The organism is Paenibacillus sp. 2KB_20, from assembly GCF_052115765.1.
Lineage (GTDB): Bacteria > Bacillota > Bacilli > Paenibacillales > Paenibacillaceae > Paenibacillus_AQ.
In genome coordinates this window covers 461,373-555,878 of record NZ_JBFRHH010000004.1, presented here as the reverse complement: position 1 = coordinate 555,878, position 94,506 = coordinate 461,373, and the positions used below count along the sequence as shown (strand labels likewise).

At 48.2% G+C, this 94,506-nt stretch carries 85 protein-coding genes and 1 pseudogene; 48 read left to right on the top strand and 38 right to left on the bottom strand.

From position 1 onward, the window contains the following. From AB4124_RS14695 to AB4124_RS14675, 5 genes are all read left to right on the top strand, one after another. On the top strand, positions 1-421 hold a 421-nt coding region (locus AB4124_RS14695; protein WP_441973297.1), incomplete at its 5' end, for a hypothetical protein. 19 nt (positions 422-440) lie between these two features. Beyond that, positions 441-1,217, top strand: a complete 777-nt coding sequence (locus tag AB4124_RS14690) for a class B sortase (RefSeq protein WP_430108686.1) — start codon at positions 441-443, stop codon at positions 1,215-1,217. A 413-nt stretch (positions 1,218-1,630) separates the two neighbouring features. Further along, positions 1,631-2,833, top strand: coding sequence for a pectin acetylesterase-family hydrolase (locus AB4124_RS14685; RefSeq protein WP_441973296.1), 1,203 nt, complete (start codon positions 1,631-1,633; stop codon positions 2,831-2,833). 402 nt (positions 2,834-3,235) lie between these two features. Continuing rightward, positions 3,236-4,189 carry an alpha/beta hydrolase gene (locus AB4124_RS14680; protein ID WP_430108692.1) on the top strand — a complete coding sequence of 318 codons (954 nt, stop codon included), beginning with the start codon at positions 3,236-3,238 and terminating at the stop codon, positions 4,187-4,189. A gap of 705 nt (positions 4,190-4,894) precedes the next feature. Next, positions 4,895-6,142, top strand: a complete 1,248-nt coding sequence (locus AB4124_RS14675; protein WP_441973295.1) for an RICIN domain-containing protein — start codon at positions 4,895-4,897, stop codon at positions 6,140-6,142. 319 nt (positions 6,143-6,461) lie between these two features. On the opposite strand, the gene AB4124_RS14670 is transcribed toward AB4124_RS14675, so the two are convergent. Then, positions 6,462-7,625 carry an alpha-hydroxy-acid oxidizing protein gene (locus AB4124_RS14670; protein WP_430108698.1) on the bottom strand — a complete coding sequence of 388 codons (1,164 nt, stop codon included), beginning with the start codon at positions 7,623-7,625 and terminating at the stop codon, positions 6,462-6,464. Between the two features lie 633 nt (positions 7,626-8,258). Here AB4124_RS14670 and AB4124_RS14665 point away from each other — a divergent pair. Continuing rightward, the gene (locus AB4124_RS14665) at positions 8,259-9,635 is read left to right on the top strand and encodes an FAD-dependent oxidoreductase (protein ID WP_441973294.1); all 1,377 of its coding nucleotides are present in this window, start codon (positions 8,259-8,261) and stop codon (positions 9,633-9,635) included. Positions 9,636-10,049: 414 nt separating this feature from the next. Continuing rightward, entirely contained in the window at positions 10,050-10,457 is a 408-nt protein-coding gene (locus tag AB4124_RS14660) for a GLUG motif-containing protein (RefSeq protein ID WP_430108703.1), read from the top strand. 298 nt (positions 10,458-10,755) lie between these two features. On the opposite strand, the gene AB4124_RS14655 is transcribed toward AB4124_RS14660, so the two are convergent. Next, a complete protein-coding gene (locus tag AB4124_RS14655; protein ID WP_441973293.1) occupies positions 10,756-11,460 on the bottom strand; it encodes a DUF421 domain-containing protein in 705 nt (234 codons plus the stop codon). Between the two features lie 451 nt (positions 11,461-11,911). Here AB4124_RS14655 and AB4124_RS14650 point away from each other — a divergent pair, with 451 nt between their 5' ends. Genes AB4124_RS14650 through AB4124_RS14640 form a run of 3 tightly spaced genes read left to right on the top strand, consistent with a single transcriptional unit; the run spans position 11,912 to position 13,319 of the window. Then, the gene (locus AB4124_RS14650) at positions 11,912-12,418 is read left to right on the top strand and encodes a MerR family transcriptional regulator (RefSeq protein WP_339269032.1); all 507 of its coding nucleotides are present in this window, start codon (positions 11,912-11,914) and stop codon (positions 12,416-12,418) included. After that, positions 12,415-12,864, top strand: coding sequence for an SRPBCC family protein (locus AB4124_RS14645; protein ID WP_441973292.1), 450 nt, complete (start codon positions 12,415-12,417; stop codon positions 12,862-12,864). Before AB4124_RS14650 ends, AB4124_RS14645 begins: the two co-directional genes overlap by 4 nt. Beyond that, entirely contained in the window at positions 12,861-13,319 is a 459-nt protein-coding gene (locus tag AB4124_RS14640) for an SRPBCC family protein (RefSeq protein ID WP_076323647.1), read from the top strand. Before AB4124_RS14645 ends, AB4124_RS14640 begins: the two co-directional genes overlap by 4 nt. Before the next feature lie 48 nt (positions 13,320-13,367). On the opposite strand, the gene nspC is transcribed toward AB4124_RS14640, so the two are convergent. After that, entirely contained in the window at positions 13,368-14,495 is a 1,128-nt protein-coding gene (gene nspC, locus AB4124_RS14635; RefSeq protein WP_441973291.1) for a carboxynorspermidine decarboxylase, read from the bottom strand. A 1-nt stretch (position 14,496) separates the two neighbouring features. After that, a complete protein-coding gene (locus AB4124_RS14630) occupies positions 14,497-15,735 on the bottom strand; it encodes a saccharopine dehydrogenase family protein (protein ID WP_430108714.1) in 1,239 nt (412 codons plus the stop codon). 694 nt (positions 15,736-16,429) lie between these two features. On the opposite strand from AB4124_RS14630, the gene AB4124_RS14625 reads away from it, so the two are divergent. Then, on the top strand, positions 16,430-16,684 hold the full coding sequence (locus AB4124_RS14625) for an AMP-binding enzyme (protein WP_430108716.1): 255 nt from the start codon (positions 16,430-16,432) through the stop codon (positions 16,682-16,684). Positions 16,685-16,914: 230 nt separating this feature from the next. Here the strand turns inward: AB4124_RS14625 and AB4124_RS14620 are convergent, their stop codons facing one another. Beyond that, the gene (locus AB4124_RS14620) at positions 16,915-17,385 is read right to left on the bottom strand and encodes a MarR family winged helix-turn-helix transcriptional regulator (protein WP_430128280.1); all 471 of its coding nucleotides are present in this window, start codon (positions 17,383-17,385) and stop codon (positions 16,915-16,917) included. A 317-nt stretch (positions 17,386-17,702) separates the two neighbouring features. Between AB4124_RS14620 and AB4124_RS14615 the strand changes: the two genes are divergently transcribed. Further along, positions 17,703-18,623, top strand: coding sequence for an alpha/beta hydrolase family protein (locus tag AB4124_RS14615; RefSeq protein ID WP_441973290.1), 921 nt, complete (start codon positions 17,703-17,705; stop codon positions 18,621-18,623). A 641-nt stretch (positions 18,624-19,264) separates the two neighbouring features. Here AB4124_RS14615 and AB4124_RS14610 read toward each other — a convergent pair. Continuing rightward, positions 19,265-19,786 carry a cupin domain-containing protein gene (locus tag AB4124_RS14610; protein ID WP_441973289.1) on the bottom strand — a complete coding sequence of 174 codons (522 nt, stop codon included), beginning with the start codon at positions 19,784-19,786 and terminating at the stop codon, positions 19,265-19,267. Positions 19,787-20,096: 310 nt separating this feature from the next. On the opposite strand from AB4124_RS14610, the gene AB4124_RS14605 reads away from it, so the two are divergent. Further along, positions 20,097-20,630, top strand: a complete 534-nt coding sequence (locus AB4124_RS14605) for a hypothetical protein (RefSeq protein ID WP_441973288.1) — start codon at positions 20,097-20,099, stop codon at positions 20,628-20,630. Positions 20,631-20,808: 178 nt separating this feature from the next. Here the strand turns inward: AB4124_RS14605 and AB4124_RS14600 are convergent, their stop codons facing one another. Then, the gene (locus AB4124_RS14600; RefSeq protein ID WP_441973287.1) at positions 20,809-21,084 is read right to left on the bottom strand and encodes a helix-turn-helix domain-containing protein; all 276 of its coding nucleotides are present in this window, start codon (positions 21,082-21,084) and stop codon (positions 20,809-20,811) included. Here AB4124_RS14600 and AB4124_RS14595 point away from each other — a divergent pair. Then, complete coding sequence (locus tag AB4124_RS14595) at positions 21,029-21,571, top strand: GDSL-type esterase/lipase family protein (RefSeq protein ID WP_441973286.1); 543 nt, start codon at positions 21,029-21,031, stop codon at positions 21,569-21,571. The two genes, AB4124_RS14600 and AB4124_RS14595, sit on opposite strands and share 56 nt — an antisense overlap. A gap of 5 nt (positions 21,572-21,576) precedes the next feature. Here the strand turns inward: AB4124_RS14595 and AB4124_RS14590 are convergent, their stop codons facing one another. Continuing rightward, positions 21,577-21,930: a DoxX family protein gene (locus tag AB4124_RS14590; protein WP_076323659.1), complete on the bottom strand. Its 354-nt coding sequence runs from the start codon at positions 21,928-21,930 to the stop codon at positions 21,577-21,579. A 145-nt stretch (positions 21,931-22,075) separates the two neighbouring features. Here AB4124_RS14590 and AB4124_RS14585 point away from each other — a divergent pair, with 145 nt between their 5' ends. The 7 genes from AB4124_RS14585 to AB4124_RS14555 all read left to right on the top strand — a co-directional run bounded on the left by AB4124_RS14585 (position 22,076) and on the right by AB4124_RS14555 (position 27,669). Continuing rightward, the gene (locus AB4124_RS14585; RefSeq protein WP_076323660.1) at positions 22,076-22,438 is read left to right on the top strand and encodes a winged helix-turn-helix transcriptional regulator; all 363 of its coding nucleotides are present in this window, start codon (positions 22,076-22,078) and stop codon (positions 22,436-22,438) included. Positions 22,439-22,980: 542 nt separating this feature from the next. Further along, on the top strand, positions 22,981-23,559 hold the full coding sequence (locus tag AB4124_RS14580) for a TMEM175 family protein (RefSeq protein ID WP_430108743.1): 579 nt from the start codon (positions 22,981-22,983) through the stop codon (positions 23,557-23,559). Positions 23,560-23,587: 28 nt separating this feature from the next. Further along, positions 23,588-23,929: a helix-turn-helix domain-containing protein gene (locus AB4124_RS14575; protein WP_430184532.1), complete on the top strand. Its 342-nt coding sequence runs from the start codon at positions 23,588-23,590 to the stop codon at positions 23,927-23,929. Between the two features lie 291 nt (positions 23,930-24,220). Continuing rightward, on the top strand, positions 24,221-25,324 hold the full coding sequence (locus tag AB4124_RS14570) for a glycosyl hydrolase (protein WP_441973285.1): 1,104 nt from the start codon (positions 24,221-24,223) through the stop codon (positions 25,322-25,324). After that, positions 25,314-26,189 carry a GGDEF domain-containing protein gene (locus tag AB4124_RS14565; protein ID WP_441973284.1) on the top strand — a complete coding sequence of 292 codons (876 nt, stop codon included), beginning with the start codon at positions 25,314-25,316 and terminating at the stop codon, positions 26,187-26,189. Before AB4124_RS14570 ends, AB4124_RS14565 begins: the two co-directional genes overlap by 11 nt. 42 nt (positions 26,190-26,231) lie before the next feature. Beyond that, complete coding sequence (locus AB4124_RS14560; protein ID WP_179090659.1) at positions 26,232-26,375, top strand: hypothetical protein; 144 nt, start codon at positions 26,232-26,234, stop codon at positions 26,373-26,375. Then, positions 26,368-27,669, top strand: coding sequence for a glycosyltransferase family 2 protein (locus AB4124_RS14555; RefSeq protein ID WP_441973283.1), 1,302 nt, complete (start codon positions 26,368-26,370; stop codon positions 27,667-27,669). Before AB4124_RS14560 ends, AB4124_RS14555 begins: the two co-directional genes overlap by 8 nt. Positions 27,670-27,755: 86 nt before the next feature. Here AB4124_RS14555 and AB4124_RS14550 read toward each other — a convergent pair whose 3' ends face one another. After that, positions 27,756-28,757 (bottom strand): phosphotransferase, encoded by a 1,002-nt coding sequence (locus AB4124_RS14550; protein WP_441973282.1) that lies wholly within the window; start codon positions 28,755-28,757, stop codon positions 27,756-27,758. Positions 28,758-28,956: 199 nt separating this feature from the next. Between AB4124_RS14550 and AB4124_RS14545 the strand changes: the two genes are divergently transcribed. The 3 genes and pseudogenes from AB4124_RS14545 to AB4124_RS14535 all read left to right on the top strand — a co-directional run bounded on the left by AB4124_RS14545 (position 28,957) and on the right by AB4124_RS14535 (position 32,899). Next, entirely contained in the window at positions 28,957-29,733 is a 777-nt protein-coding gene (locus AB4124_RS14545) for an AAC(3) family N-acetyltransferase (RefSeq protein ID WP_430108757.1), read from the top strand. A gap of 396 nt (positions 29,734-30,129) precedes the next feature. Further along, positions 30,130-31,878, top strand: a complete 1,749-nt coding sequence (locus AB4124_RS14540; protein WP_441973281.1) for a S8 family serine peptidase — start codon at positions 30,130-30,132, stop codon at positions 31,876-31,878. A gap of 421 nt (positions 31,879-32,299) precedes the next feature. Next, positions 32,300-32,899: pseudogene (locus AB4124_RS14535) on the top strand (uracil-DNA glycosylase). A 42-nt stretch (positions 32,900-32,941) separates the two neighbouring features. Here AB4124_RS14535 and AB4124_RS14530 read toward each other — a convergent pair. The 8 genes from AB4124_RS14530 to AB4124_RS14495 all read right to left on the bottom strand — a co-directional run bounded on the left by AB4124_RS14530 (position 32,942) and on the right by AB4124_RS14495 (position 40,284). After that, positions 32,942-33,877 carry a nucleoside hydrolase gene (locus AB4124_RS14530; protein WP_441973310.1) on the bottom strand — a complete coding sequence of 312 codons (936 nt, stop codon included), beginning with the start codon at positions 33,875-33,877 and terminating at the stop codon, positions 32,942-32,944. Positions 33,878-33,904: 27 nt separating this feature from the next. Continuing rightward, positions 33,905-34,858 (bottom strand): nucleoside hydrolase, encoded by a 954-nt coding sequence (locus AB4124_RS14525; RefSeq protein WP_441973280.1) that lies wholly within the window; start codon positions 34,856-34,858, stop codon positions 33,905-33,907. 23 nt (positions 34,859-34,881) lie between these two features. Continuing rightward, complete coding sequence (locus tag AB4124_RS14520; protein ID WP_441973279.1) at positions 34,882-35,688, bottom strand: energy-coupling factor ABC transporter ATP-binding protein; 807 nt, start codon at positions 35,686-35,688, stop codon at positions 34,882-34,884. After that, positions 35,685-36,545, bottom strand: coding sequence for an energy-coupling factor ABC transporter ATP-binding protein (locus tag AB4124_RS14515; RefSeq protein WP_441973278.1), 861 nt, complete (start codon positions 36,543-36,545; stop codon positions 35,685-35,687). Before AB4124_RS14515 ends, AB4124_RS14520 begins: the two co-directional genes overlap by 4 nt. Next, positions 36,542-37,291 carry an energy-coupling factor transporter transmembrane component T gene (locus tag AB4124_RS14510; RefSeq protein WP_076323673.1) on the bottom strand — a complete coding sequence of 250 codons (750 nt, stop codon included), beginning with the start codon at positions 37,289-37,291 and terminating at the stop codon, positions 36,542-36,544. The genes AB4124_RS14515 and AB4124_RS14510 overlap by 4 nt, the downstream gene beginning before the upstream one ends. A gap of 44 nt (positions 37,292-37,335) precedes the next feature. Continuing rightward, positions 37,336-37,935, bottom strand: a complete 600-nt coding sequence (locus tag AB4124_RS14505) for an ECF transporter S component (protein ID WP_015738050.1) — start codon at positions 37,933-37,935, stop codon at positions 37,336-37,338. A gap of 51 nt (positions 37,936-37,986) precedes the next feature. Beyond that, positions 37,987-38,697 (bottom strand): purine-nucleoside phosphorylase, encoded by a 711-nt coding sequence (gene deoD / locus AB4124_RS14500; RefSeq protein WP_441973277.1) that lies wholly within the window; start codon positions 38,695-38,697, stop codon positions 37,987-37,989. Between the two features lie 135 nt (positions 38,698-38,832). Further along, a complete protein-coding gene (locus tag AB4124_RS14495) occupies positions 38,833-40,284 on the bottom strand; it encodes a helix-turn-helix domain-containing protein (RefSeq protein WP_441973276.1) in 1,452 nt (483 codons plus the stop codon). 393 nt (positions 40,285-40,677) lie between these two features. Between AB4124_RS14495 and AB4124_RS14490 the strand changes: the two genes are divergently transcribed. Beyond that, entirely contained in the window at positions 40,678-41,193 is a 516-nt protein-coding gene (locus AB4124_RS14490; RefSeq protein ID WP_441973275.1) for a hypothetical protein, read from the top strand. A gap of 199 nt (positions 41,194-41,392) precedes the next feature. Here AB4124_RS14490 and AB4124_RS14485 read toward each other — a convergent pair whose 3' ends face one another. Beyond that, a complete protein-coding gene (locus AB4124_RS14485) occupies positions 41,393-44,026 on the bottom strand; it encodes a family 16 glycosylhydrolase (RefSeq protein ID WP_441973274.1) in 2,634 nt (877 codons plus the stop codon). Positions 44,027-44,259: 233 nt separating this feature from the next. Further along, positions 44,260-45,333 (bottom strand): hypothetical protein, encoded by a 1,074-nt coding sequence (locus tag AB4124_RS14480; protein ID WP_441973273.1) that lies wholly within the window; start codon positions 45,331-45,333, stop codon positions 44,260-44,262. Between the two features lie 327 nt (positions 45,334-45,660). On the opposite strand from AB4124_RS14480, the gene AB4124_RS14475 reads away from it, so the two are divergent. From AB4124_RS14475 to AB4124_RS14445, 7 genes are all read left to right on the top strand, one after another. Next, positions 45,661-47,562 (top strand): sensor histidine kinase, encoded by a 1,902-nt coding sequence (locus AB4124_RS14475; protein WP_441973272.1) that lies wholly within the window; start codon positions 45,661-45,663, stop codon positions 47,560-47,562. Then, positions 47,559-49,109: a response regulator gene (locus AB4124_RS14470; RefSeq protein ID WP_441973271.1), complete on the top strand. Its 1,551-nt coding sequence runs from the start codon at positions 47,559-47,561 to the stop codon at positions 49,107-49,109. The genes AB4124_RS14475 and AB4124_RS14470 overlap by 4 nt, the downstream gene beginning before the upstream one ends. 250 nt (positions 49,110-49,359) lie before the next feature. Beyond that, positions 49,360-50,289, top strand: a complete 930-nt coding sequence (locus AB4124_RS14465) for an ABC transporter permease (RefSeq protein ID WP_098749518.1) — start codon at positions 49,360-49,362, stop codon at positions 50,287-50,289. A 21-nt stretch (positions 50,290-50,310) separates the two neighbouring features. After that, entirely contained in the window at positions 50,311-51,258 is a 948-nt protein-coding gene (locus tag AB4124_RS14460; protein WP_076323682.1) for a carbohydrate ABC transporter permease, read from the top strand. A 128-nt stretch (positions 51,259-51,386) separates the two neighbouring features. Further along, a complete protein-coding gene (locus AB4124_RS14455) occupies positions 51,387-52,907 on the top strand; it encodes an ABC transporter substrate-binding protein (RefSeq protein WP_339268983.1) in 1,521 nt (506 codons plus the stop codon). Between the two features lie 93 nt (positions 52,908-53,000). After that, entirely contained in the window at positions 53,001-55,781 is a 2,781-nt protein-coding gene (locus tag AB4124_RS14450) for an endo-beta-N-acetylglucosaminidase (protein ID WP_441973270.1), read from the top strand. A 366-nt stretch (positions 55,782-56,147) separates the two neighbouring features. Next, complete coding sequence (locus AB4124_RS14445; RefSeq protein WP_441973309.1) at positions 56,148-59,258, top strand: ATP-binding protein; 3,111 nt, start codon at positions 56,148-56,150, stop codon at positions 59,256-59,258. Positions 59,259-59,489: 231 nt separating this feature from the next. Here AB4124_RS14445 and AB4124_RS14440 read toward each other — a convergent pair whose 3' ends face one another. The 5 genes from AB4124_RS14440 to AB4124_RS14420 all read right to left on the bottom strand — a co-directional run bounded on the left by AB4124_RS14440 (position 59,490) and on the right by AB4124_RS14420 (position 63,916). Continuing rightward, positions 59,490-60,281: an alpha/beta hydrolase gene (locus AB4124_RS14440; protein ID WP_430108789.1), complete on the bottom strand. Its 792-nt coding sequence runs from the start codon at positions 60,279-60,281 to the stop codon at positions 59,490-59,492. A 158-nt stretch (positions 60,282-60,439) separates the two neighbouring features. After that, positions 60,440-60,985 carry a hypothetical protein gene (locus AB4124_RS14435; protein WP_430108791.1) on the bottom strand — a complete coding sequence of 182 codons (546 nt, stop codon included), beginning with the start codon at positions 60,983-60,985 and terminating at the stop codon, positions 60,440-60,442. Between the two features lie 51 nt (positions 60,986-61,036). Continuing rightward, positions 61,037-61,642: a response regulator transcription factor gene (locus AB4124_RS14430; protein WP_430108793.1), complete on the bottom strand. Its 606-nt coding sequence runs from the start codon at positions 61,640-61,642 to the stop codon at positions 61,037-61,039. Then, a complete protein-coding gene (locus AB4124_RS14425; RefSeq protein ID WP_441973269.1) occupies positions 61,639-62,760 on the bottom strand; it encodes a sensor histidine kinase in 1,122 nt (373 codons plus the stop codon). Before AB4124_RS14425 ends, AB4124_RS14430 begins: the two co-directional genes overlap by 4 nt. Positions 62,761-62,779: 19 nt before the next feature. After that, positions 62,780-63,916, bottom strand: a complete 1,137-nt coding sequence (locus AB4124_RS14420) for a DUF418 domain-containing protein (RefSeq protein ID WP_441973268.1) — start codon at positions 63,914-63,916, stop codon at positions 62,780-62,782. 245 nt (positions 63,917-64,161) lie between these two features. On the opposite strand from AB4124_RS14420, the gene AB4124_RS14415 reads away from it, so the two are divergent. The 3 genes from AB4124_RS14415 (at position 64,162) to AB4124_RS14405 (ending at position 66,374) form a co-directional block, all read left to right on the top strand. Beyond that, complete coding sequence (locus AB4124_RS14415; RefSeq protein ID WP_441973267.1) at positions 64,162-64,899, top strand: hypothetical protein; 738 nt, start codon at positions 64,162-64,164, stop codon at positions 64,897-64,899. A 105-nt stretch (positions 64,900-65,004) separates the two neighbouring features. Further along, positions 65,005-65,163: a hypothetical protein gene (locus tag AB4124_RS14410; RefSeq protein ID WP_430184485.1), complete on the top strand. Its 159-nt coding sequence runs from the start codon at positions 65,005-65,007 to the stop codon at positions 65,161-65,163. A 131-nt stretch (positions 65,164-65,294) separates the two neighbouring features. Then, positions 65,295-66,374 (top strand): ankyrin repeat domain-containing protein, encoded by a 1,080-nt coding sequence (locus AB4124_RS14405; protein ID WP_441973266.1) that lies wholly within the window; start codon positions 65,295-65,297, stop codon positions 66,372-66,374. An 8-nt stretch (positions 66,375-66,382) separates the two neighbouring features. On the opposite strand, the gene AB4124_RS14400 is transcribed toward AB4124_RS14405, so the two are convergent. The 4 genes from AB4124_RS14400 to AB4124_RS14385 form a co-directional block, all read right to left on the bottom strand. Beyond that, positions 66,383-66,766, bottom strand: coding sequence for a hypothetical protein (locus AB4124_RS14400; RefSeq protein WP_256720636.1), 384 nt, complete (start codon positions 66,764-66,766; stop codon positions 66,383-66,385). 152 nt (positions 66,767-66,918) lie between these two features. Next, positions 66,919-68,364, bottom strand: a complete 1,446-nt coding sequence (locus tag AB4124_RS14395; RefSeq protein WP_441973265.1) for a DEAD/DEAH box helicase — start codon at positions 68,362-68,364, stop codon at positions 66,919-66,921. Between the two features lie 272 nt (positions 68,365-68,636). Continuing rightward, complete coding sequence (locus AB4124_RS14390; RefSeq protein WP_339293575.1) at positions 68,637-69,071, bottom strand: VOC family protein; 435 nt, start codon at positions 69,069-69,071, stop codon at positions 68,637-68,639. 134 nt (positions 69,072-69,205) lie between these two features. Then, positions 69,206-69,586: a HEPN domain-containing protein gene (locus AB4124_RS14385; RefSeq protein WP_441973264.1), complete on the bottom strand. Its 381-nt coding sequence runs from the start codon at positions 69,584-69,586 to the stop codon at positions 69,206-69,208. Between the two features lie 141 nt (positions 69,587-69,727). Here AB4124_RS14385 and AB4124_RS14380 point away from each other — a divergent pair, with 141 nt between their 5' ends. Further along, entirely contained in the window at positions 69,728-70,081 is a 354-nt protein-coding gene (locus AB4124_RS14380) for a helix-turn-helix domain-containing protein (RefSeq protein ID WP_441973263.1), read from the top strand. A gap of 203 nt (positions 70,082-70,284) precedes the next feature. After that, on the top strand, positions 70,285-71,157 hold the full coding sequence (locus tag AB4124_RS14375) for an SMI1/KNR4 family protein (protein ID WP_441973262.1): 873 nt from the start codon (positions 70,285-70,287) through the stop codon (positions 71,155-71,157). Positions 71,158-71,268: 111 nt separating this feature from the next. Here the strand turns inward: AB4124_RS14375 and AB4124_RS14370 are convergent, their stop codons facing one another. Further along, positions 71,269-71,622 carry a helix-turn-helix domain-containing protein gene (locus AB4124_RS14370; protein WP_339268935.1) on the bottom strand — a complete coding sequence of 118 codons (354 nt, stop codon included), beginning with the start codon at positions 71,620-71,622 and terminating at the stop codon, positions 71,269-71,271. Between the two features lie 389 nt (positions 71,623-72,011). On the opposite strand from AB4124_RS14370, the gene AB4124_RS14365 reads away from it, so the two are divergent. Continuing rightward, positions 72,012-72,752 (top strand): Bax inhibitor-1/YccA family protein, encoded by a 741-nt coding sequence (locus AB4124_RS14365; protein WP_076323696.1) that lies wholly within the window; start codon positions 72,012-72,014, stop codon positions 72,750-72,752. A 286-nt stretch (positions 72,753-73,038) separates the two neighbouring features. Next, entirely contained in the window at positions 73,039-74,517 is a 1,479-nt protein-coding gene (locus AB4124_RS14360) for a protein adenylyltransferase SelO (RefSeq protein WP_441973261.1), read from the top strand. Positions 74,518-74,673: 156 nt separating this feature from the next. Here the strand turns inward: AB4124_RS14360 and AB4124_RS14355 are convergent, their stop codons facing one another. Beyond that, on the bottom strand, positions 74,674-77,805 hold the full coding sequence (locus AB4124_RS14355) for an ATP-binding protein (RefSeq protein WP_441973260.1): 3,132 nt from the start codon (positions 77,803-77,805) through the stop codon (positions 74,674-74,676). Positions 77,806-78,051: 246 nt separating this feature from the next. Between AB4124_RS14355 and AB4124_RS14350 the strand changes: the two genes are divergently transcribed. Next, positions 78,052-79,041 carry a phosphotransferase family protein gene (locus AB4124_RS14350; RefSeq protein WP_441973259.1) on the top strand — a complete coding sequence of 330 codons (990 nt, stop codon included), beginning with the start codon at positions 78,052-78,054 and terminating at the stop codon, positions 79,039-79,041. Between the two features lie 127 nt (positions 79,042-79,168). Here the strand turns inward: AB4124_RS14350 and AB4124_RS14345 are convergent, their stop codons facing one another. Further along, positions 79,169-79,411: a hypothetical protein gene (locus AB4124_RS14345; RefSeq protein ID WP_441973258.1), complete on the bottom strand. Its 243-nt coding sequence runs from the start codon at positions 79,409-79,411 to the stop codon at positions 79,169-79,171. Between the two features lie 235 nt (positions 79,412-79,646). After that, positions 79,647-80,636: a DMT family transporter gene (locus AB4124_RS14340; protein WP_441973257.1), complete on the bottom strand. Its 990-nt coding sequence runs from the start codon at positions 80,634-80,636 to the stop codon at positions 79,647-79,649. 153 nt (positions 80,637-80,789) lie between these two features. On the opposite strand from AB4124_RS14340, the gene AB4124_RS14335 reads away from it, so the two are divergent. Both AB4124_RS14335 and AB4124_RS14330 read left to right on the top strand, forming a co-directional pair. Next, positions 80,790-81,653: a LysR family transcriptional regulator gene (locus AB4124_RS14335; RefSeq protein WP_441973256.1), complete on the top strand. Its 864-nt coding sequence runs from the start codon at positions 80,790-80,792 to the stop codon at positions 81,651-81,653. Positions 81,654-81,893: 240 nt separating this feature from the next. Continuing rightward, positions 81,894-83,099 carry a VanZ family protein gene (locus AB4124_RS14330; protein WP_339268918.1) on the top strand — a complete coding sequence of 402 codons (1,206 nt, stop codon included), beginning with the start codon at positions 81,894-81,896 and terminating at the stop codon, positions 83,097-83,099. A 137-nt stretch (positions 83,100-83,236) separates the two neighbouring features. On the opposite strand, the gene AB4124_RS14325 is transcribed toward AB4124_RS14330, so the two are convergent. The 4 genes from AB4124_RS14325 to AB4124_RS14310 form a co-directional block, all read right to left on the bottom strand. Then, complete coding sequence (locus AB4124_RS14325; RefSeq protein ID WP_430108820.1) at positions 83,237-84,400, bottom strand: glycoside hydrolase family 18 protein; 1,164 nt, start codon at positions 84,398-84,400, stop codon at positions 83,237-83,239. 6 nt (positions 84,401-84,406) lie between these two features. Continuing rightward, positions 84,407-85,498 carry an acyltransferase gene (locus AB4124_RS14320; RefSeq protein WP_441973255.1) on the bottom strand — a complete coding sequence of 364 codons (1,092 nt, stop codon included), beginning with the start codon at positions 85,496-85,498 and terminating at the stop codon, positions 84,407-84,409. Positions 85,499-85,528: 30 nt separating this feature from the next. Continuing rightward, positions 85,529-86,881: a glycosyltransferase family 2 protein gene (locus AB4124_RS14315; protein WP_441973254.1), complete on the bottom strand. Its 1,353-nt coding sequence runs from the start codon at positions 86,879-86,881 to the stop codon at positions 85,529-85,531. A gap of 413 nt (positions 86,882-87,294) precedes the next feature. Beyond that, positions 87,295-88,209: a phosphatidate cytidylyltransferase gene (locus tag AB4124_RS14310; RefSeq protein WP_076323704.1), complete on the bottom strand. Its 915-nt coding sequence runs from the start codon at positions 88,207-88,209 to the stop codon at positions 87,295-87,297. 106 nt (positions 88,210-88,315) lie between these two features. Here AB4124_RS14310 and AB4124_RS14305 point away from each other — a divergent pair, with 106 nt between their 5' ends. The 6 genes from AB4124_RS14305 to AB4124_RS14280 all read left to right on the top strand — a co-directional run bounded on the left by AB4124_RS14305 (position 88,316) and on the right by AB4124_RS14280 (position 92,680). Then, a complete protein-coding gene (locus AB4124_RS14305) occupies positions 88,316-88,852 on the top strand; it encodes a hypothetical protein (RefSeq protein WP_339268913.1) in 537 nt (178 codons plus the stop codon). A 334-nt stretch (positions 88,853-89,186) separates the two neighbouring features. Next, complete coding sequence (locus AB4124_RS14300; protein ID WP_441973253.1) at positions 89,187-89,936, top strand: class I SAM-dependent methyltransferase; 750 nt, start codon at positions 89,187-89,189, stop codon at positions 89,934-89,936. A gap of 80 nt (positions 89,937-90,016) precedes the next feature. Beyond that, complete coding sequence (locus AB4124_RS14295; RefSeq protein WP_441973252.1) at positions 90,017-90,964, top strand: helix-turn-helix transcriptional regulator; 948 nt, start codon at positions 90,017-90,019, stop codon at positions 90,962-90,964. A 63-nt stretch (positions 90,965-91,027) separates the two neighbouring features. Next, positions 91,028-91,570, top strand: a complete 543-nt coding sequence (locus tag AB4124_RS14290) for a DinB family protein (RefSeq protein WP_441973251.1) — start codon at positions 91,028-91,030, stop codon at positions 91,568-91,570. Then, positions 91,570-92,076, top strand: a complete 507-nt coding sequence (locus AB4124_RS14285) for an EVE domain-containing protein (protein WP_076324065.1) — start codon at positions 91,570-91,572, stop codon at positions 92,074-92,076. Before AB4124_RS14290 ends, AB4124_RS14285 begins: the two co-directional genes overlap by 1 nt. Before the next feature lie 103 nt (positions 92,077-92,179). Then, a complete protein-coding gene (locus AB4124_RS14280; RefSeq protein ID WP_441973250.1) occupies positions 92,180-92,680 on the top strand; it encodes a cupin domain-containing protein in 501 nt (166 codons plus the stop codon). A 111-nt stretch (positions 92,681-92,791) separates the two neighbouring features. Here the strand turns inward: AB4124_RS14280 and AB4124_RS14275 are convergent, their stop codons facing one another. Both AB4124_RS14275 and AB4124_RS14270 read right to left on the bottom strand, forming a co-directional pair. After that, positions 92,792-93,601, bottom strand: a complete 810-nt coding sequence (locus AB4124_RS14275) for an ABC transporter permease subunit (protein WP_379413128.1) — start codon at positions 93,599-93,601, stop codon at positions 92,792-92,794. Next, complete coding sequence (locus tag AB4124_RS14270) at positions 93,598-94,485, bottom strand: ABC transporter ATP-binding protein (RefSeq protein ID WP_441973249.1); 888 nt, start codon at positions 94,483-94,485, stop codon at positions 93,598-93,600. Before AB4124_RS14270 ends, AB4124_RS14275 begins: the two co-directional genes overlap by 4 nt. Positions 94,486-94,506: the final 21 nt, after the last annotated feature.

The window sequence follows — 94,506 nt, the reverse complement described above, 5'->3', positions numbered from 1 at the left end:
CGACAACGGTAACGATGGAACCGACAACGGTAACGATGGAACCGACAACGGTAACGATGGAACCGACAACGGTAACGATGGAACCGACAACGGTAACGATGGAACCGACAACGGTAACGATGGAACCGACAACGGTAACAGCGGAACCGACAACGGTAACAATGGAATCGACAACGGTAACGATGGAACCGACAACGGTAACAACGGAACCGACAACGGTAACAACGGAACCGACAAAGGTAACAGCGGAACCGACAACGGTAACAACGGAACCGGCAACGTTGGCAACGAGCTGGACGATACTCCGAAAACCGGAGACAACAGCGTATCGCCAATCTTCTATCTGGCTTTGGCGCTGATGTCCTTGATGACGATCGGGTTCTGTCTACTCGGTAACAAGAAGAAAAAGTACATCCAGTGACCGGAAAGGCGGTAAGAAAATGAGCAAAACTAAAAAATTTCTTATCGCCGTTTCCTTCCTTGTGTTGGTATTTTCTCTCGTCAGTTTTGCGAGAACTCTCTTGCAGAATTATGCTGAGAAGCAGAAAATCGAAGAGCTGACAAAAGCTTGGGAGGAAGGGTCGGACAAAGGCGGAGGGGATGCATTCCCCTCCCTTTTGTTTAATAAGGCGAATGAGCCGGTCATGCTTACCGAATTTCGAGAGCTTTACGAGAGGAACTCGGACATCGTCGGCTGGCTGAAGATTGACGGCACCCGAATTGAGTACCCGGTCATGCAGAATCCACAGGATGCGGAGTACTATCTCAATCATGATTTCGATAAAAAGGAAAACAAAGGCGGCCTCCCCTTTTTGGATGCGCATAGCCGGACCAACGGTTCGGACATTTTGCTGATTCATGGACATCACATGAAAAGCGGCTGGATGTTTAAGGATTTAATGAAATACAAGAACGAAAGCTTTTATAAAGAGCATGCTTCGTTCCAGTTCAGCACGCTTTACGAAAAGGAAGAATATGAGATTGTTGCCGTTATTCTGTCACAAGTTTATCGCAAATCGGACGATGTTTTTAAATACTACCAGATTGAGAATGTAAGTGCACCCGCCGAGTTCGATTCGTATGTTCAGAACATCAAAAAACTCGCTCTTTATGACACGGGCGTAACAGCCCGATATGGCGACAAGCTTATTGTACTGTCTACGTGCGAGTACTCGACCGAAAACGGCCGGTTAGCGGTGGTCGCCCGAAAGCGTTAATGACGATGTTGAAATACGGAGTCAAGCTGTTTTATATCGTGTTCTCCCTTGGAGGACGCGATTTTTTTAGGTTTCTTTTGATCCAAGTTTAGGGGGTACCCGTTTAGGAGCCCTTATTTTTCGATGGATCCGTTAAGCTGAAACGTACCATAAGTGACGGCGGAAAATTGGGGTGTTGTTGAAGTTTGAGATTGTTGGCGAGTGTATGAGATAGAGGACATCTAAGTTATAATTCGCCACACTTTGACCCCTGGTTTCGAGCACTAATTCAACATAATCTATTTTTAGATCAGTAGCATAAACAGCGCTCTAAATTTTATCGTGCTTAAATTCACACTGGACGTTAAAATCAGCATGAACACGAAGATTGAAAAACTTGTGGACTACTTTATGGTTGAAAGGACGGTCTTTGAGTGGCAAAAAAGAAAACAGTGGAAAGAATCAACAAGATTCTCCTGACTGCGATCGGTGCAATTGCACTTATTTTGGGTGTTTTGGCGGGTTATGTTTATTTCTTCATGCTTGAAAAGCCTGCTGAACCGGATAAATGGGCTGCTGCGGAGCGCTATGTCTGGAATAAAATCAAGTTTGACCAGGATGCACAAGTAATTTCTGCCGACGGTTCGGAATACTATTTACTTGCCAATAAGGGAGCAGCTACTGAAGATAAATTGATCATTTATTTTTCTGGGGGCGGTGTGGCCTGGGATGCGGTGACTGCCGCGCAGCCGATCAGTCTGAGTAATGTAATGAAGAACGGTGAGATCAAATATTACTTTCCGAACATTCCATTCTTTAAAGTAAGTACGCTTGGCGGCCTGTTGAAAAATAATAACCCTGACAATCCGTTCAAGGATTGGAATATTGTATATATCCCTTATTCTACTGGTGATCTGCATATCGGGAATGCATCCAAGGAATATACGGACGCCAAAGGCAAGCCGTTTACAATGCGTTACAACGGTCAAGCCAATACGCGCGCAGCATTGGCATGGATTGCAAACCATTTCGCTGCGCCGGAAAAGATCCTCATCGCGGGAGAAAGCGCCGGAGGATTCGGAGCTGCGTTCTGGGCGCCTGAGATTGCGAAACGCTACCCGGATGCCCGCATTTATCAATATTCGGACGGCTCCTACTTAAATGTCGACCGCTGGCCGGATATTATCGATAACGAATGGAAGGCCAACTTTGCAGCAACCTTTGGTTATGAAGTCCACGGAGATTTGATTTCGTCCGTATTCGCGTCGAACCGCAAGCTGCTCCCGGACAATGCGGTTCTTTTGCAGTCCAATACGCTTTATGACGAGCTGCTGTTCGACTTTGAAAAGGATCTGAATGGTGACGTTTCGGACGATGGCGAATATGTGCATCGCTGGTCGGCCCGTATGCTGCAATCTGCCGGAGAGCTAACTGAAGTATTGCCAGGCTACTATTATTACATCACGGATTACGGTCTTAACGAGAAGACGGGCAGGACACCACATACACTCTCCCCATTAAATCATTTTTACACAGCCGAACAGGACGGAGTAAAGCTGATGAAGTGGCTGGACGATGCCGTGAATAAGGATGAATATTACTCCGTGGGTCGGCATTTTGTAGAGAAAGAGGGCTGACACTGTCGGTTATAAGGTCTAGGGGGTCCACTCCTTCTTATTTTTCGCTTCCCGTTAAGCTGAACCGTATCACAAGTAGGTGAGATGCAAAGGGGCGTTTACCGATATTATCCAGAAAATACGAATCGTTCGTCCTAAGCTGTCTGAGGAAAGCAGAACTGTCCTTTTAGGCTCTCGGCGACCCTAAGGGAATCGTTGCCGCCAAAGCTAACCTGTTGTATGAAGTGCCGTCTATCTGAAGAGCATATACCTAAGCCATAATATTGATCCTAACGAGTACATTGGGACGGATCATTGGCTGCTTCCAGTGACGGGAACGTTCATGATTAAACGAATACTCGGTTATCCGTTCCGCACAATTTAATTTCCTGCAATTAATAATGATAGAGGAGAATGATAAACATGACCAAAAAAATTATTCTTGAGCCTGCCGCACAACAATTCGTTGAGGCTACTGCGAATCCACCCTACTTATTCCATCTTGGACCTGAGAAGGGAAGAGTTACGGTAGACGAAGTTCAATCGGGAGATGTCAAGAAACAGGATGTAGATATTGAGGATCTCAGCATCCCAGGCGGACCAAGCGGTCAAGTGTCCATTCGGATCCTACGTCCGAAGAACACGGCCGGACAATTGCTTAAAACTGTTTTGTACATTCATGGCGCAGGATGGGTGTTCGGCAATGCCCATACCCACGACCGGCTGATTCGAGAGCTGGCGGTCAGAAGCGGATCCGCCATCGTATTTCCTAATTACAGCTTGTCTCCCGAAGTCAAATATCCGACAGCCCTTGAAGAGATCTATGCTACACTGCAATGGATCGCTTCCTCCGGCAAAGCTCATGGCCTGAATTCAGATCATATCTCCATCGGGGGCGACAGCGTCGGCGGCAATATGACAGCGGCCATTACGTTGATAGCTAAGGAAAGAAAAGGCCCCGAGATCAAACGACAACTGCTGTTCTATCCGGTTACGGATGCCGGAATGGATACGGACTCGTACCATGAATTCGCCGAAGGGTACTTCCTGCGCCGTGATGGGATGGCTTGGTTCTGGGAACAGTATACCAACAAACCGGAAGAGTTGAATGAAATCTATACCTCTCCTCTGAGAGCCTCCATCGACCAGCTTCGTGATCTCCCTCCGGCTCTCATCATCACGGCTGAAGCCGACGTTCTTCGAGATGAGGGCGAAGCCTACGGGAATAAGCTTCGAGAGGCTGGCGTGGACGTCACGACGGTGCGTTATCAAGGAATCATTCATGATTTCGTTATGCTGAATGATTTGGCAGATACGTTAGCCGCCCGCGGTGCGATTGCATTAGCCGGCGCTTGGCTAAAAGGCGGATTTCAATAATAGGTAAGTGGGTGCTGATAAACGGCCTCCGATGTGACAGAGGCGTTTCATTTGCCCGAAGTCAAAGCGTATGTGATATAAAGTAATTTATTGCCTCTGAGACGTTAAGGTTTTTTTGTTCTTTTTGATCAGAGAAGTGATCACGTCTTCGTTAATAGTGATTTGAACTGCTTTTACGATACAAACAAGGCGTTTGCCGTTACGAGGTCAGGTGTCCCTACATAGAAATAAGCTAGAGTATTCCAGTGGGTAAACGGGTCGGAAAGTGATAATACTCTATGTATAATACTGAAACTTGGGGGAATTTTAAATAATAGGGATGTTTAATGAAAAATTGATTTTTCCTGCAAAAATGGCTTTCCCTCAGGTGAACTATAACGACCTTGTGGGACAGCCATTTTGTATAGCGGCTGTTAATCGATTATCGGAGCCAGCGTTCAGGGTCGTTTGGACCCTCTCATTATGACGGATCGTTATTCATTCGTTTCGCGGCTCCTCGTGCCCTTTCGACAATCGGAAGTGTAAAACAGTCCGTAAAAATTGTTTAAAACAGGAATTAATAACTATTTTTAGGATGTACTAGTTTATGATAAACTATTATTGTAAGCGCTTTATTATTATCTTCCGAAGGAGGCGAATCTGAAAACAATTGGCGTGCAATCGGGTAAATCGTCTGAAATCCAAATTACTGAGGAGGGATTTATAATGATGCGATTGTTCAAAAGCAAACAGACGTATTTCATTCTTCTGATCGCGGCGCTCGTGGCGGCATTGTTCCCCGCTCCCAACGCTAACGCGGCTTATTCGCTCGTATGGAGCGACGAATTCGACAGGCCTGCGATCAACGCCAACAATTGGACATTCGAAATCGGCACCGGCAGCGGAGGATGGGGCAACAACGAACTGCAATATTATACGAGCCGTTCGGATAACGCCCGGATCGAAAACGGCAATCTTGTGATCGAGGCGAAACGGGAATCCTACGGGGGGATGAATTATACTTCGGCCCGCTTGAAAACCCAAGGAAAAAAGAGCTTCAAATACGGAAGAATCGAAGCGAAAATCAAGCTGCCGAAGGGACAGGGGATCTGGCCGGCGTTCTGGATGCTCGGCGCGGACATCGGAACAGTAGGCTGGCCCAGAAGCGGCGAGATCGACATTATGGAGCACGTCAATAACGAGAACAACACGTACGGGTATATCCATTGGGATGCCAACGGTCACGCCTCGTATGGCGGACCCAGTCATTCGTTCGACGTGACCCAATACCACGTCTATTCCATCGAATGGACGCCAAGCGCGATCAAATGGTTCGTCGACGGCGTCCAGTTCTGGGAAGCCAATATCGAGAACAATATCAATTCGACGGAAGAGTTCCACAAGGAGCATTTTTTGCTGCTCAACATGGCGGTGGGCGGCAATTGGCCAGGCTCTCCGAACGCCTCGACCCCGTTCCCGGCCAAAATGTACATCGATTACGTTAGGGTTTACCAAGATGTCGCGAATCCGCCTGGAGACATCGTATCCGGCGGCACTTACAAATTGATCAATCTGAACAGCGGCAAAGCCTTGGACGTCTCGGGCTCTGGAACGGCGCCCGGCACGAACGTGCAAATCTGGACCGACAACGGCACCGACGCGCAAAAATGGACAATCTACCGCAATGCGAACGGCACTTACAAATTGATTAACATGAATAGCGCCATCGCGCTAGACGTGGCGGGATCGGGCACGGCCAACGGGACGAACGTACAGGTATGGACCGACTTGGGCAATGCCGCGCAGACATGGAATATCACCCGGAACGCGGACGGCACTTACAAGCTTATCAACCCGAACAGCGGCAAAGTGCTGGACGTCGCCTCTTCGGGCACGGCCAACGGGACAAACGTGCAAATCTGGATGGACAACGGCACCGGCGCCCAGAAGTGGAACCTGATCCGATTACAATAAGCAGCTTTTAAGATCCGATGATGACCGCCGTTCTTCCGATGCTTAACGTTACCCATCTGTCCACGTAACTTTGCAGTTCTTCAGACCACACCCCCGTCGTCGGCGCGGTAACAGGACATGAAAGTCCTGCTGTGTCATGATCCTCATTCGTGCATTCCTCCTTAAAATGAAAAGGGCCCCTCAAAAAGGAGCCAAGGTACTGGATCACGATTATTTTTGCCTGCAATGAACAGTAAACAGAATTGGACGAATATTACGACCATAGCTTCCCAGAAAAAATTAAAGATTCATACAAGCCCCCCATCCCCGCTGGCATTGGTCATTTCACTTTCATGATAAGGGATTGGTCCACCTCTTGAATGGAGCCTCGTCCAGATATAGCTAGTTGCAGTTCGGTTTCGGCAACAAGGTGTTTAATCACCTCTTCTACCCCGGTTTCTCCTGCAACAGCCAAGGCGTAAGCATACGGGCGACCGAGTAGGACGGCAGTAGCGCCAAGAGCGATGGCCTTTATGACATCCGCTCCTCTACGAATACCGCTATCCATGATGATTGGGATTTTCCCCTGTATCGATTCACTAATGGAAGGCAAGACGTCCAAAGTAGCTACGGCTCCGTCAAGCTGCCTACCTCCATGGTTCGAAACAATGATACCGTCAACGCCATGTTCCAAAGCCAAAATGGCATCGTCCGGGTGTGTAATTCCTTTAATAAGTAGGGGCAACCGGGTATGTTCACGAATAAAGTCAAGTTCCTTCCAAGTAAAACAGGTATTGTTCCCTTCATCTAAGGCTTTCAAGGCCGCTGCTTTGACGTTTTTATCAGGTGCTTCCCTGAGCTTTGAACAAAAGATTGGATCAGAGAAATAATTACCCATCCCGTGTCCTGTAAGGAACGGTAGGTATGCGTTACGTAAGTCAGTCTCGCGCCAGCCAAGGAGTGTCGAATCCACTGTGACAACGATGGCCTTGAATCCGGAATCCTCCGCACGTTTTAGGAAACTCTTTGTAAGTTCGTGATCTTTAGGGGGATAAAGTTGGAACCATCTAACACCATCTCCCACCTCTTTTGCCAGTTGTTCCATAGATACACTGGAAACGTTGCTGAGTATATAAGGTACTCCACATTTCGCCGCGGCTTTAGCGGGGGCAAGCTCACCATCGGGATGGAGAATTGTATTGACTCCGATCGGTGCTAGTAGGAAAGGAACGGGGAATTGGGTTCCAAAAATCGATACCGAGAGGTCACGTTTTGTAATGTCACAACACACCCGTGGTCTTATTCGATATTTCTGAAAAGCATCTACATTGCCACGATGTGTATCGCCTGCCCCTGCTGCGCCATAAACGTAGCCAAATGGCGCGGCAGCGAGAATTTCCTTTGCCCGGGTTTCCCATTCGTCGAACGATACTGGCAATAGCTTTGCGGCCTCATCACCGCATTGATAAAAGTCCATTTGTATTGTTTCGCTATCCATAGCCATCCGAATATCCCCCTCAATTTTTTTGGGGACATTTCCCCTACACTAAGTTTGATTATAGGAACGTCTCCAAAATCTCCTTGACTGAATGCCCAGCCATTTTGAAAAAGGGTCAACCCTTTCAGCCTAAATAAGAATGCTCACCGCAGTTCTAGCTTGGACAAATGGTTGGAAAATTAGTCACTAATAAATCGATTCAGATATCAATACCACAACCTCATTACGGCTCCTCGCGGATCGGAGATGCCGCAACCTCCTGCCTTCATGGCGGAGCAAGCCAAAAGATGCACGCTGCGTGGTCATTCAACCCACTCATCTCGACCCGAGGACGCTGAACCTTCCTCCTGACGATCCCCGTACGCCACGGATATGGCGTTTCCGAGTCGAGGATTTGAAGCGCATCCTCGATCAGCGATGGCAAGACCATCATTACAAGCCTACATAAAATTTTAGGGCTTTGAAGCAGGTGTCGTTTACGATGCGACGGCTGCTTCAGGTATGGATGCTTACAATGCGGGGAAACTAAACTTTGGTCTTGTAGCAAGTGCTTCATGGTCTGCACAAGAAGCTGTGAGTGCCATGAAATCATATATTTTGGCTCCTCAGTCTCGAAATTAAACGTAGGGGGAATTTTAGATGACAACATTTGATGCCATCATTATTGGATTTGGAAAAGGTGGAAAAACACTAGCTGTGGAGCTCGCTAACCACAATTGGAGGGTGGCGGTTATCGAGCGATCCCATAAGATGTATGGAGGAACTTGTATCAATATCGCTTGCATACCAACGAAATTCTTAGCTCACCAAGCAAAACAAGAACAAGTTAAAGAGGTTCAAGATCCGAAGGTGCAGCTCGCTCATTATGATCAAGCCATTCAGCAAAAGGATGAACTCACTGCCTTCCTGCGTCAGAAGAACTATAACAATCTAGCTCAGCATGAAAATATTCAAGTATTTGATGGAAAAGCATCGTTTGTGTCCGACCATGAAGTGCAGGTCACTTCAAATAAAGTGATAACGATTTTATCTGCACCTCGAATCTTTATTAATACAGGTGCCGAGACGGTCATCCCTAATATTGCGGGAATTCGGGAGAGTCAGCATGTTTACACGAGCACATCCCTCTTAAATCTGAGAAAGCTGCCGAAGAAGCTGGCGATTATCGGTGGCGGCTATATAGGTTTAGAATTTGCCTCCATCTATCGTCAATTTGGCTCGGAAGTAACCGTTTTAGAAGGAGGACCAAAGTTCATTGCGCGTGAAGATCGAGATGTTGCGGATGCTGTTTATGATGTCCTTTCTAAGAAGGGTATTGATATTAAACTGAATGCTAAAGTCATTGGACTCAAAGATACGCAAGAGGGAACGGTTCTATCCTATGAGGTAGCGGGCAATGCTGAAGAACTGCATGCGAATGCTATTTTACTGGCAACGGGTAGAAAACCAAATGTAGATGGACTTAATCTGGAAGCAGCAGGTGTCAAGCTAGATGAACGTGGTGCTATCCAAGTTAATGCGCATCTAAGAACATCCGTCCCCCATATCTGGGCATTAGGCGATGTAAAGGGTGGGCTACAGTTTACTTATATATCGCTCGATGATTATCGAATCGTGAAAGACGATCTCTTTGGGAATGGTACCCGTCATACCGCAGATCGAATCAATGTTCCTTACAGCATGTTCATTGATCCTCCGCTGTCCCGCGTCGGCCTCAGTGAGGAAGAAGCACGTCAGATAGGGTACAGCATTAAGGTGGCAAAGCTTTCTGCAGCCGCGATACCTCGTGCGCGTTTAATCCAGGAAACAGACGGATTCATGAAGGCGATTGTAGATGCCGATACGAATAAGATTCTTGGAGCAACCTTGTTCTGTGCGGAATCTAGCGAGGTCATCAATATGGTGAGCATGGCGATTCAGATGGAACAACCGTTTACCTTCCTAAGGGATCATATCTTTACGCACCCAACCATGGGTGAAGCTTTGAATGATTTGTTTTCTTCAGTCAAAGCGTAATTTTCCCTTAGGCGTGAAGCTTCTGTTATAACTTAAACTGCCGGCAACTTTAAGACTCTCGGTTGGGATTTTTGATTCGATCTGGATCTGGAATGAAGATGCCAAGCGTCCATTACTGCAAAGTAATTTGGAGGAAATTAACGAAGATCATATTCCAAAGCCGAAGCTTGAGCAAAACGAAGATGGGTACTACATCATTCGTTCGATTAGCGAATTAAAGACGATTTCAGAGTTTCCAAATGAAAATTATATACTAGAGAATGATCTTGATTTTGAAGGAAAGCTGTTTGAACCCCTATTTAAGGGGACGCCTTTCCTTGGCATTTTTGCGGAAATCATAAATCTTTAGACCATTTTAAATCAGAAAATGGCGGCTTATTTCATCTCAATGGCGGAACGATTAAAAACATAGCTATGGTCGATGCAAGCGTCACTGGCGGAAGTAATATCGGTATACTCGTTAATACGAACAACGGAACGGTAGAGAATAGTTATGTAACGGGCACAATCGAAGGCTCCAGCACAGTGGGCGGTCTAGCGGGCTATTCCAATGGCATCGTGAGAAACAGCTATTCTACGGCAGATGTAACGGCCCAGCTGAACCAAGCTGGAGGTCTAATTGGAATTACAAACTCAGGCAGCTTAACCGAAAACGTGTATGCATCCGGAGCCGTCCAGGGGCTTAGAAGCAACGGTTGGGTTGGGACTTATATTTGGAGATGGGACAATATGGCGAAACGACCTGTTTTACAATCCGTATCAGAAGGCAACGAAGAAGAGCCAGTTAGATATGGAGAGAGTCAACCTAGGCATGGATTCTGAAGTCACACTTCAGATCACTTTTTCGGCCTTTGTAGGAACGGGAGAGTGATGGATCGCAAACCAGATGCCGCACCCTCCTACCTTCATGGGCAAGCCAATGAGACTGCTAGAGCGGCAAGACAATTATTATGCCGGCAAAGGTATTTATATAGGCGGGATTGAGCTTTGTTTAATTTAATGAGCAAAGAATGCTGGCAATCCTATGCCGCGGCAGCTCCTTTTGCATTTTTGGCCGATAGACCTGTTAAGCTGAGCCGTAACATAAGTAGGGTGACTAGGGATTTATAGATTTTTATCATTAGTCTATCGGTTTTTGGATGTTATCTTGATAGTAATCAAAAAATAGTTTGTTCTGCGTACCCTTTACTGCATAAAAAACATCCGAGACAGCCTTATTTCTCTTTTTTAGTTCGCTCTCCAGCCATTGGGAAGTCAACCCATTTTCCGTGAGATTGTCTTCGATTATTTTCCCGTCTATAATCAGTTCAACCGGAAACGAATTGACGGCAGCCGGATGCAGTTTTAAATCTTTTCGGGTAACCCATTCGTACTCGCTTTTCTTCTTGATGGTGAGTTTCCCGTGATCCTCCATGATGGCGTATTCGACTTCCTCGATATTAAAAATATTTTTCTCCCGCAAGGATTGATTTAAGGAATCCAACGTGTATCGAATCTTCCTCATGTTATTCTCAAGAATTTTTCCATTCTCAATAATCACGGTGGGAGTACCGGAAATCAACCTGCTCAGTGCTCTGTTTTTTAAAGCAAGTACAGACATAAGGTAGGCAATGCCGAAGAAAACCAATAAGGAAACAATCAGGGCCCAGTGAGAGATATTTTTGTTAAATGCCAGATTTGCGGTAATGCCTCCCAGCGTAATGCCGCTAACAAAATCGTGAAAGGTCATGTTGGAAATCGTTTGTTTCCCGAGTATCCTCGATATGATTAGAAGGAGAAGGAAAGCCGAAGCAGTTCGTATGATAATCTCCATGTATTCCTGCAATTTCTTTTGCACCTCCTTTTATATATTGGATTTCCGCTTTAGTGGTCCTTATCATTATTGACAGATTGCGGGCAAACCATAACCACGGGTCATTTTTAGCTATGCTATGCGTGTTGATGCCTCTCTAAATGACCGATAAGTCGGAAGTTTGATAACCAGGCTTTATATAAGGTGAACAAATGATATCGGCAGAAGGAGGCAGCAGTGAAAGGTGCTTTCGATTCGGAAGCATACGCTAGCTTCTCCCGCATCCTTTCACTCGCTTTCCTTTAAAAACACCGACGGATTAGGCTGCTAATTACTTCGGTCCTTCTGTGCGGGTTATACATGCTTGATTACAGCCTCTGGATCGTACGAAGCAGCGTCACGATTTCGCTTGCACCTTACGTAACGTAATGTTTTACAATAGAGCTACCGGTACATAGCTAGCGCCAAAGAGTGGAGATGGTTCATGAAGAGACATTGGAAGGTCGGTGATCTTGCCAAGCTGACGGGGCTTACCGTACGAACCTTGCGGTTTTATGATCAAATCGGGTTGTTCTCTCCGTCAGGACAAACGGAATCCGGCCACAGGCTTTACAATGAATTGGACTTGTCACGATTACACCAGATATTATCGCTTAAGGAGCTGGGGTTATCTCTCGTGGAGATTAAGTCGGCCTTAACTGGCGGACAGATCAGTCCGCTTGAGATCGTGGGCCTGCAGATAAATCAAATCCAAGAACAGATCAAGCAGCAACAGAAACTATTGGAGCAGCTCAGACATGTATCCAAGCTTATGCAGGGCAAATCTGAATTAACGGTTGAAGATTTCACGAGCCTTCTGCAAGCGATGAAGAACGGATTTGAGAAACCGGTCATTGAGCGGCAAACCAGTTGGGGGCGACATTTGGACCTTTTGGGAGACTTTCTTGCCGAGGAGAGCGGAAATCCGGAACATAAGGAGGAAAATCAATGAACGAACGATTCGTCAAGCATGGAACCTTTGTCGTGGAGCGGACTTATGCCGCTTCGCCGGAGAGGGTTTATCACGCATGGGCTGATCCGATTGCCAAAGCCAAGTGGTTTTCGAAGCCAGACATCTTTGATTTCCAGGTTGGAGGGCGCGAGTACAGCAGCGGCGGGCCGCCCGAAGGGCCGATCTTTACCTTCGACGCCAGCTACCAGGAGCTTGTTCCAGAGCAGCGCATTGTCTATACGTACACACTGGATTCGGGCGGCGTACGCTTCTCCGTGTCGATCACAACGGTCGAGCTTATCAAGGTGGAGGGCGGTACGAATTTGATTTTCACAGAGCAAGGTGCATTCTTTGACGGACATGATACCCCAGAAATACGAGAACACGGTACAAACATCATGTTGGACACACTGGGCAAGGTAGTAGAAGGGGAGGTAGGAACATGACTATAGGTGAGAATGAACTTATTGCTTCGCGCGAGTACGATGTCCCGCGGGAACTTGTATTTCAGGCATGGACGACCCCTGGTTTATTGGCAAAGTGGTGGGGACCGCAAGGCTTCACGAATACGTTTCACGAATGCGATATGAGGCCGGGAGGTACGTGGAAGTTCACCATGCACGGACCGGATGGCGTGGATTATCCTAACCATAACGTCTTTGTTGAGATTGTGCCGACGGAGCGGGTCGTGATTGATCATCTAAACGTTCATGAATTTCGGGTAACGGCTACCTTCGAGGGCTTCGATGGCCGGACCAGGGTCACCTTCCGTCAACTTTTCAAGAAAAAAGAGGAGTTTGAACAAGCTAAGCCCATCTGTATAGAAGCTAATGAACAGCAGCTTGACCGACTTGGCAAGGTGCTGGCGGAATTGGCCGATAGCCCTGTTAAACTGAACTAGACCAAAAAGCCTTAACCCTTATTGCAGGGCTAAGGCTTTGGTTATTCATTACGCAAGTCTCATCTTAAAATCCTGATAGCCGAACTCGCGTACGACGCGGCAGTTGCCGTCTTTCTCCTGCACGGCGATGGCCGGCAGCGGCATGCCGTTGAAGGTGTTGGTTTTGACCATGGAGTAGATCGCCATATCTTCAAACACTAATCTGTCACCGTTCTTAAGGGGCTGATCGAAGGAATAGTCTCCGATGACATCACCCGTCAGGCAGGTCGGACCACCAAGCCGATAGGTGTATGGTTTCTCCCCGGCTTCGCCCGAATCGACGAGTGGCGGACGATAAGGCATTTCCAGAACATCGGGCATATGGCAAGTAGCGGACGTGTCCACGATCGCGATTTCTATGCCGTTTCGATGGATATCCAGCACGGAGGTGACCATATAGCCCGCATTGAGTGCGATGGCTTCTCCGGGTTCGAGGTAGACTTCTAAACCGTATTTCTCCTGCATCCTCTTAATGCAAGCTTCGAGTCTCGGGATATCATAGTCGTCTCTCGTGATATGGTGACCGCCACCGAAATTGATCCATTCCATCTGCGGCAGCCATTGCCCGAACTTGTCTTCGACCGCATTCAGCGTGGTCTCCAAATCATCCGAGTTCTGTTGGCACAGGGTATGGAAGTGTAGTCCTGAAACGCCTTCGAGCAGTTCCGGCCGGAAATCCTCTCGTTTCACGCCAAATCTGGACCCCGGCGAACAGGGGTCATAGATTTCATGTCCCTCTTGCGTCGAGCATTCCGGATTGACGCGAAGGCCTACTTTTCTACCCGCAGCAAGAGCTTTTGTTTTATACTTTTCCAACTGGGAGAAGGAATTAAAGACAATATGGTCGCAAATGGAAATAATTTCGTCGATTTCATCTTCACGATAGGCAGGCGCAAAGACGTGATTTTCTTTACCCATTTCCTCGTGACCCAGCCGCGCTTCGAATAAACCGCTCGCAGTCGTGCCGCTTAAGTATTGTCCGATGAGGGGATACATGGCGGTCATGGAAAAAGCTTTTTGCGCCAGCACAATCTTGGCTCCCGTACGCTGCATAACTCCGTTCAAAATGTTCAGGTTTTTTTCGATGAGTGCTTCATCGACTACGAAACAGGGTGTCGGTAATTCCTCGAACCGCATATTAGCGAACAAGCTCCGGCTGTTTCGCTTCCTCAGGCAATGCGTCAACAAGCACCGGGTTGAAGTCTTCTACCCATGGAAGTCCCCATTTGTTCAGCTCTTCCATGAATGGATCCGGATCGAACTCTTCGATATTGAATACGCCCGGTTTATTCCATTTGCCCGTCATGACCATCGCCGCGCCGATCATGGCAGGCACGCCAGTTGTATAGGAGATGGCTTGGGAGCCCACTTCTTTGTAGCACTCTTGATGGTCGCAAACATTGTAGACATAGTACGTCTTGTCTTGGCCGTCTTTTTTTCCTTTAAAGATACAGCCGATGTTCGTCTTGCCCACTGTCCGAGGCCCCAGGGAAGCCGGGTCCGGGAGTACGGCCTTCAGGAATTGAAGTGGAATGATTTGTTGTCCTTCGTATTCGATCGGTTCGATGGAAGTCATTCCTACGTTCTCAAGCGCCTTTAAGTGCATGAGATAGCTTTGACCGAAAGTCATGAAGAAACGGATGCGTTTCAGTCCAGGCATGTTTTGCGCAAGGGATTCAAGCTCTTCATGGTAGAGCAGATACATATCCTTTTGGCCGACTTCAGCGAAGTTATATTCACGCTTAATTTCCATCGGCTTCGTTTCGATCCATTTCCCGTTTTCCCAGTAGCGTCCGTTAGCGGACACTTCACGGATGTTGATTTCAGGGTTGAAGTTCGTAGCGAAAGGATAGCCGTGATCCCCGCCGTTGCAATCCAGAATGTCGATATATTCGATTTCGTCAAAATAGTGTTTCAGCGCATAAGCGGAGAATACGCCGGTTACGCCTGGATCGAATCCGCTGCCCAAAAGAGCTGTGATTCCTGCTTTTTCAAAGCGTTCACGGTAATCCCATTGCCATTTGTATTCGAATTTCGCCGTATCTTCCGGCTCATAGTTTGCCGTATCCATATAGTGCGTTTTGGTGGCCAGGCAAGCATCCATGATCGTCAAATCTTGGTAAGGCAGAGCCAGGTTCATGACGATATCCGGTTTGACTTCGTTAATCAGAGCGATCAGCTCATCTACGTTGTTTGCATCGACCTGTGCGGTCGTAATTTTGGTTTTGCCACCCTCCAATTTTGCTTTCAGCTCATCGCATTTGGATTTCGTACGGCTGGCGATACAGATTTCTTCGAAAACCTCGCTGTTTTGAACGCATTTATGAATGGCTACAGATGCTACGCCGCCGGCGCCAATGATTAGTGCTTTTCCCATTCTTCGATCTCCTATCTCAAATGAATTTTTTTAATGTAAAACGGCAACAAAAAAAGCAAGCGAAACACGCACCATGCGCATCACACTTGCTTTGATATAGTCAAATAATAAGATAGTCCCAATAAGCATGACCTGACAAACCTCTTGCGTTGCTCGTCAGTCAGCCAGAAAACTCAACGTTTTATGGAAAGGCGCTTAATATTCGAATATATCATGTTAGGATCAGAGTCTATATAGCAAATAATTACTTTTACCACTCTTATTGACCGTTTCACAAGTTGTGTGCATATGCACTGGTTGTAAAGTAACCAACTTATAAAATTTGAGCTTTTAACTCAATCAATAAGGCAACGAAAGTTGCCAATCGGCATTTGACCCGGCTGTCCGTATGGCCTTAACTTCTTAAATGGAAGTGGTCAAAGATTATCTGCTTGGAAAGATCCTAAATAAATATTGAATATTCGCTTTCCAAAAATCACGCTATTTCATAATATCAGGATAAGGATTATTGAACAAGGAAAATTTTAAAACAAACGCATTTTTTGCGGCGTTGAAAACAAAATGAGGCATCGATTCAAGGCATTCAACACGAATAGAGCCTGCCGGACGTGCTGTATTTTATTGGGAAAATGAATGCCCAATCATTCATAATAAGTGGTATTCTCTTATTAATCCAAGTTTTAATACCTGAATAATGATGGTTAATGATTCGGCGGTGATCGGCCTCTCACTTCCTTGCGAAGGTGAGAGGCTCGTCGCTTGCGTGATTCTGCGGGACGGCGGTAGCTTGGACCTGGCACAGCTGCAGGCGTTTTGCGAACCGAGTCTCGCAAGATACAAATGGCCAACTCAACTGTTCATCCTAGATTCGTTGCCTCGAACGGTCGTGGATAAGGTGGACAAAAAGGAGCTACGCAAGCAATTATCCAATCTGATTCCGAAGAGCTAAGCTAAAGGAATAGTTTAATTAAACGTGACTAAAAGATAGGGCCATCCCGCCAAGGATGGCCTTAAAACATGTACATTTAATATAAATAAAATGAACAAATAAGTAAAAAAGTAACTGTCGATAAGGGCGAAATATATGGATAAAAAATGAAAAGAACCCTCCGAATCTGGAGAGTTCTTTTCATGGAGTACCGGTCCACTTTCTCTTCATGAATAACATCAAAAACGCAGTCATGTCGGCGGGGCTTCACAAGACGCTGAAGACCCTGTTTTCGTCCTTTCCGCCAGCTTAGTAATCGACTCAATGTCTTGATCCGTTAATTGATCAAGGAAATGTTTGCGTATTGCCTTGGAGACTATGGGACGGGCATCATCCAATGCCGATTTTCCAGCGGAAGTGATGACGACTTGAACACCGCGATCAGTGTCTAATGGTTTCCTCATCACAAGTCTGCGTTTTTCCATCCGCGTCAGATGATGTGATAATCGACTCTTATCCCAGTCCATCGAGTCGGCCAATTCCTGTTGGCGAAGGCTGCCGTTCCCCAAAAGGTCTAACCGATCCAATACCCCATAATCACCCTCTGATAGTCCTGTGTGCTCCGACATCTCTTTTATTACGCGACCGAAGATGCTCTGAAAGGAGCCTTTCCACATATGCCATATTCGCATTTCCTCTTTGTTTAGTTCGTTCTTATCCATAGGAACATAATAACATGGTTGACGCATCAACCACAATGTGTTATCGTTGATTCAGGTTGATATATCAACCTGAGAATATATTGCAAAGACCGCACATCGAATTAAAAAGGGAGAGTGTTACTATGCGGGCCGCCCGTGCGCCCGTGCGCCTCGAAGCGAACAGTCCGATGTGCAAGTTCTCGAAAGAGGACAGCCCGCTCCCCTGGTGATTTATCTCGAACGTGTTATCGAAGAGTACCCGTATTTCAGGAACCTGCTTGACCGCTTCCTCCCAGAAACGGTTGGGCTCATCTTTTTCCAAGAAAGGAACATTTATTATGAAAATCTACGTTAGTGCGCCTACTCCAGTTATCTCGGTGAAGCCGGTAGTGCTACCAGCCCCGGGCCGTGGTGAGGATCTGCAAGTACGAGTGTCTGCGCCCACGATTGGGAGTGAATTGCCTATTATTGTTTTCTCGCACGGCTATGGCTGGTCGTTGGACGGCTACGGCCCGTTGGCCGACTTCTGGGCTGCTCACGGCTTCGTCGTCATTCAACCCACCCATCTCGACTCGAGGACACTGAACCTTCCTCCTGATGATCCCCGTACACCACGGATCTGGCGTTTCCGAGTTGAGGACATGAAGCGCATCCTCGACCAGCTTGATCTTATTGAGGCTTCCGTTTCCGGCCTCAGCGGGCGCCTCGACCGAAGCCGCATCGCCGCAGCTGGACACTCCTGGGGCGGTCAGACGGTAAGCATGCTGCTAGGGGCACGAGTCCTCGATGCGCAAGGCAGACCGGGAGAGGACATGTCCGACTCGCGGATTAAGGCGGGCGTGTTGCTGGCCACGACTGGCCGGGGCGGAGCTGACTTGTCTCCGTTCGCAGCCGAGCACTTCCCCTTCATGAACCCGAGCTTCGCGGACATGAGCACGCCGACCCTCGTGGTAGCGGGGGACCATGACCGGTCTCAACTGTCCACTCGGGGGCCGGACTGGTTCACGGACCCGTACTTCCTGAGCTCGGGCAGCAAGAGCCTGCTCACTCTCTTCGGGGCAGAGCACTCGCTCGGCGGGATTCCCGGTTACAGCGTCGCGGAGACGACGGACGAGAGCCCCGAACGAGTCGCCCTCATTCAGCAGCTCACGTTGGCCTACCTTCGAAATGTGCTCGACCTCGACGATTCCAGCTGGCCGGCAGCTCGTGCGGCTCTGGAAAATAGCGCCATCCCGCTGGGTCGTATTGAGTCCAAGTAAAGGCCTGACGGGCGGTGTCGACCCGGCAACCACGACAGTGCATACTCGAGGCGGCAACACGTAATGCTCGTTGATGTAGGGGGAATGTCGGATACTTTGCGATAGATCGGGCTCTTGCTGCTGAAATCCATTAGAGCGATGGGGGTAGTAAATGGGCTGAAGCCAACGCATTAAGTTAAACTGCAAGCGAATTTAACATGTTGGCATAAGGAAGCCGTTACCAGATAGGTTAGCTCAATATTTCAATGAAAATAACGAAGGAGCTGCCGTGGCAGCTCCTCTCGCAATTTTAGCCGTGCCGTTAAGATGAACCGTACCACAAGTAGCGGCAGGTTTTTTCAGAAGATCCCTCAGCAGGCTTGAAAAGACGTTTTGTTGGGCATGGGGTGGGGACTAAATTCGCTGGTATATCTAATTGCTGGGCTCGTTGTATTTCATCGCTGCGAAAAAACTGCCATGAAGAAAGGTCTTCTAGGACAATACTAACACTCTCGTATAATTGTCAGACAATCGTACAAATAGCGATGATGATCTATATAAATAGTTGATGTAGGATTAAATATTGTAGGACGGATTCTATATATTCATGCGAAACTAAATAGCCAGTCGCCGATAGAATATCACCGACTGGCTATTTAAAACTAAACTGGAATCACTTCATAGGCTAACTTCATGATGACATCTTTATGCTGTGGGTATTTAGCAAAGAGCTCGTCCTGTGTAAATAACTCAAAGTCCCGAAACTCAAAACCAGGTGAAACCATGCACCCTACTAATGAGAAGGTATCTTGATCCTTAACAGATGAACCAAAGATACAATTTTTTGGGACTAACACTTGCGGGACTTCTCCTTTATCCAAGTTTATTCCTAATTTAAACTCCTTATATTCTCCATTCTCATCAATAACATGTACTGTTAATGGACCTCCAGCGTGATAATACCATAGTTCATCGGATTTCAAACGATGGAAATGGGAGAGGTCATTTGAGCCTAATAAAAAGTAGATGCTTGTATAAAGCAGTCTTGTTCCCTCAAAGGAAGCGGACAATTTTTGATCTGAAGTTTTTTCCTCAGATTCAAACGTTCTTTTGTAATATCCGCCCTCTGGATGGGGTTCAAGCCCAAGCTTGGATATATAATACTCTGCATCATGTTTACTCATACATGTATACCTCCGGTTATGTGTGTACTATGCTGCAATGAAATTACTAAGCAGTAACCAGCCATGAAGTTGTACCGTAAGTGATGGTTAACTCCTTTATCATTGATTTTAAGCATAATCTCATTATTACTTATGATTCATCAATATTTCAATTAATAAAAGCAACCCATCCTTGGGTGAGAATGAAGGCGACACGGGGAAAAAGGCGTTGGCGCAGCGAGGAGGGCTTATGTGCATGCTGCATTCGCACAAGCAGGCAGTCCGCCCCTAGCGTACAATGAACCATAACCAGTGAGCGAGGTGAACTTCCATGGAACAATCCAAAGAGGTGCTCGCACGGGTCAAGCGGCTGCAGGGTCAGCCGGTATGTATCACCCTGCACAGCGGAAAGACCTACGTTGGCTACATTACCGACGCCAACAGCAGTGGCTTGACGCTGGCCAGCACCGGAGCTCAGCCGCGGAAGCAAGGCTCCCGGCCTAAGCAGCGCAGAGCGGGCTCCCATGCTTCGGGCAGCCGTTCCGGGAGCCGGCGAAGCGGCGCGCGCAAGCCTTCCGTCCGTTCCCGCTCCCGCAAGCCCGACGTCCAGGTATCGGCCTTTCTGCCGATGATAGGCTCGCTGTTCGGGGGATTAGGCGGCATCGGCGGGCTTGGCGGCGCTGCTGCGGGATCGCTCGGCGGTGCGTTGGGCGGCGGCATACGCCTGTTCGGCATGATTCAAAGATTTGTCCCGGTCGTGAGGATGGGATACGGCATGATCAAGTCCATACGCCCGTTTCTCGGCGCCGTTCAAGGCTTGATGAAGCCACCCGGAGCTGCTGCGGCAGAAGGCGAATCACCGTAACCGAAGTAGAAAGGAACAGCCCTTTTGGAAGGCCCAAGGGGGCTATTCGTGATCGGCGGCGAGCTGCTCTTAACGCCCTTATTTTTCAGCCGATCCTTTCCTTATCCAGCCGCTGAGCACGCCTCATTATTTCTTGCTCCACATCGTTACATTAAGGTGAAAGAAGGCCCCAACCAGTTTAGGTTGGGGTCTTCTTAATCTTATTATTATACGAGGTATTAGCGCTAACCTGCTCACGATATTTTGTCGGGGTCATACCAGTTGCCCGCTTGAACATACTGCAAAATTGTGCATCGTTGACAAACCCAGAGTCTAGGGCAATTTCAGAGATCAGTGCTTTCCGATTTTTTAGAAGACATGTTTTTGCATATTCTATTCTATTGATCGGCTCGTCACTGATGGAATTTTTTTCGATTAACGAGCTGCAGCAAACGCTGGAACACCGATACTGCATATATAATCGCGGCATTGCCGGCTACGTGACGGCGGAATTGATAGCGTCGCTGGAGACATGCATTTTCGAACTGGAGCCTTCTCAAATTTTTATCAACATCGGTACCAACGATATCAGCGCGCCTGATTATATATTGGAAAACTTACTGGCAAACTATGACGAAATTTTGACTCGAATTGCCGAAAGGCTACCGGATTGCAAGGTGTACGTCATGGCGTATTATCCCGTAAATGCCAAGGCTGAATTTCCTTTCGTGCCCAGAGCTTCGATGGATGAGGTGTTCCAGAATCGGACGAATGAGGCCATCCGGAAAGCCAACCAAGCGGTTGAGCAGCTTGCGGTGAAGCACGGATATACATTTATTGACGTAAATGAAGGACTGACGGATAGCGAGGGTAACTTAAAAAAGGAATACGCCATCGACGGGATCCATATGTTTGCTAACGGATATGCCGTCATTTTAAACAACCTGCTGAAATACCTTTAAACCGCTTAAAAACGACTGATCGCAACAAATACAGTTAACGCGAAGAAGACAATGTTCACGCCGATTTCTCTATATTCTTTACGTGAAACATGGTATAGGGCGCCGAAAAGAACGACTGCGGCAAGTCCGGTTGCAGCAATTGGCGTCAATACAGGTGCAATATTCAACGCTTGGGGCAGAATGATTCCAAGTGCCCCGAACAATTCTGCTAGCCCGATAAAGACGACGAACTCTTTTGAAACGTCTTTTACCCAAACCCAAGACTCTTTGGCTTTTTCATACTGAAATGCCTTCAACCACCCTGAGTAGACAAAACCTAGTGCTGCAAGCCCTTGAATGATCCATATTGCGATATTCATGAATGGTGCCAACCTCCTGACTACTTTATCAACATCCTCTAAAGGTATAATAGACATTGGTATTCGATTTAAGGAAGTAGGCACTTTATCTAAACATAGTAAACAAAAAGTTACCTAACCAGGCAAAGGGAAATGGGGAAGTTCAATGAAAGAGTATTGTAAATTTGAATCAGCCTTGGATATCTTAGTGGGAAAATGGAAATCAGTCATTCTGCTTCAGCTTATTTCGAACGGCACAATGAGATTCAGCGAGCTTCAAAAAGCAATACCAGATATAAACAAAAAGATGCTTACTCAACAATTAAGAGAACTTGAGTATAACGATATCGTTCATCGTGAGGTTTATAACCAAATCCCTCCGAAAGTAGAATACTCGATTTCGGATTACGGCAAAGGTTTAAGTACGGTGTTACAGGCATTGAATGATTGGGGTGCGGCCCATATTGAGCACATGAATGCGCTATACGGAGTAGATCGTTCAGGGAATGAATCTGGGACCTTATCATAAGTGACGGCGAAAAATAATGTTGTGGAAAGTTGGAGAGTGTTGCAGAGGGATGTGGAGCCGTTCAAGGTCATTTCCAAAATTCAGGTGAAAAGTAGGTAGACTCTGGACAAACGATCTCTATAATGAAAATAAGAGACGTACATTGAGATGTCCGAGCATCTTTCCAAGATGAACGTAGATGATGGAATTATTGAAGCTATGGAGGAAGCAGGGAATAAGCCTTAGTAAGTAACAATTCAGGGAGGCCAACCTGTGGGGAGAAATTTGGCAAATTTGAATATCAAGTCGAAAAACTTCGAAAGCCGGAACAAGCCGTAGATAAGCTGTCGGAACTCATAAGCATGTCTTTATGGAGTGATTCGGAGTGGATCCCACACGAGGATGATCTCAGAAATCGATTTGAGAAATTTGAATTTCATTTTGAAATCACAAGAACTGTATAGGTATGGCTCCCCGCTTTAGATGGAAATTATAAAGAGTGGTAGCGAACCAGGAATGGCAGAGGACGCCTGGGATAATATGAAGCGAGGGGAAAAGGTGCTTTGAAAGCGAATCGGATGGAAGCATTCAGCGATGGCGTGTTGGCCATTATTATTACGATCATGGTGCTGGAATTCAAAGTGCCGGAAGGCCATGACTGGCATGCGCTAGTTGAACTTGGACCAAAAATTATTAGTTATATTTTCAGTTTCGTATATGTCGGTATCTACTGGAACAATCATCATCATCTGCTGCATATGGTTCGAACGATGAATGGACGGTTGATGTGGCTCAACTTGCTGCTCTTATTCTGGCTATCCCTTGTGCCGTTCACGACAGCTTGGATGGGGGAAAGCTATTTTGCACCCACTCCAACGGCGCTGTACGGGATTATTTTATTGCTAGCGGCGTTCTCGTACTGGCTGCTTCAGCGCATGATTATGAACCAGCATTCCGGCGATTCCTCATTCATCGGAGCGATAGGAAAAGATTGGAAGGGAAAACTATCTCCTTTACTCTACTTGACTGCGGCCTTGACCGCTTATGTGAGTGTTTGGATATCCGGCTTCTTTTTCGTACTTGTTGCCGTAATTTGGTTCATGCCGGATAAGCGAATCGAGCACGCCTTGAGAAGCCACTAACAACTATGGTTTGCTTAGGGTGATCGTTGTGAGTGATTTGATGAAGATGGTAGGGGAAGGCATTCGGCACTTCCGAAAACTACGTGGATTAAGCCAGGAGGAACTTGCAAGTAAGGCTGAGGTGCACGAAACGTATATTGGTAAGCTGGAGCGTTCCGAAAAAGTATGTTCCGTTGTGGTATTGGATAAAATTACGAATGCGCTCAACCTTTCGATGGTGGAGTTTTTTAATTATATCCAGCCTGTGAGCGGAGAGGCCAGCGAGTCTACACTCGCAGAAATTGTGAACAGGCTCCGAAGCAGAAGTGAAAATGAGCAGAAGAGGATACTGAAAGTCATTGACGCTATGTTGGACGATCCGTTGAGTTGAGCAGGAGAATCACTAGACAGCCGAAATTTGGATTACGGCTTGAGAGACGAGCTTTTGTTATTAAACAAACTCAGCATTAAATTGAAAATAAACGGTTATGAGTGAGGAAGGAGCTGCCGCGGCATGCTCCTTTCTTTTTTTTCAATCCAGTCGTTTCGCTTAACAAATTCCTAACCTGTACAGTTTTTGTACAGAATGGAATGATACAATTCGCGAGGGGGTGAGAACCCTCGGGTGCAGATGCCTTTTGGTATAAGGGTGTTACTCCTGGGTGAACGGAGGTTGGGCGGCTTGGAATGGCGAAGCGGACGTAAAGTCTTGTGGATAGGCCTCAGTATATTGTTAAGCGCAGCTTTGGGGATCGGGGGATGTTTGATCCAAGCTAAGGGGGATATTTCAACAAAACGTTTTATTACGATGAATATGACCAACCCGAATGGCACACTGGCTACCTATTTGCAGGAAGCCCCGTCAATCCATCCTGAATTGGCAGCAGGACGAGAGGCACTCTCCGAGTCCCTCGGCTTTTGGATGCAGGCGGCGCTGGAAAGTCGTGACCTTGTCGCATTTGAGAAGAGTTATGACCTATTAACCCGTTATTTTATAGCGGATGGCCATTATATTGTGTGGAAACTAAATCCCGAGGGAGGGGCGGACGTTAGCACGAACGCGCTTGGCGACGATTTGCGGATTATCGGGGCTCTGCTCGAGGGTGCCCGGATATGGAAGGGCCACTCCGAATGGAAGACGACGGCCAGGGATCTCGCGGAAACCTTGTTAAGCCGGTCACAGAAAAACGGGTATCTGGTGGATTTCTTCGATTTCTCCAGTCAGGAATTGCCTGACACGCTAAGTCTTGCCTATGTGGATCTCCCGGCATTAAAAGGACTCCTGCAAGAAGGACTACTGGATATGGAAACATACAATCGATATTATGCCCTTCTGCAGGAAATGCCGGATGACGGCGTGTTCTACCCCAAGTCCTTCAATGTGGTGACCGGGGAATATACATATGATGCAAATGCGAATTTAATTGATCAGCTGTTAGTCGCTTTGCATGCCGGGGAAACGGAAAGGGGCCAAGAGCCGCTGCTTACATTCCTGAAGCAAGAGTTTAAGCGGACGGGGAAAGTAGCCGGACAGTATCGACGCGCTGATCGAACGGCTGTGGTGAATTACGAGTCTTCTTCGGTGTATGGGCTTGCAATTATGTATGCTATTCAAAGGGATGACAGGCCACCTGCAGCAAAGCTGTACAAACGCATGCAGACTCTCAAGGGAAAAGATGCTCGTTATCCCGGAGGATATGTATTCGGAAAAAATACGCATATTTTTGATAACTTGCTTCCTTTATTAGGGGAATATGCTTTTGATCGAGGTGGACATGGAAAATAAAAGATTGATCCAGCGCATGGTCTGGGGGTACGTACTGCTGATCGGTATAGCGGTCCTGCAGGAGTTGTTGGTCTATATTAATGTTTTTAGAGACACATCATTTACGCTGCTTGAACTGGGACTCAGCATCGGATGCCTTGCGGCTCTGCTGCTCGGTTTCTTGGTCCCCCCCGGGGTCTCGGTTGTTTGTATTTTTGTTTATATCGTTGCTTATTTTGTATGGCTTACGACGTATGCCGAGGTCGATGTGCTGTCCATCTCCTGGCTCTGGCTGCTGCCAGCCAATGTGGCCGTGGCCACATTTATCAAAGCCGGGCTGATTCGCAACAAGCGGCTGATGGAGCGGCTTGAGGAGCTACAGCGAAAGAATCCGGAAGTGGATTTGGCTACCTCGCTAGGCAATAAAGAAGCCTTTAAGGAAACGCTGGTCAAGCAGTCGAATCTGGCCAATCGTTATGCGGATGCGTATACCTTTTGCCTGGCCATGTTTAAAATTGAATTTCTGCCGATGGTGCGGGAATCCCTTGGTTCCCAAGGCTATGCTCGGCTGCTCGCTTCCTTATCGGAAGGGATACGGAATCATATTCGGTACGAGGATTACAAGTTCGGCCTTGACGAGGGGCGTTTTATCTTGCTGCTCCCCATGACGAACCAGGAGTATTTAAAGGCATTGACGGACCGGATCAAGCACGCGCTGATGGACATGCCGTTTCAGGACCGGAAAGGCGGGGAGCTGAAGCTGGTGATCCGTGCAGGAGCGTTGGTGTTTGCTAAGGAGCAGTTCAGTAAATATGAAGATGCGGATGCGGTCATTGCCGCGCTCGAACGCAATACGGAGACCGATTTGATCGGAGAATATATATAAACCATTGCCAATTTATTTAGTTAGCGGCAGAAGGAGGAAGAGATGTCTTATACGGAATGGTTTGTCCCGCTATGCAAAATCGTCAGCCTGATGTTTACCCTTGCGGCGCTGGGTCTGTTCATTGCAACGATGGCCCTTCGAGTTCGTGTACAGCGAAAATACGACCGGAGGAAGATCCGTGGCTGACTTATTATTAATATTTTGTATTATTAGCATTTGGGCTGCCGTGTTCGAGTCGATCCTGATTATGGGGGGAGCGGTTCGTTTTATTTTCAGGCAGAGCCGCAGGGAATGGAACATTCCCGATGTGGATGAGATGGAGCTTTTCCCAAAGGTAACCGTCATGGTGCCGGCGCACAATGAAGAATTGGTTATCGCGGCAACGGCGGAAAATATTTTACGGCTGAATTACCCGAAGGATATGGTGCAGCTCATTGTCATTGCGGATAACTGCAGTGATGATACGGCCGGAAAATTGAAGGCTTTGAAGAGCGAGGAAGCGTATCGCGACCGGGATTTTATGATTTTTGAACGTACAGGAACGGGTGGCAAATCGGGTGCGCTTAATGATGCGCTGGAGTATGCCAAGAACGAGTGGATTTGTATTTTTGATGCGGATGCGGCACCGGAGCGGAACTCATTGTACTTTTTGATTGAAAAAGCGATGGAAGACCCTGAAACCTATGGAGCGGTATTTGGACGGAACAAGGCCAGAAACCGCGGGCAGAATTTCCTCTCCAAATGCATTAATCTCGAACTGGTCACCGCGCAGCGAATCTATCATACCGGATTGTGGGAGCTGTTCAAGCTGGGGACGATTCCAGGGACGAATTTTATTGTAAAAACGGATCTGATGCGCGAGATCGGCGGCTGGGATACGGAGGCCATTACAGAGGATACGGCCATCTCGTTCGAGATTATGACCAGGGGGCAACTGATCGCCCTGGCTCCCCAGGCGGAAGCTTATCAGCAGGAACCGGAGCAGCTCAGCGTGTACTTGAAGCAGCGGGAACGATGGGCCAAAGGGAATTTTTCTGTGGTGATTGAGAACATCCATCATTTGTTCAATCGGTCAAGCTGGCGGATTAAGCTGCAAGTGCTGTACTACGCGGCGAGTTATTTCTGGTTTCTGCTTTCCATTATCGTGTCGGATATCATCATCGTTGTCAACTTGGCCTACTGGGTGATTGCCCTGTTCAATCCGGATGTGGTGTCACCGTTCCAGTTTGCCGATGATGTATACGTCTATCTGATGGTTGCCTGGGGATTGATGTATTACCTATTTGTGCTGCAGATCAATCTGGCGCTGGCAACCGATGTCGGACAGAGCACGATCCAAAACTTTATTCTGTCCTGCCTATCGTATTTCACGTATGCCCAGCTGTTTCTGCTGATTTCCCTGCGCGCGCTCTATTCTTTCGTCGTAGACAAAATGACGGGGCGAAAAGCCAAGTGGTACAAAACGCAGCGATTTGGATAAGAGAATTATTCGAGTGGGGTAGAGCATCGACGAAGGTACCGTGGGATCGAGTCAGTGCTATTGGACGTCCTAATCCTCACTTCCCTTTATTGATTTGTCCAGTCAGCTAATAAATCCATTGCTTTCAATCGGAGAAGCCATGTTTGTTCCATAATGTCTAACATTTTACGGCTTCTCGGGCGATTAGGGAATCGAGTGGCGTGCCAAGCTTCCTGAGGCAATCCATATAAGGAAGAAATCAATTTGCGCTCGATCCTGTCTAAAGGATAGATTTCTTCATACCCTTTTAACAACGATAGATTGAAATCTGGATTATATTGAGTCGTATTCATAAGGGACTTTGCTACATCAACATAGAGGGAGCCAACCTTCATGTGGTCCCAATCGATGATGAAAAGCTGGCCCTCATCAGAAATAATGACATTAGGCGAAGTAATATCGTTGTGTATCAACGCGGTACGGGCCCGTTCCTTCTCCAAGAGGTCTACAATCTCCGGACTCCTTAAGTCGGTCCAGGCCCGCTCCGAAAGTCGGTTACAGGATTTTCCGTATTGTTTGTACCATTTGCGGTTCGGTTCATTCGTTTGTATTGCTTTTGCCATTCGCCTGCGAAAGAGGCGGTCTTGGCTTTGCCATAGTTGGATTTGTTTAAAAGTGAAAGGCCCTTTAGCGTGAGGGAAATGACTGGATATTTGATGCAGGGTGGCAAGGGCCCGGCCAAGTTCTTCAAAATCTTCTTGTTTTTCTAATTTCCTTCCTTTTATCCATGGGGACATATAAAAGGGCCTTCCTTGGTTTAAAGTCCATAACGTTCCGGAATTGCTCGTTAGCCATTTAGGCATATAGCTAAAGCCGCTATTTATCAAGAGTTGCATATAGTCTGCAGTTGTTTTTATTTGCTGAATTGTATTCGAGCGGAGGAGCAAACTTCGAAAAAAAGGCTTTAGAGCATAGGTTCCACTTTCCGTTTGTACCTGGATGACAGCGTTTTTTCGGTAAAGGGACCCAATCGAGTCTGAACTCAACGAGATCAGGCCAAAGCGGCGGGTAATTTTGCGGATTTGGGTTTTAGTATAGGAATTTACCATGGGCAACCTCGATTCATTCAAGATGGGAGAAAGAAGAATATCGAGAGTAGATCTATTCGCTAGGTTATTCATTGAGGGGGAAGTGTGTATGGTCTAACGCCATGAAGGCAATTAAAAACTTGCCGATACAGACAGCGCGGTGAACCTTACCATAAGTAAAGCAAGTTTTGATATAATGGGCCGGAGGAGGGGAAGGAACATGCACACGATGGAAAGCTTAATGAAGCAATTAGAGCAGCTGGGTATTGACAGCAAAGGGACGTTGTTGGTCCATTCTTCGATGAAGAGTATGGGACCGGTCGAGGGTGGTGCGGACACAGTTCTGGATGCGTTGACAGCCTATATGAAAGATGGGCTGCTGGTGTTACCCACTCATACGTGGTCTTACATCAATGCAGATAATCCGAAATTTTACGTAGATCAGTCATCTTCCTGTGTCGGGATATTGCCTGAACTTTTTCGCAAACGGCCTGGTGTGGTGCGTTCGCTGCACCCTACTCATTCGGTGGCGGCATTAGGCCAGGATTCTATAGCGTTTACAAATGACGATCATCGTTTCGATACGCCATGCGCTAGAGGTTCTGCCTGGGGGAAGCTGCTCGACCGAAGGGCGACCATCTTGTTAGTTGGGGTCGATTTAAAGCGCAACACCTTTATTCATGGAGTCGAAGAGTGGGTGGACATACCGGGCAGGTTAACGGATGACCACGAGATGCTGTACACGGTGTTACCGGACGGAACAGAAATTCCTGTACCTTCCCGCAGACATTGCGGGTTGTCGTGGTCAGAGCATTTTTGGAAAGTCGATGAGGTGCTTGAAGGCCAAGGTGCCATGCATAAAGGGCGACTTGGCGATGCCGTTGTAAGGGTCTGTGATGCCGCTAAGGTGGCGAACATCATAACTGAAATGCTTAAGGACAATTCGGATTTGTTCTCGGATAATCTTCCCTTGTATCATTCAGTCAACCACGATTGATCGAAAAGACCGCAGGGATTGGGTGAGAATGGGTAAAGTGTAGGGTATAAGCATTTCATACATAAGTGCAAAAGGCGAAATGGGCTGGTAACTGCTAGCTCCTTTCGCTTTTTTTTCGCTGATAGGCCCGTCCTCCTGACTCCATACATCACACAGGCAAGTTGTAGACCAACGATCAACGACACGCAGTTAGGTCAAGGCATTACGGGCAAGATGAAATGGGGATTTTCTTAAATATTTGCCAAAAAAAGATGTAAAAGTATTAATTGGTAAAAAAAGGGTGATTTATTCAGCGCCCTCCCCATATTTATGATGTTAAGAAGGGGGGATCAAGGAAAACGAGGAAATCAAGAAACCAGACGACTGGCTCATATTTGTTCCTTGGAGGGGATTTTAATGATGAGGAAGTATGCAATTTCGATTTTAGTCGCCATTTTTTTAGTGGCAGGCCTCTTTACAGGGGTATCGTTTGGAAGCTCCGCTCAGGGTCACTCGACGGATTATATTGAAGGTCAACTCGTCGTGTCGATTGCGGAACCGCCCGATGTAAATTCGATTCAAAGCGCAGATCATACATTGATGAAATCGGGTTCCCTTACGAAGAGCGGTTTTACTATTGCCGATTCACTGTTCGGACAGGATATGGGCACCTTCTCGGTGCAGCAGCTAGATACCGATGTCAGGGCTGCGGCGATAGAACAAATGGGATTGGTATATTTGGTCGAGTACTCTGTAAATGACTACAAGTCCATCGATTCCGCCAAAGAAGCATTGCAGACAACGTTGGATGACCTCGGTCTCGAAGTTCGGTATATCTCTGAAAATCGCAAAGTGTACGCGCTTGAAACCGCAGCTCTGGAAGAAGTTTCAGTTCAAGCGATTCACAACAATCAGCGTTGGCATTATGACATGATTAGGGTTCAGCAAGCCTGGGGGATTACGACCGGATCTAGCTCAGTTCGAATTGGCGTGCTTGACACGGGAATTGACAGCAACCATGCGAGCTTGAGTAATCTGGTGAACACCAGCCTGGGTCGGAGCTTTGTAGGCAGTACCACAATCGATCGTCATGGGCACGGCACGCATGTTGCGGGAACGATCGCCAGCTATGGATCGGTGTCAGGCGTCATGCAGAACGCGACTTTGGTTCCGGTTAAAGTGCTTAGCGACAGCGGCTCAGGTTCGATGTATGGCATTCAACAAGGTATTCTTCACGCCGCGAATATTAGAGCTGATGTCATCAACATGTCGCTGGGCGGCGGCGGCTATGATCGCGGGATGGATGAGGCGATCCAAACAGCGGTTGGCCTTGGCACAATCGTAGTGGCAGCTACCGGTAATGATGGACTTCCAAGCATCTCTTATCCGGCAGCTTACAGCGGCTCAATTGCGGTGGGCTCCGTTACATCAAGCAGAACGCGTTCGAGCTTCTCGAATTATGGAACGGGTCTTGATGTGATGGCTCCGGGATCGAACATATACAGCACATATCCAAACGGTCAATATACAACCATGTCCGGCACCTCGATGGCAACCCCTCATGTGGCAGGCGTACTAGGATTAATGAGATCGGTCAATCCGAGTCTTACTCCTGCTGCGGCCAGAGATATTCTCAGGAATACGGCGCAGCCTGCCGGAAGCACGAATCAGTATGGGTATGGCATTGTTGATGCCCACGCTGCTGTGCTAGCGGCAGGTGGTGGTGGCGGTGGTAGCGATACGCAAGCCCCGAGCGCACCTAGCAATGTAACGACCACAGGTAAAACTGGCACAAGCGTATCGCTTAGCTGGGGTGCTTCTACTGACAATGTAGGCGTAACAGCTTATGAAGTATACCAAGGAAGCTCGTTAGCGGTCACCGTCACGAATACTTCGGCAACGATCACCGGCTTGACACCCAATACAACCTATACGTTCACAGTTAAAGCGACAGACGCCGCAGGTAATCGGTCTGCAGCAAGCAATGCTGTAACGGTAACTACGGATTCCGATTCGTCACAGCCGTCGGCTTGGGCCCCGGGTGTATCATATAAGATCGGGGACGAAGTGACTTACGGCGGGGCAGCATATCAGTGCCTTCAAGCACATACCTCGATGGTGGGCTGGGAGCCAACGAACGTACCGGCATTATGGTTGAAGAAATAATATAGTTTAATATCGATCCGAGTAAATGTTCAGAAGCGCCTTCGCAGATCGGTCTGCAAGGCGCTTTTATTTATTCGGTGGAGATGTAGTTATATTTGAATTCGATTAATGGGAAGATTGATGTTAAGAATAAACCAGCCATCCTGCAACGCTGCATTCATTTTCTCAACCAACTTTTTGGAGAGATATAACGTCCCATTCTGAAATTCTTCCCCACTATAGAAACTGATAAAAGCACTGATGATTGCCCGTACCGGGGGATGGGGGCACCATTACTGGACCATCCTTCGGTGAAAGGAATAATGAGATGGATGGTAGTCTTAAAAAACAATACGGCTTTGACGTATCATACGCGACGGCAAGTTTTTACTTGGGGTGGGCATAATGGAACCATTGCATGCGACAGAAAGGAAGGAATGGTATGTCTACGGAAACGAATCATCCCTGCGTCATCTTGCCAGAAGAGCGAGCGCCCGAAGATATGCAGCATTGTGAACGCTGCGAATTGTGCAAACAGCGGAATCGTGTCATCTGGGGGGAAGGTAATCCGCAAGGCTCGCTGATGATGATCCTGGATAATCCGGGAGCCCGGGAGGACAGGGAAGGAAACGAGTTCCTGTGCGGGACCAGGGAAACCCTCCAACTCGGCATGAGGGAAGCGGGCATCGATATCCACTCAGTTTACGTCACCTATTTGCTGAAGCGACGGCCAATCCGCGCTTACGATAAGCCTGCAACCCGAGCGGCATGTCTTCCGCATTTGCAGGCGCAGCTCCTTCAGAAGCAGCCGCTCGTACTATTTGGCTTTGGCAATGTCGTAGTCGAAGGATTATTCCCCTAGAAGGAGAAAGCCACCGTCAAGGAGCTGCGGGGGAGTTGGCATGAATTCCAGGGCACACCGATGGGCTTTACCTATCATCCACTGGCGGTAAGAAGAAGGCCCAATTTGCTAAGGTTCTTTATCGAGGATTTGAAGGGTTTGAGGGCGAAGTGGGAGGAAAGAGCAGCGAGGGGAACATAAAGAGGAGCGAACGCACCCGCCGTTCACTCCTAATGCCGCAGCTTATCTCATCAAGGTCTCCATAAAGTGTTCCTGAAACCGCTTGGCGTCGACGCCGATGCAGACGTTAACGTTCGGCTGGTCGGTACAACGCGGACGCAGATCGGCAATGGTTCTGCCATAGGAGTGGATGCCTTCCAGATCCACCTGGAGCACCATCGGCTGAACCTCGACCAGGCTCGGGTCGATCGCGACGGCTACTGCAAGCGGATCATGCAGGGCGCAGCCTGTCCGGTCGCCATAGGCTTCCCGGTAGCCTCCGATATAGTAGGTAGTTACATCGGCCAAGAAGCTGGTTAGATCCGAATCCAGGTCTCTCCAGCGCTGAATATCCTTTAGACTGAGCTCGGTCTGCATAGTCACATCCAGTCCGACCAGCGTAATCGGAGCTCCGGATTGGAAGACGAGTTGGGCCGCTTCCGGATCGGAGCATACATTCGCTTCCGCATGCATTCGGCGGTTGCCCGACACGCCCACGGCTCCGCCCATCACGATAATCTGACGGACCAGTGACGATATCTCCGGCGCCTGCAGAATGGCCGCAGCCAGATTGGTCAACGGGCCGACGCAGATCAGTGTTACCTGCTTCGGATATCGCCGGATCTGATCCACCATAAAGGCAGCGGCCGACGTTGAGACCGGCTTAGCTGCCGGATCGGGGAATGCCAAGTTGCCGAGTCCATTCTCGCCATGAAACTGGACGGGATACGACTTCATCGAGGGATGGAACAAGGGGGCGGCTTCCCCCATGGCGACAGGAATCCCGGTTGCACCAAGCCGTTCCAATACATGGAGCGTATTTCGTGTCGCATCCTCCACCGGTACGTTTCCGAAACAGGTCGTTATCCCTAGAATATCAAGAGCCGAGGATCGGACAGCGTAGGCAATCGCCAAAGCGTCGTCAACGCCCGTATCCACATCCAATACGATTCGATGCATCAATCATGTTCCTCCTTTCTCTGACGGTTATGACAGCACCGTTCGGATATAATGCTGCAAGAATGCCTCTTCACGGACCTGTATGCAGACAGAGGCATTGGTCCGTGACTGTGGACGTCTGAAGTCGACCAGCGTTGCGCCGGAAGATATTTGTCCTTTTGTCTCAATATATACGTAATAATCCTCCGTCTCCACAAGGGAAGCATCCTCAACGAAAGCCAGTGCCAGCGGATCATGCATCAGCCGGTATCTGCCCTCGTTCAAACGGTCGCTTGCCTCAAAGCTGAAGGTGAATATATGCTGCATGAAAGCTTTTAACTCTGCCTGTTCATCCGTGAAGCCGCTCATAAGCTGTTGATAATGAGCCTCGCCGAACTTGGCCTTTCCGGTCACGTCCAGGCCCACCATCGTAATCGGAATCCCGGACTCGAACACCCGGTGCGCCGCTTCGGGATCGCCGTGAATGTTGGCTTCAGATACAGGCGTTATATTGCCCGGCACCTTGATGGCGCCTCCCATCAGCACCAGCTTGGCTTTCTGCGCGATCGACGGGTCCTTGGCGAGTGCCACCGCCAAATTGGTCAGCCTGCCGGTGAAGACCAGCGTAATGTCATGCGCCTGTTCCCGCACCTTCCGCACGATGAAATCGGATGCCCTCTCGTTCACCGGCGATTGCCGCGCTTCCGGCAGTTCATATCCGGCCAGGCCGTTTGCTCCATGAATGGCGGTTACGTTCTCCCGGCGAGGGCGAAACAAAGGGGCATCCGCTCCCATGGCAACGGGAATTTCGTACCGGGGCTGCGCCAATTCCAGCACCTGGAGCGTATTCTTCGTCGCCTGCTTTACGTCCACATTGCCGAATACCGTTGTAATGCCTTCTATATGCAGCTTATTGGACTTTACGGCAAAGATGAGCGCCAGGGCATCATCCACGCCGGTATCCACATCCAAGAGGATGTGTTTAACCTGCTCCTGCTCCATATCGTTGTCACCCCCTTATTCCCTCATTTATGCTTGGCAAGCTCGTCCGTAAGCTCCGGTATCGCCAGAATGTTATGGCCGATATCCAGGGAGTGGCTGAGCCTGCTGATATGCGGCTGCTTCAGCATCGCCTGCTCCAGCACATCCAGATTCCAGAAGATGGCCCGCTTGTCGTCATCCGCAATAACCCGACGGTTCGCCATGACGATGACCCGCTGGAAGTTGTTCACGACAAACTCCATATCATGCGTGATGGTGATGATGGTTTTTCCTTCCTGGTTTAAAGCCTCGATCAGATGGGCGAGCCGGGCCATGGCTGGAAGATCCTGACCTGCCGTCGGCTCATCCAGGATGATGACGCTGGAATCCATCGCAATGACGGAAGCAATCGTTACGAATTTACGCATGGAATAGGGTAAATTGTACGGATTGTCCTTAAGAAACGGAACGACGCCTGCCAGCTCCGCCGCTTTCATGACGTTAGCCTTGACCTGTTCCTCCGGAAGGCCCAGCTTGCGGGGGCCGAATTCAATCTCGCTGTACACATCGTTATGAAAGATCTGGTCATCCGGGTTTTGGAACACGTAGCCGACCTTCCGCGATATTTGCGCGGTGGTATAATCCTGCGTATTCCAGCCGTCGATGACGACATCCCCCTCGGAAGGCTTGAGCAGCCCGTTCATCATCTTGACGGTGGTCGTTTTACCTGCCCCGTTCTGGCCGACAATAGCAACGGATTCCCCCTTTTGAAAGGACATGTTGACGCCGTCCACCGCTTTGTAGCCGTTCGGATAGGCATAGGAAACATTCGTCAAAGTCAGAAAGCTCATGCGTTAACCCCCTTCTTCATCCATGTCTGCACGGCCTCGAGGGCTTCTTTTTCCGTTAAGGGGATGCTACCGAGTTCCATCCCCCGTTTGCGCATGTCCAGGCCGAACAGCGAATATTGGGGGAGCGCGGCTCCGAATGCCAGGGCACGCTCATCGGTAAGAATCTCCTGCGAGCTGCCTTGCATAGCTACTTCACCCTCGCTCAGCAGGATGACATCGTCGGCATATTCAGCAATCAGCTCAATTTTATGTTCGACGAGTATGATGGTTTTCCCCTTTTTCTTCATCAGCTCGATAATCTTGAACACTTCTTCCGTTCCCTTCGGATCAAGCTGCGAGGTCGGCTCGTCAATGACCAGCACATCCGGCTCCATGACGATGATGGAGGCGAGCGCAACCCGCTGCTTCTGGCCGCCGGAGAGCTCGAACGGGTTTTTGTCCCGCAAATAATCGATCTCCAGCATGTTGATGACCTGACCCACCTTCTCCCGGATAAGTGCGGGCTCCATGCCCAGATTTTCAAGGCCAAATGCAATCTCTTCAAACACGTTATCCTTCACGCCGCTGATCTGTGTAAAAGGATTCTGGAACACATAGCCGATTTTTTGGGAGAGCTCGCCCATTTCCCATTCGCGGATATCCTTGCCTTCAATCAGCACCTCGCCGCGCAGATCTCCCTTATAAAAGTGGGGGATAAACCCGCGAATGACGTTGCACAGGGTCGTTTTTCCGCCTCCGTTGGCCCCAATCAACGCATACAGCTTGCCTCTTTCGATCGTCACATTCACGTTCTTTAGTGCATCGGACTCGCTGATCGGATATTGGTAGGATAGATTCTTGATCGTAATGATACTCATAGCGCAACTCTCCAGACGATTAAGATAGCAAGCAGTACGACCAGCAGAATTCGAACCAGCCGGTCATGCTTTGTTTTCTCCAGTTTGTAGATGCTGCTTTTTTTGACATTGGCCGAGAAGGCTCTCGACTCCAGCGTCAGTACCCGTTCTTCCGTGCTAGCCACGGATCCGAGAATGAGCGGACTTAGGGTCGGCAGGAAGGCCTTCATGCGGACAAGCAGCTTGCCTTCGGTTTCAACGCCTCGTGTTTTTTGGGCATCCATGATGACGTGAGTCAGTTTTTTCATCTCCGGAATGAGCTGCAAGGTGGACAAGATGACATAGGTTACTTTGGACGGCAGGCCGATCTGTTCCAGGGAATGGACCAAATCCTTGACCTTGGTGATGCGGAAGAACAGAATGAAGGCTGATGCCACCGCCACGATTTTGGATGTTAGGAACAGGGCGAACTCAAGTCCTTCCCGCTTGATGGAGAAGATGCTCCAGCTCCACAGAATATCGTTGCCGGGATAGAAGAAGCTCTGCAGGATAAAGATGAACACAACAATCATCAGCAGAGCCTTGATCGCCAGATTGGAGAACTCCTTAAAGCTGCCGGCGAAGTAGGCCAGCACCATGCAAATCGGTAGAACGGCGTAGCTGAACCCGTAGCCGGGCACGATAAATGCGGCCAAACATAAAGCGATGGTAATCATAAACTTGGTTGTTGGATAGAGACGGCTCAACAAGGACCGTTCGTTATTCACAAGAACCCCTCCTTTATGAAAGCGTATCCATTGTGGACTACACGTCATTTCTTTTTGATAAAAGCTGCACCGTAATTGAGCTTGGACAAGTATCTTGGGGACATCTTCATCACGATGACAAAGGCAATGACGTTGCTGATGATTTTGTCGACGCTTTCCACCAGGATTTTGGTTGAGAATACCGCTGTCCAGATCTGCTGACCGGAGGCCAGGAATGTAGCAACCACGGCATCCGAAGAGTTGCCGGTCGCTCCGCCAAACATCAACACCTGGATCGGAGAGGCCACGATAAGAACGGTCAGTACGACAGCGAATGAAGACAAGATCACTTTCCACAGCTTCGTATACATGCCTCTCATGGAGAGCAGGCCGACCACCAGACCGACGGCCATTTGTACAGGCGTAAATGCGAACGAGACCGGGTTCGTTATGCCGACAACAAGATTGGTGCTGGCCCCCGTAATCATACCGACCCAAGGACCGGCGATCATGGCCGTCAGAATCGTCCCGATGGTGTTCAGGTAAATCGGCAGCTTGAGCAGCAGTATGATTTGTGCACCGACAAAGTTGATTGCGATCCCGATCGGGATCAACAAAATGGCCAACAACGAAAAATCATATTTAAATCCGCGTTTGATTCCCATTGATTTTTCCCCCTAGAGCATAGTTTGTAATACAAGCAATCCTACGGAAGACTATTCGTCTGCTAAGATGGTATGGAGCGCGACCTCGACCATGTCGTGGAAGGACTGCTCGCTGTCTTGATGAGACGAGCGTTCATTGGTCAGCAGATGACTACCTACCGTCAATATGGACAGGGCCCTGACGCCGTATTTAGCAGCCAGCGTGTATAGAGCAGCACTCTCCATCTCGACCGCGAGCACACCGAAGTCCATGAATTTATGAAGACGGTCCAAAGTTTCCCTATAAAATTCATCGGAATTATAAATATTGCCGACAAAGACATTTACCTGTTTCTCCTGAGTCAGTTGATGGGCTTTGCTTAACATGCCGTAATCGGCGGTTGGCGCGTAATTGCAGCCATGAAATATTTTTTCCATCAGATTGCTGTCCGAGGATACGGCTTGGGCCAGTACGATGTCGCGGACCTGAAGCTCTTTTTGCATGGCGCCGCAAGTACCGATGCGGATCAGCTTTTTGACTCCGTAATCCTGAATCAGCTCCGTCGCATATATGCTCATGGTCGGGTTGCCCATTCCCGTACCTTGGACAGAAACGGGAACTCCTTTATAAAGGCCGGTGTACCCGTACATGCCTCTCACTTCGTTGTAACAATATACCTCCTCCAAAAAGTGCTCTGCCACAAACTTTGCCCGTAGCGGATCGCCGGGCAGCAGCACGCGTTCTGCGATATCTCCCTGTTGTGCTCCCAAATGTATGCTCATCTTGCTCCTCCTGCTTACTGGCCTCCCTCTTAAGAAAGCGCTTTATTCTTGATCTGTCTTCATCATAGTCAGAATCGAAGGGATAACCAAGACCAGAATATTACGGAGCTTAACGGAAAAATGCAACCATGAGTCTCATGGTTGCATTAATTCCTTGCGGATATTTTCTAAATCCCGTTTGGTCGGTATCGTTGAAATAATGACCACGGGCACCGTATGCAGCTCGACGGGAAACGTGCTGATCACGAAATCGATGCCGTGCTTCTGAATCATTTCATCGGTAAGCCCCTCCATAATGGAGGTGTTGATGATCAGCTCGTCACCGATTTCATTCTTGATGAGCTTGGCGACGTAATGGCGGATGGAGAATTCCTCGCCAATCAGCAAGAAAGCCTTTTTGCTGTTATAGCGCAGGCTGGAGCTGATCAACAGCGTCAGCTTCGTCAGATGGTAGTCGTTATACTGAATACCCGGGTAGCGCTGGCTCCATTCCTGCATGCAGCTCTTAACGATCTGGTACATGGGGCGGCAATCCCTTTGGACATATTCCGTCAGGCCGCTTGCCGAGATGGCGATCAGATCGGGAAGCGCATTTTCCAGCCGGAGCTTCTCAAAGAAATCTCCGATTTCCCAGATAAACCGGTCGTTCATATCAATGGCAGGGAACGCGGCAAGCGCCAGCATGAGAAAATGATTGATAACTTGATATTTTTCCTCCCCGATTTGCACGAGATTCGCTTTTTCCCTCGAAATCATCGCGCTGACTTTCGCTTCATCATAATAATTGTATTGGCCCAAGCTGAACATGGCCTGCAGAAACCGGATTTCGTCCAGCGGTAAGTGAATGGCGTACCGCTGCTCCAGCGCTCTGGCCAATGCGGCAACAGAGGAGTGAAGCATACGGTTCTCCCAGTCATATGGCCCGCTCCGAACATCCGCATATTTGCCCTGCAGCACTCGGGTAATCATGATCGCCGCCAGAAACGACAAGCTCCGCTTGGCGTTGAGGAAATACACGATGTCATTCTCCGACTCGATCGCCGTAATGTATTCATGGATCTGGGCTTGGTCTATGTCGGCAAATGGCCAGCCTGAGAATTCATAGGCATCGTAAAACGATTTCCAGTAGAAATAACGAATACTGATTTCACTGCCTTTGACCTCTGGCATGGAATACGCAATGCGCAAATGGTATCGCTTCAATTCATGGTTGTTCAGCCGGATGATCAGCTTTTTCAGCGAGGAAGAGCTCATATACAACTTGTCGGCCAGCTCATCCAGCGAGTAGCGCCCTCCCTCGGCAAAAAGCACATCGAGCAGCTGGTAGAAGGTTCTCTGCCTGTACATGGAAGAGATGACCTCGCCAATCGCGACATTTCGTTTATCGTAATGGAGAATGACACCCTTCCCCCGCGAGATTTCAAAATGAATCGAAGGAGGAAGCTCCTGCTTGGCTTCATCGATAATTTTACGGATCGTTTTGTCCGATACGCCAAGCTGCTCTTCAATCTCGGCAAGGGTGAACCAGCGATATTCGGAATCGAGCAGGGTCAACAGCTTGTGTGTCAGTATGAATTCCTTTTCCATGCGTCTGTTCTCTCCCTTGCTGAACGAGTCGGTTAGATGTCAATCCTCTCACCCGTTGATATACCTAAGTATGGGACGTAATGTACGTATTTATAAACAGCCGCGTCAAACGTTCAGAAGGCTTCCCGTTTTACGCGGCATATAGTCCATGTGCTTTTTCTATTTTGAGGATAGCTATGACTCTCAGGACAAGTATCTTATAAGTAATCGTAATGGGATTTGGGGTTATAATCAATCGGTATATCGGAAATTGAACGGCATGATGGTGTAAAGCGCTTGATGACCGAATGATTAGTCAGGCAAAAATATTCACAAAATGTTCACTTATGAAGAAGATCCTAAATCGCTAAAATAACACGGTGAACCATTTATATGAAGGGGTGATGATAGGGAATGGCAAACCAGAAATACGTAGAGACAAGACTGCCTAGAAACGGAAAAGAGGGTATATTATTTTTATTGATCATATCGATTATTTCAGTAAACACGATCGCGCCGATTATTATGGGATTGGAACGCGGCTTTAGTAAAGAAGTTTACATGGATGGTCTAAAAGTGATTCCTATTATGTGGGTCATCGTCGTGTTATGCGTAAAGCTAATTGCAGGCCCGATCGTTGGTAAGGTGATGCTAAAATTTGTGGGACAGACCGATGGATTTAATGCAAGAGTACTATTAAATATCGTACTAAATGTAACGATATTATCTCTATTGCTCTCAATTATTGGCCCTATGGTTGGTACGAAACACATAAGTCTGGATCCGTTTAAAAATTTCCTCCATACCTGGCCTCGAAACTTTGGTGTAGCGTTCTGGATTGAAATGTTGGTCGCACAGCCTATAGCAAGATACGCCATGAAAATCTTACATTCAAGACAGGCGAGTAAAGCAGCGAGTGTTCAGTCGTAATATTGAAGCGACATGCAAAAAATATTAAGACCATTGATTCAGCTAAAGGAGAATCAACGATAGCTGATCCACTGAAGCAAGGCCGTCGATGATGTCGACGGCCTTCTGTTTGCCCTGATTTATTTCACATTGCACTCTTGCAACCCGGAGCAGGCATCGGTATTTCAACCACTTACATGATCGTCCGGGCTTACCCGGTTTACTCCGGTGTTCCTTGCGTGACCCCATGAACATACGTCTTCCAAGGGGTGTCCAGTGCTCCTTGCCCCGGGTTATAGGTAAAGAAGTACTCGACGGTATCCCCATGCTTCAGGTTGTTGACAGGGTAGGTATAGTTACCGTTCCCCGTTGGAGCCATGGCTACGTTTAACTGCCCGCCATTATTGATCTTATAATGTAAATCGGCAAAGGTTGCGCCATTGACATAGAACAGCAAGTCATCGCCGATCTTCTTCAGGCCCTTCACCTCATCGCCGATGACGATCACGGTGGATGATGCCGGTACAACGGTGATCGTGGCGTTGGCTGCTTTATTGCCGTCAGCGGTCTTCGCCGTGACGGTTGTTGTACCCTGAGCGAGTCCGGTCACGAGACCGTTCGGACTCACGGAAGCGACGCTGGAACCGGAAACGGACCAGGTGACCTGCTTATTCGTTGCATTGGACGGTGCCACGCTGGCATTTAATTGAACACGCTGCCCGACTTCGACCTGTGTCGTGGTCGGACTCACTGTTACGCCGGTAACCGGCACGTTTCCTGGATTCTGGCCGCCGCCTTCCCCTTCTTTATACACACGCACATAGTCTACCTGCATCGTTGCAGGGATATCGGACGGATCCGGGGTCCGGCCGCCATCAAAGGTCCCGCCGATCGCTAGATTCATAATGAGGTAGAACGGCTGATCGAAAGGCGCATTTGGATTGTTCGGCGCCGCTGCGGAATACCATTGATCCCGGGTCACTTTAAAGAAGAACTTGCCATCCACATACCATTTAATGTTGTCCTCTTCCCAGACTACGGAATAAACATGATAGTCATTGGCAAAGGTTTGCCCTTCAGGGAAGTGATATTCACCGGAAAGATACCGGTTCGTCGGCCATTGTCCCCCAAAGTGTACGGCGCCGCTCGTCGAGCCTGGCAAGCGTCCTTTTGCTTCCATCACGTCGATTTCACCGGATGATGCCCATGTTCCATACACATTATCCTGGGGAAGCATCCAGAGCGCAGGCCAGATGCCGTTGCCTGTAGGCAGCTTTGCTCGGAAGTCCACTCGGCCGTACTTGAGGGAAAAATGATCTTTGGTGTTAATCTTGCCGGAGGAGTATTGTGCATACCGACTTGGATCCTGCGGGAAGGATTTTGGCTCGTTCAAAGCCTTGATATTAAGTTTTCCGTCCTGTACAAAAACATTTTGTGCACGATCGGTATAATGCTGCAGCTCCGAATTGCCCCAACCCCATGTATTGGGATCGTCATTGAGATAATAACCTGTTTCATAATTCCATTTGCTCTGATCGAGCGCGGTTCCATTAAATTCATCTTGCCAGATGAGATTCATACCCTCGATGGCTGGGTCGTTTGGCGTTCCGATCGGAATATCCTCCTGATCGGTTACATCCGGCCGGGGAGCATCTGGGTTGCCAATCAGGGTATAGTTGACGAAATTGCTGCCCACACTTCCACCTGCCTGTCCATTTAGTGGATAGCCGATACGGATCTGCATATCCACCTGGATCGGCTGGAACCACAGGCCATAGATATGGTCCGCCCAATATCCCCACTGGTTGGCAGCGGACATGTTATTGTAGCCATTAGCGGAGTAAACGAATCCGCTCTGACTTGAGTTATCCAGATCCACCCATTGCCCGTTGATGTTAATCTGGTATACGAAATTGCCAAGCTCCGTGCCGATTGGCGCACCCCCATCAATCTTAGGCAACGGGATGCCGATAGCGCCGCTCGCATCGGCTGTAAAGGTCGTTCCTTCATAAGGCGTAAGGACATAAGAGTTTCTTACGGGCTCATTAAAGGAGATGGTATAGACGATGTTAGCCGAAGAGGTCTTTGATTCTAATTTGACGTTAATCGATTCCGTTACATTAAACCAGTAGCCGCCTCCTCCGTCAGTGAATTGGCCAAAATTTTGATCATAGATCCAGCCGCTGGCTGCATTGTTGTCGATATCGATCCACTGGCTGCTGTTTACAGGCTTCACATACACTTTCAAATCATCTGCTACGGCCGCATAGGTTATGGCCGGATCATTGTTGAAAATAGGATAGGTAAAGCCGGCACCGCCCGTAAACCCTGCTGTAATTTGCGGTCCTTGGGTCGGGGTCATCGCGGTGATGGTTGTTTTGTTGATGTTTTGAAAGACTAGTGAATATTCAAGCTTGACCTCATTGGCTTTGGAGTACAGCTGAATTTCGGTTGTTGTGGAGAGCGTGAACCAATAGCCGGTAAAGCCGCCGTCGTTCCAGTGCCCCCAGTTCTGGTTATAGACAAAGCTGCCGACACTGTCGATATCGACCCAGCTGCCATTTACTTTCACCTTTACTCCCAGGTCCTGGGCAACATCATTCCAGGTGGCAGAGCCTCCGTTGAATATCGGCATGACAAAACCGTAGCTTGCCTGGCCAACCCCTGATTTGGTGATGACAGGCCCGTCTGCAGCTGAAAAGTAAGACATCGAGGTTATGGTGGTTCCAGCAGTCTCAGCAGCCTGAACCTTCGAAGTCGGCAATAGGCCGATGCTAGCCAGCATCACGACCGCCAAGAATAAGCTCAATACCCTTTGCCTATACCGCTTTTCCGAAGTTTGTGATCGCTTCATAAATACCCTCCCTTAAGATAAATGAATTCCCCAGCATATGCGAATAAAGGAAAACGCTTACAATGGAGACATCTTAATTCTATCGAATTTCATATTCAGAAGGATAGGTACCATTTTTTTGGTTGGGCCCCATTATTTCGGGTTTATATGAATGAGCGCAACGGTCATCAAGATCCAGTTGGGATGAAGACGGCGCATTATGGCCATTCCTTGCGGGATGGCCATACATTGGCTTACAGGTAAATCCTTCGGGCTTCCTCATTGAAGAATTCGATCACGTTCGGATACTTGGTTATATCGATCTGGTTCTGCCTCATCATCTTCTGAATAAAGATGGCATCAGTAAAAATGTAATTGATGATCGCTTCGCACCATACCGGAGTGCCTTTAAAGTAATCGACCAGATCATCAATTTCATCAAACTTAAAATAAAGGATATAACAAACGTAATTCTGGAGCAGCATACGGAAACAATGCTGTCTATAGGGGTTCAGACGATTGTCCGAGAGAAAGTCTTTCATAATACCGAATAACGTTGTTTTATTCTCGGCGTTCATATGAATCAAATCATCAACGTTATTGATCAGCTGTAATAGTACGTCTAAACCCTCTTCGGAAGGCATGATTAGCTTGGGTGATTTACCCTCGATGGACCTTAACAGCTCCAGCGTGAGATCCTTGCAGGCATGAATTTCATGAGGAACGATGAACAGTTGGTCTCTATGCTTGTCGAGATTCTCGCTATAGTAATCGTGATATACAGTAAAATAATGCTCCATAAGGATATTGGTTTTCGTATGAATCAAATCTTGCCCGTTGAATGAAAAGGCGTAGAGCGTCTCCTCATTAACCGGGTGAGCATACAGGTAGAAAAAGAAAAAGAAGTCCCTTAATTGCTGCCTCTGCTCCTCGTTCAACCCGGAGGCATCCGTCAACTGAGCCAACTGAAAAAAGCAGTAGTTCTTCATAAAATCATTCATGGCAAGGAATGGATTGGTCCTTACGATGGATGTCGTCTTGTTGATCGTAAATAACAGGTAAAAGAGCACGAGTTCGTCATAGACGTCCAGATGGTTAAAAAATGCCGAGAGCACAGGTTTCCAGTCCGGGCTCACAACATAATGGGGATCTCGGGGCTGTAATTCGTACGCCCACTCAACAAAGGCCTCATCTTTACGTTCGACAAAGAACAATTCAGCGCCATCTTCCTCAAGAAGTCCATATTCAAAGCCGTCCAATGGAACGGACGGCAATCCTCTATTGAATTTTAGATTCAGATATTCATGATAAAGTAATTGAAGTTTCATCCCTCATATCCTCGGTTTCATTTATAATTTAGGTCCATATACATATTCAACATATAGAAGGGCATTCCTCTGCTCGTCGATATCATAAATGCAGTGTGCTGACTTGTCCCATTCCGTTCCGTTCCATTCCAAATCGTAGTTTAGTATTTCCGTTTATGCGTTCGGTCAGGACGAACGGATGTCGTTTCTCATTTCCTGCACCGTCCGTCATGCCGCGCTAGGAAAACGATGATGCACCGTCCGGTTGCATGAACGGAGTTCAGGATTGGAGGGCTTCGGAAAGGGCGCGATGTATTTCTTTGAGCTTCATAACGATGCAAATTTCAATTGCCGGGTTTACGGAAAGGGTGTACACTGGGTGCCGAAGTGACCATTATAGAACAGGGTGTGTTTCATATTTTCAAACTGCGCCAATTCTATTTAAATCATCTAAAGCGAAAAATGTTCAACAAAATCGTTGTGCTGTATTCAACCGTCATGATCGTGCTGTTCGCGATTGCGGCAACTCTGGTTTATCAATACCAGACGCAGCGTATACTCCGTGAACAGACCGATGCGAATCTCAAATCCGCGCATGTTCTGAATATTTATTTGAGTCGGCAGTATGAGGGGATACAGAATATATTTCAGCAGATATACGGAGATGCCACGCTGAGCGATGAGCTGATCTATTTTTTGAACCATGAATATGAGAGTTACCTGAAATACCGGCTGGATTTGTACACAAGGACAGGGGAGCAGCGTTTAAGGTCTTTCAATACCTTGCTGAAAAATTATCTGGAGCAGGAGTCAAGCGCCAGAAGTGTGTCAATCTACAGCTATCCGAACAATTTTTATATGCATATCAGCCGGACCAACCAGCAGTTGAACAATGAAGCGGGTTCCAAGAACAAGTGGGAGACCTGGTTCGCCCGCCGGGAGCAGCACAGCTGGGATACCATGCCTCAAAACGAGTCCTCGGGTTCGTCCGGAGGTTCCAGTCCAAGATCGTATTCCTATTCGAGAGAGCTGAAGGATCCGTGGACGCTGAATCGGGTGGGGATGATGAATGTGGAGTTCGACGCTCGGCAAATTTCATCCTGGCTGGAGAGCCGTGCTTCAGTAAAAGGCCGAATTCTAGTATTGAACGCACAGGGAACCGTGATTTACGATTCGGAGGATGAGTACTACGGCCAAACCTATCCCTACCACCTGGAGCAGGAAAAAGCCGGGGACTGGGTGGAGCTGGATGAACCCTCCAAAGTAAACATATTAAATGTCGGCAATGCGGGCCTGTCGGTGGTGGGAATTGTGTCGCAATCCCTGATCGAAGAAAGCACAGAGAGTTTAAGAACCGGACTGATCCTGGTCACCTTTGTGTTTATGGCGGCTAGTTTCGCGATTACGTTTACGATCGTTCGCAAGTTCTCCAAAAAAGTGCAACGGATTATCCGCTCGATGAACCGGATCGGCGAAGGGGATCTGTCGACGCGCATTCAGATGTCCGGCGAAGACGAGCTTCAGCAGATTTCCCGCCGGTTTAATGACATGGGCGACCGTTTGGAGCAATATATCGATAAAATGTATACCTCGGAAATCAAGCAAAAAAACGCGGAGCTGGTTGCCCTGCAATCCCAGATTAACCCCCATTTTCTATATAATACGCTCGAATCGATACGCATGAAGGCGTATTTCGTGGGGGCGAAGGAAGTGGGTCAAATGATATACAGCTTGTCGGTCATGTTCAAGAACATGGTGAAAAAAAGCACGGTGGTTACCGTTGAAGAGGAAATCGACATGTGTTCCGTTTATCTCGACTTGTTCCGCATTCGCTATGACGGACGGCTGGAGACGGAAATCGAGGTGGATTCGGAAATCCAAAATGTCAGCATTATCAAGCTACTGGTCCAGCCGATCGTGGAGAACTATATCGTTCACGGATTTCGTCCGCTGGAAGACAACAATAAAATTTCAGTCCGAGCTCATGGGGCAGGGGACCGGGTCGTGATCATCGTATCGGACAATGGAACGGGCATACCGGAGGAAAAGCTGACCCAAATCCGCGGCACGCTGGATAAGGTCCTCCAGCCTCCCGACAAAGGTTACCGTTCGATCGGGCTGATGAACGTGCATGAACGAATCGTGCTGAATTACGGAAATGATTACGGAGTGACCATAAACAGCACGGAAGGACAGGGAACCGAGGTCCGGATGGAAATACCGATGCTTCGCAAGGGGGAGACGACATGAGGAAGGTATTTTTTGTTGATGACGAGCCTTTGATTGCTCAGGGCTTGGCCACCATTGTGGATTGGCAGAATTACGACCTGCACGTAACAGGTTCGGCCAACGATGGGTTACAAGCGCTTGAGCGGTTGAGGGACGAGCCGGTGGATTTGCTGATCACGGATATTATGATGCCAAGAATGAACGGGCTCGAGCTTATCAAGAAGGTTAAAGAAATGCATCCCCGCACCAAATTTATTGTGCTGAGCGGGTACGAAGAATTTGAATATGTGAAGGTGGGGATCACGCTCGGCATTCAGAATTACATTTTGAAGCCGATCAACATCGAGGAGCTGGAAGCCACCATTAAGCATATCCGCGGCGATTGGGAGCGCGAGGAGTTGAAACGGTTTCGCTCCGAGGAGGATTGGAAGATCCTTCGAAGCAATATTTTGCAGCGATGGGTCAACGGCGAAATTAAAAGCTCGGAATTAAAACAAAGAGCCGAACTTCTCGGCATTCCGCTGAATTATGTGTCTTACCAGGTTTATGTTTTGCGGCTCATATCCGACGAACGCCCGGTATCCCAGCTTTATCGCTTAACCAGCCTAGCCGATGAATATTGCCGGGCTTTTTCGGAAGAGCTTGGGGGAGATCATGAGGTAATTTGCTTTCCCGATGCAGATGACGACATCGTCATGATGTCGGTCGCGATGAATGAACGGAGAGATGCAGCACGGGAGGGCATGAGAAATGCCATGGCTAAGCTGCGAGAGCTGACTGGCTTGCGCATGTGGTGCTCCGAAGGGAATGCGGGACTCAATGATTTCAAAGATATTCAGGAGAGCTACAGGAAAGCGAAGGGCCATTTCAACGCCTGCCTGATTGCCGGAGATGACATGACCCTTTACAGTCCGCCTGCGGAACCGGAGACCGTTCAGGCTTCTTCGCCGTCCGCTCGTCCCGACACGTTCGCAAAGCTGCTGATCGAAGGAGACGTTCCCTCCTTGCAGGCTTATATCGAGTCCGTTCTCGGCGATGGCAGTGGGGAGCAGACGGTACCCCGGGGAACCTGCTTGAATGCGGCAGTCCAACTGATGATCGCGGCGAAGGATATGGAGAAAAACCCCGATTACAGCGAGATATTTACCCCAATGCACCGGATTAATACGCTCCAGGGTCTCCGAAATCATGTATGGTGTATCGTCGAGCGCAGTCTAGCGCGCCTGCAAGAAGCGGATCAGGGCTATAGCCTGCATGTCTCGTTTCTTGTGGAACAGGTGCAGCATCATTATCCGGAAGAGCTTTCTCTGAAGACGCTCAGTCAGCGGCTGCAGATGCATCCGAATTATTTGGGGCAGCTTTTTCAACAGGAGGTCGGCGCAAGCTTCTCGGATTATTTGAATCAGTACCGCATCGAGAAAGCAACGCAGCTCCTCTTACATACGGATCAGAAGACGGCGGATATTGCGTTCAGCGTAGGTTATACGGACAGCTCGTACTTTTACAGGCAGTTCAAAAAATATACGGGCGTATCTCCAACCGAAATGAGGTCCATGTATCGGATCTAAATGAACAGTAAACCATTAGCGACAGGCTCAGGGTGGATAACCTTTTGGCCTGTTCTTTGCTGTTTTTGGGGGATTCTTTAATTTATCCATCCCGTTCTAGTATTTTTCAACTTGAGCACGATAGCGCTTACTTGGCACAATGATAGTAGTTAAAGGGCGAGTGATAGAATAGCCGCATCGACAAAGATCATGGGGGATCTTCTACAACAGTCGCATCACTTGTATTTAACAGGGAAGAGGAGGAGTGCTCATGTCGGGGTTCATCAAAAAGGTAATACGCAACCGGTTTATGCTGCTGATGATACTGCCCGGAACCATCTGGTTTCTTATCTTTGCTTACTTGCCTATGTTCGGCACCGTTCTCGCTTTTAAGGACTTCCGTATAAGTCCGGACGGCTTTTTCGCCAGCGTGTTCAACAGCGAATGGGTAGGGTTCAAAAACTTCGAGTATCTGTTTACAACCAATGATGCCTATATCATTACGAGAAATACAATCCTATACAACCTGGCTTTTATCATCCTGGGTCTGGTCTTTGCAGTGGGCTTTGCGATCATGCTAAGCGAGCTTGTCAACAAGCGGACGGCCAAGGTATATCAGACCGGCATGTTTTTGCCGCATTTTTTGTCGTGGGTTATTATCAGTTATTTTGCGTTCACCTTCCTGAGTGTGGACAAAGGGACGCTGAATCAAATCATTACCTATTTCGGAGGAGATCCGATCAGTTGGTATTCAGAAGCGAAGTATTGGCCCTTCATTCTCGTTTTTGTCGGCATCTGGAAAGGCGTGGGCTACAACAGCGTGATTTACCTGGCCGCTATTACAGGGATCGACAAGTCTTATTATGAAGCGGCTGTCATCGACGGAGCCACCAAGTGGAAGCAGGTGCGATACATAACGATTCCGCTGTTGAAACCGCTGATGATCATACTGACCATATTGGCAATCGGGGGCATCTTCCGTTCCGATTTCGGATTGTTCTATCAGCTTCCGAAGGATTCGGGCGCCTTGTATCCGGTCACGAATGTTATCGATACCTTCGTTTACCGTGGACTCATCAATATGGGAGATATCGGAATGAGTACGGCGGCGGGCTTGTACCAATCACTTGTAGGATTGATTCTGATTCTGGTCGCTAACTATATCGTCCGTAAAATTGAAAAAGATCATGCGATCTTCTAATCCGAGGGAGGTGTACCTATAATGCCGCAGCTATCCACGCAAACCGCGAATCCGCCGGCAAAGCGTTCAAAGAAGAGAGACTACAACGCCATCTCCCCATTGTGGAATACGATTTTCAATATCGTGATCGGCATTTTCTCGTTCTCCTGTATCTTTCCGTTTCTATTTGTTATTATTATTTCCTTGACGGATGAACAGACGCTGGTCTTGGAAGGTTTTAGGCTGCTGCCGAGTCAGTTCAGTACGGCAGCGTATGAATATATTTTCGAAACGGGAGGCGAATTGCTATCCTCATTCAGCTTAACGCTCCTGGTCACGGTACTGGGGACGCTGGTGAGTCTGGCTTTGGTTACGACTTATGCCTATGCATTGTCCCGTCGAAACTTTGAATTTAGAGGCTTTTTCAGCTTCCTTGCATTCTTTACCATGCTGTTCTCAGGTGGTATGGTACCTGGTTATATCGTGATGACCCAGTTTCTGCATCTGCAAAACACAATCTGGGCGTTGATATTTCCTTTATCCTTGAGTGCGTTCTCCATCATTGTCATGAGGACCTTTTTCCAAACGACGATTCCGGATGAAATTATTGAGTCCGCCAAAATCGATGGCGCCGGCGAATTTCTGACCTTTATCCGAATCGTGATGCCGGTCTCGCTGCCGGGGATTGCCACAATTGGTTTGTTCAGCTCTTTAGGGTACTGGAACGACTGGTTTAACGCCTTGCTGTATTATAACAATCCGCAGGCAACGCCTCCGCTGCAGTTCATGCTCATGAAGATCGAGAAGAACATGGACTTTCTGACGCAGAATGCGCAAAATATCGGTTCATTCGATGCAGCAGCTGGCCTGCCGACAGAGACGGTGAGGATGGCGATGGTCGTATTGGCGACACTGCCGATTGTTATGGCGTATCCGTTCTTCCAACGATATTTTGTCCAGGGCCTGACCGTAGGCTCGGTTAAAGGATAATTTCAAGCATAATTTCATAAGGTTGTACCCGCATCGCACACTGCCGGAGAAATCCGGCTTTGATGTCTCATGTGTGTAAGCGGTGTCAATATAGCGTTAACCATTAAGTGATACAGGGGGAAAAACACATGTTTAAGAAAAAGGTTTCTATACTGTCCCTTGCTCTTGTGCTTCTGCTGACGGTCGTATTGTCGGCTTGTGGCAGCAAGGAAGGCACTAAGTCGAGCGAACCCTCGAAGGAAGGGGCAGCCGTTCAAAGCGACGGTACAGTCGATGTATCCAAGCTGGATCCGGTCAAACTGAAAATGTACATGATCGGGCCGAACCAGAAGGATCTTCCCGTGGTTCAAGAGGAGATCAATAAATATCTGACGGAAAAAATCAATGCAACGATCGAGATCAGTATGATCGACTGGGGCGATTACAGCCAGCGGATGCAGGTTATTACAAGCTCCGGTGAGAATTACGACATCGCCTTCACTAGCTCATGGGCGTTCGATTATCTCCCAAATGCAGCAAAGGGCGCGTTTAAGCCGTTGAATGACCTGCTTGATCAATATGGAAAAGGCATTAAGGAAACGCTGGATCCTCGTTTCTTGGAAGGTACGAAGGTCAACGGCGTGAACTATGGCATCCCGGCCAACAAGGAATTGGCACAACAGTTTGTATGGCGCTTCAATAAGAAGTATCTGGATAAGTACAACCTGGACATTTCCAATGTAACGACGCTTGAGGATCTCGAGCCGCTTCTGAAAACGATTAAAGAGAGCGAGCCTGCAGATATTACACCGCTTGCTGTACCGAAAGGCTTTAAGCCGTACTTGCCGGTTGATTTCCCGCTTGGTGATGAAATTCCGATCGGTATGTACCTTGACACCAAAGACTTTAAATTTGTGAACCTGTTGGATTCACCTGAACTGAAATCGGCTCTGACCACGATGCGCAAATACTATAAAGCGGGTTATGTGCGCGAGGATGTAGCGACACTGGATGGCATTGATAACATCAAAACCGGCAAATGGCTCGTGGACCGCGAGATTACCCAGCCATACGCAGAGCTCGGCTGGTCCAGAAACGCGAAATATGACATTGTGACGAGACCGATGCATGATCCTGTCATTTACACCAGCTCCGCAGCAGGCTCAATGATGGCGATTTCTTCTTACTCCAAAAATCCGGAGCGGGCGATGATGTTCTTGAACCTGCTTAACACAGATGTGAAACTCCGGAATATGATTCAATACGGTTTGGAAGGAACGCACTACAAGAAGCTTGAAGAGCCGTACATCGAGGATATGCCTGCTATGCAAGAGAGCTATGCTATGCCTGGATTTGCGCTCGGCAATATGTTCCTGACGTACCTTCATGAAGGCGAGCCTAAGGACAAGTGGGAAGCATTCGAGAAATTTAACAGCTCCGCTGTAGTAGCTCCTACGTTTGGCTTTAACTTTGATACGGCTCCGGTAAAAACGGAAGTTGCGGCTATCACGAACGTAGCGAAGGAATTTATTCCTGCACTGTATACCGGCTCCATCGATCCTGAAGAATACTTGCCAAAAGCAAAACAAAAGTTCCAGGATGCTGGAATTGACAAAGTTATCGCTGAGGCTCAAAAGCAGTTTGATGAGTGGAAAGCTCAAAACAAGTAATCCATAAAAAGTGTATGAGGGTAGAAACGGCTGATCTTCACGGCCGTTTCTCTCTGTCATATCTAGAAATCATAAACATAGGAGGTTGTTCCATTGAAACGAATCAAACCGGATTATTTAACGAAAGCCCAGTGGAAACGCAGAATGACGGTATGGATGAGCACGGCAGTGCTGGCCGCGTCCCTGACGGGTTTTGCTGGAGAAGTCGAAGCAGCACAGCCTCACTCGTCATACTGGTATCCGAACACGCTGCTGGAATGGTCGCCGTCTAAGGATAAGGATGCGCTTTTTAACCGGGGAACGGTGAAGCTGGAAGATCAGCGTATCCAGGGCAATAAGGTAAACCGCAATGCCAAGGAGGAAGTGAAGGTTTTATCGATTGCTTCCATGTATCCAAGCACAAGCGGAGCTCCTTCCCAAGGCTCGGAGAAGTTCCATACCTATACGTTCAGTAACTGGCAGTATATCGACAAGCTGGTGATGTGGGGCGGCTCGGCAGGCGAAGGATTGATCGTTCCCCCAAGCGCCGATGTGATCGATGCGGCTCACAAGAATGGCGTACCTGTTTTTGGAACCGTTTTCTTACCGCAAACCGAGCATGGAGGCAAGATCCAATGGCTGCATGATCTGTTAAAGCAGCGGGAGGACGGATCCTTCCCCGTGGCAGACAAACTGATTGAGGTTGCAACGTATTACGGATTTGACGGCTGGTTTATCAATCAGGAAACTCAGGGAGGAACGCCAGAGGATGCCGCCAAGATGGCTGAATTTTTAACGTATCTTCAGCAGAAAAAAGCGCCGGGCATGGAAGTGATCTGGTACGATTCCATGATCAAGGAGGGACCGGTGAAGTGGCAGGGGGCCTTGACGGATAAGAACGAGATGTTCTTCCAGGCGGGAAATCAGCCGGTTTCCGACAATATGTTTATCGATTTCCGCTGGCAGTACAAGGATGAGAAGAACGGCAAATACGATTACATCACGCCGTTCTTAAATTCCCCGGCTAAAGCGGCGGAGCTTGGTCGCAGCCCGTATGATCTATATGCTGGCATCGATGTGGAGGCGAACGGCTACGAGGGCAAATTCAATTGGCCGGTTGTGTTCCCGGAGGGCAAGAAAGCTACAACCTCCCTTGGCATTTACCGTCCGGATTGGGCGTTTAACAGCTCCGAAACCCATGAGGAGTATATGAAAAAGGAGCAGGTTTTCTGGGTGGGACCTGGAATGAATCCGGCCCATACCTCGCAGCCTGAAGGGACCGATCCGCTTGGCTGGAGAGGGATTGCGAATGATGTGGTTGCCCAGACCGTGCTCACTGACTCCGAATTTGTCACCCATTTCAATACCGGCAACGGCCATATGTTTGCAGTGGACGGCAAAGTGATGCGGAGCAGCGACTGGAGTAACCGGAGCCTGCAGGATATTTTGCCGACCTGGCGCTGGATCACGGAGCTAAGCGGCAAGGGTGAAGCCCTCAAGCCTGGATTTGATTTTAGCAAATCCTACTACGGAGGCAGCTCGCTTCAGGTGGCGGGTGACGTAAGCAAAGGCTCATCTACTCATATCAAGCTGTATAAGGCGAATATCCCGGTTGAAGCGACGACGGAAGTATCGCTCGTCTATGCGGACAATGCGAAGGACGCCAAGGTAAAGATCGGTTTGGCATTCTCCGATGCGCCGGATAAGTATGAATTTTTCGAGCCTGGCAAGTGGACCGCCACGGGCGCGGATCAGGATTGGAAGCAGGGAAGCGTCAAGCTGAACAAGTATAAAGACCGCACGATCGTGGGAATCTCGCTTCAATTCGAATCTGCCGCGGACATAGCGGATTATCGGGCCAATATCGGCAAACTGGCCGTTACGCAGGTGAATGATAAGGCGAAGAAACCGCACCAGGTGACCGATCTTCAGGTGATCGAGAACGACTTCCGGGACGGAATATATGGGGATGCGCGGTTGTCTTGGAAGGCACCGAAACAGGCTGAGGACGTGATGTACTACCAGGTGTACCGGGTTCATCCGGACGGCAAGTACGAGTTGATGGGCATGACGGGGAATACCGTGTATTACGTGCCGGAAATGAAGCGGCTGCTGAAAGAGCAGGCAACCAAGATGGTCGTGATTCCGGTGAACCGTCATTATGAACAAGGAAAAGCATCGTCGATAAGCTTTGACTGGCCGGAATATCCGAAGCCGGTTGCAGCCTTCAAAGCGGATAAAACGCTGATCGCACCAGGAGAAACGGTGCAATTCACGGATATTTCCTCGGAAGTAACGGAGTCCTGGAGCTGGAGCTTCCCAGGTGGACAGCCAGCGTCCAGCACGGAGCAGAATCCTAAAGTGACATATCCGGAGGAAGGAACGTACGAAGTGACGCTAACTGCTAAAAATAGCGTTGGCGAGGACTTGGTTCGGAAGAAGCTCATCACGGTTACACGGGAAGCGGAGAATGGCGTTGGCAACCTTGCCCTTGGCAAGAAAACGTCAGCATCCAGCTTCGTGAATGAGAAGGAAGCACCTCAATTTGCGGTGGACGGTAATACGGCTACCAAATGGTGTGCTGTCGGAGACGGGCCTCACTCGATGACGGTGGACTTGGGAGCCGAGCATAAGATCAGCGAATTTGTGATCAAGCATGCGGAAGCCGGAGGCGAGCCGGCCGCGTTCAATACGCGGGCATTCTCCATTCAGGTAAGCTCGGACGGCAAGGAATGGAAGGATGCGGTATCGGTCAAAGACAATACGAAAGCGGTCAGCCGCCATGCCATCGAACTTACCTCCGCACAGTACGTGCGTCTTCAAGTAGAGAAGGCAACACAAGGCGGGGATACGGCAGCGCGGATTTATGATTTTGAGGTACTGGGCTTGAAATAATTCGGATTACGAGAAAGAGCGACTCCCTTGAGTGGGGGAACGCTCTTTTTTGGTTGCCATATCGTCGGACCCATCATAGAATCGCGGTCAAGGCCCGAGCCCAGCATGTATAGTTTTTGTATAGATAGGGCTGCTAATCTGATGTAGGACACTATTTGGATGTTGCGCAATTGACGCATGCCGAGGTAAGAGCACGGATTGCAAGGCTACTGAAATTGACCATCCTGGTCGATATATAATGAAGCAACTCAAACAACCATTGATGACATGAAGGTCGTCAATGGTTGTTCTTTCATGGAGCAGTGCCTACATTAGAATGGATTAGGAGTGGAATACTTCTTGGCAAACGACTCACCAAAGTACCAAATGACAAAGAGTCATATTATCTTGTTAATAGGGATATTGTTAGTCATTCTATCGAGCCTGCGCATGTTGTGGATGGAATTGTTGCCTCATCAAGAGCAGGTGTCCATTACGAATGGGCAATTGGATTTGCGTGATTGGAATGCTGAAAATGGCGGCATTCTCTTGCTTGATGGGCAGTGGGAGTTTTATCCCTCGCACTGGTTGCTGGATGATAGCGGGCAGGATGTATCAGGGGAGCTGGAGCCCAGACTGATTTCGGTTCCGGGAGGATGGAATGAGGCTCTGCATGGTGAAGAGTCAACTTCCTATGGATTTGGGACCTATCGACTGCGAATTCTTGTAAATCCGGAGAACGACATGAATTATAGCATTCGTGTATCCAACGTGCGTACTTCATCCGAAGTATACGTAAATGGCCGGTTGCTTGCCAAATCCGGTCGGGTAGCGGAAACGAAGGATGAATATACGGCGAAGAACCTGCCTTATTCTGCAAGCTTTACGGCAGACGACAACGGCGTCATCGAAATGGTGATTCAGGCGGCAAATTATGTGGATAGTCGGAGCGGCGGCATTGCCAGGTCCATTAAATTCGGTTCGGAAGCAGCCATTGGGAAAGAAATGAAACTCTCCGTTTCCATGCAGACGCTGGGAGCTATCCTATTTTTGATGCATTCGGTTTATGCGCTTATTTTATTTTTACTGGGAAATAGGGAAAAGAGGCTGCTTTATTTTTCTTTGCTGACCTTGTGCGTAACCCTTTCGAGTGTATTGAGTACGGATGAGAAGTTGTTCCATCAATTATTCTACATCGGCAGCGATTGGGATTTTCGGCTGTCCAATGCGGCGTTCATGATTGGATGCTATGCGTTGCTGGAATGTACCACTCATCGCGAACTCCCTTATTGGAGCAGGGTTTATCCTGTTTATAATGTTATGATTATTGGGACTGCCGGCTTGACCTTGTTCTTGGCTCCGCCTCAGGTGATCATGCTCTTCCAAGTATATTTTCTATTGGGCTTTACCACAGCAATCATCACGATCATTGCCATCGTAAAAAAGGTAATCAAGGGTATCAAAGACCATCTGTTACTGCTTTTTTCCATGCTTGCGCTGGTCCATCATTTCCTTTGGGCGCTAATCTTGCGGGAAAGCGCTTTGAGCGTTGCCCATTATCCGTTTGATCTGATTTTTTCGATGGGATGCTTGGCCGCCGTATGGTTTAAGGGGTATTTCAACATGCATGCCAACACCAAGGAGATTGCCGCAACCTTGCAAAGAGTGAATGACCATAAAGATCAATTTTTGGCGAATACGTCCCATGAATTTAAAAATCCGCTTCATAGCATCCTTAACATGTCACAGTCCGTTTTGAACAGGGAAGGACATTTGTTACAGGATCGAAGTGTCAAGGAGCTCGAAACGGTACTATCCGTAGGACGTCGGCTAACACTCATATTAAATGATTTGATTGATGTGATGAGTCTGCGGGAAGGCAACCCACGTTTACAGAAAAAAGTCATATCGATTCAGCCGATCATAACGGGAGTCATTGATATGCTGCAATTTAATGCAGAGGTGAAGTCTGTCAACATTGTAAATCAGATTCCTGAGGATTTTCCTCCCGTCATAGCGGATGAGAACCGGGTGATTCAAATCGTTTTCAATTTGCTTCATAATGCCGTGAAGTATACGAATGAAGGGGGCATTTCGATTCAGGCTTTGGCAGAGGACGGAAGAGCGTATGTTGTTATTGCTGATACCGGGATCGGCATGGATGAGGACATGCTGAAACGCTTATTCCTTCCGTACGAGCAAGCCAGCGCGAGTGAGACCATGATTGAAGGCGGCTTTGGGTTAGGCTTAAGTATAAGCAAGCAGCTCATTGAACTTCATCAAGGTACGTTAGAGGTGTCCTCTGTTTTAGGAGAAGGCTCGAAATTTACATTTTCGTTAAAGCTAGCGGGTTTGAATGCAGAGGAGGAAGAAGATGTTGCCGACTCATTCAAATCCATAACATTACAGGCAGTGTCGACTCAGGAAACAGCCTCAATTGTTCTGGAAAAAGAGGACATTCCGTCAGCGGAAAAACAAACAACCTTTATTGCAATGAATCGTGATCGTCCGCTCTTATTAATTGTGGATGATGATCCTGTTAATCTGCAAGTGCTCGAAGCCATACTCCCGCCTGACGATTATGATGTAACGATGGCAACGAGCGGTAAGGAAGCATTGGCTATGCTGGACACGAAGGAATGGGATCTGGTCATTACCGATATTATGATGCCGCAGATATCGGGATATGAGCTGACACGAAGAATTCGAGAGCGGTATACACTTACCGAGCTCCCAGTGCTGCTCCTTACCGCAAGAAGCCAGCCGAAGGATATCCAAAGCGGTTTTGTCGCAGGAGCAAACGATTATGTGACAAAGCCGGTGGAAGCATTAGAAATCAGATCGCGGATTGAAGCGCTAACGACGATTAAACAAACGGTACGAGAACAATTGCGATTGGAGGCGGCATGGCTGCAAGCGCAAATCCAACCTCATTTCTTATTCAATGCATTAAGCGCCGTAACCGCTCTAAGTGACATTAATTTGGACAAGATGCGTCATTTGCTTGATGAGTTCAGCAATTTTTTGAGGTATAAATTTAGATTCCAAGATACGGATGGACTTGTTTCGATCAAAGAGGAGTTAAGTCTAGTGCGCTCATATCTATACATCGAAAAGGTCCGGTTTGATGAGCGGCTACAGGTGGTTTGGGAGGTTGATGACTGCGAAGAGTTAAAAATCCCTTTCCTCTCGATTCAGCCTTTGGTTGAAAATGCGATAAGACATGGCATTATGAAGCGGACTCGCGGAGGGGAAATACATATTCGAATTTCTGTCCATGACACGCTTACAGAGATAACGGTTCAAGACAATGGGATCGGAATGGACGAAGTTCAATTGCAACGGATATTGGAAAGGAAAGCAGATCATAGCTCAGGAGGAGTCGGCTTGATCAATACGCATCAGCGATTAAAGCGGCACTTCGGCACAGGACTTCATATCAAAAGCACGTTGGGCAAAGGGACTAAGGTAACTTTTTACGTGCGCAGCGTAACGTAGAAAGTGTTATTTTATCGATACGAAAAAAGCCGAAGCAATGAAGCATTGGAGCTGCGGCTTTTTTTCTTACCGGGGTTTGTGCGCCGATGTACGGTGTCATTACTACGACGGAAATGAATGTTATAGAGAATCTAGGAAAAAGTGCGGTATATGTGGAATAGGTATCAGAATTATTAATGAGTCTAAATATTTGGCGGTGAGATGAATGGATAGATTGAAGAACAGCGGATTTTATAAGAAACCGGTCACACGTTTATCTGGAAAAGCGGTCACAACGGTACTATAAGTGTGATCGATGGCGAATACGATATAACCGTGGCTGGCAAGATGTTCAGCCTGCGACGTATGCAAAATTCTGCCGACCCCCATGCCGTGTGACAGCAGTACCACTGGATACGGATTAATCGCCGGATGTAAATCGGTATGGATAGATGAATTGGCCCGGCTGTATTTCCAGTAGTCGAGGGCGGGAGCGGGAAGGCCCAGATATCCGGAATAAGCTTGCATATAGGTATGGAACAGCCCTCTATCTTTAGGGAACACCGTATTCTTCTCTCCGCTTTGACCAGACGCCGCGGCAGGGTGCCATACCTGAACGATAAGTTCCCGTTTGTCGCCCTTCTGCTCGGTAAACGTTTCTTCCCGGTCGGTATCGATAAAATGGAACGTTTCCGTTCCCACACTGAATTCGCCTGAAGGCTTCGGTAAATGAAAAACCGGCAGCAATACCGATAAGGCAACCGATCCACCCAGCAAAACAATAGATAGGGCTAATATCATGAAACGCAGCGGTTTCGTGATCTTACTGCGCCTGAATAAGAGGAGGGCGACAAGCAATGCGGCGACGATATAGACTGGGATCATCTGCCACCTATAGCCTTCAAACAGCAGTTGAGCGGCCAACAGTGAACCGCAAGCGATGCCGGCTATAGTCCCTATCTTCCGGTTGATTGTGTTACGGAACAGTGAGACCATCAGCACCAAAACGCAAGATGTGACCAACAACATTTCCAATACTCGCATACGTTCTCTCCCTTGTTGCTCCATTTTCTTTTATCGTAACGGATCAAGGTTAAAACGAACGGCCAGATCTGTTTAAAAATGGTTTAAATATGGGGTACGTGAACTAAAAATAACCTTTGCTGACATAGAAGTTAGCAAAGGTTATTTTTATGCTTTCATTATTTTTCAAAAAGCTCTTCGGCTTCAAGCAGAAGCAGTAGCTCCGCAATCGCAGGGGCTAGCTTATCGTTATCATTCATCACCGCGGTGAAAAGAGGGATCGCCTCCCTTAACAGCGCATAACTGAAGTAATAATAGCTGATAAAGGCCTCCGACTCATAGCCAGGCGGCGTCTCCTCCTCCCATCGCGATTCATCTTCTTCCTCGTTCTTCGGCCATAAGTACTTTTCATCCAGCAGTTTGTCCATCGTCTCCAGCGTATGCTGCGAATCCATATACTCCACGGTTATGGCAGAGGCTATGGCCATGTACAGCTCAACTTCCTCCGAGGTGACCTGCTCTGGTGTCCGCTTGGCAAGCTCGCGCAGGAGTATAAGCAGGGCCCACGGCGTTGTCTGCCACAGGGTCCCTTGATGCTCGATCAGGTTGGCCAATTCCTCATACTGCCCGGTTTCCATGAGCCGCGGAATGTCCGTTCCTCTTCCATAGGCGGTCGTCAACCGCTGCCATGGAATGATGGTTGTCGTTTGAGCCAAAGCGTTCATTTCGATCTCCTCCTTCAAGTCATAAACAAGGTGAGCTATGTCCGAGGATGTTTACAGCCATCCTTTATCCTGGGCGATTGCCACGGCTTGCTGCCGGGATTCGGCCGCAAGCTTCTGTATGGCTGAGGAGAGGTAGTTGCGAACAGTTCCTCTCGTCAGGAACAGGGCTTTGCTGATCTCGCCGGTGGTCATGCCTTCCTTGGTTAAGCGAAGCATTTCGATTTCCCGTTCGCTGAGCGGGTTCTCTTCCTTCATGAAGAGTGCGGCCGCCAGATCGGTGCTCACGACCCGCTCGCCCTTCATGACCCGCCGGATGGCTGCGATCAAGAAATCGATCGGCTCGTCCTTTAACAGATAGCCCTCCACCTGCGCATCCATCGCTTTTTGCAAATAACCCGGGCGCGCGAAGGTCGTCACGATCATGATTTTGCAGGGCAGACCTGCTTGACGTATGGACTCGGCCAATTCCAGGCCGCTGATATGAGGCATCTCGATATCGAGCAGGCACACGTCCGGCTGATGCTGCTGGATCGCGTCCCAGGCTTGCTGCCCGTCAGGCACCTCAGCCACGACCTCGATGTCATCTTCGAAATTAAGCAGTGAGGCGAATGCGCCGCGAAGCATTTTTTGATCTTCCGCAATGACGATTCGAATCATGAAGCATCCTCCTTTTCATGCCGGCGAAGCGGGAGGTCCAAGGATACCCTGGTGCCTCCCTCAGGCGACGGGGCGATGGTGAAAGAGCCGCCCAGCGTCTTCATCCGCTCCATGATCGACGGGATGCCGTTTCCGTCGCTGTTCCCCGCCAGCCCCACGCCATCATCCGCGATAAGGATTCCGAAGGCATGGTCCTTCGTTTCCAGCATAATCGTGCACCGCTTGGCGCGGCTATGCTTGATAATGTTGGTCATGGCTTCCCGGACGCAGAGCGCAAGCATCGTTTCCTCTACGCTGGATAACAGCGGAAGCTTCTCCGGATTCTCGATGCTCAGCGATATTCCCGCCGTATGGAGCAGCTTGGCTGCATGCTCCAGCTCGGTCGACAGAGAGATGAACTTCATATCGGATACCAGCTCTCTTACTTGCTTCAGGGCGGTTCGGCTGGTATCCAGAATCTCGCTTAGCTCTCGCTTGGCTTGGGCAGAATCCTTATCCACCCATTTCGTCGCCAGCTCGCTCTTCATTTTGATCATCATGAGGGTCTGTCCCAAGGTATCGTGGAGATCCCTAGCGATTCGCTGTCGCTCCTCCTGCTGGATATACTTTGCGATCTGCTCGTTGGCTTCATCCAGCTCCCCCTGCAGGCTTTTCGCTTTCTCCTTAATGTAGATGACGATCGGATATACCGACTGAATGATCATGACCGGAAGGTAAATGGCATTGGACGTTTCGAGCAGCGGTTCCTTTCGGAAAACGAACACGAGCAGGAATGATAGGGCAATGGCGGCACAGCCGATGGCGATATGCACCTTGGACTTGGACCGACCCAGCAAGTCGGCAAAAATGACCCCGAACAGCATGGTGCTCGGCCCCGTATACACCCCGAGTACGCCTACCGCGAACAGGCCCGTCAGAACGGCAGCCAATAGCCAGCCGCCCCGGCGCCATAGCGCGACATAGAACGAAACAAGGAACAGCAGGAGCAGCAAAAGACTGCCCCACAGTCCCAGCGCCGTATCCGAACGAAACACCCGGTAGCATAAGAATACGGTCAGTACGATATCGATGAGCAAATAACTTTTGATCTGATCCCTCGGGTACAACTTATAGAACATATCAAGCCCCCAACTTTGGCTATCTTGATTCGAAGAAACCTACCGCCTGTTTGCGGATGGTCTCCATGGGTCCCAGCTTGAAGCCGCGGAGCCATAGGGACGACATGCCCAGCAGAAATGCGGAGATTACCAGCCAGATGGCGATAATGGCCGCTGAATTCAGCTTGCCGGCAAGCCCCAATCCCCAGCCGTAAAAAACAGCGGATGCGAGGATGTTCTGGAGCACATAGCAGCTTAGCGACATTTTTCCGACGTTCTCCAGACGGCGCCATAGCCATTCCCATTTCGTATATTGTATCATTCTCGCCATGATTGCTATATACCCCATGGACATCAGCGGGGCGAATAAATAGCGCACCGGTAGATCGAAAGCGCCGCCGGGGATAAAAATGAGCAAGTTGAGCGGCACACCGACAAATATCCCAAGCTTGAATAGCGTACTCCGCAGCTTTTTGCCGTTCTCATCCGGGGAGAATACCCCTGCCCGCATGAAGCGAACCCCCAGCAGGAACAGAAACACATTGGTCGGAATCACGAGGATGGCCTCCATTCGCAGCGGAAGGAAGTTTGCCAGCCGATATTGAACTTGCTCCACCCAAGTGCCTTCTTGATAAAGAGCAACGACATCATGAAAACTGCCCAGCGATACGCTTGCGCCGCTCGCCAGCATCAGTCCCGCGAGGGCCAGAATCGTAATAGCGAAGACGCTGCCGATTACGTTCATCGTACGGGCGATGAGCCGATCACCGCCCTTTACGATGAAAGCTGCAATGATTGCGGTAACTCCATAGCTCATTAAGATGTCATACTCCATGACCAATATAAAATGCAGCAGGCCTTCAAGGATTAAAAACAGAACGGCCCATAAATATACGCCAGGCCACGGCTTTCCCTTGCGCTTAGCCTGCCGATACTTCATTTCTAGGCCGACGCCAAACATGATTGTCAGCAGTCCTAGCAGCTTCCCGTTCACCAGGAATAAGACGATCATGCGAAGTAAGTCATTCGCTCCCCACCAACCGGAATGATCAAATGTTGTAATGTAGTTGAGGTCCCCCGCATGTGCGAAGATCCAAATATTCGTCCCAAGCGTTCCCAGAATCGCAAAGCCCCGCAAAATGTCCAGCAGGCGGATTCTGTCTTTTCGTTGTTCCATCTCCGATTCCCTCTCTCCTTGTTGATTCTCTCGTGTTTTTATTGTAGATGCGATCCGTTTGATGCAACATTCACACCTGTAAAGAGATCCGTATGACACGTGTCATAACATTTGGAAGAAGGGTATTGGGCAAGCGACGATGGGGCTATCGTCACCACTTGAAAATTGTGGAATAATGGTTAAGAGTATTGCCAATTGAGGTTCGTAGACGGAAGTGAATCTACTCAAAAATAGGAGGAGTGATCATGTACATCGTATCTGAGCCCAAGCTTTTATCGGATGGCCAAGATCAGGAGCTTGCCAGGCAGGAGGCCGCTGTTTATCCACCGGGCTACCTGCGGTTTTTACAGCGATTCGGCGAAGGGACTTACCGAGGGTGGATGAATGTCCAGTTACCGGATACGGAGGTACTTCAGCCTTTTGCCGAGTACGGGTTATGGGAGCACGATGAAGACAGCCCGATTACCGAGCAGCAGATTGCAGAGTGTATCGCAATAGGCACGACGGTGGACGGTGATTTTTTGGCCGTGCATCCCCAGGCGGGCGATCTGCTGTGGTTGCCCCGGCATGAGGAGCGTATAAAGGCGATTTCGCTGCAGGCACGGGAGCAGGACGATGAAGGCCTGTACGCGGAAGTGCTGGACGAAATATATCGTCAGGTGTATGGGAGTAGCCAAGAGGAAGCCGTTTATTATGAACCGTGGACGGGTACGCGGAGTCATATCTTCGTACGCTTGCCTCCGGTGCAGGATGGGCTGTCATTGCCTGAGCTGGCGGGAATGTGTCAAGCGGCCTTTCCTTCCGATTTGTCTATTGAAACGCCCTATGTTTGCCTTTTGTTCTACCGGGAACTGGGCGGATATGTACGATTCAATTATGCTTATCAGCAAGAGGTAGCCATCTTCTATGAACAGAATGCAGGGCAGGCGTTTGCCGTTATGGAGGCATGGCTCTTGTCGAAAGGGTGCGAAAGGATTTCATAACACATAGATTATTATCGGTACTCATCAAGAGGGAAACTGCATTCTAGTACAAGATAAATTTAAGCAGGGCTATGTTTTATAAGATCTTCTAGAGGGGGACGTGGGATGAAGCTAGCTTTTACGCTGGATACACACGGAACGTGCGTAGGCCAATTGAGGGACGAGCTGCTGCCGTTAGAGGAAATAGCTGCCGCCTGGAAGTTTCCATTCGATATCTTTGTACTCAGGGAATCTCCCCCGACGCTGTCCGCCGCCGAGACATAGGCGATGAAATCATCGGTTCGACGGAGCCGCTCAAAGTCGTGCCGCAGGCGATGGATCACATCGAATTCATTCCAATTATTGAATTAAGGAAGGAACATACGTACACAGGAATTTCGCAGGGAGGAAAATAGATGATCGTTCTGAAAGATATCGGTAAATTCGAAGAGCTGCCGGAAATAGCCATGCACATCTACAAAGGAAACATTCCGGCTTTGCAGGAAGCAATCGCCGCTGGTTGGAATATAGAGGAAGGCATCGTACTGAGCAGATATACGACGTTAAGTCCGCTTGATCTGGCGCTGATATCTCAGCGAATGGATGTTGTGGAGCTGCTGGTCGAGCAGGGCGTTAACCTGAATGTCCATCATAATCCAGCTTTTTTAAAGGCAGTTCGCTATGGTAAGGAAGATATCGTTCGGTATATCGCTGCCCAAGGCGCCGAGCTGGATAAACTCAATCAAATCGGGTCAGGTGCATATGCACAGGCCTATTACGGCAACAAAAAAAACATCCCGCTCATTCATGAGCTGGGGTTGGATATCAAGCTGCATGGCAGCGCTGTACTGCGCCAAGCCGTGTCGGACCATGACTATAAGACCCTCGATTATCTACTCGATCATGGGGCGGACATCAATTATAATCAGCCCGATATGGTCTATCCTTATCGAGCGACCCCGCTAACCGTCGCCGCGCGGATGGGGAATCAAGGCATGGTCAAATATTTGATTGAGCGAGACGCGGACGTGACGATAGCGGAAAAGGATGGTGAACGACCATATACGATTGCTGTGAGCAATAAGGATACCGCCCTGGCGGACTACTTAAAATCGCTGGAGCCAGCTGAGTTTCATAGTTTAGAGAACAAGAAGTATGCGCTGAAAAAATATAAATTGACCGATGAACTCGTCAGCTTTCTGACAGGAGACCAGCTGCGGCTTAAGCTGTCGCAGAATGAATATGAAATCCGGTATATCGATTTCTTCACCCTGACCGATACGATCGAGATGAAAGTCGGTCGGCAAAAGCTGCTGCGTCTGTCAGCCAATATCGATAATTACTCCGATCTGCTGCTTTTGTGGAATCCGAAGAAAAAAGGCCAGATCGGTTGCTACGATGTGGAGCATCAGACGTACGCCGATTTATGCAGCTTTACCGAGTTCTTCGCGCAGCCTGAAATGTACCTCATCCGTTTTCTTGAGGGAGAGTTGTAATCTCAATCTCAAGGAACATAAGCACCTACAACCTCAAATTTTAACTCGTTGTCTATCGTCATATGCTTTACTTCGATGATGTTGCCTTTTTGAAAGGCAGGTATATTCACGATCGGGATGACGGTTCTTACTACCGTATGAATGGTCTCGCCATTCGGTTTCGTGACGCTTAGATCCAGCAACACTTCTGGTTGATTATCGACCTGCACATTCGTTTGCTGGATCGAGTTGATCTTCGCTTGAGCGGACATACCACCTGTGAGAATCGCCTTGCGCTGCGTGTTTCGTTTGTTGCGTGCTCGCAGTTGCTTTACTAGGATTACGATAATGAATGATGTCGTGAATAGTGTTAAGGTAATGGACAGTACCAAAATGACAGTAATAACGGGCAATAGCCTACACCTTGCTTTCAAACCTCAATCGTGGAAAGTTTGATTTCTTCACAAGTTATTAACAATCAAAATAAATGATTACACGAGTCCAATACAGAAGGGTGACCTCAGCACATTGCTAAGATCACCCTTGTTATGTCAAATTCAACTTTTTATTTATTCCCTTTGCGCACCTTTAGCAGTTTGCCTTTGACCGTCGTGTTTTGCATCATTTCAAGCACAAGCGGTCCTTTGCCGTTCAGAATCTCAACATCGGTCACAAAATCGAGGATCGTAATAATCCCAATATCGTCTGCAGTTACCCCGTCAAGCTTAGCAATCGTCCCAACAAAGTCTACGGCTCTTAGCTTTTTCTTCTTGCCGCCATTGAAGTTAAGCTTCATAATTTGCTTGTTTAATTGCTCGCGCTTATCTTTTTTCGGTTCAGGCTTAAACTTTAGTTTCTGTTCAAAATCTTCCCTATGGCGATCCACTTCCTGTTCGGAGGGAGCTTTTATTTTCGGAATCGCGAATCCAATATACGCTTCAATGTCGGCTAATCTCCTGTCGTCCCTCGGTGTGACGAAGGTAATCGCTTTTCCCGTCTTGCCTGCGCGTCCTGTACGCCCCGTACGGTGAACATAACTTTCCTTCTCAAGCGGGATATCGTAATTAATAACATGGGTGATATTCGTGATATCGATACCTCTGGCTGCTACATCCGTCGCTATCAAGTAACGGAATTGTCCTCTTCTGAATGCATTCATGACCTCGAAACGCTCTTCCTGTTCCATTCCACCGTGAATACGATCACATGGATAACCGAGTTCAGCCAATGATCTGAATAGTTTATCTACATGCTCCTGCGTACGGCAGAACACTATACAGCTGTCCGGACTCTCAACAATGAGCAGATCTTGAAGAAGGGCGAACTTGTTCGTCTCCATCACCTGAATGAGCGCGTGTTCTATCGTGGCAGTTGTTATACCACTGGCTTGAATCTCAATGTGGGCAGGCTGGTTCATATATTTGTGGGCCAAATTGGCCACATCCTCAGGAAACGTAGCAGAGAATAACATGGTGACCCTGTCACGAGGCAGCTTTTGAATAATCGACTGAACCTGCTCAATAAAGCCCATATTCAGCATCTCATCTGCTTCGTCGATGACGAGATAGGCAATCCGCTCCAGCGAGAGCGATCCGCGTTCAATATGGTCCAGCACACGTCCCGGCGTACCCACAACCATGTGCGTTCTTTGCTTTAACTCGGCTTTTTGGATATGGAAAGGATGTTTCCCAAAAAGAGGTGTTGCTTTGATCCGCTTAAAACGCCCAATATTCGTGATATCTTCGTTGACCTGTAACGCCAGTTCGCGGGTTGGCGTCAGGATTAATGCCTGCGGCTTATTCTCATTCCAGTCCACGAGCTCGCAGAGCGGAATTCCATAGGCAGCTGTTTTGCCGCTGCCGGTTTGCGATTTAACAACAAGATCCTTCTTCTTAAGCACAACAGGAATGACTTTTGTCTGAACCTCTGTTGGTGTCTCATAGCCCAAACTATGGAGCGCTCTCACAATCTCTTCACTTAAAGGATAATCTGTAAAATGCTTCTCACTCATCTTTAACCTCTTCTACGTTATATTCGAATATCTATATATACAGACTTCCACCGTACATCTATCATATACTCATCCATTATAATCTGAATCCAATGATATGGATCGGTACATTCATGAACGAAAAAGCCCTTAGATAACTATAACCGTAAATCGGTTGATGAATACACAACGTATAAAAGATTCGGTCTTCATATGGGGTGATCGCTTAACCACTTCCGCCAATCCTGCCAAGTCTGCACATGTACCGTTTTATCGATTACTATGTTTTTGGGTCACCCCCGGCTTCTTGAATTCACTATCTCTAAATAATGAGCATTGTACATAATTCCCAGCACGTTGCCGAATGGATCCGTGACGGATGCCGTGATGAATCCTTCTCCCCGGTGTACGAGAGGTTCGTACTCTACAGCACCCATGGATTTTAATTGGCTGAGGGTGGCTTCTATATCATCGACATGCCAGTACATGATCGCTCCGCCGGGGCCGGACGTTGGTTGCGCCGGGGCAAAACGGCGATCGATGAGACCCAACTCGTGCTGGTAGTCTCCAATCCGAAATTCAGCATAGGCCAGTTGACCATCGGGCCCCGAACGTTCGAAATAAGGTGTTATACCCAGCAGATCCGAATACCAAGCCTTTGCCGCGTCCATATCATCCGCCCAGTAACTGATGGTCGCAAATCCTCGCAATGTTGGGTGTGTGCTCATCATTTATTTTCCTCCTATAACCCGTTATGGTTGGTTTTATAGCTATTATGAGCTGCGATGACTGACGGCATTATGTCAGTGTTTTGGTTTTTTCTGGGCAGAAGGATTATTCGGGATGCAGATAAGGAACCGTATCACATTCTCCTACATAATTCCCTTAAAACCTCTTCTGTTCTTTTTATCAGCCGATCCATATCTTCTTCCTTCACGACCTCTAAACTCTCTTGGTCCTCATAAATTATAAAATTTAACTTGCCAACAAACACCACGATTTCAAGCCCGGGGTTATAGTCCGTATGTAATAGTTGCAAGAGATCAACCAGTGTCAGCTCTGAGCTGGGTAGTGTTTTGTTCTCATAAATAAATAGAGCTCGGATCATGGCCATGAGAGCAGAATGACAAAGGATGAGGGACGTCATGAACCGATTGTGATTTCTCATGATATGAGCTAATTTCATATGATATTTAGCAAGTTGACAATAATCTTTTATTATATGATGCAAACTATTCTCCATAACGGCCGCCTCCTAACGGAAAAAGGGGAGTGTTGTATACATTTTAATACTTATGAATATTAATTTAAACAATAATATTTATTGTTTGGTGTTTGCCTCGATGAAACTTGTCTACACTTTTGACATGAAGAGGTGAATGCCGTGATAGATAAGGAAATATTAAAGCTTGTAGGAACCCGGATACGTGCTCTACGCAAGGAGAAGGGCTTGTCGCAAGAAGCACTTGGTGAGAAGGGTGGATTTCATTTTTCATATATAGGACAGATTGAACGTGGTGAAAAGAATGTATCGTTATTAAATTTGTATAAGATTGCTGGGGCTCTTGATGTCAGTTTGATTCAGCTATTTGCATATGTGGATGAAGAGTTCTTGGTTACCTCTACGGAGAGAGATATTCAAGATATTGTTGGATTACTTCATGAAGCCAATGATGAGAAGCTGCGTTTGGCTAAAAATGTGCTGAGGGAAATTTTAAGAGGTAACGCATCTACATAGATTATTTGTCGACTCCATGCTGGCGGTTAATGTGGGCTGAACTATTATAATGCGTACTCTTCCCGTAACACTGCCTTTGAACAAATTCGTAAACATCATTAAGTTTATCTGTATTGCAAGTGCTCCAGTCTTCCATGCTGGAGAGGGCCATGCTGGAATGGTATAATTTCAGAAAAGATGATTAGAGTGGGAGGCATGAAGCGATGAGTGAGGAGCTTTTGGAGCAGCTGGAAGAGTGGCACGAAGAGGATGAGTTCGAAGAAATCGTAGATGCGATTATGGAGATCCCTGAGGATGAGCGGGATTATGAGCTGATCAGCCATTTGGGCAGAGCGTTGAATAATCTTGAACGTTATGAAGAGGCGGTTGAGCAATTCCTATCCATTCAAGAAGAGGGTAAGGATGATCCTTTGTGGCATTACCGCATAGGGCTCGCTTATTATTACTTGGATCGGTATGAAGATGCCCGGAAAGCATTTGAAGTGGCCGATCATCTGGATCCCGGCGATGAGGATACGTTAGAGTTTCTGGAGTGGATTCGGAACAAGACCGCTCCGAAACCTGTTAAGGAATCCACTGCGGTGTCTTATACGGACCCTGATGTGCTGAATTTCTGGGATGATAGTGCCCTTGAGGCAGACCAATACGTTTCGGCTCCGCCTACGGATGAATTGATTGAATCCGTGGAGGAAGCGCTGGTCTTCAAGCTTCCCGCATCTTATATTAAAGCAATGAAATTACATAATGGCGGGATTCCCCGGAACCGAAAGTTCCCTATCGGGGATGGAGCGCAGGATTATATTGAAATCAAAGGTGTTTTGGGCATTGGACGAGAGAAGAAAAAATCATTGTGCGGAAGCTTGGGCAGCCGTTTTATGATCGAGAATGGCGGATACCCTGAGATTGGCGTGGTCATTTGCGATTGTCCTTCCCAGTCCGAGGTCGTAATGCTGGATTACCGTTTATCCGGTAATGACGGGGAGCCCGAGGTTATCCATGTGGACAAGGCCAATGATTACAAAATAACCCGACTTGCTTCGAACTTTGAGGCTTTCATTGGCGGCTTGGAAAAATAACATAAGCAAGAGTTATCAATATTTCGCAGTTCTAAAAGATTCGTAAAACGAATGAAGCATCTCCTGAGTGGGAGATGCTTTTTCTTTGTATATGTAAAGATGGGGGTTATATTAGTTCTCTCGATGATCCATAGTATCCACGATGTCTTTAAGTACACGAAAGAGCAGCTTACTTTCAGCTAATGTACGAGAATAAAGAAGCGAGCTGATGGATTCTAGGACCTCTGCCTTCTCACTTGCGGTATCCAGACTCTCTGTCTCGTGGAACTGGAACATAGCTGCTGACGATACTCCCAGTCCCTCGATGATCTTTTCCAGTGTTTCAATGGATATATTTCGTTCCCCGCGTTCTACCGTTCCTATGTAAGAGGCGTTAATCCCAGCCTTCTCTGCCAGTTCCTCCTGTGTCATTCCCTGTTTTTTTCTAAGCTGCTTGATTCGTTCACCTATCATTTTCAGGAGCATCTTTAACCACCTCTATTCCAGATTAAAGAAGTAGTATGGGAACAAACAGAATATAATATTCGATATTTAATTGTAAATAGTGCTTATATACACTAAAATGAAGTTATACATCCAAGTGTCTCCAACTTTAACTTTAGCTAAAGGATAAGGTGCACAAAGAATGCAATATCTGAATGTTTTATTAGAATCTTTGGATGATGAGAATCAGGCATACTTCTACGGGGAGCGCTTAGTAATCGATTATATGGATATTATCGGCTTCATCAATAGAGCTTCCCATTGAATTAGTCCCATTTCCAATTCATCCGTGATGCAATATTTTTTTCATCCTAAAATATTCCAACCTGTGCTAAAATGGATACAAAAAAGAAAGTTAGGGAGGCATTTAATTGATAGGGCGCAGTGGGAATCCGACACTAAACGAAGAAACATTTGAGAGAAGTGGGTATTATAACGGCCAGGAAACGATGACGATTGGCGGAACGGTGAACAAATCGTTCATGCTGCTCGCGCTGCTGATCGGGGCGGCGGTCATTTCATGGGTTATGTATTTTAATGGGTATGATGTATTCCCGTTCATGATCGGGGGAGCCATAGGCGGCTTTGTCCTCGCGTTGATCATCAGCTTTGTGCCGAAGGCAGCACCTTACTTGGCACCGATCTATGCGATTGTGGAAGGATTCTTCCTCGGAGCATTATCCGCTCATTATGAATATCTGTACTACGGAATCACATTGCAAGCGGCTTTACTGACGATGTGCATATTCCTGGGCATGCTGCTCGCTTATAAAACAGGTCTGATCCGGGCAACTGCAGGCTTCAAAAAGGGGATTATTGCAGCAACGATCGGCATTGCGCTTGTATACCTGTTTAGTATGGTTCTGGGCCTGTTCGGTGTGGCGGTGCCTTACCTGCATGACAGCACTCCGATCGGCATCGGGATTTCGGTTGTGATCATCATCATCGCAGCATTGAATTTCATACTCGATTTCAACTTTATCGAAGAGGGAGCACAGCAAGGTGCGCCCAAATATATGGAATGGTACGGCTCTTTCGGTTTGTTGGTTACGCTCGTATGGTTGTATATCGAAATTATCCGGTTGCTGGCGAAGCTGGCGAACCGGGATTAATATCTGGATTGGTATGGTCAACATCGCTGTCGAGGCATTCTCGACAGCGATTTTTTTAAGATATCAGAAGTTTAAACTTCGGAGGAGCTGCTGCCTGATATCGCAAGAAAAACTACCGCTAAACGCGGTCTTTGAGTACGTCGATAGACGTTTTTCTTATGGTATGGAGTGTAGCTTTGAACCAGCAGAATAATAAATTTCCTTCAGTAAACCCTACAAAGAGCGACTTGTGTTTAAATAATAAGTAGATACTGTCATCATCATACTGCTTGAAGAAGGAGATCCCATGACCAATAAGAAAGCCATGATTGATATAGGTTGGAATTTTGATAACAGTTATGCCGAACTGCCGGAGTCCTTTTTTACCAAACAAGATCCCACCCCTGTACGCTCACCAGAGCTGGTAATCCTCAATGAGCCGTTGGCGGCATCTTTGGGTTTAAATGCCAAGGCCCTGCAAAGCGCAGAGGGCGTGGCGATGCTCGCCGGCAACGAGATACCTGAGGGGGCATCACCACTCGCACAGGCTTATGCCGGGCACCAATTCGGGTATTTTACGATGCTGGGCGACGGCCGTGCGATCCTGTTGGGTGAACAAATCACGCCGCAGGGTAAGCGTATGGATATTCAGCTCAAGGGCTCGGGCCGGACGCCGTACTCCCGTGGAGGAGATGGTCGGGCGGCTCTGGGTCCGATGCTGCGCGAATATATCATCAGCGAGGCCATGCATGCGCTGGGGATTCCGACCACCCGCAGCCTGGCGGTGGTATCCACCGGCCAGCCTGTCACTCGTGAGAGAGAGCTGCCGGGTGCGATTCTGACCCGCGTGGCCTCAAGTCATGTGAGAGTGGGGACGTTTCAATATGTAAGGGGAGCGGGCACAACCGAGGATTTGCGGATTCTGGCGGATTACACTCTGCAGCGGCATTACCCGGAGGCTGACTTTAGTGACGGCGCCAACCGTTATCTGGTCTTGCTTCAGGAGGTCATCAAGCGTCAGGCCGCTCTAATCGCCAAGTGGCAGCTCGTTGGTTTTATCCATGGTGTGATGAACACCGATAATATGACCCTCAGCGGCGAAACGATTGATTATGGCCCTTGTGCCTTCATGGATACCTTTGACCCGAATACGGTATTCAGCTCTATCGATTCTCAAGGCCGCTATGCTTATGGCAACCAGCCGTATATTGCGGCTTGGAATCTCGCAAGATTGGCCGAATCCCTGCTACCTCTGCTGCATGAAGAAGAGGAGCAGGCCGTCAAGCTGGCCGAGGGTGCGATCGGAACCTTTACCGATCTATATCACGAGCAGTGGCTTGCAGGCATGAGAGCCAAGCTGGGAATCTTCCATGAAGAGGAGGATGACGAATCCCTGATCGAAGATCTCCTTAAGATGATGAAAGATCATCAGGCGGACTATACCAATACCTTCCGTGCGTTAACGTTTGACAAGCTGGAGGATACACCTCTAAACGGCACGCCGGAATTGGCTTCCTGGTATGAGCGCTGGCAGGCGAGACTTGACAGCCAGCAGGAATCGAAGGAACAATCCCATCACTTAATGCGCAGCAGCAATCCGGCGGTCATTCCACGGAACCATCGGGTGGAGGAAGCGCTGGAAGCAGCGGAGCAGGAAGGGGACTACAGTGTGATGGAGCAGCTGCTCCAAGCGCTGTCCGATCCATATGCGCATTCCCCGGAACAGACGGAATATGCAATCGTGCCTGAGCTGTCCCGTCCATACCGAACCTTTTGCGGGACGTAAGGATGAAGGAGTGCTCTAATAGGAAAAAAGATAGGGCGATATAAGCGTAAGTTTTCTGAACTCCAAGGATCTCAAAAAGCCAAGCAAGATTGACTTTGCTTGGCCTTTTTATATATGGGGGGAGTAGCTGTCTGCCTAATCTTTCGAAGCAGGATCTCAACTGGAACGGCCGTGATCCGGAACGATAAACGAGACTGTTGTTCCAGTATTGGATGTACTGTTGATGGACAAGCCCCTCCCGTACAATTGGGTCAGACGCCGATTCGTGTTGGATACTCCGATGCCGCTCCGACCCTGTAATGCCGGGCTCATCAGTTTCATGACCTGTTCAGGCTCCATACCCTTGCCGTTGTCCTGTACCTCTATGAGTGTCCCGCCTTCTTGGCGTGCAATCCGAATACGGACAGTCCCGCTCTTGTTCCGGCTAAGGATGCCATGTTTGACGGCATTCTCAACCAAAGGTTGAATGGAGAGCGGAGGGAGCAGCAGTTGAATATCCGGCTCCACTTCCCATAGAACGGACAATCTGTCCGGAAACCGCTCTTGTTCGATATATAGATAGGCTTTCGCAAGTTCCAGCTCATGGGATAATTCAACAAGCTCTCCCGTATTAAGGAAGTCAAAACTAATGCGTAAAAAGGCAGCAAACGCATCTCCGAGCCGCTGCATCTTCTCCGTATCAATCTCACTCAGCGCCATAATCGAACTGAGTGTGTTGAACAGAAAATGGGGATGGATCTGTGCTTGCAAGTAAGCGGCTTCCATCCGAAGACGCTCATGGATGGATTGCTTCAGCGTGGTTAAAGCCCGGATTCGATATTTCAGCTCGAGTGCATCGACGGGTTTGGTCACATAATCATTCGCTCCGGAGGAAAATCCGGTATAGATGTCGGCCGGCTGGCTGCGTGCAGTCAGCAGTAGAATCGGAAGCTCGGATACGGAGTATTGCTCCCGCACTTTCTGCGTCAACTCGTAGCCGGACATATGGGGCATCATGACATCGGCGATCAACAGATCCCATGGCTGAGTGTCCAGCAACTCCATCACCTCACGGGCGGAGTTTGCGATGGTGATGTTGTACGGCTCCGTCGAGAGGATGTCCACAAGCACCTTGAGATTCACGGGATCATCGTCAACTGCAAGGATATGGATCTTCCGATCCGTCAAAAGTGGCGGGATACTCCGAGCGGTCGCAACCTCATCCATGGCATTATTTTGAAAAATGAACCCGGCAGGCAAGATAACATGGTCTCCTTCGGTCACCAACTGCGAATGATGGGAATCTTCGGGCAACGCGATATCCGATTTTTGGGCCAGCGGAAGACTAAAGCTGAATACAGAGCCTTTGCCCGGCTCGGAGCGAACGGTCAGGACGCCGCGATGAAGTTCAACCAACTGCTGGCATATATTTAAGCCAAGCCCGATACCCCGCCCGTCACGGATTCCGTATGTCCCTTGTTCATAACGGGCAAACACCTGTGCTTGCGTGTCTTCGTCCATACCAACCCCGGTATCCGCGACATGGATGACGGCCTCTCCGTTCCGAATCTCTGCGGAGACGGAGATGGACCCGGCCTCCGTATATTTCAAAGCGTTGTGCACCAGGTTGTATAAAATCTGTACAAGCCTCTTCTCATCGGCCATTACCGGCGGCATCGATGGCGATATATTCATATGCAGCCGCACCGGCTTGCCTTCCACCATGAATCGGAGCATGGCCATGACTCCGGGAACGACTGATTGGATGCGCAGCGGCTCCATCTCCAGTGTAATGCGGTGTTCCTGGAGACGGGCGATATCAAGCAAATCACCAAGCAAATGCGACATCCTGCGGCTGAGTGTGATTAGCAGCTCCATGTCCTTCACGCTGCCCTCGTTCATCTGCTCTTTCTCTTTGGTTACGACGGTCTGTGCGATATTCATAATGCCATGCAGCGGCGTTCGCAGCTCATGCGACGTGTTGGCAAGGAACTCGTCCTTCAACCTGTCTGTTTCCTGCAATTGAACGTTGAGCTTCGCATTCTCTCGGCTATTGCGAAAGTATTTTTTGAACCAGTAGGTAGAGAAGCCCACAATCGCGGCGATGATATCGATTGGATAATACACGGTAGTCAATTCACTGAACGATTCCATGGCGCTCCATATGAGGTTCGATATGATGCCTGCCGCGCTCAGAAGCAGGAAGACCGCGTCCTGATCGGTATGTTTTTTGAAGATCATGGTCCCTACGATATGAATGAATCCGGCAAATGGAATGAAATAGAAGAGCAAAAATATTTTTAAATCAATCGTTGCATTGACGAATGAAGCAGGCGAAACCAGCACAAACCCGGAGAGCAGGATAAGGGCCGCGGTATACGACTTGATCCATAGGTTTCCTTGCTGCGTCGATAAGAATCTTCGGAATAGAAGCAGAATAAACAGGTTTTGCCACAACAGCGATATTAGCCGGATCTTCACTGCCCATGTGTAATTAATCGGCAGCCATAATAGAAGCACATTATCGTGACCGCATAGAATGGCAACACCGACTGACAGCGTCAATAGGCTTGTAATGAGCAATGCCCGTTCCTGCCGGTTAAACAGATACAGGATGCAGGCATACAGTCCGTGAAGCAGCAGCACGATAAACGTAACCAGCTGAAATCCAATGGAATACCAGCGCACATAGTCAATGGAAGCCGCCGAGCCAAATCGGATGGAGCGGACAAGCCCACCGTTATATGGTTCGTCAAAGTTGGCTACTCGTATGAGCACATCAATCTCCGTTGTCCCTTCTACAGAGTAGGTCGAGGTATAAGATATGCTTGTGGGTATATAATCATCAGCATTGTCGGCAAGGGCCCCGATTACCCCAGAGGCTACGCCATTGATATCTACGGCAGATGCAGCCTGAATCCCCCGCAGCCAGAAGGCGACAGGCTGCTGGAGCGGATCGATTAAGATCCGAAGTCGATACGTGCCGTACCCATAGGAGGATCTGGTTTCCGGATTCAGCACGGGTCCCCAATCTCCCGGAACAAGGATGCTGTGATATTGGCTTTCTTTTGCAGGCAGATCTTCTTGGGTTAATAACTCCCCAGGATAAAAATCCCATTGGCCATCCAAATAGACGGGAGGTGCTTCATTTAGATCCTGTCCGCGCATATCGAGCACACCCTGGACGGCTCGGGGATGCTCGGATGTAGCGAATATCTCAGACCAAGCCCAGCGTAGGCCCATAAGTACGCTGAGAAATACGGTAACGATGGCGATATATTGAAGGGCCGTTTGATTTATTGTTCGCATGATACCAAGAGATTCGACAAAAATCGCAGGACTCCTTCATTCCTGGATCCAGTCGAGCTCCGCATGAGTCGAGATGCATCAAAAAAGCCCCTGGACCGGTGTCCAAGGGCTATAAATCGTATGGCTATTTTTTTCGAGACCTTATTCAACATCATAGCAGAACCGAAAGAAACAGTCTATATTTTTACCCGGAAATGCCATAGAGTGGGGGAGCCGGCAAAAACAAATGAAATGGAGCGTGGTTTCATGACTTGGACTTGTCACCTCGATGAAACAGATGTACAGGAGTATGTCGGGAAGGTTTTGGGTACCGGTTATGTGGTGACGGATGTAACGAAGATGCATGGCGGGGCGCAAAAGGTTGTCTATAAGATCCAATGTCAAAATGGATTCCCATGCGTGCTGTATGTGTGGGATTTGACGAAGAATTATTTTCAGGAAGAAATAGCAAACGAGAGTGTGCAGGAACGGTCCTTTGGGGGCCATTCGTTCGAAAGCAATAACCGATGGTTAAGGGATCATGGTATTTCTACGCCAGCTCTATATGATCTTCACACGGAACAGGACCGTTACCCGTTTGACTATGCTCTTGTTGAATATATAGAAGGACAGAAGGCGGAAACTTACTTTCAGCACCCGGACCAACGGGTTCAGGATGAGGTCTTCGAACGGTTGGGTCACATGATCGAACGCATGCATGCAAACCACAGACAGAACTATGGAAAACCCGATCAAAGCGGGAATCAACGGGAACGATGCCATCATGTGCAGTTGAAAAATGCGAAGGAACAGCTGTCCTACATCGTCCTGCATAACGAGAGTATCCGGAAGAATCACGACAGTCTGCTCGCTGTATTGCATGAGCTGGAATCCAGGATAGATTCCCGCAAGCGATATGGCTTTATCCACGGCGAGCTGGGACCCGATCATGTCCTGGTTACAGACCGTTTAGAGCCCTATCTGATTGATATTGAAGGTGCGCAATTCTTCGACATCGAGCATGAGCATACATTTCTTGAGCTTCGATTCGGGGAGCATTACCGGTATTTGCGACATGATGGGCTTGATCCGAATCGGATGTTATTTTACCGTCTGCATCACTATATCTCATTAACCTCGGGCGGCCTGAAGCTGCTTCACCGTGGATTCCCGGATCAGGCATTTGCTCGAAATTTAGCCGATTATCACGCACGCAACACCCTGCGATTCATGGAGGAATGGCAGCAAACCCGATAACAGGCCTTCATGAGATGGGCTGAAAACATCATTAACTCTGCTGCATGGGTTTAAGATATGGCTGCAAACTCCCGCTTATAGATTAGCTCTATCGTGCTAAGCAGCTCCGAACCTTGGCTCGAGAATTTCAAAGGCGTTGCTTTACCCTTGTTGAGGAAAACTCCCGTCGATTGTTGGGAGCTGCCCAGCGCTGCTTCATACAGCCGTGAAGCTCCTTGACTGGGATGGGAGAAGAACAGGTTGCGGATCGGATCATCAATCTGGGCATCCCGGCGTTCTTGGTAATGGTTGTTTTATTCGCTCCCGGACAGACACTCCGGATCATAATGCCATCCTTCTGTATGGCAGTGGCGATCTCCTGAGTCCACAACGATAGGGCTAATTTACTCGCGGCATAAGGCCCAATTCGTGAAATCCGACAAATCGGCCGTGTATACTCTCAGCTGCTGTGATCTAAGGCCCTCTTGTACAAGGGAATCGTCGGATGGAAAGGGAGCTGAGGGATTATGAATTTTGATATCAAGGAAGCCGTTGAGATTCTGGTGCGGATTGCGCATTCCCCGGAACAGGCTGAATATGCTATAGTGCCTGAGCTGTCCGATATCTCACCGGGCAGTCTCCATGATCTCATCTTTAGTCTCATGGGCAACAGAATAAGCTCTGTTATCATTAACGCGTATGGTTTTCCTCTGGTACGCATTGTTTCGTACAAGGGCAAAGATTATGAGCAGCGTTCCATAAAATTCATAATTACTGATTTGGTAGCCTTGAAGAGCCATAATAACGAATGTGGTAATGGGAACAAAATTAATAAATAATATGCCGTTAAGCGGTGATAACCATTTGATCCCTTGATTCCAGCAGAGCAAGGCTGCTAGCCCGGGCAATAAAATCATGAAAGACAATTCATATTTAACCGAGAGAATCGTGTTCCATGTTGGAACAGGAATCAAATCAAAGACGGACCCAAGCGTAACGATAACGAAGGACACAGCGCTTCCTAGCAAGCAGGTTAGCGTAGAATAACGCAGGATCGACCAATTCTTGAATCTGCTTCCCCCCATCGAATACACCACCCATCCCAATACCCCAACAAAAATCAGAAATAAAGGAACAAGATGTTGTCCAGCCATTTTGAAAAAGGTAAGTTTCCCGTTGGTGATCACGAGTACAGCACCGACAAACGCGATAGCTACACTTCTAAGCATGTATTTATTCGGCGTTTTTTTGGAGGTGATCCACAAGATCATAATGGATATCATCGGCATGAGTGACTCCATAATAGAGGCTGCGACAGCACCTGCCTCACCCATGAGCTGCTGTCCAAAGAAAATGCACATATTGTAGACCGTAAATGCCATCGTTCCCAAGAACAACAATGTCTTGCCTCTTCCCTCCAGACGAAAGGAGGCTCTCCCCTCTTTCATCCACAGCAACACGCTGAGAATGACGGCAACGACGAAATAACGGATAAACGAAAAATAGAATGGATCAATTTGCTGCAGCGCGATGTGTGCAACAGGAAACATAGCCCCCCATGACATACTTGCGATCAGGCATAGCATGGACCCGATGACGATTTGTTTCTTTAGCATGTAATGTCTCTCTCCCTGCCAACTCTTTGTTTGTGTATAACTCATCATAGGAGGGCGAAAGGTTTTAGTAAAATGATTGAAAATAAAGTTTATGATCATTTATAATGATACTTCGCAGGTGTGAATACGTACCAGAGAGCAGGGGGGGTTAGATTGGAGTTTAATGATTTGAAAATTTTTCAGGCTGTTGCTACGTATGGAAGTGTCAGTAAAGCCGCATTGGAGCTTAACTACGTTCAATCCAATGTGACAGCCAGAATTAAGCTGCTTGAGAAAGAGCTTCGTACGCCATTGTTCTATCGGCATAAGCGAGGGATGATCTTAAACACGGAAGGAAAGCGGTTGTTAGAACAATCGAGGGAGATCTTGTCCGGAGTGGAAGAACTGAAACGTACGTTTCAAGATACATCGAACCCCTCTGGTGTTCTGGAAATTGGGATTGTGGAGACGGTGATGTTTCTTCCTTATATTTTATCGGCTTATCATCGTAAGTACCCCAATGTTGAATTATTATTAAAAGCCGGGGTTACCGATCTTCTGTTACAACAGGTGATTGATATGAAGCTGGATGGAGCCTTTGTGACAGGACCTATCAGGCATCCATTAATCGAACAGGTTGAGGTTATTCAAGAAAAGCTGGTACTTGTAACTAAAGAGAAAACCTTTTCCATGGAGGAAATAACGAAAAGGCCTCTATTGCTGTACAATAAAGGCTGCGGGTATCGCGATAGACTGGAAAGCTGGATGAAGGCCGAGGGGATTATTCCCAAACAGATCATGGAGTTTGGAACGTTCGGGACGATTATAGGCAGTGTAGCTGCAGGAATAGGAATCACGATTATCCCAGAGTCATCTATTTCCAATCTGGTTGCGAATGGAACGGTATTCTGCCATAGCATACCTGAACCTTACCATGAAGTCACAACTATTTTTATTCGGCGAAAAGATTCATATGTAACGAGCACATTACAATGCTTTATGGATGAAATTGTTGCTCGAACGAGGACTGGAACATGAACGGTTGCCAGAGGCCCATTAAAGCGGGACTCTTAGCCCTTGATCGGACCCGCAATGCGAAAATAGGATCCGCCCCCACTCTGCAACACTAGGAGGGAGGGCCGGGTGCATATGGAAATAAAGAATTTAGGAAGCCCATGGATTTCAACCCATGGGCTTTTTTCATCTATCACAGAGCAGAAAGAGACGGTCTATTATTGTTTTACTGGGATGACGGATCATTATTTGGGAAGAATATAAATGATTGAAATTCATTCAAATTTCCTGTTATTATATTCCTCGGCTTGTTTATTAGAAAGGGAGAATGAAATGCAAGCATATGTATTGCCTATTTTCGTTGCGATAGCCATTTGTTTTTTATTAGCTTTCATTTTGACGCTTCCATGGGCCGTTTATCAGTACCGTAAACATGGGTACTTTAGCTTTTGGAGAACATTACTTATCTTAAGCTTTATCTTTTATGGATTAAGTGCATTCTTCTTAGTGATTTTTCCAATACCCAGTGCTCGGAATAATTGTGCTTCGATTGATCCCGGCGCGATTTTTATTCAAAATCGTCCTTTTCAATTTATACGGGATATTCAACGTGAAAGCGGATTTCATTGGGCGGTGCCTTCAAGTTATATCGACTTGTTAACGACGCGGGCCTTTTATCAAATGTTTTTTAATGTTTTGCTTTTGTTTCCTTTAGGTGTCTTTCTGAGGTACTTTTTTAAGGGGAAAGCTAAATGGTTTCATGCTGCTCTTATTGGATTTAGTGTTTCGCTTTTCTTTGAAATAACCCAACGAACCGCTTTGTTTGGCTTTTTTGAATGCCCCTATCGTATATTTGATGTAGATGACTTGATGACAAATACGGTGGGGACTGTACTAGGCTTTATACTCGCTCCCATGTTTTTGGTGTTAATTCCATCGAGGGAAACCCTTAGTGAGCAAAGCCACTTCTTTAACAATCAGAGAAAAGCAACTTTTGGTGCCCAACTCATGGAGGTTCTTCTAAATATTATTATTGCCAGAGTGATAACCAGCTTTATATTCGGGTTGCTGAAGAGACCAGGAGTACTTGTTGACGAGATCATCTTTGCCATTGTTTTCTTTGTGGTTATGGTAGTTATCCCTGTGATTTGGAAAGGACATACGGTGGGTTCTAAGATCGTTCGCATGAGATTACTTCCGGAAAAGGGGAACTGGTTAGGAAGCTTGAGCCGACGCTACATCATTGTTTATATGCCTTTATTGCTCTCAGCATTATCGAAGATATTTTCTAATCAAATGGGTGAAGATCTTCTAGCCAACCTATTTGTAATTGGAGTGGTTTTTCTTACAGCTCTGTTATGGTTCTTTCTCTTCTGTCATATCGTGATCAGATGGATCAAAAAGGACAAAGATCTTTATTTTAATCGATATAGTCACATAGAGGCTGTAAGAATCACTGGTGAAATGTGATAAACGAAAATATAGAATACTGATGAATCGGCCGCAACAAGCACATGCAGGGGCTGACAGAATATAAAAAGCCGATGACCCGCACTCGACTGCGAGGATCATCGGCTTTTTTGAGAAAAGGTACTGTATGCCTTATATTATCGTTTGGCGGCTTGCTGCCTCTCATTCAAATGCTCCGTCAGATACTTCACGATGCCGTCCTCCGCGTCCTGGGAGTACTGCCAGACCATCGCGCCTCCAAGATTCTTACTCTGGATGTACGCCACCTTCTCCTTCAAGGCTTCTTTATCCTCGTAACTGATGAAGGTATTGCCGTTATATAGGTAGGCGGCCTTGGCTTTGTTGTCGTAATAACGCTTGAAGCCATTTTTGTTCAGGTAGGCTTTCTCGATCTGCTTATAATTGAGGTTCACCTTGTCGATGTCGATGGGGGTCCCAGGAGCGAAGAGGCCGTCTTTAGCACCCTTGGCCTCTTTCACGTTTTTCCAGCCGTACGAATAAGCGGGCACGCCGAGCAGCAGTTTCTTGCTGTCGATATCATGGTCCAGATACATCGAGATAATTCCATCAATGGAGTGTTTGGATTTCCCTTGGCTGTCCACATACAGATTGGAGTTAAAGCCTGTGGTGTCAGACCACTTGCCTGTCAGGTCATAGGACATGACGTTGATGTAATCCACGTATTTCTCCACTTTTTTGACCTCGACATTTTGGAAATACCAGTCCTGGGTTCCAGAGGCGAACGTCAGCAGATAGTTCTTGTTCTTGTGAGGCAGCCTGTACAGCTTCTCCCGTAGTTCCTTCATCAGGCTGGTGAAATTCTTCGTATCTTCCGGGCGGGCCTTCTGCGTGTTCCAGGCATGGAACGCCGGATACTCCCAGTCGATATCCACGCCGTCTAAATCTAGTTCCTTGACCAGGTTGATGATGCTCTCGGTGAAGAGGTACCGGTTGCCGTCCAGCGAAGCGTCGGAGAAGCCATCTGCACCGTAACCACCTACGGCCAGCACCATTTGGGTCTTCGGATTGGCTGCCTTCAACTGCTTGATGTTTTCTTTGATCTGGTTGTTGGTCGTGCTGTCTTCATGGAAATAGAGATCCGTTCCTTTGATCTTGGCAAAAGCGATGAACGCGATGTCCACGCCTTTCTCCGATAGCTTGATGTTTCGGTAATCCTGCCAGGCCTCCACGTATACCGCCGTGATTTTCCGCTCTTCCGCCGCGGAGATCTGATAGAAATAGAGACCCATGCCCGCAAGCAGCACCACAATGAATATTTTCGTATATATCGTGATTCTCATCGTCTTTTAACCCCGCCCGCCGAATAGAATGTAGGTTGCCGTTTTGCTTAGGTTCAGCACCTTGACGGTGATGTAGCTGATGGCGAAGATGATGGAGATATTCACGATCAGACTGAGGGAGGCCTCCAGAAACGTGGCCTCGACCTCGGTTCGGCCGGATAACATCATTTCGACCAGCAGGTGAATCAGATAGATGCTGAAGCTGGCCCGGGAGACCGAGCTGATCAATTTCTGGATTTTATGGTTCACTTGATCGCTGATCTTGGCCTCCTTCTCCTTAAAGAAGATAAACAACCCGACAGCCATGAAGAAGGTGGTGACGGAATAGTTGCCGTAGAACATCTCATCCAGGACACCGCTGCGCAGCGAGACAAAATAGGTGGCTACCGGCGTGATAAAAAACGAGATGATGCCCAGATTGTATAGTATGTTTTTTGCCTTGAGCGGTAGTTCAAAATGGAATAGATAGTACCCCAGGATAAAATAGCCGAGGAAGCCCATGAAGAACGGGATGTTCATGATCGGAATGTTGATGTATTGATCCGTTGCACGGAATACGGCATCCGAGATGAAGCGATAGGCAATACTGACGATGAACCAGAGGAGCAGATAATACCGCAGATCCTTCTCGCTGCAGGATTTGATGAATTTGCTCATCAGCGGCACCGTCATATAGATGGCAATAATGGCGTACAGGAACCACAGATGCACATAATTCCGGTCGGTCAGCAGCCGATACCCGAAGTCAACAACGAACTCGTAGGCATTCAGCTTGCTTCGCATCAGATAGTATTGATTGTACAAGCCATAGATAAGCGACCAGGTCAGAAGGGGAATGAGCAGCGGTACGACGCGCTTGGTATAGAACTCCCGGTAGGATGTAATCTTCGTGCGCAGGATCATCGCTCCGCTGATCATGAAGAAGACCGGTACGGCGAAGCGGGATATGGAGTTGAACCCGTTGCTGATCCACCAGGAGGAGGAATTGAAATCATTCGTGCTGGTCAGCACCTCCGCTGTGTAGTGCAGAATAATGACGGCAACAATGGATAGAATTCTTAGGATATCGACATAGATAATTCTTTTATTGGGACCCATGCTGTTTCAGGCAGCCTCCTTCACCATAAGTTAATTCGATCCTGCGGCAATGTTCTGGCTGATGGCGGCCACGCCTTTACGCTCCACGAAGCCCCAGCCCTCATCATTGTCAAAATATTTGAATGTCCCCGCAATGTTAATGTACAGCAGCAAATTCCGATAGGTTAACAGCTCCGCTTGGCTGAACAAGAACATCTTCACATAATCGGAGAACGTATACGTACTGCCATATTTGCGGCATAAGTACAGGGCGATGATGATCTGTGCGGCATTCAGCAGCACGCTCATCAGCAGGAAGATGATCGCATGCAGGATGTTCCCGCCAACGATCAGTGTTTGCCCCAGATAGAATATCGTCGTAAACGCCGAGAGCGTCCCCAGCATAAACCCATCTATCGCAAAGAACAGGCTCACGCTGACACTGAATTTCCGGGACAGTCTGGACCAATAGATGAGGATGCAGTCAATAAACGCCTTCTGCCAGCGAATGCGCTGCTTATAGAAGTTGGGGAGATTCTCCGGGCATTCGGTGTAGCATACCGCTTCAGGGGCGTAGACGAGTTTTTTCTTCAATTGATTGGCTTTGATGTACTCGTGGATTTTCAGCGTAATGTCGATATCCTCCCCCACCGTGCTGCGGAATCCGTTAACATGAACGAGAACGTCTTTATAGAAGGCACCAAAAGCGCCTGAAATCACTACGATCGAATTAAAATACGATTGCGTGAGTTTGCGGACGTAGAAGCCGTGCGTATAATTGATGATCTGGCTCTTGATGAGCCCTTTTCCGCGAAACTTCTCAATGATGGCACCGTTCTTATCCCGCACGGCACCCTGTACAATTTTGACGGTACCGCCCAGCGCAATGATCTCGTCATCGTGAAAGTATTGATTCACGTACTTGAGCGAGTCGGCTTCCAGCATGCTGTCCGCATCCAGGGTGATCACGATATCGGAAGCGGCATAATCGATGCCTGCATTCAGCGAGTCCGCTTTTCCGCCATTCACCTTATCGATAACGTAAATATGGCGGTATCGATGCGAGCGATAGAATCCTTTTATTGGCTTATAAGTCAGTTTACTGTCTGCCATCCTGGCATCCGGCTCCAAATCCAGGAGCTCGTCAAGCGCGGATAACGTCCCATCCTTGGAGCCATCGTTGATGATCATGATTTCATAGTTGCTGTAATGCAAGCCGGCCATGGCATCGATGCAATTCCGAATCGTCAGCTCCTCATTGTAAGCGGGGACGAGTACAGAGATTGATATTTCGGCGAGACCAGGATTCAGCTTCTTCACCTTGCTGCATAGCAGCGGGATGAACGTATACAGGGTTTGAAACACAAGGAATACGCTGGCTAATCCATAAAAAAAGTACTGCAAACTCCTCACTCCTCTCTTCTCTGTCTCTCTTTTTGAAGACCAGTATGGTGCGCCTACTCTATGGGACTCGGATTAGGTATGCGCTTTTTCTATAGCAAGCAATGTCAAGGGACAAAATCCAGGTATAAAGGGATAATATCATCTCCATTTAAAACCTTTCATTCCATATAAACCCATATGACACCCTATGTAATAAACTATCGTAATTGGCTCCTAAATGTAAAACCGCTCTATGGAGCAAGAAAACGAATACATAGATGCTTTTCAAGAGCAGTCTCTGTTTTGGTTCAACTTTCTATATTTTAGGAGGCTAAAGCGATTTGGCACGGAAATCTATATCTGACAAAAGCCATAACCAAGTTGAGCCTAAGCTCGCATGGTTATGGCTTGTATACCTGTGGTTATCTGAGGTACTACATAAAGTCATAGAAGTAACGGATGAAATGAAAAAAGATCGGTGAGGTATAAGTCAGGCTGTCGACCCGGCTCAGATAGCTTTTCTTCAAGGCATCGAACCGTCCGTCATCTCCGATTAACAAATCGCGCTTCAGCACCGAAACCGTCAAGCTGCCGAAGAAGCCGCCGAGGCTGATGAGCATGCCGGACAGAAGGCCAAACGTCGGGCTGAGCGGCGTCAGATACGGATAGATAAGATATGAGCTTACGGTGGTAATGATAAACGCGCAGGCAAAGCCTTCCCAAGTCAGATTTGGGTTGGAGGTAGGCACAATTCTTCGTCTGCCAAAATAGAGGGAGGCGATCGTGTGCACCACATCGTTCAGCTGCGTTAAGACGACCAGAAACAGCACCAGACCTGCTCCATACTGGGGCGTGGCAAACTGGAAATAGGCCAGGTGGCTGAGACCGAACACCATGAGCATCAGGCCCCATTGGGTTGAGCTGACGCTGCGCATAAATCCGACAGTGCCTTTATTGATCAGCCGCGGAAGCGGCAGCACCAGGAATACATATATCGGAATAAACACGATAAACATCCCGTACCACTCGATATAGATCCAATAGAATTGAACGGGTATGGTTAAATACGCCCACAGAAATAAACGACGATCGGCTTTTCGTGTCTTGATCATCGAGAAATATTCTTTGAGTGTAAAGAAGGTTAGCACCATGAGGGATAGCAGGGAAACCACGGGATTCAGAAGTGTCGCCAAGCAGAAGATGACCAGCATGCCCCACCAGGTTTTGATGCGAAATCCGACTTCGGTATAGTCGATATTCGGCTGCGTCTTGCTCATCACGTAATAGAGGAGCTGGATGACCGATAAGACGGAGAATATCAGGATTAAGGTTAAAAGCGAGCTGTCCATATGCCTATCATCACCAACTTGTCACGGGTATCATTCTTGTTCTACTAAAGGAATCATATGTTATTATGAAGGAATAATTCAATACGGATAAGGGGAAATTTCGTAAATGGTAGATGATCGCTCGGTCTTTATACTGCTTACCAATACCGGCACGCTCTTTACGAAAGTCATTCAGGGCTACACGAGAGCACCTTACAACCACGCTTCGATATCCTTTAACCGGGAGTTGTCGGAGTTATATAGCTTCGGGAGGAAGAATCCGAACAATCCTCTGAACGGCGGATTCGTGAAGGAGGATTTGAAGACGGGAACGTTCAGCAAATATCCCAACACGACGTGTGTCATTTATGAGCTTCAGGTGTCGGAACGCGACATCGCGAAAATGAAGCGGGTCCTGCAGGCTTTTATCCGAAAGGACAAAAAGTATTTTTATAATATATTGGGCGTCCTTGGCATCGCGCTAAAGGAACCGATCGAATTCAGCAATTCCTACTTTTGTTCGCAATTCGTGGCGGAGATTCTGCAGCGGTCCGGAGTCAGGCTATGGGATAAGCTGCCCGCCTTGGTGACGCCGGACGATTTTCGCCAAAGCGAGCGCCTGCAGCTGATCTATGAGGGGAAGCTGAGCGAGTATGAGCCCTAGATACAACTTCGCGTCAGGTTTCGGCAGCCTGTTTGCTGTAACATATTTTGCAGGTGGCGGCGACGACAATCACGACTCAGCTCGACAGGCAGTCCGTTCTAATTGAATCCCAAATAACCCCGGTTCACCTGTCCAGGCGAATGGGGGTTTTCTGTATTGTAAGTGCTCAAAATGAGGCACCCGCCGATCTGGTTAGGTGTTAGGCAATAAATGCTGGCTAATTAGCGATTGTTGCTATAAAATGGAGTTGAAAAATGAAATTAAGTTTCATCTAATGAAACTGCAATCGTCGTTGTCTGGATTTCGCTTATATCTTGATGGGAGCGTGGTTAGGATGAACAGCAAGGAACGGTTTTCGAATCGCGTCGATTCGTACACGAAGTATCGCCCGAGTTATCCGCAAGAGGTCATGGATTATTTATATGATACGGTAGGATTGGACGGCGAGATTGCCGACATTGGGGCCGGGACGGGGATCTTCACGAAGCTGCTGCTGAAGCGGGGGAGCCGAGTGACTGCCGTGGAACCCAATCAGGCGATGCGGGAAGCTGCCGAGTCGGACCTTGGAGGCGAGCCCGGCTTTCGGATGGTTACGGGTTCAGCCGAAGTGACGGGACTGCCTGATCAATCCGTGGATCATATCGTGAGCGCCCAGGCTTTTCATTGGTTTGACCGTGATGCCGCCCAATCGGAATTCCGGCGGATCCTGAGACCGGGCGGGGAGGTTGCCCTGATCTGGAATTCCAGGCTCACGCAGGGAACGCCGTTTCTGGAAGCATATGAGCAGCTGCTCCTTACCTATGGCACCGATTATAAAGTAGTGGATCAGAAGAATATTGCGCACGAAACGCTGGCTGCTTTTTTCCGGGGAGGGGACATGAAGGAGGCGAAATTCTTCAATCGGCAGACGTTTGATTATGAGGGATTATGTGGCCGTTTGCACTCGTCCTCTTACGCTCCGCTGTCAGGGCATCCGAACTACGAGCCGATGATGAACGAACTGCGGACGATATATGAACGGAATGAGCAGGCTGGCTGCGTGTTTTTTGATTATGAGACGAAGGTGTACTGGGGAGAGGTTTAGGCCGGACCTTCTTGATCGGTTTCGCTGTTTGCAGAATAATAGAGCACCGGCTTTAATAATGGAACGGGAGGTACAGCAGCATGAACAAGACAGATCGGATGCTGGCTATCGTGCTTGAGCTGCAGCAGCGAAAGGTTGTTCGGGCCGAAGACTTGGCATCCATATTCGAGACGAGCGTACGGACCATCTACCGGGATATTCAGGCCCTTAGCGAGGCAGGCGTACCCGTGATGGGAGCTCCCGGGCAAGGGTATTCGTTAATGGCGGGGTATTTTCTGCCACCGGTCATGTTCACGGCGGAGGAAGCCGTGGCGCTGCTCATTGGAACGGATTTCATCGAGCAACGCTTTGACGAAGGATATGGTTTGAAGGCTCAGGCTTCCCGCAAAAAGATAGAGTCTATTCTGCCGGAGGCTGTACGCGCCGATGCTTCGCGTGTTCGGAAGACCATGCGGCTGATTACTCCCGGTAACAAGACAACTTCAGAAGAAGAGAAGGACTATGTTGAAGTGGTTCGCCGAGCCATACTGGAAGGGCGTAAGATAGAATTCCATTATATGAAGAAGATGCCCGACTCCCAAGGCGACAGAAAGAGCTTTCGCTCTGCAGCTCCTTACGGACTGGCATTTCTTCAAGGTTCATGGACATTAGTTGCCCGGTGTGACCTCCGGCAAGGTATTCGTCATTTTCGGCTGTCCCGCATGAAGGATCTGACGGTCCTTGACGAGCGTTTTGAGATGCCGCCGGATTTTAACTTGGAAGACTATCGACCTCCGGATGACCGTAACCTGCGGGTGCGGGTTCTGGCAAGTCCCGATATTGCGGATCGAGTTAAGGAATCAGGTAATTATTACATGGAGACATTGGAAGAATGCGAGGACGGGTTGCTTATGAGCTTCCGCGTTCGCCGGCCGGAGGAGATTATGCAGTGGGTGCTCGGCTGGGGATCGAACGTCGTTGTCCTTGAGCCGGAATCCCTCCGTGACCGGATCCGCGACGAGGTGGAAAAGATGTTAAAACGCTACTGACATGACGTTGTCAGTAGCGTTTTTGTATATTCGGTACAAAGACGATTCATGGGAGTGATAGATATGAATACAACGGAAGCATTGCAGCGGTTTGAAGAGACGGTGCAGGTGTATCTACAGGAGCTGCATGGTTTCAGCATGGAGGAATTAAAGTACAGACAAGCAGAGGACGAGTGGTCGATCGGGCAAATGTATCAGCACTTGATTCAATCTGCGTTATCCATGCATCTGCGAAATATTGAGTTATGTTTAAACCCGATTGAGGATGCAGCAGTCTCTTCAGCGGGAAAAACGGAAGTAGGTATGGCAATATTCGGACAGGGCAGTTTCCCTCCCATCCGTATTCAGGTTCCGCCGTCTCCCCAATATACCCCGGAGCAGCCTGCAACGAAAGAGCAGTTGATTCAAGGTTTGGATACTGTCGTCCAACGAATGAGACAAACCGAGCCGATGCTTGGAGAGGCATCCCTGCAGCATACCGTCCCCCATCCGAGTTTCGGAGGATTGCATGCCCAAGAGTGGCTTTTGCTCATCGAGATGCATTATCGGCATCATGTCCGGCAGCTAGACCGGCTGAAACAAGCCTTGGAGCAGCAGCGTGTATGATGGAACGTCAGGTCGTGGACTATCAGGATGTGTTGGAGCAATTAGAAGAGCGGACCCGTTATTGGATTGGAGTGGTATCCGAATCGCATGTGAAATTGGGGATGGAAGGGGGATTCGCCCAACTATGTCACGGTAAATCGGCTCCACTGCGGCGTATGCGCGAAGGAGATTGGCTGATCTATTATTCCCCGCGCACCGAATTGAGGTCTGGGGAGGCACTCCAAGCTTTTACAGCCATGGGGCAGGTTGTGAATGATCGAGTTTACGAGTATCAAATGACGGCATCATTCGTCCCCTTGCGCCGGGATATCCGGTATATTCCCGGTCAGGAAGTCAAAATAGCCTGCCTATTGGACCAGCTTAGCTTTACGCGAGGGAAGCGAAATTGGGGCTATGCCTTTCGTTATGGGCATTTGGAGATCAAACGAGAGGATTTCCTGATGATTGCGGAGGCCATGCTGGGCGGCTCGGACATGATACCACAAAGAACGGTTAACTCGCTTTGACCGTTCTCCATAACATTTATTTTTGGACAACTCGGTTTGAAAACGGCTCGTCCCGGGTACTGGTACTACGAGTGCATCAATGAGTTGAAAGGAGCGGATGATCGTGGAAGTACATGTCCGATCATTTTTCGTGAAGGATGATGGAGAGGTTCCGAATAATCCCGATCTGCCGGTCATTGTATACAATGGAGTATTCGCAGATGACCCGAGCGGCTTGGAGGCTGCCTTCAACCGGCATCACTGGAGCGGAAGCTGGGCAGGCGGCGTATACGATTACCATCATTATCACAGCAACACACATGAGGTCCTGGGTGTACGGTCTGGAAGCGCGACCGTTCTTGTGGGCGGCGATGCAGGAGAACGGCTAGAGCTTGCCACCGGTGATGTGATTGTTTTGCCGGCGGGCACTGCACATATGAAGCTCACCAGCACCCCTGATTTTGAAGTGATTGGTGCCTATCCCGAAGGGAATACGCCAAATATGAGGGAGCGGAACCCGACGGATCGGGCGCAGGCGATCAACGAAATCCGAAGCGTGCCCGTCCCGGATATGGACCCTGATTTTGGAGAGGAAGGACCACTTCTGCATAAATGGGTGAAATAACATAAAGATAGCCACTAGAAGCAATTCAAGAGGCTCCCCGTCTGCTACAACAGATGGTGGAGCCTCTTGAATTGCAAATAACAAATATGAGATAAATTGGTAGATGGTTGATTACAGCGGCAAATCTCGTTTTCGAAATAACACGACGGCCAGACCAAATGCGATCAGACCGATGGCGGCCAGCACTAGGGAGGTTGTCATGAATTCCCCAGTCCCATTAACAATTTCACCGGGCCGATAGAGAGAGAAGAGGGTAAGGTTGCGCAGCCATTCGATTTTCTCGCTGAATTTACTTATCAAATCCAGACTGAAGAACCCAAACGTAATCAACCCGGAAATGCTTCGTGCCTTCTTCTCATCATTACACAGCGAGGACACGAGAAAACAGACGCTGGAGATGGCAAAAAAGAGCAGGAAAGCCGCTACGTTCATCTGGATGAATCGGGCGGTATCGAATTCGTAGGAATCCCCCAGCAGCCAAGCGCTTCCGGCGAATCCGGCCAACGTCGTAACAGCTAAGATAAGGAAGAGCCCGCTTGTCGTAACCATCGCTTGCGTGAGCGCCACTTTCCCTCTTGTTGTCGGGGCGGATAGCAGATAGGCCATCGAGCCCTGATCGACCAATTTGGCCATAAGCTGGGTCGTCAGCTGCACGCAGACGATAGCCAGGATGAGAACCAGAATTAATCCGTAATATTCCCCGGAGATGAAAGCTTCTGCTGTACCGAAACCATTAAGCCCGAAGGCTTTTCCGACGCCCTCCGGCATCGATGCAACTAAATCATCAATGGCTTTTGTGTTCTTGGCGATGCTGGGATATAACCAGAACATCAGGAGGATATAGAAAGCGGAACCGAACGCGTAGTTCATCAAGCTTTTCATATTTACTTTCATCATCTGTTTGTATAAGGTGACATTCATTTCGATATCCCCTTCCGATCATAATAATTCATGAAGATATCCTCGAGGTTCTGGGTGAAGACATCGATACTCCGCACAGGGTATTTCCCCGTCTCTTGGATAAACTGATCGTAATTGCCCTGGACGGCTACTCTCACCCGATTGCCTTCATAAGATTCGATAAGCAGCCCCGAGCTCCGGAAGGCCTCGGCATCGCTTGGATGCACGAAGTTAACCTCGAACAGCTTCCGCTGCATGGATTGCAGTTCGTGGATGTCCTTGACGGCAATGATGATCCCGTCCTTGATAATGGCGGCTCGGTCACAGGTTCTCTCGATTTCCTGAAAGCTGTGGGATGACATCAAGAATGTCGTACCGCGGGCTTTCTCCTCCAGAACGATCTCAATAAACACCTTCTGCATCAGTGGATCGAGTCCCGAAGTGGGCTCATCCAGAATAATGACTTTGGGATCATGCATGAAGGCAGCGACGATCCCAACCTTTTGTTTCATTCCTTTGGACATTTTACGAATCGGGGTCTGAACATCGAATTGTAGACGATCGATTAATCGATTCCGCTTGGACAAGTCACGAATTCCCTGCATGTCGGCCATGAAATCCAGAAAGGTCTTTCCGGTCATCCCTTCGATAAAGGAAATTTCTCCTGGCAGATACCCTACATCCGATTGAAACTTCCCTTGTTCCCTCCAGGTATCCAGCCCATTTACCTTTACGTGTCCCTGATCCGGCTTCATAAAACCCATGATGTGCCGGATCGTCGTTGATTTTCCGGCGCCATTCGGCCCTAAAAATCCAAAAACCTCACCCGGATCCACCGAAAAAGATACATCGAAGATGCCCCTCCCGTTGGAAAATGTCTTCGTCAAATGTTGAACGGTTAACATACCGCCACCTCCGGAAAATTG

Bases quoted from the DNA above. Each gene is read 5' to 3' on its own strand.
- AB4124_RS14690 (WP_430108686.1), top strand. From the start codon at position 441: ATGAGCAAAACTAAAAAATTTCTTATCGCCGTTTCCTTCCTTGTGTTG.
- AB4124_RS14680 (WP_430108692.1), top strand. From the start codon at position 3,236: ATGACCAAAAAAATTATTCTTGAGCCTGCCGCACAACAATTCGTTGAG.
- AB4124_RS14675 (WP_441973295.1), top strand. From the start codon at position 4,895: ATGATGCGATTGTTCAAAAGCAAACAGACGTATTTCATTCTTCTGATC.
- AB4124_RS14670 (WP_430108698.1), bottom strand. From the start codon at position 7,625: ATGGCTATGGATAGCGAAACAATACAAATGGACTTTTATCAATGCGGT.
- AB4124_RS14665 (WP_441973294.1), top strand. From the start codon at position 8,259: ATGACAACATTTGATGCCATCATTATTGGATTTGGAAAAGGTGGAAAA.
- AB4124_RS14660 (WP_430108703.1), top strand. From the start codon at position 10,050: ATGGTCGATGCAAGCGTCACTGGCGGAAGTAATATCGGTATACTCGTT.
- AB4124_RS14650 (WP_339269032.1), top strand. From the start codon at position 11,912: ATGAAGAGACATTGGAAGGTCGGTGATCTTGCCAAGCTGACGGGGCTT.
- AB4124_RS14645 (WP_441973292.1), top strand. From the start codon at position 12,415: ATGAACGAACGATTCGTCAAGCATGGAACCTTTGTCGTGGAGCGGACT.
- AB4124_RS14640 (WP_076323647.1), top strand. From the start codon at position 12,861: ATGACTATAGGTGAGAATGAACTTATTGCTTCGCGCGAGTACGATGTC.
- nspC (WP_441973291.1), bottom strand. From the start codon at position 14,495: ATGCGGTTCGAGGAATTACCGACACCCTGTTTCGTAGTCGATGAAGCA.
- AB4124_RS14630 (WP_430108714.1), bottom strand. From the start codon at position 15,735: ATGGGAAAAGCACTAATCATTGGCGCCGGCGGCGTAGCATCTGTAGCC.
- AB4124_RS14625 (WP_430108716.1), top strand. From the start codon at position 16,430: ATGATGGTTAATGATTCGGCGGTGATCGGCCTCTCACTTCCTTGCGAA.
- AB4124_RS14620 (WP_430128280.1), bottom strand. From the start codon at position 17,385: ATGGATAAGAACGAACTAAACAAAGAGGAAATGCGAATATGGCATATG.
- AB4124_RS14615 (WP_441973290.1), top strand. From the start codon at position 17,703: ATGAAAATCTACGTTAGTGCGCCTACTCCAGTTATCTCGGTGAAGCCG.
- AB4124_RS14610 (WP_441973289.1), bottom strand. From the start codon at position 19,786: ATGAGTAAACATGATGCAGAGTATTATATATCCAAGCTTGGGCTTGAA.
- AB4124_RS14605 (WP_441973288.1), top strand. From the start codon at position 20,097: ATGGAACAATCCAAAGAGGTGCTCGCACGGGTCAAGCGGCTGCAGGGT.
- AB4124_RS14595 (WP_441973286.1), top strand. From the start codon at position 21,029: ATGGAATTTTTTTCGATTAACGAGCTGCAGCAAACGCTGGAACACCGA.
- AB4124_RS14600 (WP_441973287.1), bottom strand. From the start codon at position 21,084: ATGCAGTATCGGTGTTCCAGCGTTTGCTGCAGCTCGTTAATCGAAAAA.
- AB4124_RS14590 (WP_076323659.1), bottom strand. From the start codon at position 21,930: ATGAATATCGCAATATGGATCATTCAAGGGCTTGCAGCACTAGGTTTT.
- AB4124_RS14585 (WP_076323660.1), top strand. From the start codon at position 22,076: ATGAAAGAGTATTGTAAATTTGAATCAGCCTTGGATATCTTAGTGGGA.
- AB4124_RS14565 (WP_441973284.1), top strand. From the start codon at position 25,314: ATGGAAAATAAAAGATTGATCCAGCGCATGGTCTGGGGGTACGTACTG.
- AB4124_RS14560 (WP_179090659.1), top strand. From the start codon at position 26,232: ATGTCTTATACGGAATGGTTTGTCCCGCTATGCAAAATCGTCAGCCTG.
- AB4124_RS14550 (WP_441973282.1), bottom strand. From the start codon at position 28,757: ATGGTAAATTCCTATACTAAAACCCAAATCCGCAAAATTACCCGCCGC.
- AB4124_RS14545 (WP_430108757.1), top strand. From the start codon at position 28,957: ATGCACACGATGGAAAGCTTAATGAAGCAATTAGAGCAGCTGGGTATT.
- AB4124_RS14540 (WP_441973281.1), top strand. From the start codon at position 30,130: ATGATGAGGAAGTATGCAATTTCGATTTTAGTCGCCATTTTTTTAGTG.
- AB4124_RS14530 (WP_441973310.1), bottom strand. From the start codon at position 33,877: ATGCATCGAATCGTATTGGATGTGGATACGGGCGTTGACGACGCTTTG.
- AB4124_RS14525 (WP_441973280.1), bottom strand. From the start codon at position 34,858: ATGGAGCAGGAGCAGGTTAAACACATCCTCTTGGATGTGGATACCGGC.
- AB4124_RS14520 (WP_441973279.1), bottom strand. From the start codon at position 35,688: ATGAGCTTTCTGACTTTGACGAATGTTTCCTATGCCTATCCGAACGGC.
- AB4124_RS14515 (WP_441973278.1), bottom strand. From the start codon at position 36,545: ATGAGTATCATTACGATCAAGAATCTATCCTACCAATATCCGATCAGC.
- AB4124_RS14505 (WP_015738050.1), bottom strand. From the start codon at position 37,935: ATGGGAATCAAACGCGGATTTAAATATGATTTTTCGTTGTTGGCCATT.
- deoD (WP_441973277.1), bottom strand. From the start codon at position 38,697: ATGAGCATACATTTGGGAGCACAACAGGGAGATATCGCAGAACGCGTG.
- AB4124_RS14495 (WP_441973276.1), bottom strand. From the start codon at position 40,284: ATGGAAAAGGAATTCATACTGACACACAAGCTGTTGACCCTGCTCGAT.
- AB4124_RS14490 (WP_441973275.1), top strand. From the start codon at position 40,678: ATGGCAAACCAGAAATACGTAGAGACAAGACTGCCTAGAAACGGAAAA.
- AB4124_RS14485 (WP_441973274.1), bottom strand. From the start codon at position 44,026: ATGAAGCGATCACAAACTTCGGAAAAGCGGTATAGGCAAAGGGTATTG.
- AB4124_RS14480 (WP_441973273.1), bottom strand. From the start codon at position 45,333: ATGAAACTTCAATTACTTTATCATGAATATCTGAATCTAAAATTCAAT.
- AB4124_RS14470 (WP_441973271.1), top strand. From the start codon at position 47,559: ATGAGGAAGGTATTTTTTGTTGATGACGAGCCTTTGATTGCTCAGGGC.
- AB4124_RS14465 (WP_098749518.1), top strand. From the start codon at position 49,360: ATGTCGGGGTTCATCAAAAAGGTAATACGCAACCGGTTTATGCTGCTG.
- AB4124_RS14460 (WP_076323682.1), top strand. From the start codon at position 50,311: ATGCCGCAGCTATCCACGCAAACCGCGAATCCGCCGGCAAAGCGTTCA.
- AB4124_RS14455 (WP_339268983.1), top strand. From the start codon at position 51,387: ATGTTTAAGAAAAAGGTTTCTATACTGTCCCTTGCTCTTGTGCTTCTG.
- AB4124_RS14445 (WP_441973309.1), top strand. From the start codon at position 56,148: ATGACAAAGAGTCATATTATCTTGTTAATAGGGATATTGTTAGTCATT.
- AB4124_RS14440 (WP_430108789.1), bottom strand. From the start codon at position 60,281: ATGCGAGTATTGGAAATGTTGTTGGTCACATCTTGCGTTTTGGTGCTG.
- AB4124_RS14435 (WP_430108791.1), bottom strand. From the start codon at position 60,985: ATGAACGCTTTGGCTCAAACGACAACCATCATTCCATGGCAGCGGTTG.
- AB4124_RS14430 (WP_430108793.1), bottom strand. From the start codon at position 61,642: ATGATTCGAATCGTCATTGCGGAAGATCAAAAAATGCTTCGCGGCGCA.
- AB4124_RS14425 (WP_441973269.1), bottom strand. From the start codon at position 62,760: ATGTTCTATAAGTTGTACCCGAGGGATCAGATCAAAAGTTATTTGCTC.
- AB4124_RS14420 (WP_441973268.1), bottom strand. From the start codon at position 63,916: ATGGAACAACGAAAAGACAGAATCCGCCTGCTGGACATTTTGCGGGGC.
- AB4124_RS14415 (WP_441973267.1), top strand. From the start codon at position 64,162: ATGTACATCGTATCTGAGCCCAAGCTTTTATCGGATGGCCAAGATCAG.
- AB4124_RS14410 (WP_430184485.1), top strand. From the start codon at position 65,005: ATGAAGCTAGCTTTTACGCTGGATACACACGGAACGTGCGTAGGCCAA.
- AB4124_RS14405 (WP_441973266.1), top strand. From the start codon at position 65,295: ATGATCGTTCTGAAAGATATCGGTAAATTCGAAGAGCTGCCGGAAATA.
- AB4124_RS14395 (WP_441973265.1), bottom strand. From the start codon at position 68,364: ATGAGTGAGAAGCATTTTACAGATTATCCTTTAAGTGAAGAGATTGTG.
- AB4124_RS14390 (WP_339293575.1), bottom strand. From the start codon at position 69,071: ATGAGCACACACCCAACATTGCGAGGATTTGCGACCATCAGTTACTGG.
- AB4124_RS14385 (WP_441973264.1), bottom strand. From the start codon at position 69,586: ATGGAGAATAGTTTGCATCATATAATAAAAGATTATTGTCAACTTGCT.
- AB4124_RS14375 (WP_441973262.1), top strand. From the start codon at position 70,285: ATGAGTGAGGAGCTTTTGGAGCAGCTGGAAGAGTGGCACGAAGAGGAT.
- AB4124_RS14370 (WP_339268935.1), bottom strand. From the start codon at position 71,622: ATGCTCCTGAAAATGATAGGTGAACGAATCAAGCAGCTTAGAAAAAAA.
- AB4124_RS14360 (WP_441973261.1), top strand. From the start codon at position 73,039: ATGACCAATAAGAAAGCCATGATTGATATAGGTTGGAATTTTGATAAC.
- AB4124_RS14355 (WP_441973260.1), bottom strand. From the start codon at position 77,805: ATGCGAACAATAAATCAAACGGCCCTTCAATATATCGCCATCGTTACC.
- AB4124_RS14350 (WP_441973259.1), top strand. From the start codon at position 78,052: ATGACTTGGACTTGTCACCTCGATGAAACAGATGTACAGGAGTATGTC.
- AB4124_RS14340 (WP_441973257.1), bottom strand. From the start codon at position 80,636: ATGCTAAAGAAACAAATCGTCATCGGGTCCATGCTATGCCTGATCGCA.
- AB4124_RS14330 (WP_339268918.1), top strand. From the start codon at position 81,894: ATGATTGAAATTCATTCAAATTTCCTGTTATTATATTCCTCGGCTTGT.
- AB4124_RS14325 (WP_430108820.1), bottom strand. From the start codon at position 84,400: ATGAGAATCACGATATATACGAAAATATTCATTGTGGTGCTGCTTGCG.
- AB4124_RS14320 (WP_441973255.1), bottom strand. From the start codon at position 85,498: ATGGGTCCCAATAAAAGAATTATCTATGTCGATATCCTAAGAATTCTA.
- AB4124_RS14310 (WP_076323704.1), bottom strand. From the start codon at position 88,209: ATGGACAGCTCGCTTTTAACCTTAATCCTGATATTCTCCGTCTTATCG.
- AB4124_RS14305 (WP_339268913.1), top strand. From the start codon at position 88,316: ATGGTAGATGATCGCTCGGTCTTTATACTGCTTACCAATACCGGCACG.
- AB4124_RS14300 (WP_441973253.1), top strand. From the start codon at position 89,187: ATGAACAGCAAGGAACGGTTTTCGAATCGCGTCGATTCGTACACGAAG.
- AB4124_RS14295 (WP_441973252.1), top strand. From the start codon at position 90,017: ATGAACAAGACAGATCGGATGCTGGCTATCGTGCTTGAGCTGCAGCAG.
- AB4124_RS14290 (WP_441973251.1), top strand. From the start codon at position 91,028: ATGAATACAACGGAAGCATTGCAGCGGTTTGAAGAGACGGTGCAGGTG.
- AB4124_RS14285 (WP_076324065.1), top strand. From the start codon at position 91,570: ATGGAACGTCAGGTCGTGGACTATCAGGATGTGTTGGAGCAATTAGAA.
- AB4124_RS14275 (WP_379413128.1), bottom strand. From the start codon at position 93,601: ATGAATGTCACCTTATACAAACAGATGATGAAAGTAAATATGAAAAGC.
- AB4124_RS14270 (WP_441973249.1), bottom strand. From the start codon at position 94,485: ATGTTAACCGTTCAACATTTGACGAAGACATTTTCCAACGGGAGGGGC.